Consider the following 114,270-nt stretch of genomic DNA (forward strand, 5'->3'; position numbering starts at 1 on the left):
TGTACGTGGTGGTTTAGCCTTATCGACGATGGTGGCTTGTGCTGGATTTAGCTCAGTGTGTGGCTCGAGTTATGCCACAGCCGCTACCATGTCTAAAGTCGCTTATCCAAGTATGCGTCAATACGGCTATTCAGACGGTTTAGCCACCGCTACGATTGCTGCTGGGGGAACTTTAGGTATTTTAATTCCGCCCTCGATCATCTTAGTCATTTATGGAATTTTGACTCAGACTAATATTGGTGATTTGTTTATTGCTGGAATCGTACCGGGCTTATTAGGCTTAGTGATGTATATGCTGGCGATTTACCTAATCAGTTTACGCCATCCAAATGCTGCCCCTCGTGGCCCGCGCACTGCTTGGAAAGACCGTTTTTATTCACTCAAGGGTACTTGGTCGTTTGTCGCTATCTTCGCGCTGATTATTGGTGGCTTATATCTGAAATGGTTTTCGCCCACCGAAGCAGCTGGCATTGGTGCTGGCATTGCCATCTTGATCGCAGCTGTATCTGGGAAGTTATCGCTAAAAACCCTGCGTATTGTCTTATTAGAAACGGCTTACACTTCAGTTATCTTATACACGGTTTTATTCGGTGCGCTCTTATTCTCTAAGTTGATTTCCTATTCCGGTTTAGCCGAAGGTATTCTCAGCTATGTGCAAACCTTAGGGGTGAGTGGCTATAGTTTAATTGGCTTTATTTTATTGGTATTTTTAATCTTAGGCTGTGTGATGGATTCCCTCGCCATCATCTTAATCTTTGTTCCCTTATTCGCTCCCTTAATTGTGGCGCAAGGTTTTGACTTAGTATGGTTTGGGATTATTGTGGTGGTAGCCACAGAAATTGCCTTAATTACCCCACCGATTGGCATGAATGTATTTGTATTGCGGGCGACCCTGCCCTCAGTTCCTGCGCATACCATGTTTAAGGGACTCACTCCCTTTATTATCACCGATTTGATTCGCTTAGCGATTTTAGTGAGCTTTCCGGCAATTGCTTTATGGTTGGTGAAGATGTCGGGTTGATTGAGAGTCGATTGAAAGTTGATTGAACTGAGGCTGAGTGCTTAGCCTCAGTACCTCCATCTCCGCCTCAATCCCCAAACGCTGATGTGTAATCACTAGTAAACTCTGCCCTTGCGCTTCCACCCAAGCCAAGATATTGCGCATCACGCTTAAAGCTGTTTCGGGGTCTAAACCTTCAGTGGGTTCGTCCAAAATTAATACACTGGCCGGTTTTAACAAGGCACGCGCAAGAACTAAGCGCTGTAATTGCCCACCCGATAAATGCAGACCCGTTTCGCCGACCCAAGTATGATAGCCTTCCGGTTGTTGTTGAATGAATTCATCTAATAATACGGCACTACAGGCTTGCTCAATTTGCGCTTGAGTTGCGACCGGATTTGCAAGACGTAAATTATCCAGAAGGGTGCTATTGAATACTTGAGCGTGTTGCTCAGCCACCGCAAGACGCGCCCGAATAGCTTCCCCCGTATAAGCTTGAATGGGTTGTTCATTGAGCAACAGTCTGCCACTAGTGGGTTCATGAAAACGCAGTAAGACACTCAATAAGCTGGTTTTACCGCTACCATTAGCCCCTAAGATTATTAGTTTTTGGCCGGGTTCAAGCCTAAAACTAAGCTCTTTAAGTACCCAAGGACGGGTCGCTTGATAACGAAAACTGAGTTGATCGAAACGCAAACTAAAGGATTCAGGTACAGGCAGCGGCTGTTCAGGCTCTTGTACTGGGGGTGCTTGTTCCGTCAGGGTGAAAATACGCCGTGCCGCTGCCAAGGTCTCACCTAAACTCTGCCAAGCCAATGGCAAAGGGGCAATCGCTTCAAAACTGGCTAAAGCCAATAAGCTGAGCATCGCTAAATTTGCAGGAGCGAGACTGCCTTGTCGAACCAAAGGCACTGCCAAAATCAGCAGCAGCCACATCGCTAAACTTGCAGTGACGTTCAAGGCTATTTGTGTCCAAGTATTGAGGCGGTTGAGCCGTTGTTGCTGAGCGGCTAACGCTTGCGAGTGCTGTTGTAGGGTTTGTGCTTGTTGCTCGGCTGCTCCATAGATCAATAACTCGCCCATGCCTTGTAGGTCGCTTACCAGTTGCGTGCGCAAATTAGCAGCCGTTTGCACCAGTTGTGCGCCCGTGGTTAGGCTCAGTTTATTCAGTAGCCAAGGCAGCACGACACCCGCTATCAGCAATAAAATCAACTCAACCATTGCAAATAGCGGCTGATAATAAGCTAAGGTGATTACCACAATTAACGTGGCCAGTAGTGCCACTATCATAGGTAGGAAGATGCGCAAATAGAAATTATTCAGAGTATCTATATCGGCACGAATCCGACTCAGCACGTCACCGCTGCGATATTGCTGCAAAACAGCGGGGGCGAGTGGCTCAAGCTTTTCATAAAACCAGACGCGCAACTCAGACACTAGGCGAAAAGTTGCTTCATGCGTGATCAACCGCTCCCCATAGCGTCCCGCAGTGCGGGTAATGGCTGCACCTCGAATCAGGGCGGCGGGAGTGAAATAATTCATACTCCCGCCTATTGCCCCCGCTAAAGCCATCGAGCTAATAAACCAACCCGATAAAGCCAATAAACTAATATTCGCTAAGACGGTGAGCAAAGACAATAAAATACCTAATAACATCCAGCCGCTATAAGGCCGATATAAACGCACCAGCCTCCAGATCAGCTTCATACTTGCGCCTCAGCATAAGCAGCCAGCATCGTTTGATAGGCCGTGCAGGTTTTGAGTAATTCAGCATGCCTACCACAAGCAAGAACTCGTCCTTGGTCTAACACTGCAATGCAATCAGCATTTTGAATGGTTTGCAAATGATGGGCAATCAGTACAATCGTATGTTGACCTTGAAGCTGTGCCAAAGCCTCTTGAATCAAGGTTTCGCTCGCTTGATCTAAATGTGCGGTGGCTTCATCCAAAATGATTAAGGGTGCAGCTTTTAAAAATACCCGTGCTAAAGCAATGCGCTGTCTTTGCCCACCTGATAAGCCCAAGCCTGCTTCACCCATTAAGCTGGCATAACCTTGCGGTAAGCGTTCAATAAACTCATGGGCTTGCGCGGCTTGGGCAGCAGTTTTAACGGCCTCCCAACTGGCTGACTGCCCCATCCGAATATTATCCTCCACACTCATGGCAAATAATTGTGCACGCTGTGGCAACCAAGCGATTTGCTTATGCCACTCCTTGCGTGGAATCTGGTTTAAAGGCCTTGATCCCACCAGAATGTCCCCCACTTGTGGCTCAATAAATCCTAAAAGCAATTGCAGAACCGTTGACTTACCCGCACCACTAGCGCCGACTAAGGCCAAGGTTTGCTTGGCAGGGATTGTGAGGTTGAAATCGGTTAAAGCTTGACGTCCATCGGGATAATAGAAAGTAATATCACGCAACTGAATGGTTTGCTCATTTAAACCCTCCCAAGTTGCTAGTGGTTGATTGGATGGTTGACCGACCTGCTGCAAAATCTCCTGCATACTGCCGACAACCCCGAGAGCCTGCATCCGTGCATGGTATTGCACGCCTAAATTACGCAAGGGCAGATAAAATTCAGGCGCCAGTAAAAGCACAAAAAACCCCTTGAAAAACTCCAGCTCTCCCCAAAACAAACGAAACCCTACCAATACAGCCACTACGGCAATACTCACACTGGTAAAAAATTCGAGGGTAAAAGAGGATAAAAAGGCTACACGCAATACCGACATAGTACTTTGCCGATACTGCTCAGATACCTCTGCGATAGCTTCTGCCTCACGGCGACTGGCATTGAAGAGTTTTAAGGTGCTTAAGCCTTGAATCACATCCAGAAAATAAGCACTCATCCGTGCCAATTGCTGCCACTGCTGTTGATTACGCTGCTCCGTACCTTTGCCAATCAACATCATAAACAAGGGGATTAGAGGAGCAGTAACGAAGAGTACCAGCGCCGACAGCCAGTCTTGAGTCAATACAACAACTAAGATCAGGAGCGGTACATACACACTCAACCGCATCGCTGGCAGATAACGCGCATAATAAGCTTCAAGCTGCTCTACTCCATCGCTCAACAGGGTAGTTACCGCCCCACTACGCTCCTCACTCAGCCATGCAGACCCTAAGCTTTGCAGTTTGTTATATAGCAATTGGCGAATCTGGAGTTTGACTTGCAGAGCACCTTGAAATGCAGCCTGTTCGGACACCCAACCAAACCCTGCACGCAGGCAAAAAACTAACAGCAAACCCGCTAACCACGGCATTAAATCAACTAAATCAGCTTGCTCAAATAATACTGCCTGTACACTGCTGGCTAAAAGCCAAGCTTGAACAATCAGTAAACTCGCTGCTAACACCCCCGTGACTATCGCAAGCGGCGGCCAACGCCCCGCATAGCTCGCCCATGCGGTTAAAATTTGCTTATGTTCGGGCGGAGAAGTCGCTGCTGACATTATTATGCAAAAACACAAAGGGATAGAGCATCAACCCTATCCCCGCTTGGCTTAAGTCTTAGATTTACTCATCCTCATCCAGACCGTTTAGCTCTAGCCACATGACATTAATAATCCCGAAGGAACTAGCGAGTAATACGCCCAAAATCCACGCGAAATACCACATGAAACTCTCCTAATAAGCAGTATGATCATTGGAACGAATAAATGCTAAGGTGATCTTGCCCCACAACATGCGATAGCACCATAAGGTATAGATCAGAATCAGCGGGACAAAAATCAAGGCCGCCCACAGCATAATATTCAAAGTCAGATGGCTAGATGCCGAATCCCACACGGTCAAACTATGATTGGGATTTAGACTAGAAGGCATCACAAAAGGAAATAAAGACACCCCTGCGGTCAGAATAATGCCGATAATACTCAAGGAACTAAACACAAAACTCCAACCGGCCCGCCCCGCTTTCGCCAAAGCAAATACCGTCAGTGCACCTAATAAACCTAAAGTAGGAGCAGTAATTGCTAAAGGATAATGGGTATAATTGGTGAGCCAAGCGCCTTCAGTAGGTACGACGACTTTATTCAAAGGATTCGGCAAAGCATCGGTCGGTGGCATTTGTGTAATCATATAACCATCCACCCCAAGCCATAGCCAAAGGCCAGCTAAAGTAAAGCTCACCATCACCCCCAAAGCCGTTAGACTGGCCATGCTTTGCGCACGTTGATAGACCTTTTCATCGGTCCGCAGCATCAGATAAGTTGCCCCCTGCATCATGAACATCAATAAGCTGACGATGCCGACCAAAATAGCAAACGGATGGAATAAGGCAAAGAATGAGCCACGACTGGTTAAACGCATATACTCATCGAAAGCAAAGGGTACGCCCAAGAGCAAATTGCCAAAGGCCACACCAATCACCAAAGGTGGCACAACACCCGCGACGACCAAACCCCAATCCCAAAGATTGCGCCAAGCGGGGCTAGCCAATTTAGAGCGATAATCAAACCCTATTGGCCTGAAAAACAGCGAGAATAAGGTCAACACCATCGCCCAATAAAAACTCGAGAAAGCTGCGCCAAAGGTGATTGGCCAAGCAGCAAAAATCGCACCAGCGGCCAGAATCAACCAAACTTGATTGCCATCCCAATGTGGGGCTATGGTATTGATCGCAACCCGCCGCTCTTCATCGGTTTTACCTACCACCCGCAGCAAAGCCCCCACCCCCATATCAAAGCCATCCGTGAGTGCAAAGCCAATAAATAAGATACCGATCAACACCCACCAAACCAATTTTAAGCTTTCATAATCCAATAACATGCTGGCTCTCCTTAGGTGCGATCATTAAGTTTTTGCGCATAAGCATGTGCTGTATAACCACCACCACTACCTGCTTGCTTTTCAAAATGGTAACGCCCAGTGTGTAAGCTACTAGGACCAAGACGGGCAAACTTAATCATCAAATACATTTCAATAATAAAGAAAATGGTATACAAGACGACAAAGCCGAAAATACTACCGATCAGATCCCCCGCACTTAACGTCGAAGTGCCTAAGAAAGTCGGTAAAATCTCACCAATCGCCCAAGGTTGACGACCATACTCTGCCACAAACCAGCCTGTTTCAATCGCAATCCACGGCAGCGGAATACTAAAAAAAGCCAGGCGCAACAACCAACGTTTATTCCAAACCGTGCGATTGGCAGTGAAATAGAAGGCCAAGGCAAATACGACTAACATCGTAAAGCCAGCTGCAACCATAATCCGAAATGCCCAGAATAAAGGGGCAACGGGCGGCACAGTGCCTTTAGCAGCCAGCTTAATCTGCTCTTCAGTGGCATCCACCACATTGGGCGTGTATTGCTTCAACAATAAGCCATAACCTAAATCTACTTTCAGTTGCTCAAAAGCTTGCTTATCCGCTTCAGTCGCACTGCCTTGGCGCAGCTTTTGGAATAAAGCATAAGCAGTGATACCACGACGAATACGCGCCTCACCTTTGGCGACTAAATCATGAATCCCGATAACAGGCTCGCTTAAAGAGCGGGTGGCAATAATGCCAAGCGCATAGGGAATTTTTAAGGCGTAGGTATTTTCACCTTTTTCCTGATCAGGAAAGGCGATAACATTAAAACCGGCCGGGGGTGGTTCGGTATGCCATTCGGCTTCAATGACTGCGAGCTTCATTTTTTGTACCTCACCCGCTTCATAGCCACTTTCATCCCCCAGTAAAATGACTGATAAAATCGAGGCCATACCAAAGCCTGCAGCAATTGCAAACGAGCGCTTAGCAAAGCCGAGATCACGTTTTTTCAGTAAATACCAAGCACTAATCCCAAGGACAAACATCGAGCCAGTCACATAACCTGCGGCTACCGTATGAACAAATTTAACTTGTGCGACCGGATTAAATAGCACTGCCCCAAAATCAACCATCTCCATACGCATGGTTTCATAACTGAATTCTGCACCAATCGGATTTTGCATCCAGCCATTGGCTATCAAAATCCATAGGGCTGAAAGATTCGTACCCAGTGCCATTAGCCAAGTCACCGTTAAATGCTGTACCTTGCTCAACCGATCCCAGCCAAACACAAATAAACCCACAAAAGTTGACTCAAGGAAAAAAGCCATTAAACCCTCAATGGCTAGGGGTGCACCAAATACATCACCAACATAATGCGAGTAATAGGCCCAGTTCGTCCCGAATTGGAATTCCATCGTCAGACCGGTAGTCACGCCTAGGGCAAAGTTAATCATGAATAACTTGCCCCAGAATTGAACCATGTCTTTATAAACCTGCTTGCCAGTCATGACATAGACTGATTCCATAATCGCCAGCAGGAAGGTCATCCCCAAGGTCAGTGGGACAAATAGAAAGTGATACAGTGCAGTTAAAGCAAACTGCAATCGTGAGAGATCCACAACTTCTTGTGAAATCATATGTGCTCCTAACGGCTATCCCCGAGCACGCTTAACTACGCACACTGGGAATTGATGAGTGACTTAATTGCTAAGGAGCAAAGCCGTTGTGACTACTTTTTGATCTAAATCAAATAACCCACACTTCGCCTGACTCCGGCTTCCAATCTTTCGTGCTAACTTGATTTGCAGCATTGATATTATGCAAACCAAGTCAAAAAGATCAGTTACCTAATAGGTTAGTTGAGTATCTATAGAGGTATAGCTAGAAATGGATATATCTCAGGCTATTAGGGATAAAATTGTGCCTAACCTACCCTTTTCTGCCCTGAGTAAACTGAAAACCCGCCCTTCCTCACCCAGCCTACCAGCGTTAACCCCGCCTCTTCTGCATGCCGTAAAGCCAAAGAAGTCGGCGCTGAGACGGCTGCAATCAATTCAATCCCCGCAAAGGCTGCTTTATAGACCAGTTCATGGCTCGCACGGCTGGTTAGCAATAAGAAGCCGTGGCGAGTATCGACTTTAGCTTTAAATAAAGCGCCCAAAAGTTTATCTAAAGCATTATGTCGCCCGACATCTTCACGCAGTAATTGAAGATGACCCTCCAGATCCGCCCATGCGGCAGCATGGACCCCACCCGTGGTTTGGTGCAAACTTTGCCAGTCGGGTAATTGGTTTAAAGCGCGTTCTAGTGCGTGAGGTTGAAGCTGTAAAGTATGGCCGACTTTAGAGACTGGACGAATCGCTTGTTGCAGAGTTTCTTGCCCACATAAACCACAACCCGTGCGCCCTGCCATTTGCCGCCGCGAGGCCTTAAAGCCATGAAAAGCGGCGGAAGCAATCTCCAAATGCAGCTCTAAACCAAGCTCTGATACCACGACCTCCACATCATGCAGGTCTTTAGCATGGCTGATCAGCCCCTCAGTCAGGCTAAAACCGAGGGCAAAATCTTCTAAATCTGCGGGTGTACCCAACATCACCGCATGGGCAATCCCGTTATAAATCAAGGCCAGTGGAACTTCCTCGGCAATACGATCCGGCTGCTCGCTCCAAGTGCCTTGTGCATAGCGCTTAGCTACCACAGCTTGTGACGTAGCGAGCAGCTCAGTGTCGAACTCCGCAACAAGGTTCATGGTAACAAAGCTTGTTGTTCCACCTCCATCTGCGCAAACTCCTGTTGCCAGACCGGAAGCTCCTCGCAACGAGCGACTTGTACAGCGGTGACTTTATATTCAGGGCAATTCGTCGCCCAATCTGAATTATCTGTCGTGACCACATTCGCGCCCGATTCGGGGAAGTGGAAAGTGGTATAAACCACACCCGGTTGTACTCGATTGGAGATTTCTACACGCATCCGGGTTTCGCCTGCTCGACTGGAAATCAGCACCCAATCACCGTCATTAATGCCGCGATCTTCCGCATCCTGCAGGTGGATTTCAAGCTTATCTTCCGCATGCCACACCACATTTTTTGTGCGGCGGGTTTGTGCGCCCACATTGTATTGGCTCAAAATCCGGCCTGTGGTCAAAATCAAGGGGAAACGCTGAGTAATCTTCTCGGTAGTGGGCACATATTCAGTGAGAATGAAATTCCCCAAACCGCGTGTGAAGGTTTCGGTATGCATAATTTTATAACCTTCAGGATGCTCATCATTGCAAGGCCATTGTAGGCTGCCGAATTGATCGAGCTTCTCATAACTGACCCCTTTGAAGCTTGGCGTCAGTGCGGCGATTTCTGCCATAATTTCCGATGGATGCTGATAATTCATCGGCACGCCTAAAGCATTCGAAAGTAAGATCGTACCTTCCCAATCGGCTTTACCGCCTAAGGGTTCCATCACTTTTCGAATCCGTGAAATACGCCGCTCCGCATTGGTAAACGTGCCGTCTTTTTCCAAAAAGGAAGCCCCCGGCAAAAATACATGCGCGTATTTAGCGGTTTCATTAAAGAAAATATCTTGAATCACCAAGCATTCCAGATTTTCGAGCGCTGCTTGAATATGTTGGGTATTCGGGTCAGATTGGGCAATATCCTCACCTTGGATATACATGCCTTTGAAACTGCCCGCCACGGCCGCATTCATCATATTCGGGATACGATAACCGGGTTCGGGGTCTAGTTCTGTTTGCCAATAGGCCGCAAACTCATTGCGGACTGCATCAATACTCACATGCCGATAGCCGGGTAACTCATGCGGGAAAGACCCCATATCACAAGAACCCTGCACATTGTTTTGCCCGCGCAAAGGATTGACTCCCACCCCTGCACGTCCAATATTCCCCGTCAACATCGCTAAATTAGCTATCCCCATCACGGTGGTCGAACCTTGGCTATGCTCAGTCACCCCGAGGCCATAATAAATCGCCCCATTCGGTGCATTGGCATACAAACGTGCAGCACCACGAATAGCCTCAGCAGGAACACCGGTAATCTCTGCCACTGCTTCGGGGCTATTTTCAGGGCGCAGAATAAATTCCTGCCATTGTGCAAAAGCAGGCTGTTCACAGCGAGTGCGCACAAAAGCTTGATCCCATAAACCTTCGGTGACGATTACTTGTGCCAAGGCATTAATCATCGCCACATTCGTACCGGGCTTAAGCGCTAAATGATAGCTAGCCTCAATATGTGGAGTGCGGACTAGCTCAATCTCACGCGGGTCAATTACAATCAGTTTAGCGCCCTCACGCAAACGTCGCTTGAGCAGCGAACCAAACACCGGATGCCCTTCCGTCGGATTCGCACCCATCACAATAATTACATCGGCATGCAAAACCGATTCAAAGTCTTGCGTCCCTGCTGATTCACCCAAGGTTTGCTTTAAACCATAGCCTGTCGGTGAATGGCAAACTCGTGCACAAGTATCGACGTTATTATTCCCAAACGCCGTCCGTACTAATTTTTGCACTAAATAAGTTTCCTCATTCGAGCAACGAGAGGAAGTAATTCCACCGACCGATTTACGCCCATACTGAGCTTGAATACGCTTAAACTCGCTGGCCGCATAAGTCACGGCTTCCTCCCAGCTCACTTCCTGCCATGCATCGTGAATAGATTTACGAATCATCGGCTGAGTCACTCGGTCGGGGTGGGTCGCGTAACCCCAAGCAAATCGCCCCTTCACACAAGCATGTCCCGCATTGGCTCCCCCGTTTTTATCCGGCAACATCCGCACCACTTGTTGCCCCTTCACTTCAGCCTTAAACGAACAACCGACCCCACAATAGGCACAAGTGGTCGTCACAGAGCGCTCGGCCTGCCCCAGTTGAATTAAGGTATTTTCGCTTAAAGTGGCAGTCGGGCAAGCCTGCACACAAGCCCCACAGGAGACACATTCTGAACCTAAGAAATTTTCATTCGCACCTGCCACTACTTTGGAAGCAAAACCGCGCCCACCAATAGTCAGTGCAAACGTACCCTGCACTTCTTCACAGGCACGCACACAGCGACTACAGACAATGCATTTACTGGGTTCAAAAGTGAAATAGGGATTGGATTCGTCCTTCGGCTCAGCGTGCTCGGCATCAAAATGATTCTCGCCCGCCATGCCATAGCGTACTTCACGCAAGCCGACCACACCGGCCATATCCTGCAATTCACAATTGCCATTCGCGGTACAAGTCAAGCAATCAAGCGGGTGATCCGAGATATATAACTCCATCACACCTTTGCGGATCTCAGCAAGCTTCGGTGATTGGGTGATAATCTTCATGCCTGCTTCCACAGGAGTAGTACAGGAAGCGGGATAACCGCGTCGACCTTCGACTTGCACTAAGCACAACCGACAAGAACCAAAGCTATTCAGTTGTTCAGTCGCACAGAGTTTGGGAATTTTAATTCCAGCTTCAGCCGCCGCACGAATAATCGTCGTTCCAGCGGCGGCGGTCAGGGTTTGTCCATCAAGCGTGAAACTGACCCGCTGGCTAGACTGACTCGCGGGTGTACCCAAATCAAGACTGGATTGGCAATGACAAGACATAATGATTCCTCACACCTTAGGCGCGGCAGTCACGCCGAAATCCGCCGGAAAATATTTCAAAGCACTTAAGACCGGAAAGGGGGTCATCCCACCCATAGCACACAGCGAACCATTAATCATGGTGTCACACAGGCTTTTCAGTAATTCGAGATTGGTGTCGCGCTCCTCACCCTTGCGAATACGCTCGATCACCTCCACCCCGCGCACTGAACCGATCCGACAGGGCGTACATTTGCCACAGGACTCTTCCACACAAAACTCCATCGCAAACTGTGCCATTTTCGCCATATCGACAGTGTCATCGAAGGCCACAACCCCTCCATGCCCGATCATAAATTCTTGTTGAGCTAAGGCTTCATAATCGAGTGGCAAATTGAAGTACTCAGCCGGTATATAAGCCCCCAGTGGACCACCGACTTGCACAGTCCGCAGTGGCTTACCCGATTGGCTGCCACCCCCAAATTCATAGAGCAACTCATGCAAGCTCAGGCCGAAAGCTTTCTCGACTAAGCCGCCGTGCTTAATATTGCCTGCCAATTGGAAAGCCAAAGTCCCACGTGAGCGCCCCCTGCCGTAATTGGCATAAAACGCTGCACCTTTAGCCAAGATCACTGGCACACTCGCCAGCGTCACTACATTATTGACTACCGTGGGCTTACCGAATAAACCTTGAATGGCTGGAAGTGGCGGCTTAGCACGGACTTGTCCACGCTTACCTTCTAGGCTTTCCAGCAAAGCGGTCTCTTCCCCACAAATATAAGCTCCTGCCCCGAGGCGCACTTCTAAATCAAAGGCTTGCCCCGAATTGAGGATATTACTCCCTAAGAAACCTGCCGCTTGAGCCTGCACAATTGCGGTCTTGAGTGTGTTAAAAGCACGCGGATATTCTGAACGTAGGTAGATATAGCCTTGGTTCGCACCTACGGCTAAGCCAGCAATCACCATGCCTTCAATTAAGCAAAACGGGTCGCCTTCCATCAGCATCCGATCTGAAAATGTACCCGAATCACCTTCGTCCGCATTACAAACAATATATTTCTGCTCACTATCAGCGGTTAAAACCGTTTGCCATTTAATCCCTGTGGGGAAAGCTGCCCCACCGCGCCCTCGCAAACCCGAGGCAGTCACTGCCGAGACAATATCGTCTTGCGTCAGGGTCAGGGCATTACGTAAGCCTAACCAGCCACCTTGTGCCTCATAATCATTCACTGAGACCGGATCAATCACCCCCACTCGTGCAAAAGTTAACCGCTCTTGTTGCTTTAAAAATGGAATGTCTTCCGTCAAGCCGAGTTTCAGCGGGTGCTCACCGCCTTTGAAAAACTCAGCCTCCCATAAACTTGCCAGATCACTCGGTCGCACAGGGCCATAAGCCACTCGCCCTTGAGCCGTTTCTACCTCAACTAAAGGCTCAAGCCAAAATAGCCCACGCGAGCCATTGCGCACCAACTTCAGTTCAATCCCTGCCTGCTGTGCTTGGGTGCTTAAAGCGTGAGCTAGCTTATCCGCTCCTACCGAGACAGCCGTGGTATCGCAAGGCACATAAATGGTATAACTCATGCTGCAGCTCCTTGGCGTAATTCGGCAATTAAAGCATCCAGTTGTGCCACATCCATCCGTCCTTGAATCTCATCACCCACGCGCACCGCTGGCGAGCAGGCACAATTACCCAAGCAATACACTGGTTCTAAACTAATACAGCCATCGGCAGTAGTTTGGTGATAATTCAGCCCTAAAGCCGCTTTAGCATGTGTCTCTAAATCACGTCCCCCCATCGCTTGACAGGATTCAGCTCGACAAATTTGCAAGACATACTTGCCGGGGGGCGTGGTACGGAAATGATGATAAAAGCTCAGTACCCCCTGCACTTCTGCCCGAGATAAATTTAGACTGTGAGCAATTAAAGGCGTGGCTTCCGCAGGTATATAACCGAATTGAGCTTGAAGCGCATGCAAAGTGGGCAATAAAGCACCCGCTTGGTTGCTGTGCGCATCAATCAAGGCTTGGATGGTGGCAGTCATAGTAAGCATCCTGATTATTTTATAACTGAGGGCAAGCTAGCTGGAGGCTTATAAATAGGCGCTCTCCCTCATCTTTGCAGCATAGGGCAAGTAGTTTGTTTGGGAAAGCAGAAAATTTAGAAGAAGTGTTCGGATTTATTGCACAAAAACATCAAACAACGCTTGTACCTAAACCTCAGGACAACCTAAGCTGCAGGAGACAGCAAGGGTGGCTGACTCAACTGTTTGGCGGTCTGAATCAAAGCTGTCAATAAAGGCGACCAAGGTTCTCTGCCTGCGACGACTAAACCCGTTTGTGAACTAAACCTCGGTTCAGTCAGTGGCAACACTTTTACACCCGCAGGCACACCAATCAGCTCCAAGACATTCTCCGGCAAAATGGCTGACCAACCGCCAGCTGATACATGGGCAAGCATGCTAATAATCGAATTAGTTTCCAAACTCGGTTCGGCGCTATAGCCCAATTGACTAAAAATCGCGTCAATCATTTTCCGATTTTGCATATCCGGCGTCAGTAAACATAGCGGCGTGTGAGTCGCTTCATACCAAGTAATCGCTTCACGGTTGGCGAGTTCGCTCTCCATCGGGCATAAAAATACATGATGTTCCTCCCACAAAGACACCGTGAATAATTGCTGCTGTATACCCGATTCGACATACATAATGCCTGCATCCAGATCGAATTGTTGCATGCGTTTCAGAATGTCATTCGTACCTAATGAGCGCACCTCGAAATTGACTTGGGGATGTTGACGCGCAAACGCAGCGGTTAGACTCGCGACGACGGTGAGTGCGGTTGGAATCACCCCCAAACTTAAATGACCCGTCAGTTCTTCACGCAAAGAACGCAGCTCTTGGCGCAAGCCCTCAGCAGTACTTGCTAAACGAATGGCATGCTCCACCACACATTGTCCTTCCCGAGTTAAACCACCAAACGAACGCCCTCGGTTCACCACCGCAACCCCCAGCTCTAATTCAATTTCACGAATCGCAGCGGATAAAGTGGAAGGGGAAATATGGCAAGCAAGTGCAGCACGACCAAAATGCTTCTCACGGGCAAGAGCGATTAGATAAAGATATTTGCGGGCAATCATCTTACCATTGTGCCAGCTTCCCCCCCACAAGACCATGCAGGCCTCTGCCATCGGCTGTTGCCCTGCCAAAAACTAAGGACATTAGGTTAAATTTCAGCAATTCGCAGTAAGCTTAGTGCATCCTATTCTGGAGTTTTTCTATGCAATACCCAAGCTTGCTAGTCTTCATTGGTAGTCTAACCCTTGCACTCACTGCTTGTAGTGAGTCTAAGCCCCCGGTGACTAGCTCCGTGGGTTATGGACAAAATCCTAAGCTACCCGCCCCTGAAAGCTCACTGATTCCGACGGTTAATATTGCACCCGCTGTCGGTTGGGCGAATGGAGCTAAACCACTACCCGCCCCAGGTTTAGCGGTTAATGCCTTTGCTAGTGGCTTAGATCATCCGCGCTGGCTCTATGTCTTACCTAATGGCGATGTTTTAGTCGCTGAAACCAATGCACCGCCTAAACCGGAAGCAGGCGGCCTGATGGCTCAAGCTCAACAATGGGTGATGAAACGAGCGGGAGCAGCCGTACCGAGCGCGAACCGGATAAGCTTGTTGCGGGATGCGAATGGCGATGGTATTGCTGAAATAAAAACCAATTTTTTAAGTAATCTTAACTCCCCGTTTGGCATGCAATTGCTTGGGAATACTTTGTATGTCGCGAATACCGATGCAATTGTCAGTTTCCCCTATCAAACCGGAGCTACTCAAATCAGTGCGGCGCCCACCAAACTCGCTGATTTGCCAGCTGGCCCCATTAATTATCATTGGACAAAAAATATTATCGCCAGCCCAGATGGCTCTAAGCTCTACGCCACTGTCGGTTCGAATAGTAATGTGGGAGAACAGGGGTTGCAGCATGAAGTCAATCGTGCTGCCATTTTAGAGTTTGATCTAAAAACAGGAGCGCGCCGTGTGTTTGCTTCTGGCTTACGCAATCCGAATGGTTTAGCTTGGGAACCGCAAACCGGAGCACTGTGGACGACGGTCAATGAGCGAGATGAATTGGGCAATGATCTCGTACCGGATTATATGACCTCGGTTAAAGACGGCGGTTTTTATGGCTGGCCGTATAGCTATTTTGGACAGCAAGTTGATACGCGCATGCAACCACAAAACCCTGAGTTAGTCGCTCAAGCCTTAGTCCCTGATTATGCTCTAGGCGCACATACTGCCTCCTTAGGTTTGGCATTTTACCAAGGGCAAGCTTTACCCGCTCACTATCAAGGTGGGGCTTTTATTGGTCAACATGGCTCATGGAATCGCCAACCGCGTAGTGGCTATAAACTGATCTTCGTGCCATTTAGCAAAGGTCAACCGACTGGCCTACCAGAAGATATCTTGACGGGCTTTGTGAATGATCAAGGCCAAGCCTTAGGTCGACCTGTCGGAGTTGCTGTGGATTCAACAGGGGCGATATTAGTCGCTGATGATGTCGGCAATGTGATTTGGCGGGTGAGCGCTGCACCATAAATTTAGAATGAACCATTTAAAATGAAGCTACACATCTATTGTGATGAATAGCTCGCGTATCAAACACTGCCTGAGTCAGACGAATACTCGCGGGGAGTAGATTGAGTTTATACAAATGACGCGGATGAATACCACCGACCCCCGGATTCGCTAAATTATAGCGACTCCCTAATAAATCAGGATTGGTTAAATTACGAACCACACTCGCAATCCCAAGCCCTGACGCTAACTTAGGATCATACCAAGTTAAATAATCATCACAGTGCAGCCGCCCTTGATACGCATGTAATACACAGCAATTAATCCCTACAGTTTTGCCATTCAGTTGATAGCGGTCGATTTTTAAATTAGCTCGCCCAGAATGCTGTACGGCGGCTAACCAAGCAATCGTCACCCGAGCATAGGCCTCTTGATCGAGTAATTCAGCAGGGCTAAAACGCTCTGACCAGACTTCAATCAACCAAGGTCGAGCCTCTACAATATCGAGTAAGTTCCCTGGCTTAATCGTGAAAGCCCTGAGTCTTTTTAGCTTGCGGCGAATATCCGTGCGGCGACTCGGTGATAATAATTGCAAGTACCGCTCCAGTGCCAAGCCATAAGCACTCGCCGTCGGCTCTTGCCTAAAGCTTGGGTCGTAACTGACAAGATCGGTATCAAAATAGGCTAAGCGTAAGCGCTTTAAAACCTGTGTAGCCCCCGGCGTATAGGTGGGGCTAATTGCGGGTGATTGGGGCATAGCCGCGATATAGGTATAGGTTTCATCGCTATAACACTGCCCTACGGGTAAATAACCATTCGCTTGGCCATGATAGTCAAAACTTAAAAATAAGCGCGGGTTACGCATGCCCGGGTAACGCAACAATTGCTGCACTATCATGGGGGAAGCATACAAAGAGCCATCATCGAGGCTCTTAATGATTTGTAACTCTTTTGCGCTTAATTCCACTGGACACTGTTCCCTGCCAAACTCGTCCCTAAAGCTCGCCAAATTAGCCTTAAGATACTAGCTAAAAGCACATAGCTGGCAGTGGAACCACGATTAACTGGCGGCTAGTGCTCAATCCGTAAAGCCGATCTTTTGATGTGAGCCATCACAATAGGGTTTATTGGCCGAAGCACCACAACGGCATAAGGCAGTCATCTTGGTATGCGTTGTGATTGTGCCGTTTTTATCCTGAATTTCAATCTTGCCTTGCACTAATAACGGGCCATTAGGCGCCAATTTAATCTTAACTATCTCAGCAGCCGAGGGCGTGACAGGCATTGGCTGCTCAGCCAGTTTGTAGGACAAAGCCCCCGAAGGACAGCTGCTCACCTGCGCAATCAGCTGTTCGGTGGTCGCGGCATCCATCTTCACCCACGGGCGTTGTTGAGGATTAAAAACCGCTGGTAGACCACGAAAACATAAGGTGGAATGAATACATTTGCTAGGCTGCCAGACAATAGTCAGCTCACCATTTGAATACTCTTTAACAACTGCTTGCTCAGACATAGATAGTTCCTCCAACTAGGTCATCTGATCATAGCATTTTTTTAGCAAAATTTAGGGAATGAACATGTATCCACCCCCCTCTCCTAGCCCTAAACTCGAAATCAGCCTGCAGCAACCGCATCTATCACCTTTAGCGCAAATTTAAATAGCTATCCTCTCCAATGGAGTAATAGGTTTGTTAGTTAAATCCGCTTACACTCAGTCGGCATAAGAGAATATTAATTTTCTTATCACTTTTACCTCACTACCCCAATCGTATTCAATATATGAATGATGGTGAGTTGTAATAAGTCAGGAGGGGAGTTAGCATGCTGGGAGAATACCTACCCATTCTCATTTTTTTAGCTGTTGGTTTTATAATAGCTGTAGTTCTATTAGGACTCGGACTTATTGCTGGACCACGCCGACCCGACCTAGAAAAAGACTCACCTTTTGAGTGTGGCTTTGCCCCTTTTGAAGATGCTCGAATGAATTTTGACATTCGTTATTATCTCGTCGCTATTCTATTTATTATCTTTGATTTAGAAATTGCCTTTTTATTTCCGTGGGCGGTTGTATTAGATACCATTGGAGTATTTGGTATAGCCGTGATGGGAATTTTCTTAAGTATTTTAATTGTCGGCTTTATTTATGAGTGGAAACAAGGGGCGCTCGAATGGGAATAGAGGGCGTACTAGAAAAAGGTTTTGTGACCACAACCGCCGATAAATTAATTAACTGGGCACGCACTGGCTCGATGTGGCCGATGACCTTTGGCTTAGCATGCTGTGCGGTAGAAATGATGCATGCAGGGGCGGCACGTTATGACCTTGACCGCTTTGGGATTATTTTTCGCCCTAGCCCCCGCCAATCAGATGTGATGATTGTTGCAGGCACTTTGACCAATAAAATGGCTCCTGCCTTACGGAAGGTTTACAACCAAATGGCTGAACCTCGTTGGGTAATTTCGATGGGTTCATGTGCTAATGGCGGCGGGTATTATCATTATTCGTATGCCGTAGTACGCGGCTGTGATCGGATTGTGCCCGTTGATATTTATGTACCCGGTTGCCCACCCACTGCAGAAGCCTTGATTTATGGGATTCTGCAATTACAGAACAAAATCCGCCGCACTAATACGATTGCACGGAGAGCCTGATGACCGAGAAACTGGCGCAAATCCATGCTTATCTACAAACCCAGCTCAGCGAGCAATTAAGCGCAATTAAGTATGAATTTAATGAGTTAACCCTAGAGCTGCCGGTGGCACACTGGTTAGCAGTCGCCGAGTTCTTACGTCAGGATGAACGCTTAGCTTGCCATCAAATAATCGACTTATGCGGGGTCGATTATTTGACCTTCGGGGATGCCGAATGGGATGTGACGACCGCAAGTCGACGCGGGTTTAGTCGTGCGGTGCAGTCAACTGAGGCTGATGCTTTATTTGAATTTGCTCAACCAACATCGTCTGCCACGCTGAGTTATCCACGTTATGCCGTGGTTGTACATGTCTTATCCGTCCAACACAATTTCCGGCTGCGGCTACGTACTTGGGCAGAGAATAATGACCTACCGCTAATTCCCTCGCTTGTACCGATTTGGAATGCCGCCAATTGGTTCGAGCGCGAAGCCTTTGACTTGTTTGGAATTTTATTTACAGGGCATCCAGATCTACGCCGTATTTTAACGGATTACGGGTTTGTGGGGCATCCCTTCCGTAAAGATTTCCCCTTAATTGGCCAAGTCGAAATGTTCTATGACCCTGAACTAAAACGGGTAGCGTATAAGCCTGTGTCGATTGAGGCTCGTGTGCTGGTTCCCCGGGTAATTCGGTGATGATGATCCTGTTTCAACCTAGGAAGCTCATGACTCATGCCTGAAATTCGCAATTTTACGCTGAACTTCGGTCCTGCGCATCCTGCGGCACATGGCGTACTGCGCCTAGTCTTAGAAATGGATGGTGAGGTGATTGTACGGGCAGACCCCCATATTGGTTTACTCCACCGTGGTACAGAGAAATTAGCTGAAACTAAGCCCTATAACCAGAGCATTGGTTATATGGATCGCCTGGACTATGTGTCCATGATGTGTAATGAACACGGTTATGTGTTAGCGATCGAAAAACTACTCGGGATTACCCCCCCCGAGCGCGCTTTATATATTCGCACCCTCTTCGATGAAATTACTCGTATTCTCAATCATTTATTATGGATAGGTATGCATGCTTTAGACATTGGTGCCATGTCTATGTTTATTTATGCCTTCCGTGAACGCGAAGACCTGATGGATGCCTATGAAGCCGTTTCTGGCACACGCATGCATGCGAGTTATTATCGTCCAGGGGGAGTGTATCGAGATTTACCTGATGCTATGCCGCAGTATGAAGCCTCTCGTTTTTGCTCCGAGTCAGAAGCTAAACGCTTAAATGAAAATCGGCAAGGTTCATTATTAGATTTCTTAGAAGATTTTACGCAGCGATTTCCAAGTTATTTAGCTGAGTATGAAAACTTATTAACGGATAACCGTATTTGGAAGCAACGTTTAGTCAATATTGGCATTGTTTCACCTGAACGCGCTTTACAACTAGGGCTAACGGGACCAATGCTACGTGGCTCTGGCATAGCTTGGGATATTCGTAAAAAACAAGCTTATGCTGTTTATGATCAAGTTGAATTTGATATTCCAATTGGTACGAATGGAGATAGTTATGATCGCTATTTAGTTCGTATGGAAGAAATGTTTCAATCCAATCGAATTATTAAACAATGTATTGCTTGGTTAAGAAAAAATCCAGGTCCTGTTATCGCCGACGATAAAATAGCCCCACCCAAACGAGTGGCGATGAAGCAGGATATGGAGGCTTTAATTCATCATTTTAAATTGATGACTGAAGGTTATTGTTTACCCGTCGGTGAGGCTTATGCCGCCGTAGAACATCCTAAAGGTGAGTTTGGCTGTTATATCCTTTCGGATGGTGCTAATAAACCGTATCGCTTAAAAATCCGCGCCCCCGGCTTTACCCACTTAGCTGCAATGGATGAAATGGCCAGAGGGCATATGTTAGCGGATGTAGTCACGATTATTGGCACACAAGATATTGTATTTGGGGAGATTGACCGCTAATGACTGAGCTTGATCTTAACCGCCCTCCTCTTAGCGCTTATGAACGTACAGAAATTGATCGGTGGTTACAGCGCTACCCCGCCGATCGCAAACAATCCGCGTTATTAGCGGCTTTACATGCTGTGATGCATACCGACCATTATGTCTCTGTCGAGAAAATGGAGGCGGTCGCTGACTACTTGGGCTTACCTGCGATTACCGTCTATGAAGTGGCAAGCTTCTATTCCATGTATGAATTAGCTGAGACAGCGGCGGCTCGCTACAGTATTTCGGTTTGTACCAATCTGTCTTGCATGCTGTGTGGTGCAGATCAAATAGTGGAGCAACTTGAGCGCAAATTAGGAGTGAAATTAGGTCAAGCCACTGCTGATGGTAAATTCTTTCTCAAAAAAGAAGAGGAGTGTCTAGCCGCTTGTAGCTCTGCGCCAATGATGCAAATTAACCATGTTTATCACACGCATTTGATGCCTGAAAAACTGGATCAAATCCTCGACAGACTGGAGTAAGTAGATGACCAATCAAGTCTGTTTTGCAAGTTTACAATTCGGGGATCAGGCCGCTAGCTTAGACAGTTATTTAAAATTAGGTGGCTATCAAGCTTGGCGGAAAATTTTGGCAGAAAAAACATCGGCCGAAACCATTATTGAAGAAATTAAACGCTCAGGTTTACGTGGACGCGGCGGAGCTGGCTTTCCAACTGGTTTAAAGTGGAGTTTTATGCCACGGACGATGCCGGGGCAAAAATATCTGGTGTGTAACTCGGATGAATCTGAACCTGGTACCTGTAAAGATCGCGATATTCTACGCTTTAATCCACATGCTTTAGTCGAAGGCATGGCCATTGCCGCTTATGTGATAGGTGCCACAGTGGGCTATAACTACCTGCGGGGTGAGTTTATGGATGAGCCTTGGCTACGTTTCGAACAAGCGGTTCAAGAAGCCTATGCCCTTGGCTTATTAGGCAAAAATATTCAAGGCTCAGGGGTTGATTTTGACTTATACAGCAGTCTAGGTGCAGGGGCTTATATCTGTGGAGAGGAAACTGCTCTCTTAGAATCCTTAGAGGGCAAAAAAGGCCAACCCCGCTTTAAACCCCCATATCCAGCCAGTTTTGGCTTATATGGATGTCCCACCACAATTAACAATACCGAAACCCTCGCTTCGATTCCCAGCATTATGCGCAATGGCGGGCAATGGTTCGCCGATTTAGGGGTAGCCAACTCTGGCGGCGAAAAATTATTTTCTATGTCGGGTCACTTGAATAATCCGGGTAACTTTGAAATTCCAATGGGAACGCCCTTCACCGAGTTATTAACGATGGCAGGTGGTGTTCGTCAGGGGCGGCAATTAAAAGCTGTCATCCCCGGTGGGTCATCTGTACCGGTACTCAAAGGCGAGGTCATGCTCGGCTTGACGATGGATTATGACTCAATTGCTAAAGCAGGGTCGTATCTTGGTTCAGGTGCGGTGATTGTGATGGACGATACCACGGATATGGTTAAGGTCTTACAACGGATTTCACGCTTTTATTATTCCGAATCCTGTGGTCAATGCACGCCTTGCCGTGAAGGTACCGGCTGGTTATATCGTTTAGTCACCCGCATTGTCGAGGGACAAGGACAAGCAGAAGATCTCAATCGCTTAGAGAGCATTGCACATAATATTGAAGGACGCTCGATTTGTGCCTTGGGGGATGCAGCTGCCATGCCTGTGTGGAGTTTTGTGAAAAACTTCCGTGAAGAGTTTGAATACTATCTTGAGCATGGACGTAGCAAGGTGACCCAAGGGTAAAACATGACACAAGAACTCGTCACTATTGAAATTAATGATCAGCCCTATACCGTGCCTAAAGGTCGCCTGCTCATTGAGATTGCGGATGAACATAACATCAAAATTCCGCGCTTTTGCTATCACAAAAAACTATCGGTCGCTGCCAATTGTCGGATGTGCTTAGTCGACATGGCAAAATCGTTTAAACCAGTGCCTGCTTGTGCCACTTTTGTTGAAGCTGGCATGAAGTTCTGGACAAACTCAGAAAAAACTCAGCAAGCACAACAAGCGATGATGAGCTTTTTACTGATTAATCACCCTTTAGATTGCCCCATTTGTGATCAAGGGGGCGAATGTGAGCTACAAGATGTTTCCGTTACTTACGGTCAGCGGCATTCGAACTATCAAGGTATTAAACGAGTCGTTATTGATAAAAATATCGGTCCTTTAATTGCGACCGAGATGACACGCTGTATTCAATGTACTCGCTGTGTCCGTTTTGGAACAGAAATTGCGGGCATGAGTGAACTCGTCAGTCTGTTTCGGGGGGATCGCCTCGAAATCGGCACTTATATTGAAAAATCGCTGCAATCCGAATTATCCGGCAATATGATCGACCTTTGTCCTGTCGGAGCTTTAACCGCTAAACCCTCCCGATATAAAGCGCGGGCTTGGGAAATGCAAGCACATCCCTCTATTGCACCGCATGATGCAGTAGGTTCTAACCTTGAGTTACATCTCTTTCGTAAAGCAGTCTTGCGCTGTGTACCGCGTGAAAATGATAGCATTAATGAAACTTGGCTCTCAGATCGTGATCGGTTCAGTTACCAAGGCATCGATAGCCCAGAGCGTTTGCGTCAACCCTTGCTCAGACGCCAAGGACAATTAGTCGCAGTCACTTGGCAAGAAGCTTTACAAGCAGCTGCCTCAATTTTGCAACAAGCCGATCGCTCCAAAGTAGCGGCCTTAGCCAATCCGAATTCTACTTTAGAAGAATTGTATTTATTCCAAGGCTTAATGCGTGGTTTAAATATTCACAATATTGACCATCGTTTACGGCAAATTGATTTTTCTGATCAAACACTCGCCCCACTCAGCCCAAATTTGGGTGTCAGCATTGCCGAGTTAGAGCAACAACAGGCCGTATTATTGATCGGCTCTAATCCACGCCATGAGCAAGTGCTCTTAAATCATCGCTTGCGTAAAGCAGCCTTGCAAGGAGCGAAAATTACCGCGATTAATCCACGGGGTTTTGAATTTAACTACCCCATTGCACAGCTCTTTGTTGCCCCTTCAGCTCTAGTTAAGCGCTTAGCCAGCTTAGCCAAAGCTAGCTTAGTCGCCAATCAATCCGCTATCCCCTTTGCATTAGTAGAACTCCTCCAGAGCATCGACAGCACCGAAGCTGATCAAACTCTAGTAGCCGAGTTGCAAGCCGCTACTCATAAATTAATTCTGCTCGGCAATTTAGCGGTACAACATCCGGCTTATGCCAGCTTACGCGCTTTAGCCACGGTGATCGCTACCGAAACAGGAGCACGTCTAGGTTATTTACCCGAAACTGCGAATACAGTTGGTGCTTGGCTAGCCGGTGTCCTACCCCATCGTTTATCAGCTGGGCGTGCAGTAACACCAGCAGGTCTAGCGGTAACTGCCATGTTGCAAAACCCTGAAACGGTCGTTTTACTCAATGCAGAAACCGCTGATTTTGCTAACCCCGCCCAAGTCTCACAAGCTTTAGCTCAGGCACACAATCTGATTGTAATTGGTGCCTTTGCTGATCAGCCCCTACTAGATCATGCCACTGTGATCTTACCCGGCTCTGTCTTCGCAGAAACCTCCGGCACTTATTGCAATGCTGAAGGCCAGTGGCAATCCTTCCAAGGCGCAATTGAACCCATCGCACAGGCGCGGCCTACTTGGAAAATCTTGCGAGTCTTAGGCAATGCCAGTGGTTTACCTGCATTTACTTGGCTCAGCAGCGAAGAGGTAGCACTGGCATTAACCGCTGAATTGGATGCAGCAATGGGGAACTACCCTAGTTATACCTTAAATGACTTACCGACTTTACAGGCTCTCCAACTAGCAAGCGCTACCGAAGCTGAGTTTGAGCGCGTGACTACCGTCAAATTATACCGTGAAGATGGCTTAGTCCGACGTGCAACCGCCTTACAAGCTAGGGTAGAAGACACCGTGGTAGAACTGAATCCAGTTGATGCGGCTAATTTAGCGCTGCAGGCGGGTGAGCATGTACAAATTAGCCAAGGTGAGCTGAGCCTTCAACTACCGGTACGCATCTCCAATGACCTTGCCCCCGGTACAGTCGGCTTAGCTGCCGGAGATGAAGCCACGGCGGTCTTTAGCAGTGTCGGCCTAGTCCGAATCAGCAAACGGGTCTAGGGGAAAAGATGGAAGCACTAACCCAGTTTTTAACTAGTTTTCTCCCAGACGATTGGGTTACTTTGATTATGATTTTATTAAAAATTGTACTCATTGTGATACCAGTCATTTTATTCGCCGCTTATACCACCTATGCTGAGCGAAAAATCATTGGCTTTATGCAGGTACGCTTAGGACCAAATCGGGTCGGGCCTTTAGGTTTATTACAACCGATTGCCGATACCTGCAAATTAATTTTTAAAGAAGTTGTTATCCCTACCCACTCTAATCGCTTCTTATTTTTAATCGCTCCTTTATTAGCAATGGCACCTGCCTTGACCGCTTGGGCAGTGATTCCGTTTAGTGAGAATATGATATTAGCCAATATCAATGCAGGGCTATTATTCTTATTGGCGCTTAGCTCCTTAGGTGTCTATGGTATTATTATCGCAGGCTGAGCTTCTAATTCTAAATATGCTCAATTAAGTGCCATGCGTGTTGGTGCACAAATGATCTCCTATGAAATAGCAATGGGCTTTGCATTAGTCGGTGTTTTAATGGCAGCCGGCAGTTTAAATATGAATGATATTGTAAAAGCACAATCTGGCAATATTTTTAATTGGTTTGTCTGGCCTTTATTTGGTTTATTTTGGGTGTATTTTATTGCAGGTATTGCTGAAACTAATCGAGCACCTTTTGATGTTGCTGAAGGTGAATCTGAGATTGTGGCAGGTTTCCATGTAGAGTACTCTGGCATGGCGATGGCGATTTTTTTCATCGCAGAATATGCCAATATGATTTTAATTTCGGCTTTGACTGCCACTATGTTTTTAGGAGGTTGGTTATCACCTTTCCAAGGTTTAAATTTTTTAATCGAGCTGCCAGTACTTGGTTTGTTTTTTGGTAATGGCTTACATTGGTTAATCCTCAAGTCTTTTTTATTTTTATTTATGTTCCTCTGGTTTCTAGCTACTTTTCCTCGTTATCGTTATGATCAAATTATGCGTTTGGGTTGGAAAATTTTAATTCCTGTCACTTTAGTATGGATCTTTGCAGAAGGTATTGCCATTACAATTGGCTGGCAACCTTGGTTATAGCCTAACGGCAAAATGAAAGAGGAGAGGCAATGCGTATTAACTTTAAATATTATCTAAAAGCCTTCAGCTTTTATGAATTAACTCAAGGTTTAAAAGTTACCAATAAATATTTGTATAGCCGTAAAATCACGGTGCAATACCCCGAACAAAAAACGCCCTTATCACCACGCTTTCGAGGCCATCATGCCCTACGCCGTTATCCTAACGGTGAGGAGCGTTGTATTGCTTGCAAGCTCTGTGAAGCAGTTTGCCCTGCCTTAGCGATTACCATTGACTCAGAAGAACAAGCTGACGGTACTCGCCGTACCACCCGTTATGAAATTGATTTATTTAAATGCATTTATTGTGGGTTTTGTGAAGAAGCCTGCCCAGTCGATGCCATTGTGGAAACTAAGCTTTTTGAATATCACTTTGAGCAAAGTGGTGAAAATATCTTAACCAAAGATAAGCTATTAGCTATTGGTGATCAATATGAGGCCGAGATCGCTCAAATGAAAGCCGCCGATGCCCCCTATCGCTAAGAGGTAAGTAATATGTTTCAGCAGCTAGTTTTTTACTTATTTACTGGAGTATTAATTATATCTGCGATAGGAGTAGTAACCGTGCGCAATCCTATTTATGCAGCCCTATGCTTAATTTTAGCTTTTTTCAGTAGTTCGGCTATTTGGTTACTCAGCGGAGCTGAATTCTTAGGCATTGTATTAGTATTGGTTTATGTTGGCGCGGTGATGGTGCTATTCCTATTTGTGATTATGCTGCTAGATTTAAACTTAGATCTACTGAAAGAGGGATTTATTCGCTATCTGCCGATTGGCTTAGGAGCGGCTTTCATTGTCACCCTAGAAATGATTCTTGTATTGAATATGCCTGCTTTTAAAATTTCCCAACCTCTAGCTAGCTTACCGGCAAATAATACCGAAGCTTTAGGTAAAATTTTATATACTGACTATGCCTATCCATTTGAAATCGCAGCCGTTATTTTGTTGCTCGCTATCGTTGCCGCTATTGTTTTAACGTTACGACGCCGCACTGATACAAAACTACAAAATATCTCTGAGCAAATACAAGTAAGCCGCCATGATCGGTTACGACTGATTAAAATGCAGGCTGAGAAATAAGCATGATTTCACTATCTAACTATCTCGTGATTGGGGCTTTATTATTTTCAATCAGCATAGCAGGTATGTTTTTAAATCGTAAAAACATCTTAATTTTATTAATGTGTATTGAATTAATGTTGCTAGCAGTCAATATGAATTTTATTGCTTTTTCCTATTACTTAGGGGATTTAGCAGGTCAGGTGTTTGTCTTTTTTATTTTGACTGTCGCAGCCGCTGAAACAGCGATTGGCTTAGCCATTTTAGTTTTGGTCTTTCGTAACCGTCGCACGATTAATGTCCAAGACTTGGATAGTTTAAAGGGGTAATTAATGGAGCTGATTTACCTATGCATTCCTCTTGCTCCTTTGTTGGGCGCTATTGCTGCTGGCTTATTTGGTAAACAATTAGGACGCACCAACTCACATCGGATCACAATTTTGGGTGTGAGTATTGCCTTGATTCTATCCATCTTAGTTGCCTTTGACACGATAGGTGAAGGTCATACTTATAATGGTGCGGTTTATACTTGGGCAGTGATCAAAGATTTCCGTTTTGAAATTGGCTTCTTAATTGACAATCTCAGTGCCATGATGATGCTAGTAGTGAGCTTCGTCTCATTAATGGTACATATTTACACTATTGGTTACCTACATGATGATTCGGGTTATCAACGCTTTTTTAGCTATATTTCACTCTTCACCTTCTCTATGTTAATGCTGGTCATGAGTAATAATTTCATGCAGCTCTTTTTTGGTTGGGAAGCAGTTGGTTTAGTATCTTATTTATTAATTGGCTTTTGGTTTAAGAAAGAAACTGCCATTTTTGCCAATATGAAAGCCTTTATTGTGAATCGTATTGGTGACTTTGGCTTTCTCTTGGGTATTGGTGGTATTTTAGCTTTTTGTGGCAGTTTAGATTATGCTGAAGTCTTTGCAAAAATTAATGAGCTTACAGGTCAAACCATTTCCATCTTACCCGGAATTAGTTGGCAAGCTTCAAGTTTTATTGCGCTGCTCTTATTCATAGGTGCAATGGGCAAATCAGCACAAATACCTTTGCATGTTTGGCTACCTGATTCAATGGAAGGCCCTACCCCTATTTCTGCCTTAATTCATGCAGCGACTATGGTAACGGCCGGGATTTTCATGGTGGCACGTATGTCACCTATTTTTGAACTCTCGGACACCGCCTTGAACTTTATTATGGTCATTGGTGCGACCACTGCCTTTTTGATGGGTTTACTTGGTATCGTACAAAACGATATTAAGCGCGTAGTCGCCTATTCTACTTTGTCACAATTAGGGTATATGACAGCTGCCTTAGGTGCATCTGCTTACTCGGCCAGTGTCTTTCATTTAATGACTCATGCTTTTTTTAAGGCTTTATTATTTTTAGCAGCAGGCTCGGTGATTATAGCCATGCATCATGAGCAAGATATTCGTAAAATGGGCGGCTTGAAAAAATACCTCCCTATCACTTACTGGGCCTGTTTAGTAGGATCATTAGCTTTAATTGGTTTCCCCGGCTTTGCAGGCTTCTTCTCTAAGGATCTGATTATTGAAGCAATCCAGCAATCACAATTAGGGGCAGCTCGCTATGCTTATCCTTTGGTTTTATTAGGTGTATTTGTTACGGCTTTCTATAGCTTCCGCATGTTCTTTTTAGTATTCCACGGTAAAGAGCGTTTTATCGCCTCAAGCGATAAACATGGTGGACAGCATACACTACCACACGAATCACCTTGGACAATAACTTTACCTCTGATTTTATTGGTCATTCCTTCTATATTTGCGGGCTATCTGCTTGATCCTATGGTAGTTGGTGATTTTTTCCATGAGGCGATTTATGTGAATGATGCCGCACATAGTTTTGACCCTAATTTAAACAGCTCCTTATCACAGCATCTTGCCGTTCAAACGATTAGCGAGGAGTTTCATGGAGCATTTAATTTCATTCTACATGGAATAAGTCAATGGCCTTTCATTCTTGCCATGATGGGTTTAAGTTTAGCAGCTTATATTTATTTATATAATGATTCGCTAGCGAAATGGGGATATAAAAAACTTCATTGGCTATATAATTTACTAGATCATAAATATTATGCTGATGACTTTAATCAAACAGTATTTGCTAAAGGCTCAATTTATTTAGGTAAGGGATTATCAGTTTTCGGTGAGCGTATCCTGATTGATGGTTTCATGGTGAATGGCACGGCAAAAGCTGTTGCTTGGTCAGCAAGTGTTATGCGCCATTTACAAACCGGTTATCTCTACGACTATGCTTTTGTCATGTTTGGCGGGTTAGTTCTTGCACTGAGTTGGTTCTTATTTTTTTAGCCCCTACTCTTTATAATTGGAAATATGCATGTTTGATTTACCCATTTTAAGCTTATTAATCTGGCTACCGATTTTAGGAGGCTTAGGCGTTATTCTATTCGGTCGACACCTAGACTCCCGATTATTTGCATTAGGCATTACTATTATTAGCTTTTTTATCAGCTTAATACTTTTAGTTCAGTTTAACTCTGCATCTGCAGAGATGCAATTCCAAGAAAAACTAACTTGGGTTAGCAGTTTTAATATTAACTATCATTTAGGTGTAGATGGCTTTTCTGTACCGTTAATTGTTTTAAATAGCTTGATAACTATTCTTGTAGTAATAGCAGCTTGGGAAGTAATTCACTATCGTATCACCCAATACTTGGCCGCTTTCTTGGTAATGGAAGGTATTGTGAATGGTGTATTTATGGCTTTAGATGCTGTCTTATTTTATATCTTATTTGAAGCCATGTTAATCCCTTTATTCCTGATTATTGGAATCTGGGGTGGTAAACGGCGAGTTTATGCAACGCTAAAATTCTTCTTATATACTTTTTTTGGCTCAGTTTTTTTATTAATCAGCTTAATTTACCTGTATCAAGTCGGTGGTAGTTTTTCCATTACTGATATGCAAAAACTGCCTTTAGCTATTCTGCCACAAACCTTAATTTTTCTGAGCTTCTTATTAGCTTTTGGGGTAAAAATCCCGATGTGGCCAGTCCATACTTGGTTGCCAGATGCACATGTAGAAGCCCCTACGGGTGGCTCAGTCATCTTGGCTGCAATTACCTTAAAAGTAGGCGCTTATGCCTTAATCCGTTTAGCTTTACCTATTGTACCGGATGCAGCAGCGAATCTCAGTAGTCTAGTTATTTTCCTATCATTAACTGCAGTGGTGTATATCGGTTTTGTTGCTTTAGTACAGCAAGATATGAAAAAACTGATCGCCTATTCCTCTATCGCTCATATGGGTTTTGTCACTCTTGGATTTTTTATTATCTATCAACTTAATAAAGATACAAGCACCGCTATACTAGCGATACAAGGTGGCATGGTACAAATGGTCTCACATGGGTTTATTTCTGCTGCCCTATTTTTATGTATTGGTATTTTATATGATCGCATGCATACTCGTGACATTAATGCCTATGGCGGTGTAGCAAATAAGATGCCGCAATTCTCTGCATTCTTTGTATTATTTGCGATGGCTAACACAGGTTTGCCGGGTACTTCCGGTTTTGTCGGTGAGTTCTTTGTAATTTTAGCCAGCTTCAAAGCAAATGTTTGGCTAGCATTTTTAGCAGCAACTACTTTAATTATTGGTGCAGCTTATACTTTATGGTTAGTCAAACGAGTGATTTTTGGTGAGATAAAGAATGCTGAAGTCGCTCAATTAACTGATATTAGCCAACGTGAGTTTGGCTTATTAACCATCCTAGCCGCTGCTGTTTTATTTTTTGGTCTATGGCCTGAGCCTGTAACTGATTTGATGGGTGCTTCGATTGAGCATTTATTAACACAAGCCTTACAAACTAAATGTGGCGGCAAGATGCTAGGAGATTGCCTATAATGAATATCGCTATTGCTCTGCCAGAAATTTTTCTAACTATAGCTATTTGCTTAAGTTTATTAATTGAGCCTTTTTTACCTACTGATAAGCGCCGACTGATCAGTTATTTATTAATACAAACTTGCTTAATTATAACCACACTTTTGGTGATTAATACTTTTCCCGCTGATAAAGCTTGGGGATTAAATAATTTATATGTACGTGATGATTTAGGTAGCTTATTAAAAATCAGTATTTTATTAGTGACTATGCTTGCTTTTGTGTATGCACGGCAATATTTACAAGAAAAAGGCTTATGGAAAAATGAATTTTTTATCTTAATTTTATTTTCTGTTCTGGGCATGTTAGTGATCGCCTCTGCTAATCATTTACTATTGATCTACCTAGGTTTGGAATTGCTAGCTTTAGCCCTGTATGCCTTAGTTGCCTTTAGTCGTGATGATAGTCGCGCTACGGAAGCTGCCATGAAGTATTTTGTTTTAGGTGCGATTGCTTCTGGTATGCTGTTATATGGCATTTCTATTTTATATGGTATTACTCGTGGTCAATTAGAATTAAGTGCAATTGCTAGTTATCTAAGTACTCAAGAGGTTTTAAATAATATCCCTTTATTATTTGCCTTAGTTTTTATTGTTGGCGGGATTGCTTTTAAATTTGGCACCGTGCCTTTTCACATGTGGGCACCCGATGTCTATCAAGGTGCACCGACAGCAGTGACATTATTCTTAGCAAGCGTACCCAAACTGGCCGCTTTCGCTATGTTAATGCGCGTCTTAGGTGAGTCCTTAGGTGCAGCCCAGTCTGGTTGGTCACAATTATTATTGGTGATGGGCTTACTATCGGTTACGGTCGGTAATTTATTAGCAATTGCCCAGTTTAATTTAAAACGGATGTTTGCTTATTCTACGATTGCTCATATGGGGTTTGTCTTATTAGCTGCCATGACAGGTACTTTAGAAGGCTATAGTGCAGGTTTGTTCTATACGATTATTTATGCATTAACCTCTGTCGGTAGTTTCGCGATTTTAATTTTACTCAGTCATCAAGGCCTAGATGCGGAAACCCTAAATGATTTAAAAGGTTTAAATGAACGCCATCCTTGGTATGCTTTCCTCATGCTGTTATTATTATTCTCAATGGCAGGTATCCCACCGATGGTAGGCTTCTATGCTAAATTTTCTGTGATTCAAGCGATGTTAAACACTGGCTATTTATGGCCTGCCGTGTTTGTGGTTCTTATGTCAGTGGTGGGGGAATTTTATTATTTACGGGCGATCAAAATGATGTATTTTGATCAACCTGAAAAACATCCCCCCCAGATTACTTATCCAATGGATTTTCAAATAGCTTTAACGGCAAATGGCTTATTAGTACTATTCTTAGGCTTATTGCCAACTGGCTTAATAGAGCTTTGTACTCAAGCTTTAGTTGCCTCCTTACCCTAAACAGAATCGAATTAACTTAATTTAACTTAATGTCGCCGCTTCGGAGGCAATACCATATTGGCAAACATGAGACCTGCCACAATCGCCATAAAAGCAAGCAAGACTTCTGCTCCACTCATAGTATTTGCAAGGATCGACTGCCCTGTGACAAAGTTATTCAAGCCAATATAAATTTTACTACCCGGCACTAGTAAAACAATCCCCGGCAATAAGACAATAGAAGTAGGTCGGTTTTTAAGAACTGAATAAGCATTGGCGTAAATACCAACAACAAAAGCCCCGATTAAACCTGCCAAGCTTGGCTCAAAAACTTGTGCACCTAAACTGGTACTTACATAAGCAATTAAACCCGCGAATAAACCCCAAGGTGCATCTCGCCAACTGATTTTAAAAATAATCAATAAAGCCAGACTCAAACCCAAAACTGCTAAATAACTGACCCAAGTAATCTCTGCTGGCTGAATTACTACGGTTGGCACAGTCCACCAAATAGCCGCTAACGCTAAACCAAAAACTGCCCCGAAATAGAGCTTAAAAACCATCATACCTGCATCCATAATCCGTGCGGTACCGGATAAAACATGCCGTGCGGCTAGTTCCCGCAGGCCGATGGTCATAAATAACCCCGGAATATAAGCAATCACCCCAGCAAGAATCACCAGCGGGACATTAAACTGCCAACCTAAAGCCGCTAGGCCACTGCTCAAGAAGGCAATTAATAAGGCAGTCAGTGGTTCTAGCATTTCTTCCAATCGCGGCCAAACTCGAGTCAAAGCTACCAAACCATAAGCAAAGCAGCCTGCACAACCTGCCATGATTACTTCGGTCATATTCGCCCCACACACGACTGCAAAACTGGCTGACAGCACGCCCCAAGCCAGTAAAACCAATCCACGTGGATAAGGATCCGGTAGATGTTTAATCGCTTCCAGTTGAGTACGGGCTTGTGGCAAGTCAAGCTGCTTGGCTAAGACCGCATCGACGAGTTTATGCGTATGGGCTAAACGATTCAGATCTAAGAGATTGGGTTGCAGACGCTCAAGATGCATGTATTCTTCATCGGAGTTTTTTTCCCGAAATAAAAAATGCATGGTGGTAGGTGTTACCAAAAACACCCCATCTAGGCCTAAGACTTCCGTCACTTCTTGCAAAAGCTTCTCTAGGCGATGCGAGGGTGCTCCATAGGCGTGTAAGCTAATGCCAAGTTCAATAATAAAGCGCCGTAGTTGGATTAATTCTGATGGCTGCATGGTGCTGGCTAGACTCTCAAACTAGAATTGAAATAGTTTTAACTTTAAATACTAGGCTTACTAGGCGCTCATTCGCTATCCTAGCGCCCTAACTCGATGCGACGCATACTATACCTGTTGTTACTAAAAAATGATCAGTCCGTCGTTTTTTTATAACCTTTTTCAGAGAACAGCCCTATGAACCATCCCATCCAAGTCTTAGCTATTAGCGGTAGTCTACGTGCCAAATCCACCAATACCGGCCTGCTCAATTATGCACAAGCACAGGCACCTGCGGGTATTGAGATCACGATTGCAGATCTTAAAGAGCTGCCTTTTTACAATGCCGATCTCACGACCAAACCAAGCGCCGTGCAAAACCTCCTGACCCAACTCGCGGCAGCAGATGCTTTATTGCTAGCTTGCCCTGAGTACAATTACTCAATGGCGCCCGCTTTAAAAAATGCTTTAGACTGGGCCTCGCGTGAACCGAATAATCAATTATTATCCGGCAAACCCGTTGCGATCATGGGTTCAGGCGGTGGCATGGGAAGTTCACGGGCGCAATATCATTTACGCCAAGTTTGTGTCTTTCTTAACCTGCATCCTTTGAATAAACCCGAAGTGTTTTGTAATGCCTTCGCCAATACCTTTGATCAAAATGGCGTATTGATTGACGAGCGTATTCAAGGCCTGATTAGGGAACAACTGCTTAGTTTACAAGCATGGGTGGAGCAATTACGCAAATAACCCAATCACTAGACTTGACGACAGCACTAAATCACTAAACCTGCACTAAATAATCAGCTTGCTCACGCAAGCTGGCAACCAAGGCTGCGTTTTTGGCATCACTCGACAAAACCCGTCCTAAGGCTTCTGAATAACTAATCCCCCAAGCTTGCTGATGACGCTTGATTAGACGTGCTTGGGCTAAGTCAAGGGGGGTATCTAAATACCAAGTTTCATCCCATACCCCTTCCAGACCCGCCCAATCACCTTCCCGATAAAGCAGGTATAAACCTTCCACCAAAATGATTTGGCAACTCGGTTCAACCACTAGTGCATCGGCAACCGGATCACCCACACTATGTTCAAAGATCGGCCAAGTGACTCTCCCCTGCCTTGCTTTCAGCTCATGCAATTTCTGCACAAAGCCCGCCGCATCAAACGTCCAAGGTGCACCCCGCCGCGCCAAAGCACGCTCAGGATTAGGTAGTTCATTTAACTGCGCCTTGCTCAAATGAAAACCATCCATACTCAGCACTTGCATCGTATTGTTGAGATGCTGTTGTAAAAATTCGCGGTGGAGTTGATTAGCGAGGGTCGTTTTGCCAGAACCGGGAACACCTGCTAAGCCAATTAAAAGGCGCGACTGGGTGACTTGAGCCAGCGTGTGTAACTGTTGAACTGGATGGATTAGGTGCATGACGATCCCTTGATTGCTGCCCGTAAGTCCTCATAGTTTATTGAACATGAACATCAATCGTCAGTGTAATTTTCTGTCTGGCCAGCAGCGTACCCACTGTCCAATTACCTGATATTCTATCGTAGTCAGCCGCAGCAGGTGCATGGCTGAGGTAACTGACGCCTGTGGGCAGTTTGTCATTAACCACGACGCCAGTTGCATCGACATCACTCTCGTTTTCCAGCAGCAAGGTATAAGTCAAGGTATCGCCTATCTTGGTGGTAGATTTACTGACAGTTTTAGCCAGCTTGAGGTCGATGGCTGACACAATCGGACAAGTATTTGGTATCGCGCTAACCATCAACAAATCCTGACCGGTAGCATTGTGCAGATTATGTACAACGACCTTGGGTGTGGCGATGGTTTGAGCTGCGGTAAGCCAAGTGTTAGCCAGTGTTCTAACACCTGCATTATTTTCGGTCAATGACTGGAAGTTTCCGGCTGTGACTGAGTAATCCGTATCATACAGGGCATTCCATACTGCTAGCTGCAAGGCAACAAAGTTGGTAACGGTATTATTCCCCGCGCCAAAACCGGTGCTTGAGTTGTAGCCGGAGGCTTGCACGACTTGAGCAATACGTAGTGCTGCGGTTGCGTTGAAACCGTTGGTGCTGGCATTGGCTTCGTGAGTATAAGGGTTTTGTAACGGCAAAATTGGTTGACTAATTTCAGTACAAAGAGAGTAGAACGCCCCTTCAGTGGAGGTGCTGCTGTAAAAACCCGCTACATTGCTTTCTTCCAGTGGGTGTGAACCATTGAGTGTTACCGTTTCTTTGCTCGGCGCGACGCCAGGGCCGAAACCAATTTTGCTAATCGTTAAGGCGGGTATCACTGGGTTAGCGCAACTTTGTGTCAGTTGATTGATGACGCTGACCGCTACCGTTTGCCCACCCACGAGGGTAACAGGTTGCGAGGGTGTCACAACGGAAGAGGCGTAACTGTAGTTGGTAGGAGCTGTTGGGATCGTTTCAGTTACAGTGCAGATTGTCCCTGCGGGGATGTCACTGATGGTATGCGTTGCCGCGTGGGTCAGTGCAATGGCGTTATTGTCAAAGGTATCGTCACTACAATCCAATTGAATGGTGAAAGTCTGTGGATCAGTACCACCCATGACCGATTTACTGATAACTAGCTTTCCCAGTGACACACCGCCCTGTGTGCTGTTGGTATTGAGGTCGCGAAATTCTGTACCGGAAACATCTGCCAGTACCACTTGCGGTACAAACAGCAGTGCTCCAAGCGTAACCAGCCATAGCGGCTTGTAGCTTTTCATGGAATGCCCTTTTATTGTTAGCATGATTTTTCTTAAGTGTCGTGTTCCGTGGGAAGGTATTCTAGAAGGGAACTAGGTATTGTTCAAGGCACAGCATATCCTTAAGAAGCGATCGTCCAAATACTGATAACCATGTTAGCAACGGTGAATTGATCCACACGCCTGCCGTGCCGCTTTACGCTGATGAATTGCCCGCGTCACCGGCGCAAGGATGTCAACCACAGGGCGGTTCAACAGCGGCGTTGGTGCGCTGTGAATTACTACAGTTGGGGCAACCGATTGGGCATTATGATACCTTGATTGCTGCTCATGCCCGTTCGTTGCAAGCGACATTGGTGACGCATAATGTCCGCGAGTTTGAGCGGGTGCAGGGGTTGTTGTTGGAGGATTGGGAGTTGTGATTTGATGCAAAGAAGAATCAGGGGCTACTGGCGATTGCCGCCGGACGTTACACACCGCAACCGGGCGAACCTAAAATTTGGTTCAGTTCCATGAAATCCCTGAGTGAGGTGTTGAGCGACAACAATATGCGCCTGCTGAAAATGATTGGGGAAAACCAGCCGGAAACCTTGAAAGACTTGGCAGCTCTGAGCGGGCGGCAAACTAGCAACCTCATCCGTACTTTGAAGACGATGGAACGCTATGGCATTGTGGAATTGTGCAAGCAGAACCGTTCCGTGCGTCCGGTGGTGAAAGCATCGGCGTTTAATATCCAGTATTCGATTTGAGTGGAGAATGGGGTCAAATCAATCGAGTCTGACCCCTTTGATTCCTGGTTCAGGGTAATTTGGCGGTATTCTGCCAGCACTGTTTCGGCGGCTTTGCGGGCGGCATTCAACAGGAAATCGGTCATGGAAATGTTGGAAACAGCGGCAGCAGCAATCAGCATCCGCTTCAGTTCGGGTGGGGTGCGGATGCTGATGCGGTCATCTTTGGCGGCGGTGCTGGGCATGGTGCGTTCCTCGTTAGGCTATGTGGATAGTCTAGGAGGAATGACGTGGTTTGTACACCCACTGGCAATCCAAGTAAGTGTGTATTGGCAGCGTGAGAGGTACTTCTAGTTGCTGATAAATGAGAAAATAACAGTCAGTAGGCAATTTTCTTGAACTGTATACACTGTGTCCAACTGACTTTTAATGGATAATTGGGATTGCTATGTCGTTCCCCCTGTGGCGCGGTTTGCTCGATTTCTGTTTTTTGTTTTGTTCCCCCCGTGTGTCTGACAGAGATAAAACGTTTCTGATATTGTACAAGGAAATCACGCTCCTGAAAAAATTCACGTCCGATAATTTGGCAATATTCAAATGCGCATAATGCACCTTTCAATTGATTTACAATGTCTACAGCCGGAGCGTTGCTACGTTTCATTTCAATGAAGAGTACTTTTTTCTCTTGTTCAGAGATGATTACGTAATCAGCGCGTTTGCATTCGCCTGATTTACCTTGAAATAATCCCTGATTATTGAATGCTCTGTCTAAATCAATAACCAGCGCATCAGCGGGAATTTTATGGATTTCAATAAATGAATCTGGGGACTGGTTTTCAATCAATATGACTTTTTTGCTTTCATAGTGGTTCTCTAAAGAAATCAAAATGCTAGGTTGTAGCATACGTTGTAACACAGATGTATCAGACATGACTTATCCCCAAACAATTTCATCTTGCAGGCGGTTCATGTCTTCAATGGTGTCATTGAAAGAGGTTAGCTCAATACCACTGTCATGGGTGATTTTGGCAGGGATAAGTGTGTAACTTATTTTGTCTGTCACTCGCTCATCAACAGTCGTCATGTAAACATTTAGTTGTTCCGGCTTTAGTAACTCAACCGAGTGATAACCTTCCCGCTGGGCTAATGCTTGTAAACGCTCATCAGATTTATTAAGTAATAACAGGGTATTAAACTCTTTAATAATATAATCACTGTGCGTCGTAATAAATACACGAATACCGTGATTGACTAACATAGCAAATAAACGGGCTATTTTACGTTGGTTTTCTGGATGGAGATTTAATTCTGGTTCATCCACCATCAATAAATCACCTTTCTGAGCAAGGTGACGTAAATAAAAACCGATTTCGACTAAAGATCGAACAGTACTAGAGCTTTCTGCTAATGAAAGATTTAAGTCGGGTTGATTGCTAGGGCTATAGCTTATCCCACCTGCTGTATTGATTGCATATTCTCCACCTGCAATATCCGCGAAGGCTTGTAATACTTCTGGATGTTCTTGTGCAAACATACTCTGCTTATTAATAATATTTGGTAAATCACGAATGAAATCAATATCATGTTTAACAGGTAGAGGATATTCAGCCGTAAATCGCCCCAACAATTGTTGTGAATTAATATTTGTTTCTTTGAGAATATCAATCAAGCGACTTCTCGTGAAATCCACTTCACGTTGAAATAATGCTGCACCTGTACGTTCTGCACTAGCAATAAAAGCTTTTGGTAATGTTTTAGAGTTTTCCGATTTAACAGTCGGTGTTTCATTAATATCATCATCTAAGTAAAAAATACTATTTTTAAATCTATCTTGGGTATTAACAAATATTTTTGAAATCCAGTTATTACTATACTCAGCACAAGAGACACCTAATAAACGCCTTGCATAAGTTTCTAATGGATACACATCAAAGCCATTAGGAACTACTACCTCAGGCCAACCAGCATTCCAGTAATCCAAAAAGCCATAGAGTGCATAAGTAATGTAAGTCTTACCTGTATTATTACGCCCGCAGATAACTGTTAAATCACCTACGGTAAAATTGGCCTCTTGGATTGAACCCAAGTTTTTCAGCGTAATGTCCATGTGCTACCTGTCTTAACCTCTACTCAATAACGGTAACTGTAGCACATCTGACTATTGTTATTCAGCGCACTCTATCGACCGCGCTGCTTGGGCTTGATCGTCGATTTCGGTTTGCCGCCAACATCCGCCCGTGGCTTCGGCGGCAATCCCGTATGCTGCGTCAACACCTTCCCAGCCTGCGGCTTACCCACATTCGGTTTGGTAGATGCTGGTTTTGCAGCAGCAGGCTTGGCATTCACCACTGCTTTCCCAGTCCGCTTCTGATGCTCCCCACCCTTATTCTTGCGCCGATGCGCCTCATACACCAACTGTTCCTCGCCCGCCTTGTAATGCGGGATCAACTGGTTGTCACCATCGCCGATCAACTCCTGCCGCCCCATCTCCGCTATCGCTTTGCGCAGCAGCGGCCAGTTTTTCGGGTCATGCCAGCGCAAGAAGGCTTTATGTAGCTTGCGCTGTTCCGGTGTTTTGGCGGTTTGCACTTTTTCGCTTTTGTAGGTGACTTGGTGCAGCGGGTTTTTGTCGGTGTGGTACATGGTGGTGGCGGAGGCCATTGGCGAAGGATAAAATGCCTGCACTTGATCAGCACGAAAGCCATTTTTCTTCAGCCATAAGGCCAGATTGAGCATATCTTCGTCGGAGGTTCCCGGATGAGCCGCAATGAAATACGGGATTAAATACTGCTCTTTGCCTGCTTCTTTGCTGTATTTTTCGAACAGGCGTTTGAATTCATCATAGGCACCAATCCCCGGTTTCATCATCTTCGACAGCGGCGAATCTTCGGTGTGTTCGGGGGCAATTTTTAAGTAGCCACCCACATGGTGAGTAACTAATTCTTTAATATATTCAGGATCTTTGACCGCCAAGTCATAGCGCAAGCCGGAGCCAATCAAGACTTTTTTAATGCCTTTAAGGCTGCGGGTTTCACGGTATAAAGCCTTGAGTTCAGCATGATCTGTGCTCAAGTTCTGACAAATCCCCGGATAGACGCAGCTCGGTTTGCGACAGGAGGCTTCGATTTTCGGATCTTTACACGCCAAGCGATACATATTCGCGGTCGGGCCACCTAAATCGGAAATCACTCCAGTAAACCCCGGTACTTTGTCACGGATTTCTTCCACTTCACGCACGATGGACTCGCGGGAGCGGTTTTGAATAATCCGTCCTTCGTGTTCGGTGATCGAGCAGAAAGTGCAGCCACCAAAGCAACCGCGCATAATATTCACGGAGAAACGAATCATCTCATAGGCTGGAATGCGCGCCCCTTGATAGGCCGGATGCGGCAAGCGTGCATAGGCTAAACCGAACACATAATCCATTTCGGGCGTGCTTAATGGAAACGGTGGTGGGTTAATCCACACATCTTGATTGCCATGTTTTTGTACTAAAGCCCGCGCATTGCCCGGATTGGTTTCTAAATGCAAAACACGATTAGCATGTGCATATAACACCTTGTCTTTGCTGACTTTTTCAAACCCCGGCAAGCGAATCACTGTCTTAGCACGTTCTAAACGGGCGCGGGGATGGAAGGTGAGTTTATGTTCATCGGAGCGTTTACTGCGTGGGTCTTGGTATTCAAACCATTGCAGATTGCGCTTTTCCAGCTCGCATGCCTCCATCTCCGTGGTATTGAGATAGGGGTTGATAATCCGGTCGATTTTGCCCGGTTGATCTACACGGGTGGAATCAATTTCCATCCAACCTGCTGGCGAACCACGCCGAATAAAGGCCGTCCCGCGCACATCGGTAATCTCAGCAATTTTTTCACCTGCCGCCAAGCGATGTGCGACTTCAATCACGGCCCGCTCTGCATTGCCATACAGCAATAAATCTGCTGCAGCATCCACCAAAATCGAGCGGCGTACTTGCTCTTGCCAATAATCGAAATGTGCAATCCGGCGTAGTGAAGCTTCAATTCCACCCAAAATAATCGGCACATCCGCATAAGCTTGTTTGCAACGCTGCGAATACACTAAAGAGGCGCGGTCTGGACGCTTGCCACCGATATTATTCGGCGTGTAGGCATCATCGGAGCGAATCTTGCGATCAGCCGTGTAACGGTTAATCATCGAATCCATATTGCCCGCTGCAATCCCAAAAAATAGATTAGGCTTACCCAAGGCCATAAATGCCTCTGTTGACTGCCAAGCGGGTTGGGCAATGATCCCTACTCGAAAACCTTGCGCTTCCAATACACGTCCAATCACTGCCATACCAAATGAAGGGTGATCTACATAAGCATCGCCAGTCACGATAATAATATCGCAGCTATCCCAGCCGAGTAGATCCATCTCTGCCCGTGACATCGGCAAAAAAGGCGCGGTGCCAAAACATTCTGCCCAGTATTTTGGATAATCAAACAAAGGCTGAGTGGCATTAGGGGTATGGGAGTGTTGAGCTAAGGCAGACATGATGCTGATACTGAGTAAAAAGGTGGGATATTGTAGCCTATGTTGAGCAGAGGTGTTATTGCTTATTGGTTTTAGAAGGATTTACCGCAAGCTAGCAGCTTAGAGGAAGCCTGTCTATCCAGACTTCCCCACTCATCAAGCCGCCTCACCACAAATAGTCAGATACTGCGCCACCACGCTAGTCATACCCTGCTCAATGCATTCGACCATCAGCGCATGGCCAATCGAGACTTCTTTAATCGCCGGAATTTGCAGAAACTGAGATAAATTTTGTAAATCCAAGTCATGTCCTGCATTCACCTCAATCCCTAAGGCTTGAGCACGCGCAGCGGTAGCTGCATAACTTGGCAGTACAGACTCAAGCTGGTTTGAGCCATAAGCAGCCGCATAAGCCTCCGTATAGAGTTCAATCCGTTCTGCTCCAGTGGCGGGTACTGCTTCGACTTGCTCAAGACTGGGATCTAAGAAGATCGAAACACGAATCCCCTGAGCCTGCAACCGACTACACATCTTGGCAAGCGCTTGACGATGCTTGATCACATCCCAGCCGTGATCCGAAGTCAGCTGATCGGGTGCATCAGGGACTAAAGTACATTGCGCAGGCCTAGCCTTTTCAACCAATTGCAAAAAATCTTCAGACGGATAGCCTTCAATATTGAATTCCACCGCGCTACCCCAAGGCAATAATTGAGCAAGATCTAAGGTGTCTTGGCGAGTAATATGGCGCTCATCTTGGCGAGGATGCACGGTGATCCCCTGCACCCCTAAAGCTATGAACTTTTGGGCGAACGCCACCACATTTGGAAAATCACGCCCCCGTGAATTTCTTAGTAGCGCGATTTTGTTTAAATTTACACTTAGCTTAGTCATTCAGTGATTAATCTCTTTTACGAAAGGCTGGGGTATAGCAAGTTTGCATGCTCTAGGTTAACCCCCTAAAACTAGGCTGTCAAAATTCAAGCGCATCGCCAATTTACAATGCATTCATAGTTTGAGTTCAAAGCTTGAACGCAAAGTTTAGGTTCAATACAACAATACTCTTAATTCCCAAGGCCTTCTTGCAGCTTATGCCGATTTGTGACTTGATAAGCAGATCCCCCAAGGCAGCAAGGAGTACTCACGATGATCAATATATTGCATGGACATCTACAGGATTTAGGGGGCTTCACAGTACGACGCTTATTACCTCATCAAGCTCGCCGCGCTGTTGGGCCTTGGGTCTTCTTTGATCACATGGGGCCCGCCCAATTCGCCCCCGGCCTTGGTATTAATGTGCGCCCCCATCCGCATATTAATTTAGCTACAGTCAGCTATTTATTCGCAGGTGAAATCTTGCATCGTGACTCCCTCGGTAATCAGCAGGCAATTCACCCGGGTGATTTAAATTTAATGATTGCAGGACGTGGTATTGTCCATTCCGAGCGTGAAACCGAAGCAGCCCAGCAACAAACTCGACAGCTGCATGGCCTGCAATTATGGCTGGCTTTACCGGAGGCAGCTGAAGAAGTCGAGCCTGAATTTATTCATTACCCCTCTGCTAGCCTACCTGCTTTGAATGTACAAGGCGTCCCCGTGCGTGTCTTAATGGGTGAAGCCTATGGCGTGCACTCACCGGTCAAAACCCTGTCTCCGACCCTGTATGTTGAGGCAGAGTTAACCGCAGGTCAAAGCTTAGCCCTACCGACCAACACCCCCGAATTAGCGGTTTATGTCGCGGCGGGGCAATTAGAATTTGACGGTCATCCGCTCGATACTTATACACTTACCGTGCTGGATCAACCCACTAAAGGCGAGTTAAGCGCGCTCAGTGCTAGCCGTATTGCTTTGATTGGTGGAGCTACCCTCGGTAAGCGTTATATGTGGTGGAATTTTGTATCCAGCCGTAAAGAGCGGATTGATCAAGCTAAAACCGAGTGGCAAGAGCAACGCTTCCCGGTGGTCGTCGGTGATGAGCAAGAATTTATCCCCTTACCTACACCTTAGCTTGTCGAAGCGCAGCATTAAGCAGGCACGCTGATCGCTGCTTCACGTTTATTACAAGCGTGCGTACTCCAATACCAAGCGCCAAAACCGACCAAAGCATTGGCCGCAGCGGTGGCAATATAAATACCATTCAAGCCCCATTGCTGGGCTAATAACCAAGCTAGCGGCAAATAAATAACTAATAAACGTGAAACTGTCATCACCAGTGCTGGGAGCGCTTGGCCTATGCCGTTTGCCATACTACTAACAATCATAATCGTGCTTAATAAGCCATAAGTGATCGGAACAATATGCAAATAGGTCACTGAAGCTTGAACCGCCGCCTCATGCTGGGTAAATAACTGCGTAAGCGGCACAGCTGCCAGCCAAAATAATACCGCCATCGCCAGCCCCCAGCCCCAAACGAAAACAAAACTTAACCGAAGCGCACGGCGTAAACGTTCAATTTTTTGTGCTCCCCAATTTTGCCCCGCAAATGGCGCTAAGGTCGAAGCTAAGGCCATGACGAGCATTAACCCAAACATTTCAATCCGCGAAGCCACACTATAACCAGCGACCGCTTCACTGCCATAAGTGGCGATCAAGCGGGTGGTAATTGCTATCGAAATCGGCGAAATTAAATTAGTCCCAGAGGCAGGTACGGCGAGATGTAGAATATCCTTCCAACTCTGCCCAATCTGGCTCGTCAGTGCCTTCAGAGTAATGAAATGCAATTTCACATAGAGCACATACAGAGTGACTACCATCGCACTGAAATACGCAATGATGCTGGCAATAGCAGCACCTTGTAACTCCAAGCGTGGCAAACCAAATAAACCAAAAATGAGCACAGGCGCAATAATTAAATTAATTACGGCAATCGCGGTCATGGTATAGCTTGGAATTTTGGTATTCCCCGCCGCCCGCAAGCAAGCATTGCCCACCATTGGCACTACAATCAAAAAGCAGCCCCAATACCAAGTATCCATATATTGATGAATATAAGGCAGTAAATCATCCGGCGCGCCCAATAATCTGAACAAGGGGTCGACGGTCAATAAGCCAACCATCGCAAAAAGCAGGGATACGATTAAAGCCAAGACCAAGGCTTGTGTGCTGTAATTACGTACCCAATCCTCTTGTTTGCTGCCAATCGCTCGCGCAATGACTGAAGACGCGCCAACACCAATCCCAAAGGAGAGGCTATTCATAAACATTACGACGGGAAATACAAATCCCATTGCCGCAAGAGCATGCGTACCCAATAAACCCAAATAATAAGTATCGACAATCGTGACACTCATCACGGCGATTAAGCCCCATAACATCGGAAGCGTTTGGCTAATCAGGATTTGCTTTTCATCGCCAACAGTGAGATCGCGTTTAAGCATGACAGACTCGAGGTGGTATTAGGTTAAGACCATTAGGCTTAGAAAAACAGTGTAGTGCAAGCTTAAGTTCACCGTGAATAAACTGATTGTTTATAGGCATACTCAGCAAAAAAGTATCTAAACTCATTTAAAACTTATCACAATCCGGTAATTTATGACCTTTTAAGCTAGATTTAATCTGTACCACTAATAACAATTAGAGGCTAGCATGATGCGCTTTCACTTTTTATGGATAACGAGTTTGGCTTTGAACTTAGCCAGCTATTCTCTCGGTCATGCCGCTGAGCCGAGTACCCATGCCTTGCAATTATTTGCAGGCAACAGCCAAAGTATCGGTACACAAATGTGGCAAACCGCTCAAACTCCAGCAACGACCAAAATCTTTAGCTATCTGACCACGACGCCCAATGCTGATGCCAATTACTATCCGCTTGGCAAAGTTGGTAAATACGGGATATTTGCCGCCTTCACCCCAGAAACAGGTCAAGAATTATGGCGCACCGATGCCAGTAGCGCCGACACCGAGTTACTCAAAGACCTTGAACCCGGTGTCGTGAGTGGCCTACCTAAAAAGCATGAACTTTATCGAACAACCAGCCTTAACTTAAACAATCGACTCATTTTCTGGGGGCAAACCCAAGATCAATTAAAATTGTATAGTACCGATGGCAGCCGTGAATCCACCCTAGTCATTGCCAGTTTTCCACACTCCAGTGTGCAATCCATCAATACTGAACTACCCAGCTTTTATCCCTTAAATAAGCAGGCTTTTTTTTGGGTCAATGATGGCATACATGGCTTAGAATTATGGCAAACCGATGGCAGCGCAGCGGGTACACACTTAGTCGTGGATGCTAGTATCGAGCCAGCGGAGTTCAATCCTCTGCTTGTCTATGGCTTAGAGCCGATCAATAACCAAAACAGCCTATTTTTTATTAGTGCAGATCAACGCTCTAACTCAGCAGAGGAAAAATTAGACTATTCATTATGGCGCGTCGATGCTAACAGCAGTGAGCGCTTAAAACGTTTCACTGACCAACCTGCATTTGCTTTCAGCTTACTAGCCGCTAATCAGGATAAGCTCATTTGGATAAAAACCAATGCCACTGATCAGCAACCCGAACTGTGGCAATTGGATCTAAAAACCAAACAGGCGCACTTAATTCTGCATTTGCCTGCGACTGAAAACCTCCCCCGTAGTTTAAACACCGCGAAACCGATATTTTTTAAGCGTAAGCTATATTGGTGGTTTTCAATCGTGAGTGCTGACGGTCAAGATATTGATGAGCTGTGGACCAGTGACTTCACGGCGAAGGGTACTGAGCGCTTAGCGAGTTTGCCCAATCCGAATAATGAATATAAAACCGCGCCGATGTTATTTAGTTTTGCAAATCGTTTGTATTTCTTTTTGAGTGATGGGATTCGCCCCTCAGCACTGTGGCTCACCGATGGAACAGTAGCTGGCACTAAAAACCTGCTGACCGTCAAAGATAATCAATATGCCGGGGGGGCCGGAGACTCTTGGCCTGCCCGCCCTATGCCTTATGTACTGCGTGCTAATAAGCTGATTTTCCCGACTTTTTCGCCCAAAGATCGTAATCTGTCTCAATTATGGAGTTTAACCCCAGAGCAACCCGAGCAGCCCTTGCTGTTAGGTGAGTTTGACGATCCACAGCTATTACCCCCCGCTGACAACGATCAAGGCCAGTGGGTGTACTTTCTAAGTGGCAAGCAGCGTTGGCAAACCGATGGCACGATCAGCGGTACTAAAGCCTTAGGAGAGGATGCCATTCGCAAAACTTGGCAAGCCAGCCCTTGGCCTACGGGAGGCTTAACTGAGATCTTAGCACTACCTAGCACGCCGCCGAGCTGGTTGATGGCAGGTATCGACTCACAAGCAGGCCAAGAGCCTTGGCTAGTCACGGCTGAACCGATGCAAAGCAAATTGCTTAAAGATATTAATACTGCACCCGCCAGTGTTGACCTTAAACAAGTACAGCAACTCGGCTCTACTTGGTATTTTGTCTTGAACTCACGTTTATGGGCAACTGAACAAGATCCAACCACTGCGCATGAAATCACTGAGTTGCCAAAAGAAGAACAGTGCTCCTTCAATGCCCAAGCGATGGTTAAATCCCAAGATACCTTGTATTTCATCACTGAAAATACTGAAACGCCTGAAAAAATTAATTCACTGTGGCAAATCACGGCGGGTCAGGTCAAACGGATTAAACGCTTTCCGGCGGGCGGATATAGTTGGCTCTTCCCTAGTCGTCACGGTGTCTATGTCGCCTATTATCCACCTGAGACTGCAGGAGCTTGGACACTTGAATTATGGAACAGCCAAAAACAACAATTTGCCACGGTATTAACCAAAGCTAACGACCAACGGCGCTTAGCTACGCTCTTGGAAACTGAGCAAGGTCTGCTGTATATCTTAGAACCCAACTATGCCCTTGGTGGAGAATTAGTTGCATATAAGCTGGTTTTACAAACTCCAACAGGCACTGACATCGTGCTCAAAGATGGCTTTGAACCGCTGCCTATGCTGTTGACTGATACGCTATTAGCGAGTGCAGAACATACTTATTTCTTAACTCAAAAAGAGAATGATCCTTTAAATTATCAACTCTCCCGCCTTGACTGGACTGATAAAACCCTAGTGGCCGTCAAAACACCGCCTTTACCGCAGCAATCGCGGGTTTTAGCGGCTAAACACGGTTTATTTATCTTAAGCCAAGCACCCGAAGCCAGCTTATGGTGGCTAGCCGATGCGGACGAATCAGCACAATTAATTAAAAAATTCGAATCCAAACAGTATATAGATGCGGTCAAGCTGTTGGATGATCAATTGTATTTTCACCTCATGTACCTGAACCAAGATGACCCACCGCGTGAATTATGGCTGACAGATAATACCAGTGAGGGCATGCGGAAATTGGCGGATGATTTGGAAATGCTGCGGGATTAACCTTCAAGGCTAGCTAGAGACTAGCTAGCTTTAGCTTAGAACCTAGAATTTAGCACTAAGCTAAATCAGGAGCTTGCGCTGGAAGATCAGGCAAAGCGGTTTTAACATCTAAATTCTGCGCCCGATGCCGTAATGCATGATCCATTAAAACCAAGGCGAGCATGGCTTCACAAATCGGTGTAGCACGAATACCAACACAAGGATCATGCCGACCTTTGGTAATTACCTCGACAGCTTCGCCCTGCAAATTCACAGTACGCCCGGGAATACGCATACTCGAAGTCGGTTTAAATGCAGTGTGGACAACAATATCTTGCCCCGAACTAATCCCACCTAAAATACCACCGGCTTGATTTTGCAGAAAACCTTGCAAGGTGATTTCGTCGCGATGCTCAGTGCCTTTTTGGGTCACACAGGCGAAACCTGCCCCTATCTCCACCCCTTTAGCTGCATTAATACTCATCATCGCATACGCAATCTCAGCATCGAGTCGGTCAAAAATTGGCTCACCCCAGCCGGGTGGTAAACCGGTGGCAACCGTGGTGATTTTCGCGCCAATGGAGTTGCCTTCTTTACGTAAAGCATCCATATAGGCTTCCATTTCAGCGACCTTATCCGCGTCAGGGCAAAAGAACGGATTAGTTTCAATCACTGCCCAATCCAGCTGCTCAGCGATAATGGGACCAAGCTGCGACAGATAACCACGAATCTGTACACCATAGCGCTCAAACAAGTACTTTTTCGCAATCGCACCCGCTGCCACCCGCATCGCGGTTTCTCGTGCAGACGAGCGCCCGCCTCCACGATAATCACGCAAACCATACTTTTTATAATAAGTATAATCGGCATGACCGGGACGGAAACGATCGAGAATCTCTGAGTAATCTTTCGAGCGCTGGTCGGTATTATGAATGATCAGTGCAATGGGTGTACCGGTGGTTTTGCCTTCAAACACACCGGATAAAATCTGCACTTCATCTGGCTCCCGCCGTTGAGTGGTATGACGGCTTTGACCGGGTTTGCGCCGATCTAAATCCAGCTGAATATCAGCCTCTGTAAGCGCCATTCCGGGCGGGCAGCCGTCCACAATGCAACCAATTGCGGGGCCATGACTTTCACCGAAACTGGTTACGGTGAATAAGTTTCCAATAGTATTTCCTGACATAGGGCCTGATTGTATCAGCCTCTCTGGCCTCTCGAAATAGGCTTATGCTAGCCGTTGCTGTAAAAATTCAATCAAACGCCGAATTTTCATCGGCAGAAAATGGCGAGTGGGATACATCGCATAGGCACTAATCAGCGGCGAGGAATAATCTTTGAGAATCTGTACTAATTGCCCACTCGCTAAGGCTTGACGCACAATAAAAGCAGGCTGGTGGATAATACCTTGCCCGAGGATCGCTGCCTGACAGAGTATATCGCCATTATTCGCCGCTAAATCACCCTGCACAGTAACGGGTTGATTCACTTGATCCTTCTGAAACTGCCAGATATGCATCGGCGCACTATGTTGATAAAGCAAACAATTATGCTGGCTTAATTCAGCAGGACTTTGAGGTATACCTTGTTTAGCTAAATAGCTTGGGGCAGCACAACACACTAAATAACTATTGGCAATCCGCTGCGCCACCATCGAAGAATCCTGTAGCTGCCCGACTCGAATCACTAAATCATAATCACTGTTTAGAATATCAATAAACCGATCATCTAAATGTAAACTGATCTGCAATTGCGGATAGATCTGCATGAACTCATGAATCGGCGGCATCAGAACTTGCATCCCAAACGACAATGGCACATTAATGCGGAGATTGCCGCACAACCGCTCACTGGTCGAGGCAATGTTTTCCTCTAGTTCATTAAACTCCTCTAAGAGGGTTTTGCCTCGCTGATAATACAGCGCTCCCGCTTCTGTAGTACGCAAATGGCGGGTAGTACGCACCAACAGCTTAACACCTAAGCGCTCTTCCAATAGACGCAGCCGTTTACTCACCGCCGCACTAGTCACATGATGCTTTTCAGCTGCAGCACTGAGGGTTCCAGCCTCGACCACTTCCACTAACCAAAACAGATCATCAAAATGGCTCATCGGATTTTCAACCTTAAGTTATCTAATACCTAACGTAAGACGAGTTACACTAACTTATAGTCAAAGCTAAACTACTCGTATACAAAATACCGTCATAACCTAGCGTCGGAGGACGAAAATGTTACAGCTTAGACCGGCCAATGAACGAGGTCACTTTCAAAACCACTGGTTAGATAGTAAACACAGCTTTTCTTTTGGTGAATATTATGACCCTAAGCAGATGGGGATTTCTGTCCTGCGAGTGATTAATGATGATCGTATCACTGCAGGAGCTGGCTTCCCGCTGCACCCCCATAATAATATGGAAATTGTCAGTTATGTGCTGGAAGGTGAATTAGCGCATCAAGATAGCATGGGCAATGGCAGCGTGATTCGCAAAGGTGAGGTGCAACGTATGTCCGCAGGGACTGGCATTACTCATTCTGAGTACAATCCATCAACCCATCAAGGGACACATTTTTTACAAATTTGGCTGCTGCCGACCCAACGCAATACTCAACCTAGCTATGCACAAATCGCCGTGAGTGATGCTGAAAAAGCGGCTGGTTGGCGCTTATTAATTTCCCCTGACGGAGCTTCTGGCTCATTAGCAACCAATACCGAAGCACGGCTCTATGCAAGCTTACTAGGCAGTGGTCAAGCACGTGACTACTTATTAGCTCCTGAGCGGTTGGCTTATCTATTTGTTGCTAGCGGTTCACTCGAGTTAGCGGGCTTAACGCTCACTGCAGGTGATGGTGTGGCGTTTACAGCGGGAACAGCGCTTAACCTGCTCGGCAAAGATTTAGCTGAAGTATTGTTATTCGATTTACCTGCTTAGCATACCTAGCATGATCGGTTTAGCCTTAAAGCAAAAGGGGCAAAACAGCCCCTTTTGCTTTTGGAAACCCTGAAAACTTAAGCCTAATTCACTTTAGTTTTCATATCATCCAGAATTTTCACTAACTGATCCGCAGGGCGATACCCCGGAATCATCGTGCCATCTTCGGTAAATAAAGCTGGGGTACCATTAACCCCTAGCTTTTGACCTAACTCAAACTCTTTGGCAACCGGATTTTCACATTCTTTGGTCGCTATAGTTTCACCCGCTTTGGATTTGGTCATCGCATCTAATTTATCATCCGCACACCAAACATTAACAATTTTCTTATAACTCTCTGAGCCAACGCCCGCACGCGGATACGCTAAATAGCGCACGCTCACACCCGCTTCGTTTAATTGCGGAACTTCTTTATGCAGCTTGACACAATAGCCACAATCAACATCAGTAAAAACCGTCAATAGATGCTTTTGCTCACCTTTAGCCTTAAAAATGACTGCATCTTTTTCTTCAATCTTCGAAAGCATCGCTTTGCGTTCAACCGTGCGGGATTGTTCTGATAAATTAGTGCGTGTTGCGCCATCAATTAAATCGCCACTAAAGAAATAGCGACCATCCGCCGAGACATAAACTAGCTCTGTGCCAAATTTAGCTTCATAAATCCCATTCACTGGAGTGGGATTAATCGAATCAGCGGCACTTCCAAATAAAGGCTTTAATTTTTCATTCAAACTCGCCGTATCAATGGATGCGGCCGCAGAACTGGCGGCGGGTGCCGCAGCGGTCGCGGTTGTGGCGGTGGTTTCAGTACTGGCTGCAGGTGCAACTGCTGCTTTATCTTCTGCATTCGCTAAGCCTATGATTAATAAGCTGGCCACTAAGGCGCTCAGCATGGTTTTTTTATTCATCACTTTTGTTTCTTTCCATCAGTAAAATTAAAAGAGCAGTCGTCCCAAGATAGCATAAGGCAAACTTAAATCCCATTGACCTTAGGAAGCATCCTAGTTTGAAATTTTATTCAGCCAAAAGTTCTCAAAGTTAACTTAATATTAGCCCCGAGGATGATGCTGGCGGTGCAAATCTTGTAAGCGTGCTTTGGCGACATGCGTATAAATCTGCGTGGTCGACATATCACTATGGCCTAGCAACAACTGCACAACCCGCAAATCCGCCCCATGATTCAATAAATGAGTAGCAAAGGCATGCCGTAAGGTATGCGGTGAGAGCGGTTTACTAATTCCAGCCTCAGCCGCATAACGCTTAATCAAATACCAAAACGCTTGACGGGTCATACCTGCACCACGCCCAGTCACAAACACCTGAGCACAAACAGTATGGCCTTGCATTAACTCTGGACGGGCAATTTGCAAATAGCGGCTGACCCAATCCTGAGCTTCTTCACCTAAAGGGACTAAGCGTTCTTTACCGCCTTTGCCTAAAACCCGCACCACCCCATGATGCAAAGACAGCTGCCCTTGAGTCAAACCTGTCAACTCTGAAACACGCAAACCGGTTGCATACAATAGCTCTAACATAGCACGATCGCGCAAACCCAAAGCTGAATCGACCTCGGGAGCTTGCAATAATTGCTCCACATCAGCCTCGGATAAGGCATCGGGTAATAAACGTTGTGGACGGGGGGCCTCCAAATTTCCGGTCGGGTCGGCTTGAATAACCCCTTCACGCAGCAGATAGCGATAAAAACGCCGCATCCCGGATAATAAGCGTGCTGAACTTGAGGGTTTAGCACCTGCTTTAAATAATTCGACGAAATAATCTTGTAGATCATTGCGATCCGCCGTCTCTAATTGCTTACCTTCAGAAGCTAGCCAACTGCATAAGCCGAGCAAATCACTGCGATAGGCATCTAAAGTATTTTTCGCCGCACCCCGCTCTGCCCAAAAGGCATCCAAAAAACGATCTAATAAATCCGTTTCATTGCAAGGGAACTCAGTTTCGATAGTTCGGGATTTTTTTAAGATATTCATTGTCTTGATAGATTAGCAGGACATTCCATGCTATGTTCAAACAAAATAATAAAGGGCTTTTATTCATGCATAATTCTATTGATTATCACAGTAGTTTGCTAGCACGCAAGCTCTATCGTGAAAGCCAGTCACAAGCGGCCCAACCAGAGCCTAGCACGCCGATTACCCTTGAAGATATTATCCCCGCGACCGATACGCAAGCAGACTTACTAGCTTATGAAGTTTTTAGCAATCTAGGCTGTGGCTGTGTCAATGGCCAAGAAGTCCTGCATAGTAAGCAAGCTGCCCATGATTATTGGTTCAGCTTTTATCCGCCGCAAGCACAGTTATTGCCGCAGCATGCGAATCTTAGCCAACTGCTGGCACGCCGTAGCGAACTCAACCGTAGTCGTACCACCTATTATGCTCCACGCTTATTTATCCTGAGCATTTTAGTCGGTATGTTTGTTTTAGGAGCACTGACAAATAATTGGCTATTACCCCTACTCAGTCTGATACTGGTTTTATTGGTTTGGATCAAAACCCAGCCGAGTATCCAAGAAAATAACGAACATTTGGCACGTAACCAAGCTTGGATTCAGCAACAACAAAACCTACTAGCACAATTAGTCCAGCAATGCCAGCAATTGACCTGCTCTTTAGATGCCAAACTACTTCAACACAACTATACCCGCCAATTAGAAACTTGGTTGCAGGATAATGTTAACGAATTTTTCCCCTCTTTAACCCAAGCAGAATTAAAAACTCAGTTAGAAAAGGGTGAGTGCCATTTCTTCTTATTAGAAAGCCGCGCTATTTTGCAACTCTTGCCGCATGAAACCAATCCGAGTCAAGAGGCCTTGCATGCTCTGCTGAGTGCCAAGGGTAAAGGCTTACTCGCTCTCCAGCCCTTCACTCAGCTTGAAGGTCTCAGTCGTCTACATTATTTATATGCTTTACTCTGCTTTGAGCACGGTATTGTGGTTTGCACGGCGTTTTATGATTGGGTGACCGATGATTTATACAGTGTGCAGCAAGATTTTCACCCTTACCGCGAAATTATGGACATCCAACATGCTAATTTTCGCCCCACTGATCACAATCCGGTGTCAAACTATTTAAGTACTGAACTCTTTAAACGGCAAATCAAAGAACCGCTACAAAAAGTCGCTTTAGGCTTATGTCATGGACACGAATACCCCTGTGTGTTATCCAAAATCCCCTTGCATCGACGTACTTACTTACAACTACCCCAATTATTTTTTACGCATTATTTAAACCGCGATATTCGCCAACTGATAGCAACCCTGACCAAACACACGGCTGCTTAATAGAGTTAATTAAACTCAAACCAAACTTGTATTTGATCTTGCTGAATGCGAACAGGGAAAGACCGCAATTGCCGATGCAAACAAGGACCGCGTACACACAATCCGGTATCCGGCTGAAACCAAGCACCGTGCATACTGCATTGGATAAACTCGTGATTTGGGTCTAAAAAAGTGTGCGGACTCCAATTGAGGGCGACTTGTTGATGAGGGCAACTATTTTCATACGCATAGACTTGCTCTGCATAAAGCACTACTAAGCCCTGCTTGGTATCCCAACCCCGTGTTAAGGTAAAACCATACTCAGGCCGAGCTTGCAAACTAGCGTAGCTAACAATCGAATGCCACATGCTTAACCCTAGAGCCTAAGACTGCATTAAAGTACTAAGTTTTTCAGTATCGGGGCGAAGCACAATACCCTTTTCTGTGACCAGGATATCGACTAATTTCCCCGGTGTTACATCAAAGGCTGGATTCCATGCCCCCACTTGAGGGGCTGCAATCCGCTGTTGATTAACATTGAGGATTTCATCGGCTGAGCGCTCTTCTAGCGGAATCTGCTCCCCTGATACAGTTTCTAGATCAATCGTGCTCGTCGGTGCGACCACCATAAAACGCACCCCATGAAAACGGGCTAATACTGCAAGGCTATAAGTACCGATTTTATTCGCAACATCACCATTAGCAGCCACCCGATCTGCACCCACAATGACCCATGAAATTTTGCCCAACTTCATTAAATGGGCGGCGGCCCCTTCACAAATCAGCTGAGTTGGAATTTTGTCACGCATTAACTCCCAAGCCGTTAAGCGCGAACCTTGCCACCACGGGCGAGTCTCATCAGCATAGACTTGCTCAATTTTGCCTTCACCGTAAGCTGCACGGATCACCCCTAAAGCCGTGCCATAACCGCCGGTCGCTAATGAACCCGTATTACAATGCGTCAGGACACCATGAGTCGGTTTAATCAACTCACTGCCTAATAAGGCCATCCGATGATTAGCTTCGATATCTGCTTGATGAATCTGCTGGGCAACGGCCATCAAGGTATGGATAGGATCGGCATCGTGCTCATCCAGTGCTTTCAGCATACGTTGCAAAGCCCAATGTAAATTGACTGCTGTTGGCCGTGCAGCGGCTAATACTTCAATATCAGGCTGCAGACGCGCACGCCAATCATGAGGATATTGTTTAAACGCTTTGCGCGCAGCCATCAATAAACCATAAGCAGCGGCAATCCCAATCGCAGGTGCACCTCGCACGACCATATTGCGAATCGCTTCAGCGGTATCTTCTGCACTATAAAGTTGCAAATAATGCTCTGCATGGGGCAATTTGCGTTGATCGAGCAAAATCAGATGATTATCTTTCCATTCGACAGCTCGAATTGTATCGTGTGGTGGCATAAGGGCACTCAAAACTAAGGGGTATTAGGTGCGATTTTACAACATTATTCGAGCAACAACAGCATTATGCAGATTGATTTATTAATCAAACCCGGTTGGGTTATTACTGTTAATCAGACAGACCAAGTCCTTAAGCAGCATGCCGTCGCGGTTCATGCGGGAAAAATACTGGCTATTTTGCCTGAGGCAGACGCTGAAGCGACCTATCAAGCCACCAAAACTGTCGTACTTCCACAACAAGCCATCCTCCCCGGCTTAATTAATGCTCACACGCATGCTGCGATGAGTTTACTAAAAGGGTTAGCGGATGATTTGCCGTTAATGGCATGGCTGCAAGAACATATCTGGCCTGCTGAACGCCAATGGGCTAATCAGCAATTTGTCTATGAAGGGTCGAAGCTTGCGATTGCAGAAATGCTGCGCTCGGGTACGACTTGTTTTAATGATATGTATTTCTTTGCTGAGGAAACGGTTAAAGCGGTTCAAGAAAGCGGAATACGTGCCTCCCTCGGCATGATCTTGGTTGATTTTCCAACTACTTATGCTGCTGATGTGGATACTTACTTACAGCGCGGCCTAGCCCTGCGCGAACAGGTAAAAGATGATCCTTTAATTAGTCTCTGCTTCGCTCCACACGCACCCTATACGGTGTCTGATCAGTCTTTGCAACGCCTGCAATCCTTAGCGGAAGCCTTTAAACTTCCGATCCATATCCATATGCATGAAACGGCGCAGGAAGTGGCTCAAGCGGTGGCCTTAAACCAAGAACGCCCGTTGGCACGGTTTGAGCGCTTAGGTTTGCTCAATCAACGCTTTTTAGCCGTGCATTTAACTCAATTGAACACATCCGAAATCGCTTTATTAGCGTATAAACAAGTACAAGTCATTCACTGCCCTGAATCAAATTTAAAACTAGCGAGTGGCTTTTGCCCTGTCGCCCAGCTCATCGCTGCGGGTGTGAATGTGGCCTTAGGCACCGATAGCAATGCCAGTAATAATGATTTAGATCTGTTCGGTGAAATGCGGACTGCAGCCTTATTAGCCAAAGCAGTCGATCAAGATGCCAGTGTGGTATCCGCTCATCAAGTGCTACGCATGGCAACCATTAATGGCGCTAAAGCCTTAGGCTTAGACCAAGCGATTGGCTCGATTGAAATTGGCAAGAGTGCTGATTTGATTACAATTAATTTAGGTGGTTTAGAGGCGCAGCCCATGTATGATCCTATTTCGCATTTAGTCTATTGCACGACCCGCGAACAAGTCAGTTGGGTTTGGGTCGCTGGTAAAGCCTTGTTAGAAGAGCGTAAACTTAGCACCCTCAATGAAGCGGAGCTCATTAAGTCCGCTCAACACTGGCAAAGTCTAATTGGAGAAACTGCGGGATGAACGCTGAGCTGAATGTAGACCCAAGTGAAATTCGTAAATTTGAAAGCATTGCGCATCGCTGGTGGGATCCTGAAAGCGAATTTAAACCCTTACATGCCATCAATCCTTTGCGCCTCAATTATATTGATGATCACGCACCCTTAAGCCATAAACGGGTACTCGATGTCGGATGTGGTGGTGGTATTTTGGCCGAAAGTATGGCCCGACGAGGCGCTAAGGTAACAGGGATTGATTTAGGGGCAGGTCCTTTGTCTGTAGCGAGCCTACATGCGCTAGACTCACAAGTAACAGTCGATTATCAACAAATCAGTGTAGAGGACTTAGCTGCACAAGAACCCGAACACTACGATATTGTCACTTGCATGGAAATGCTTGAACATGTCCCTGCTCCAGAATCGGTGATTCGTGCTTGTGCTCAATTAGTCAAGCCGGGGGGGGCAGTATTTTTTTCCACGATAAATCGCAACTTTAAAGCCTTTATGCTGGCGGTGGTCGGTGCGGAATATCTGCTCAATATGCTGCCCAAAGGTACCCATGAATACGCTAAATTTATCCGTCCCTCTGAATTGGAATTCGCAGCACGCCAAGCTCAGCTAAACTTACAAGATATGACGGGAATGACGTATAACCCCCTTTTTCAAAGCTATCGACTTGGCAAAGATATTAATGTTAATTATCTCATGTATTTTAAAAAGGAAGAGTAATTCATGATTGCTCCTAAAAGAATAATAACACTTGGCTTAGCGTCACTCGTTTTATCGGCTTGTGCAATACGCTATGACAATGTAGTCGTTACACCAAGTGGCCGAGCGCAACTGGCGGAAATGGACTCCAGAACTGAGCGTAATATTCGTGAGCTAGCAGGTGCTATAATGTCGCTTGGCCCCTATATTAGCCGCGATGAAGCGATGGACTTGGCTTATGACTCTTATGTTTACCCCATGAAACTTGCCAATGAATGGGGCTTAACTTGGCCACCCATGTATCACAATACCTTGCGTAATGCCAAGCTCAGACCGAAGGGTTTATGCACCGACTGGGCGGATGCAATGATCACAATGGCACGCCGCAAAAATATGCAAACAATGGATGTGTATTGGGGGGTTTCCAATCGCGGTGACCCTTGGCGCGAACATAGTACCTTGCTAGTTACTGCCAAAGGCCAGCCCTTTGACACAGGTATTATTCTCGATCCTTGGCGTAATTCGGGCAAATTGTATTGGTTACGCCATGTCGATGATCCTGCTTATAAATGGAAATACCACGCAGGTCCATTTGCCCCCTTACCTCCCCTAGGTAGGTCGACGGTCAGGCGTATTGTGCAGTAAGCTAGCTTATCAGCGCCCCCATCGTTGGGGGCTTTGCTTATAAACTTAGCAGGATATCGCCATGCGCATTCGCTTAAAAACCAAGTGGAATAATCAAACCCGAGAAGTTTCCTTAGAAGACACCGTGAGTGTGCTGGCTTTTAATGCTTGGAAGTTGGGCATGCAAGCCTTATTAGAAATCGAAAATCAAAACTTCCAAACCGATACCCAAATGCAACGGATGGCTGTGATGGAAGAAATCATGGCATTTTTAGTGCATGTGCTTGATCGAATTGCCTATACCCAACTCGATGAAGCTGATCGCCAACAGCTGATTAGCCGCTTTGCTTTAAAACTTGCCGATCATATTCAAGATAATGCACGCGATTTTGCTGGGGCTGGCGATTACCGCAATCCTTTTATTAATAAACTCAATGAGCGCCTAGCCGATTATGCGGAAAGCAGCTGGGATGAAGTCACTCAACAGCCCGGATTTTCGATGGGTTTAAGCTTTGGACAACATATCACCGCAAGTTTAGGACCACGCGATCAACAATGGGTCTTAGATTATATCCAACGGACGCTCATGCCCGAACTACTTGAGCCTTATCGGCGGGTACTTGAACGTTTAGGTTTGCTGGCCACTCAATAACACACTGTTTACTCTAGCCGTTTCTAGCCTTTTGAAGGGATAGGGATATTGACCTCACTGTAGATGGGTATTACTTTTAGGGGATAGAAATATCCTTATATATCCCTAAGTGGATATAAAAACAAAGCTACTGGAGAAGAATGATGTATAGCCAAAGCCAAGTCACAATTGACGACATGTTTCCACGTGCAGAACCTATGCTGCGTGTACCTTTACCCCTGCTTAAAGTGAGTCAAACTTATGCATTGATTGAGCAACGTGCAAAAGACTTAGAATTAAAATTGACGGCTCAACATCGAGATGTGATTGAGTTTGTCTTAGATTTTTATGAATACTGTGATGACTGTGAAAATGCACGTGCCTTAGCTGACTTAGTGCATGAAGAGTTTATCTTTCAGGGTGGTCGTCGCTATTTGTATAAATTATTTCCCGCAGGGCCATTGAATACGATCCACTATCTCGCGGATTTACCCGCTCTTAAATACGAAACAGATCCCAGTTCCGGTATTCGTTTCTAACCTGCTAATCTTCCCCTCAGGCTAGCCATGCTAGCTAGTCTCTAGCCTACCGTTTATAAGCAATCTGTAGCGAAATGCCTGCCATCAAGCTAGGGTTCACCTTAAGTCTTGAAGAATAAGGCTCATAAATTTTATAAATCCACATTAATAAAAATTAAAAGGTATAACGATGGGCAAACTGACAGCGGCCACTTGGATACCAGGGGCGATGTTGGCACTCGGACACTTGAGTCTAGTACCAAGCACTGCACAAGCAGATTATCAAACCTATTATCCCCAAGCGAACCCTTATCCAGTACAACCTGTATCCTATCAACCCCAGAATAATCGAGTCTTTCACGTTTGGAATCAGCCACTGGCTATTCCACCAGAAATTGAACCCTATAACGATAATAATAACTCCGGCTTTTATAATCCACAGGTTGAATTCAATCGGGAAGGCCGTGCTCAGCCCACCTCTCAAGCGATTTACCAAGCACCTCGCTATCAAGCTCCTCCGCCCCGCCCCCAGAGTTCGAGTCGGAAACTGAATCCGGCACGTGAGGAGATTTTAAAAGCTGCCTATCGCTCACTCGGTATTGGCTACCGTTGGGGAGGTAATACCCCTAGAGAAGGCTTTGATTGCAGTGGCCTCACCAAATTTACGCATAAAAATGTCAATTTAAGTATTCCACGGACAGCACTCGAGCAAAGCAAAGCTAGCCGTACCATCAAGCGTCAAGAGCTGAAGCCCGGTGATATGATTTTCTTTCGCACCAGTGGCAAGAGTGTAAATCACGTAGGAATTTATGTGGGTGATGGTAAATTTATTCATGCCGCCTCAGGCGGTGGGAAAGTGACTCTAGATGACTTGCGACGTGCCTACTGGCAACAACGTCTTGTCAAGTACGGAACATTTTTAGCTTAGTCTTGAACCCTGAGTTTAATCAGTTAGACTTAGCTGATGATTAATTGCCACAGTGAGTCTGTTTAGGCTTATACTCACCTCAGGCTTATCATGCCGTATTTGAATCATTCATTTGGAAGGAGATAACTATGGGTTTATTTGATTTCGCAGCTAACATTGGCAAGAAATTGTTTGGTAGGGATGATCCTCCAGAGCAACAAGCTGCCAAAGTTCAAGAGCATATCCAAGCAGCTAACCCCGGCGTCGACAACCTGCAAGTAGAAGTCTCTAATGGCGTAGCCACCATTAAAGGTGATGCCAAGTCTCCCGAAGCCCTAGAAAAAGCCATTCTGATGGCTGGCAATGCGATGGGTATCCAAGAAGTAAAAGCTGCTGAAGCCACTGTTGCTGGCCAAGCTGCTCAATTAGCTACAGATGATGAGTTCTATATCATCGAAAAAGGCGATACTCTGTGGAAAATCGCTGAAAAAGCGTATGGCAATGGTTCTAAATACAATGCGATTTTCGATGCAAATCGTGAAGTAATTGAAGATCCAGACAAGATTTTCCCCGGCCAAAAAATTCGTATTCCAAGCTCACTGAAATAATGCCGAAATAATTTAGCCCTCTCGCTAAAAATCTCTAGAAAAGCCATCTTAGGGTGGCTTTTCGTTTTCTGATCTAGCTCATCCAACCCGAGCACCATCAACTTGTAAGGAGATAAAAGTGCAGGCTATAGAAAAGAAAGATAGTTATGTAAATTTTTTATTTGGCAAACAAGGATTAGCGGTCTGGACTCTGTGTTTAGGTGTTGGTTTGCACGCGGTGAACTGGCATATGGTCTCTACCATTGCACCAACGCTGGTGAATGAGCTAGGTAATGTAAAGCTGATCAATTGGATAACGCTAATTTACCTTGCAACCTCGGTCGTTTTTGGCGCTTATGCCGGATACATAAAAAGGCAGATGGGTGCAAGAACTGCCATGTTTCTCTTTGCCATTATCTTTGCTACGGGATCTTTTCTTGTATCGGTTGCCCCGAATATGCAAACAGTTCTTCTGGGGCGTGCCTTGCAGGGGATGGGCGAAGGCTTGATATTGTCGCTCTCCTATGGCGTGGCTCAAGATCTATTTTCCAGCAAGGCAACTCCTAAACTATTTGGCTTATTCGCTTTTGTTTATGCTTTTTCTGCGGCAGTAGGTCCTGTATTTTCTGGAACTCTTACAGAGCTTTTTTCTTGGCGCATTGCGTTTTCCGCTAATGTCGTGTTTGCCCTTCTTTACATCATCATGGTGCTACACTCTATTCCGAATAAGCAATTTAGCCATGATACGACTGAAACAAAAGCTCCCTTCCTCAGATTAACGCTGATTGGTGTCGCCATTATCCTGATTGGGCTGACAAGCAGTATGCGTTCGGTACTGATCGCTTGTTTGTTGATTATCTGCGCTTTTATCTTATTTTTTCTTTGCTTTAGAATTGATCAAAAACAAGAAAATAAGCTATTTCCATCGCAAATATTTGGGTTAACATCGACGGTTGGGATTGGCTTTTGGCTTATATTTCTGCTCCCTCTGCCGATGGCAAGCGTTCATATTTTCATACCCTTATACACTCAGGTTTTTTATGGAATCTCCATTACAATGGCAGGGTATATCTCTACCCTTATAACCTTCTCATGGTCGTTTTCAGCCATTCTGACAGGACCTGTTACAGCGGAAAGAATAAAGTCTTTCTTTATCTTTCTGGGGTCATTGGGTCAATTTTTAGGTTTTACCCTGTTTTTCACAGGCTATTATTTCGACTGGCTTTGGGCCATTATCATGGGTCTATTTATCATTGGGTCTGCTTTAGGCGCTTGCTGGGCTTTTATTACCCAAAAAATCGTTAATTCCGCTAATCAAGAAGAACAGGATCTTGCCGCCGCCCAAGTGCCGGTTATACAAACCATTGCTAACGCTGTCGGTGCTGGTTTTGTGGGTACCCTAGCAAGCTTTAACGGTCTTTCAGAAGAGCTTAGCTCGCCTATCGTGCTTAAATCGGCCTTATTACCTGTCTTTTCAGCCAGTGTAGGGGTCAGTTTAATAGCTGCTTTTTTTGGGCTTTGGTTTTTATGGCGTAAAAACACCCCATCTACGGCAAGGTAATGGAGTGTTATAGCGTTTGGAGCTTGGGTTTAGCGATATACTTATTCCGCGCAAACCCTAGATTTAACACGGGATAAGACAGCAGGGTTATCTATTCAGGGCGCATATGCGGGAACATAATTACATACATAAAACTATGTTTTTAATGTTATTTATTTTTTATAACAAGGAAGAGTACCCCTAAAAGTACCATAAATCTTTATTACATTAAAAAGTAGACCAGCCAGAGCACCACCATGTCAAAAGATCAACAGCTTACACTTTTCGCTTAGTAGTCAAAACAACCCTTTGACACCAACTTTAAAAGCGATATTTCTGAATACATCGAAGAAGGATTAGAGCACGCGAACATCCCGCTTGGAAAATGGGATGAAATCCTCAGCTCTAAGTTGATGAGACTAAAGTCAGCACTAGTTGTATTAGCTCACAAGGCGCCCAGTTGCGATATTTTGACGCAATTATTTCAGACTGAATCTGAAGATGACAGAGTACTAAGATCGATTGCTCGTAACTCAAATTGCTCTAAAGAATTGCGTGATAAATGCATAGCCCAGCTAAAGCAAAATCATAGGGATTGCTTTTTAGGCAGGGAATTAATTAAGGGTATGTGGAGCCGGATTCTATGCTAGCGAGCCTGCAACTGGCAGATCTCACCATTGATCAGCCACGCAGCCGGGAACGAGCATTGCAGAGACACCCATGCACTCACATTGCCACTATATAACGTTATACTCCCGCTGATTTCAACGTCGACTCGTGCCACTGTACCTGCCCCCGTCAAACATTGAAAAATTTGCCGCTCTTTTGGGCGCATACTCTCCGGCAAAACGGCAATCACGCCCGATGTTGCCGCCGACTTTATTAACCCCGTGAGCGTCACAATGCCGCTCGCTAGATTCGCCGTGAGCGGAGTGTATCCATTTCCATACACGCTCCATCCTGAATTCAGAGCTGGGAATACCGTTTGCATCAGCGGATTTTGCAGATACATCAGCTCAGCAATACTTGGCTCATTGCCGTTGCACTCGTCGATACGCGGATTAAAAATGTGCTGTGACGTACCTTCTATAAAAACACATTAATAAAAACAAATACTTAATAAGTATTTGTAACAACAAAACACATTACAGCAATCACTTCTTTATCCTCAAAGACTCCATATTAATCTCCAGTATTTTCTTACGATGAGTCACCTTATCGTGATAATCCATATAACGAAGAAAAGACGAAACTAGAAAACCAGCCAGAGCCACAACTAAGCCGCCTACACCGATCAAGACAGTCCATTCATCAACACTATAACCCCATATTTGTTGCGCCTGTGCTACTGCAGCACTGCCAATAGACATTGTGCTACCCAGCTTTGTAGAAACATCCGATATGATTTGCATTTTATTATCCATTTTATGAGCAGACCCTATAGCGTCACTCATCAAGCACCACCAAGTTTAGCCACGTCAGGCGGTATGCGCTCTTTAAGTTCTGGCTTCCCCTCAAACTCCGCATCCAAGGAATCCAACAACGAATCAAACACACTGATCACTGCATCTTTGGCACGTTGCAATTGTGTCCTGCGCTGTTTATAAGCAGTAAACTGGAACTGGCAGTTTGACTGCTGATCTTTATCAGCTAAGGTTCTCTTTAACGCATCAGCCAAACCTGTTAATGCTTGCTCAACTTCGATACTCATCGATAAATACCTTAATTCAATACTGTCTTAGTAAAATATTTGCGAATAATAACAACTGCTACACCACCTAGCGCCTGCATACTAGCTGATATTGCAGCGACTGTTTCAGTGTCAGCGTCATAGCCAAATAAAGCAATCAAGCTAACGATGCCTGTTACAGCCCAGCTAACACCCAAGTGAATTAACTTAGATTTTATCCAAGGCTTACTGAATGGCTCTGTTTGCACAGGCACTGCTGGCTTGATTGAGTGTTCCACAGAAATGGGCGGCTGACTTACTCTTGACCAATCCTCAGGCACTTGGTAGTGGACTCGATTAGCAACCCAGCCATAAGTAAATGCTTCCTGTGAAGGATTGTGCTCACTGATATTAACAAAGGCCGCGCCTCGCATGGATACTAATGCTTTTAATAAAACATCAATCCCCTCACCACCCCGCTTAGCAAGAAATCCACGTAAAGCGCCCAACGTTTCACCGCCAATCACCCCATCCAGCTTCACGTCAGAGTAGTGTGTTCCATTGCTGTTCATAACATTTAAGGCACGTTGCAATAAATCACCGGCCCGTCCTGGCCCCATGTGCACAGCAATATCAAACAACTCATGAGCTAGCTGTGCTGAAAAGCTCAGTAATTGATCACCCTGAATAACCGACCAAAAATCAGACTCATAGATTTCAATAGCTTCTTCCAAGCTAATGTTTTCTGGACGCTTACCATGCCGAGAGGCGGTGGCGGCGGTGATTCCAAAATTAGTGGCTTTGCCACGATCAGCAGGATGATTGACATAGCGCCCCTCATCATTAATAACCTTCAGAATGATCTGACGACGGAGTGCCGCAAAATCCATAATACTCCCCTGATGATTTGAGTTTAAAACCTTGCCAAACTGCAAGATCAAATGAGCCAATGCACGACAGTATTCTTGTGCTGAGCTGTAAACGGGTAATAAGCGCACTGCGGACTGAAAACCCACAAGATCGAAGTCGACTAGGTTAATACCGGACTGAGGCTGTTGGCGCTGATCATCGACATGATCAAAACCATCCTGAGGATCAATAATTTCGCCTACAGGCGCATACGTAGCCCCATTCGCAAAGTTCAATACCCAAATATTTCCCCCCCCGCAAAACCGGGCAGGACGTAGTAGCACAGGCACAAGCTGCCCACTAGATTCGCGGTTATTACTAATCCAACCCGACAAAAGGCCTGAAAGTGATATTTGGTGCATAGAATGAGTGTCGATTACATTATTTGTGATTAACACCTGCTCTAATAACCCATCTCCCGCAAAGACCCCTTGCAACATCCCTAGTCCACCATCAATTCTGCAATGGTGCACACCCGCATTGATCAAGCGAGCGCCAGCAAACTGGCTACGCCAACCGAGGCTGTTATCTTCAGGAATAAGCTGAATCGCGTCACGATGAGGCTGTTGCTGAATGACAGCAAGCGCCGCATCATCAATCACACAGTATTGAACCGTACAATCTCTGCTTGCCTGTAAACGAATACCATCCTCAGTGCCTTCCAACGCGATATGCAAATCACGCGCAGCCTGACCCGCGCCTATTAAATAATGGGCGGTTTTTTGAATTTCACTGGAAAGGTGCGCATTGTTAAACATGCACATAGCATGCTCATGCTAATAAGCATGAGCTAGGCAAGCATGGCTTTTAATTGATTACAACTGCAAGTAGTTATTGGAGTTCTTTACTTTGAAAAAGCACAAGAAAATATGACTTAATTCGCACGCTCCGCTGTCACCGATGTGATATAAGCGCCAGCTACCGAATGCTGAGCTGACTTAATACTCAGCTCCAAACCAACAAATTCAGGATGGAACCCATCGCCTAGTTTTATCTTAGTACCTGACAGTAGACGATTATCACCAATAGCCGTACTAAAACTAGCTTCTATCGTGCCACGAGCCAACTCTTTCAATTTCGCCTCACAACGACTTTTTGCCAAAGCAGCCGTGGCAACCTTCTCCCTAATTTGAAAATTTGATTTACTCACAATCGCACTGCCCGGCATTAGGGTCGCGACAGCCTTCCCAGATGCGCCAGTGGTCACGTCATACCATTCGCAGCTAACCGACTGATAACGAGGCCGTGCACGCGGATGGATCTGATAACCGGGTTGCAAATCGGACTCACGAATCAATATCATAGGCATTGACTGTCCCGATGCATTCAAACCATTGCCGCGCTCAACCACGACTAAAGAGCCATATGATGGTTTGATCATGCCGTCATGTGGGGTTACCAAGCGCGTTAGCAAATTCAGATCACTCTCATCCGTTTGCAACACCGTCGGATAAGATATAGCAGCCAGCCGTGGACTAATAGCAGGTATCAACTGATGCTCACGTGCAATCTGTTGCGCAATAGCACCCAAGCTTTTCTCATTCCAAGCACGGGTTTTAGGCTCTTTTAACGACTCCTTCATATCAGCTGCTCGACACTCCACCGTCATTAGGTGAGGACGCCCCATCAAGCGTGCATCATTCACTAAGAACAAACCCATAAAAGCTAATTGCCCTTGATAACCCAACCACAGCTTGAGCGGGGCATCAGCATCAGGAATTGGAATACGAAGATCTCGATTATCTAACGTCAACGATAAAGTGTCAGATTCAAGCCCTTCGTTGTCAGACAGGTTTAGGCTGACCAATCGATCATTGACAATGCTGCTGACATCACGCCCACCAATTTCAATTTTATAAGCACGTTCCATTAATTCCAGATCCGCAAATAGTCAACTGCTGGCTGGGTTGTCATGATATCTGGCAGCACAATCCGCACGCCGGCGGGGTACACTGGGTCAAGCAAACACAAACCATCATTAGCTTGTAAGACCACCTCAGTTGTACCCCGCGCTGTGCCGTAATAACGATGGCAGATTTTATCCAGTACATCACCCTCACGAGTCATATAAATCAACGCCGCCATGACCATGCTCCATCTTGGCCATCCAAGCCATAAAAACTAATTTTCAGTGAAAACTGAATCTTGCGTGGATCAGAATTCGGCCATAATGCCTGCCTATCTTCGTTTACATCATCCATCGTCCAAAGCCCCAGTACGTTCGCCCAATTTCCAGACTCTCTGCTCCCGAAGCTAATCAATGTGAGTGGACGCATCTCATTCGCTTGTGCACGCAAATCATCAAAGACCCATGCATTTGGCAAATCACAAGGATAAGTAACCCCTTGCAAACTTACTGTTTCCAAACCAATACTAACGGGCTGCCGAGCAGGCCGTCTCCCATTACGATCGACACTTTGCCAGTTATAACTCATTCCATGCACGACACTCGTGGGCACAATCGTTTTACTGGAAAATAGAAACTTACCTAAGCTATACATCACTGCCATTCAGTCAATACCCCGGCGCATCATATAAAGCATTATGATTAAATCGCTGGCTATCCCGGATCATTCGCTCCAACCGTTGAACCAAGACCTCTTGGCTTTCACCAGCCTGCTGAACTACTTGTATGGTGTAATTAAAATGCTGCGTCATCGGCGATGCCCCTGTTGTGGCAGGCGCTGCTTGGAAAGTTGTCAATCCTTGAACCAATCTGTGTGATAAGTCACTTTCAAAGCCAGCATTCATTGTTTCTAAGGGTGTAACCAAACCGCTTTCACGCCCCATCATTAAAAACTCTCGCCCTGCTACATTTAGCAATTCAGGCATACCTAGCTCATTCACCTCATACAACTGCCCTGACTGTACCGGCCCACCGTAAGCACGTTTACCCGCTAAGTTCATTGCAAATTCACGATTGAAGCGTGCGGTATTAGTCCCTGCCTCAATCCCAGATGGCAAAGAAGTCCATGTCGGTGATAAAGCAACTCCTACGCCTGCCATTCGCGCGGCATCTCCTGACCTTAAATCCGCTAATAAATCACGCCCTGTTCTCAGCCCATAATCACGCTTGGCAAGCTCCCATGCACCCTTATCCTGATTTTCCGGGCTAAAATCCTTCAGCTTATGTTGCAGCGACATTTCGTCCCAAGTTGACCCTAAGAACTGATAACGCCCAGACGCTGATGAAGTCTTACCCTTATTAGGCCCACTACGAATCGGCACATCTATACGTGGATGATCGCCATATTCACTGAAGCGCTTCCCTCCATAGATCACGTTATAACCGGGTGATTCTGTACCAGCGATAGTATCCAACAAGGCACGAGCTTCAGGGGGCAAGTTCATGTTCACTGCTTGTCCTTGATTCCCCCCTTTATCAGTTTTTGTCTTTCCGGTGAGATAATCTAAAGACTGTGACACTGTGTGTGATACCGCACCAACTCCTGCACCTAAGCCAGGTGCAGCACCCAATATCGCGCCTGGCACCTGTTGCGCGGATGCTAATAAACTCGACCACTGTGTATGCCACTGGCGGAAAAATGCGCCAATTTCTGGGAATAAATCGCCACGAATTGACCAATCACGCTGCTTCCAATCCTTCCACGCTTGCTCGATCCACTCATCAATACGCGGGGAAGGCAAAGCCCAATCTCGTTGTCTCCAATCTAAAATAGCCCGATCAATCCACAACCCAACATAATCGGCGCTCATCCCCGGCCAGCGCTGACTTGAATCCCCTTGCGAAGCTACTAAATCTGATTGACCTAGCCCACCCAGTGGGGTGACAAACCCTGCTGCACCGCCCATCATCAGATACTGCCTACCGAATACATTCAACAGCTCCGGCATGCCCTGCTCATTGACCTCATACATTTTGCCCGGCAATACAGGGCCACCTAAAGCACGCTGACCTGCAACCACAGAGCTACTTGGCTTTTTTTCATCCTTATCACCAAATAGCTTTCGCCCCAAACGTGCACCTGCTTCATAAAAACCAACGTCTAAAACATCAGCGGTAGATTCTAATGCCTGATCCGTTTCACCTTTAAAGAATTGACCTGTTTTGTCCAACAAGGCATCCCATCGTCGTCCAACGGCTTCTATCTTTTTCGCCGAAGTATCAACTGCTGACTGAAAGTCCTCCATGAGCACATCTTTTTTAACGCCTTCAGTTAATGCCCTATCTTTCACTTCCTTGTATTTAGCTTCATTTTGTAAGGCAGCACGTACAAAGCTCATAGCTTGCATATCTTGGAATAATTGCCCCAAAGCGCCTGCTTCAGATAACGTTCCAAGAGCTTTCTGCAACTCATCATCATTTTTAGCTAAACGTATATTTTCCAATTCAGCCTTTGAACCTGCGGACTGCATGTACTGCTTAACAACATTAACCATGCCCTCGATAGGAGAAAAACCTTTGGCGACTTCAGCTTTTAGTAATGCCTGTAAATCCTCACCTTTGACTCCTGCTTTTTTATCACTTTCGGTTAATTTGCGGCCAAGCGCAAAATTTACACCCGCAAAATCTTTGGCAGTATCCGGTGCAGTCAACTTCATTAAAAAGTTGCGCATATTATTTGCAGCCTCATCGTTAGTACCTGCCCCCAAACGCGCAACTTGCAAATACGCAGCCGCTGAAGCCAAGTCTTCCAAGCCCTTCCCGCCTAGGTTCTCAAACATAGAACCCAGATCATTCATCCATTTAGCTTGATCTTTCAGTTCAAATTGTCCCTCCTTCCCCCCAATCGCCATGACATTAATAGCTTTTTTCATGTCTTCAGCAGATACACCGAACTTACGACTGACTGTAAACTGCAGATTGGCCATATCCGTAATATCGGCATTCCAAGCAGAGGCCGCTTGAGCAGCATTGGCGGTGTAGCGCTGAAACTCATTCAGATCAGTGACCCCATTAGCAGCCAGAGTACCCAATGCCTCATTAATCTTTTCTTGCTTTTGGTAGTAATCAATGGACGCATCCCTAGCAAAATCACGTAAAGCCTCCTCTTTATCAGTCTGAGCAAATCCAGCAGTAATCGCCACATCCCGAATCGCTTTTTCATTTTCCGCTGCCGTATTAACCGGAGCTGCGACAAATCGTCCAACCTCATTGACGGTGCTGCCAATAATCCCCATACCTGCTTCAACATTCCGTACAGCCTCCCCTCTTGCACGGCGGCGTTCGGCATCTTGCTGTGCTTGCCGCTCATCTATCGTGCGAGCATTCTCTAACCGATTATAGTCTCTCGTAGTTTGCTCCAGAGCCTCAGAGGCTCTTCTTGCTTCCTCAGCTAAGTTATGCATATTGACGCCAGAACGCTCAAGTGCTTCTTGCTGCTGTTTTAACTTTTTTTTCTGATTTTCCAATGATTGGTTTAGATGCTCAACCTGATCGTCCATCGCTTTAATATCGGCTTTGGTTTGCTCAATATTGGTCTTTGTTTTACGTAATTCTTCTTGATACTGAGAATAAATCGACGTTTGTTCAACTAATGTTTGACCCAAGCCTACAATATTTGATTCAGTCGCCGCCAAACTTTGCTGTAACTTACCCAAACCCTCCGTTGCACCACTAGCTATCTTTTCTGATATTTCCTTGCGTAATTTTTCCGCCTTATCTTTAGCGGAGTTTAAAGCTCGCTCGGTTTTTTTAATGGCCGCCTCAGCATCCCTTGAATTGCGCAACAATTCTTGCTGGCGCTGCAATGATTGACGCAAAGCCTCACTGCGTTCTTGTGCTTTTTTCAGAGCGGCGGTGGTCTTATTAATACCTGCAGTTGACATCTCAAAGCGACTTAACAAAGATTGCTTTTGCTTGAGATCATGCATCTGCTTCCCTGTCTCGGCAAGACGACGATCTGCCAAAGAGAAAACACTGTTAAAGCGTGGATCAACATCACCACTAATTAGGATTTTAAGGGCTTGCTGTGCAGCTTGGCTCATGTTTTAGCCCCATGCAGTTTGTTATAGGCAGTAACAGCACGATTGCGCCAGTCAATCAAATCGTCAAAGCTGGGGCAATGCCGCTCAAAATCAAAGCCACCACCCCAAACCATCATAATATCTACCATCAGGTTACGGCTGTCAGTGACCCCGATGAGCGTCTCTCGGTAAAAAAACGCTTGAAGACCCCAGCGGCTTCAGTCAGTACTGGCAAATCCAAATCATAGACACGATCCCCCAGTGGAGGTGAAGAGCTACGCTTGAGCATCTCCAATACCATTCCAATATCAGCCATCCCTACATCCACTAGATTAATACCCGAACATTCAACTGGTCTTAATTTGCGTAGATACAATTGCTCAATGACCTTGCCGTCTAACTTTAGAGGCGTACCATCATGTAACAAAGGATCAACCAGCCGATAACTATTACTGCCCTCGTAACCTGATACTGTTTTTTCTTTTTGCGTATCAACAACTGGCACTGACATCGGCTCTGATTCTGACATACCTTACCCCTTACAAACCCGCATTAGCACGATGTGGAGCCATCAAATCTACGCCATTGACAATCACAATATGATTATTGCGATCAATCTCATAGATCAAACTACCGCCAATCTCCAGCTTGTAATAGCGGATAGATCCGATCTTAAACGTGCGTTTTTCAAAACGACCCGGTTTAATCTCCGCACCCGGCACTTCGGTAAAAACCCCTTCAATGATCACTTTATAGCTGGTTGCCTCGCAGGTTGGCGTATCAAATGAAGCCATCCCGATCAAGCGCTTGGTTTTACCACTACACAAGCCCACCAGTTTGAGTGCTTCGGGTGAAAAACCAGACAAGCTAATTTCAGCAGTCAATGCATTGAGACCTGTAATCTGCTCTATACCAATGTATGAGTTTTCATCGGCCTCTGTTTTAAAAGCAATCGACGGCTCTTTAAACGTACCACGCCCAACGTAAGTATTATCTGCCAGTGAAAACTGGAGCAGTTTGATAACATCATGCAGCATTTGCAAAAACCTCCTCAACATAGGTTTGATTAATTTTGCGAATTAATTGCACATGCTCAGCAATGCCAAAGCGACCATAGTCGAAGGTAAAGTACGCATGCCCTGCTTCCATTTCATCTGCTGTATTTAAACTTTTATCAAACCAGCATTTACCCCCTGCAATCGCCTGCACCACAGGGCTAGCTAGATGACGCAGATAAGCATTAATATCTTCTGTCACGCCTGCGGCATACATTGGCGTAATCCGCTTATCCACAATGCGTAGGTTAGCCTGTAACAAAGCCTCGCAGACCATATCATCTAAGCGCACATGCGCCCGATAACGCCATATACTGGTAGGATCGGCAGTTCTATTCCCCCACAAGCGGAAACCCTCATCAAAAATGGCCGTCCCCACACCTTTTTCATTGAGCAAATTCGATAGAGTGTTGCGTTTGTCACGGCCATAACCGACTGACTTGGAAATACCATCAATCAATAGCACGGGGGTATTAGAAGAAGAGTCATAATAATTAGTCTTTGACTCAACCACAGACCACGGAATGGACATCGGCACACTTTGTAAGCGAGCAGTCACAGAATCATACATACTCACAAACGGCCAAAGCGGATTAGCACGCTTGTGGGTCAGGCGCTCAGCATAATCCAAGGCCTGAACATAAGTATCTGCTTCACCTGCAGGTGCATCTGCAAACACGATCCCCCGCAAATTTTCACTGACACTAATCAAAGTATCCGTCACTTGCTCAATGTGGGAAAACCACGGCGCAACCAAAATACGCGGCACGATTTTGGCACGTGCAGGCGCATCCAAAAACGCATAAGCCCCTGTGCTAAAACCCATCGTGACATTAGATCCCACCAAATTCGCCAACTGCGTGTCTGCATCTGTTGATGCTTCCACCCGTACCACGACCACCATAGGGGTTGCGATTCGGAACATCAAACGCAATGCCATCGGCAAACTGCCAGTTTCGCCCAGCGCCGTGATATCACTTGCCAGCCCTGGAATCAAAACGGGTGTATTCAGAGGGAACTTATCACTATTAGCCCCCGGCGCTGTACCTAAAATTCCGATGACACCAGCGCGTGGTGTTTCAATAATTGAGTAGCCATTATCGACTCCAATGACCTCAATACCATGCAAAAACTGATCAGACATTTACCTTCTCCTCATTCCGCAAAATCCGTGCCTTATCCTCAGCCGTGAGGCCGATGGACGGTATGGCAATACAAGCATCCAGCACCTGAGAAACCAGCGGGTCGTGCAAATTAATAGATGTTGCTGTATTGATCCAAGCCTTCGCAGCCCGAAACATCCCTAAGAGTAGGATATCTTGCGCAGTTGCAGTACCGGCTGAGAATTTCGCGGATAGTCCGGTTTCAGCGACTTCCATTGCGCCGTAGGTTTGGAAGGTGAGGAGTTCGCGTAAAAATCGTGAGACAGAAACTATACTTGTGTCTACGGGCTGTGACAGGTCATTTGCAGCGGACGCTACCGGAACGTGAGGTACTTGCCATATACCGTTGAGCACACGTTGATCCACGCTAACGCGAGTGAGCACATCTAAACAGCCATCAGGCTGCTCAGTCGCGACAATAAATTCACCTGATTCATTTTCATAAATGGCTTCGCCTGCATTTTGATCTGCTATGGCTGCATGTTGCTGAACTTCAGGCTGACTAGCCCAGTATGTCAATGCACGTGTTTGTTTGTTGATTGCGATAATCATTTATGCCGCCTTGTTCAGTATTAGTGTATAGGCCTGCGCCCCCCAATCCGTGCCATAGTAAGCCGTGCCCGAATAACGAGTTGCCACCGCCGCTGCTGCGTTACTATTTGCCGCTGCTGCATTACTATTCGCCGCCGCCGCGTTATCACGCGCTGCGATTGCTATATTGCGAATATCATCCAGCAAAGCTCGGATTTGCGGGAGTGACCAGACATAGTTGTTACCATGTGTTATTTGATGAACCCATGCTCTAGCTTCGATGGCATGCCAAGCATTGTCACGGGCGGCAACTGCAATATTTATGGTATCTTCCACACGATTGCGAATCGCGACACGCCCATACGTTGCTTCGTCACGAGCACCAACTAGACCGTAATTACCATTCCCCCAGGTATAACTATTAAAGAGTAAATCCATGCGATCTCTTAGCGCGACTCGCCCATAAGCTGGTTCATTGCGAGCACCCACTAATCCATAATTAGCATCATTCCAAACTGAACTCAGTGTGCCCTCCACACTATCCGTATTGGCATGAATCGCGGCTAAGGTGGTTTCTACGGTATCGGTGTAGGCCTTGACGGTCGCTAAATTGCTAATAACCTCGTCCAACTTAGCTTTAAGGACAGCATTGCCCGAGGTACCATTTTCCAACAGGGCTTTAGCACTTTCGGCAGCCGTTTTTGCAGCAGCAGCGGCCGTATTCGCTGCCGTCGCTTGCGCCGCAGCAGTACTCGCATTCGTGCCGACGGCGGTTAGCTTATTATCAGCACTCGCCGCGCTGGTGCGGGCATGGGCCGCATCATCTTCGAGTTGGGTCGGGTCATAGCCCGCCGGGAATAAATCAGCCATTACAACCACTCCCCATTTTTGTAAGTAAAGCGGCGGTTTGCATTCGCGTTATAGCTATGTGTGCCTGCCGGTATATCTTGCACCGGATGACCGAATACAATCGTGGCCGGTTGTGCAGTCATATCGCCATCGCGCACGAACTCCACCCAGTCCCCCTCGTGTAAACCTGCTGAGGGCATCGTCACCTCAGCCCCCGCTGGCAGGAAATAACGGCAATTTTTCGCCAATAGGCCGCCCACCGGCAAAGGTAAAGTATCATCCGCTGCTGCTGCCAGTTGCTGTACGGCGTGCATATCGGCATCAATCTCCGTGATCGCGTCCGCAATGCGAGTCGCATCCTCGGCCATAATATTTTCGGGATGTGGCAAAGGGTAGCCACGGTTTGTAGTATCGTTATTCGGCATCGGTTGTCATTAGCCTCAGTTTTCGGATTTTCGGACGATCAGCCGCCGAGCCAGTGAGCGTTAATCTCACCCGCACTTCGTCACTACTGACCGGAGTTTTTAAATAAGTACGCTCTACCCAGTTATCGCCCACTGGTTCGCCTTCGGTGAGGGGAATCAATGTCCAAATGCCATTGATTTCTAATTCAACGTTGACCACCGACTGGCCGGGCAAGAGCGCTTCAAAACGCAGCACCACACGGGCACTCACCCCACAGGGAATGGCACGGGAAATATAAGTACCGGAATTACGCAGTTTGCCTGCCAACAGTTGCACACCCGGATAGAGCACCGGACTGTTACGTTCAGAGCCTGTTAGCTCCACGCTCAGCGCTTGCTGACCCACCAAAGCAACGGGCAATGACAGCGGTGTACCCTCTTTAAGCGTCAGTGCCCCTACTTTAAAGCTCACTTCCGTACCCCCAGAGGTACGTTCCACCGTGGCTTTTAGGAGCAGATCGGTATAGCCGTTTAAATTCCGACTCCCCAAATTCACTACTTTGGTGGAGGACGCAAATTTGGCCGCCAACAAACGAAACGTCATGTCTGCTAATTGATGAGATGTCCAAGTACTGGCATTCGCAGACGATAACAACACCCCCACCTGATAGGGCTGGGCGGTAATCCACCCGCGCACGGGATCAAGCTTGCCCACTTCGGCCACCGCAATCGCATGCAAGGGATCGTCGGTTAATACCACCAGTGCATATTCCCGATTTGCTTCTAACCACACTGGCTCCCAGCTAATCCGAGTCGCCTCAGTCAGCGATAAAGAGGACGCCGGGATCCGCGCTTGAGCCAAGACCGTGCTGTTGGGTAAGCCCGCTGTGGTTTCACGGATTTGCACCATCAGTGTGAGCGTGCCTTTTTGCTTACACCACAGATCGACTCCTGCTACATGCCGCGCGACGTTCAAGCGAAAGGTTTGAGCTAGGGGGTCAATGGTTTGATTGACATTACTGACATTCGTCACATTCGTGACGTTAGTCACATTGGTAATGTTGGTGATGTCGATGTTAGTAATATCAATATTAGTGATGTCGATGTTGGTAATATCGACATTGGTAATTTCCACCAAATCATTCCAGTTGATAGTGGTATTGGTGGTCACCCGGCGGCGCTCTACTAAACTGACGACGCCCGCGCCGGTATAACTAGCCACTCCATTGACCCGCTCACCCTTTACGGTCACAGCCCGTGTGCCAGCGGGAACATTCGCGGGAATAGTGAATTTACCGCGAATCATGCCATTGCTATCAGCGATTAAAGTCATAGCGACACTACCTCCACCGGAATATTATCAAAGCGGGTTTCAGTCAATCGCTCACCCGGTGCAAAGCCGCTGATACGAATTTCCACCTCACGCACACGCAAGGTTTGTGCTTCCAGCGTTTGTACCCGCGTGATTTCGGTGCGAGTATCCGTCAGCGTGGCGGAGTTGCCCCCCGTGCCGGAACTGATTGTCACGGTTTCAGGTGAAGTCCAATTAGAGGCTTCTTCTGTCCAGAAATCGACCGGAGGAATTAACGTGACCTCCGCTGGAATCGGCTCAAAGGCTTGGTAAGGATTAACCAGCATCATGCCAGTTTGGGCAAGCTGCTCTAACACCGCGTCAAGTGTGTAATCCAAGAGCTTGGGTGTGCCGGTGAGATCAAACACATCAACATCAATCGCCAGTTGCAGCTCACCATTGATCACCGCAGCCGTCTGCTCTAAACCTTGGTCACGCAGATCGTCATCAAGGAAGGGATCCACAAAAATCCCGCGCTTACTGGTCGGCTCTTTCGCAATCGCATCCGTTTTTAAGCGCTCAATCGCCACCAAGTCGTACAGGTCATAGATCCATTCACGCATATTGCGCAAATCATCCATCGCGACCACTTGCACCGAGTCATTCTTAACCGTCGGGCCAGCCATCCAATTCTGATAAATCGTGGCTAGCTTGATTTGTATCGTCGGCGGTGTGGGGACAGGTGCGCGATAGGCGTGAGGTATACCGTTTAATTTACGTACTAGCCCGTGCTTGTCCAAAGTCAGAATATCAATGCGCGGTAACGCCCACTCATAATCGACCAACACCAGCGTGCCCGGTACTGCACCGGCTACACTGAAACCGGTGGTATCCACCCCGCTGGGTTGGACTTTGCGCTGATGCCGATAGGTGACGGTATACGTACTGCCTGGTGCGGGTTCTGCCCCGCTCAGCGTCCAATCGACTAAAGCACCAGTGAGTGTGTAATCAATGCCCGCTTGGTAGGTGGTCGCACCTTGCTTCACGCTACGAATCTCTAATACGGCTGTATCAGGTAATGGATCTCGCACACCGGAATAAGCTCCGTGTGTGAGACTCACGGTTTTTTCTTCGGTGATCTCCAAATCCACTACCCGCACTAAAGGCGCTTGATGGGTATTAATCCGCATCTGCCCATTGGCAGCAGGCGTAAATAAACTGGGTTCACTTTCGACTAATTGCAAGTCGCGATTGAGTGGATATTTCAAGCGTAAGGCATAAGGCAATTCAACTTCATAGCCATTCACATGCGCCTTACCGGCGGCCAGAGAAAACACCTGATGAAGCACAGGCACAGAGTCAATCAGCACCGACTCCTCACCCAAATACGTAAGTGCTAAGCCGTAAACCACATACGAGCCATTCGACTCACGGTCATAACGCGCCACCACTTCATAAATACCGTCAAACTCAGGGGCGGGTCGATTGTCCCTAACCACCCCATCCACCACGGTATAAACACCATAGAAGCCATCACCGCCACCAAAGCCCCACTCTAAGTGGGCTAACAAGCGGGCTGCACCCGGCTCTCCATAGTTGCGCGTATCAGGTGCAGGGTCGCGTAATGCCGGATTTTGTAGTTCGGTTTCTAGGCGTTCGCGCAGAAATACTCCCACCATAACCGTCCCGACAACAGGGATGGTAAAGCTCGCTGCACCCACTTCACGCACGCGGCCACGAATATAGATTTTTCCGGCGGTTAAAGTGGTGTAGCCAGTGTCTTTATTGACATTGATATCCGCACCGGCTACACGATTGCCGTCGCTCAGGATCGAATCACCAATCCCTTTGAGCGCATCCGCTGCCATTTTTTGCTGTTCGTTTAGCTCAGCCGACTGCAAGGCATGACTGGCCCGGTATTGGATTTCTTCCCAATCTTTGGTGTCACGAATATAGGATTTAGGGACGCGCATCAGAAGATCACCACGAATTCAAAGACAGCACGCACGGTCGGATCAAACGGCATCGGTTTGCGACGCTCAGCCAGCAATAAGCGCCCACGTACCTGCATTTGCTCAGGGGTGAACCAAGTTTGTGCCACAGGCAAGTCTAGCTCTGTGGCAGCGTCCACGTACACATGCCACTCGCGTAAATCGGATGTGCCGCCATCGGCATAATCCAAATCAAATTTGTAATATAGATAATTCGTCGGGGTTTCACTGTAGTTATATTTGCCGGTAGGCAGCACGATCTCACCCGTTTCGTCAGGCGTGACATAGCTAACCTGCTTCGCTGCTTTGTAGCCTACGGGTGTGACTAACTCTAGTAAGCTGGCCGGTGGCGGAGGGGGTTGATCACCCCAAGTAAGCAACCCTGTGCCTAAACCTAAGAAGCTTGGCCTGTTTTTGATGGCTTCGGCGAGTAACACCCGTCCGTCATTGACTAACACTGCACTCATGCGGCATCACTCGCTATTAAAATATCGGTTGTCCACGCCTGCTGCGTCCATGTGTTTTGACGCCACGGTGGGGAATAAGGAGCTGACACGCTACCACTAACGCGGCTCGTGCCGGTCGCTACTGATCGCTCAAACTGCATGGTGTTGGCATGACTTAAAAAGCTTTTAAGACCCTCCGTCTGTGCGGCGGGCGAAGCGATACTGGTGCTATGGTGGATCATCACCCCTGCCCCGCTGGTCATGCGCGGCGCATTCCACGGTTGTTGTTGCCAGCGATCTTGTAGCCATGTTGTTAACGGCAAATACCGTAGCTCTTGAGCAAAAAACAAAGTGACATAGGCTGGGTGATTCGGCAGTGCCAGCTCGCCAAACACGAAATCCTCATCCAACAAGTGCGCATTGATAAATTTAGTCACTGCACCAAAAATAAGCCCATGAGACTCTTCAGCGACGTCCATCGGCTCTTGCACACTCGTCTTGATCCGATGGCAAAAGCTCAATACCAGCCCGTTATACTCTGGCGGGCGTATGCCACTGTAATCGTCGAGCAAATCCCCCCAGCGTGAGGCATCCAACACAAAGCGCCGGCGATCACATCCGTGATACAACCGCTTGAGTTTAGTGCGGGCCGGTGTGCTCATCATGGTGAGCGCAATAATGCGCCGGAGCTGCTCAGCACTGGGCACGAAACCCGTATCTAATTGCAGCTCATTCCAATGCACGCCGGGGATTTCATCTTCAACACAGTCAGGATCAACCCCGATCCAAGCCAAGGCGCGGCGAATACCAGCTTCTGTCCCCCGCTCTTTTTGCCATAGCAGGCCATCACGAATAACCACCCTGAGGTTCGGCAAGTACGGCACGATAGCCGTGAGGCCGTATTCCCAGACTAAGTAAGGCAGCAAAATATCTGGCGGGTCGAGTTTGAGACCTCGTAATTGCCGAATCGCTGCATCCAAATCAGCAGGTGGCACAATATTACATTCAAGCGCTTCTAAAAAACGGGTACGGCTAGAATTGAGCGGCAAAAGACTGCCGCAAGGCATCACCATGCAACCCCCTTATCTAGCAAGCTAAAACTGCGTAGATACGCACATTGATCACGTGCAACCACTACATCTTGAGTTAAGGACAACTCAGATTTTTTCACGCCATCTTGTTGAAGTGCGGATGCAAACCACGAGGGTGACACATCCCAACCTAATCCACGTGCCTGATCAAAAGCTAACGGCACACTTGCATTCAAACGCTCTAATACGCCAGGAATTGCACTCGGGGTTTGCCAAATAGAGGCCACTACATCAATCGGCACTAGACTAACTGGCTGTACCACAATGGTGTCATTAATCAAACGAACTTTAGGGTCAGCTAAATGGCTGCGTACTTGCGTCAAAAACTCGGTAGAAGGCTCGCCACTACCCTCATTGACCATGACTGATATATAGATCCAGCCTTTTTGATCAATAGCCTGTGTATCAGGCACATCAACCAGCACATCACGCACCTCAGTCGATAACCCTCGTACTTGCGACTCATAATACTCATAGGTACCTGGCGACCAGCCACGAATACTTAACTGCACTCGCCCTCTAAATGCATCATCTGCTTCACCCTCCAAGCGCAACACATCATAAAAGGCGGCTAAATGATCTAGATCTGAACCACGTGCATATAAAAGTAAATTCGACTCTACGGCTTCATTGATCGCTTGCATTTGTAGCTGATAGCGATAAGCACTCGTTGAGAGAACCTGATAGGCTGGATCCGAAGGCAAAGGCATGCTATAGCTAGGCTCATCCCCTCCCAACGGATCACGCATACGTAATTGCAACCCTGCAAGCAAACGTAATAATTCCGCCTGCAAAGCTAAAGGCTTAAAAACTTGGGGAGCCGCTAAAATTGGCAGACTCATAAGGTCAACTCCACGTCACGCCCCAACCAACGTCCACCAATATCAATACCGAGCACACTGTCGGATCGACTCACCACACGCAGGCGTTCTAAGATGAAATCCGGCACACCCGAATAACGACTAGATAACGCATCCGCGATCTCTGCAAACCATAGAGCCACGACATCAGGCCGTAGCGTTTTATCAATTAAATCAGGAACATCTGAACCACGTTCACGCAACAGTACTTGCGCTGCTTTGCGTGTAGTCAACGCATCCGCCAAGCGCTGGCGTAAATAATCCAAACCACGCAGCATTTTTCCCGTATTGCAATCCATGCCACATAAGTTGCGTAACTCTATTTCAGTCAATGCATTCGCATCGCTGATGTTTAGATTAGCTTGAACACTGACTGTACCTACCCCATCTAGCTCAGCCTCGGTACGGTACTTAAATAAATTCTCTAATAAACGTAATTGCTCATGACGAAGTAACTGCTGGCCTTCCTTCAAATCCCCTACTTCATCTGCGAGCTGCAGCAGGTGTGCATTTAACTGTTCGACTGCTGTATCCATTTCATTACTCGGAGGATTTCAAAGAAGGGAGCATCCAAATGGATGCTCCATGATAGAGTTGATGCCTATAGTTACGGTGCTGCAGTGACCGCACCATCACCAGCGGCAGCGGCAATCCGCGCTTTGAGTGCAGTAGGCGTTAAGAGCTGACTCAGCTCACCAATCTCCTCAATTTTGGACTTCAGCTTCGTCCAAATATCATCCAGTGCTCCTTTGATAGTGGTGGCGGTCAAGCCTGATGCATTACCGGTGTCATAGCTAATATCGCCTGCAGTGAGTACCACAGCGCCGACTTTGCCATTGACTGATGCCACTAAGTCAGACCGCCCCATCACGATCCAAACATCACCATCCGACATAATGGTGTCACCGGGTAATACAGACACTGCACCATTGCCGATGGTTACAGTTCCTTCTGCAGAAACCTTATAGATGTTGCCCGCTTTGGTGACGTCAGGCAGAGTCGGTAATGTATCGGTGATAGGGTCGAAGAAGCCGACAAACTCTAACCCACCTTCGCGTAGGTATTCAGGGATAAACTCAGACTTCAAATAGCCCGTGTTAGGGTCAAACTTTGATTTTAAAGCGGCAACATCGGCTTCCAGCGCCTGAACTTGCGCAGCCTGGCCGGTTAATGCACTGGCGAGCTTGGCCAACGTGTCATAGGCACTATCCACACCACCACGAATATCGGCTTTAGCCTGCTCAAATAAACTGGCAATAAAAGAGGCCGAGCGAGTGACATTAGTCGCACTGTTTGGCGCGTTATCATCAATCACAGACGTTAAATCAATAGCAGCGAATTGCTGTTGCAAAGCGTCAATATCGGCCTCAGTAGCCGCTTTTGCTTCATACAAGTCACCAACATTGTCTGCCAAAATATTTAAATTTTCGGTTACTTGCTCATAGGCCGTTGTCATGCCGTTATCCTCAATGGTAATTAGTAAAGGTTGAATGGCACTGGTTGTGCCGTCTGTTAACTCGATATCCAGCTCAAATACCCGATCTTGATTATGATCAAGTGGGAATTCCCAATCGGTGGCTAGGCTGGACACCAACACCCCGGATGTTAGATTAAAATGAGCTACATCAGCTCCACCGATCAAGCTGGCGGTTACACCTGCGGACAGTTGCAAATTGATTTGCAATAGAGCCTCTTCCATAGCCGCTATATGCTTTGCGGGGAGGCGATAACCGTTCCACGGTTGGGTTGGCCAACCATCGAAACCCCACACGGGCAACGTTAAATCAATGCTTTTCACTAACATTCCTTGATATAAATTGGCTCTTCACAGCGCTGGACTCTTCCCAGAATCACGCCATTGGCGTCACCCCCCGAATCCAGCAAGAAGGCCACTTCATCGCCGGATTTATAAGCTGATGATTGCAGCATGTATTTCACCCTATTGATCTCGACATAAGCATTCGGTATCAAGCGAGGCATCCAATGCGTGCGGGTTTTACTTGCACCAAATGCGACCCTATACAAATTGCGCTTGTGATCAACAATACGCCCAAACTTCAACACGTTATGTAAACGGCGTTCATTTTCGGTTTGCTGAAATTGACTCATGGCAATACCTGCTCCGGCTCCTGGGCAAACACCTGATAAAATACCTTTTGCACAGGCGCGGCAGCGGTAAACAGAGGGCTATCACCCAAATAAACGACCTGACAAAACGTCACCACAAACGAGTCATAACCCGCCTGCCCTTGCTTCCATCGTCCTGGCAAAGCATCCAACTCTTCAATTGGCTCTACCTGACCACAGGCATGCAACTTGCTGCTATTACTAAGCCAGCGCATCACTTCTGCTGAAAAATTACGTAGCTCTATTTGCAGATGAGGCGTTTGACTACCCAAGATACAGTGCACCAGAACCCCACACCGTAGGGCATCTCGACCATCACCTCGTTCATCACTCACACTTCCTAAGCGTTCAATCTCAAGTATGAGAGCCGGAGTATTGATTATTAATCCAGCATCCAAGTCAGCAGTCTGTTCATTTAAATAAGCCTGTACAGTTTCCAGCGAGTCGCCAAAGTGCGCACGCAAACCATCCAACAAGATCTGCTGATAAAGCTCTAAGCTACTCACATCTAGACGTGTCGAACTCATCGCACTCCATTTTTGCTTTGCAAATACTTGATTGATTGCTTCAGTTCTTTAGCAAGTTTTTCCTCGGCATCGTTCATGATGATTTCAACAGCCTGCCATGCATGCTGCTTAATCGGAACACCTTGTTCGAGTACAGGTAAGCGTCTACTCGTCACTCGCCGAAAAACACCTTCGTGTCCACTCCGCATTTGCGCCAAGAATCCGCCCTCTTCATAACGACGAGAAACGGTATAGCCACTGCCAGTGGGACGCCCGACTCCAAACCGGCGCAAATTCATTTGATAAACACCGGCCCACATCCGAGCTGCTACACCTTCCTTACTGGCATTACTGACCCGAATTCGAGTACGTAAGGCGCGTAAAGTGATCTGAACTCGTTCGCTTTCACTCAATTCACCTTGTAAATTACGAGTAAATCTAGATACTACCCAACGCAGCGTTCGGTTTTCTGCCATGCGCAGTGCTTGCTGTAACTGCTTTGGCTCTAAACCCGTTAACTCCATTAATCGACCAGGGTCATAATATCCCGATTGATCATCTAATAAAGCCAAGGCTTTGCGGCTAGAAATGCCAATCGCAGCTATCGCCATTGTCGACCTAACGTATCCATTGGATCTGACTGCTGTTCACGCAACTCCACTCGATACAAGGCACCTTCTGAAGGAAGAAATTCAGCCATTTCAAAACTAGGATGTGATTTGCACAACACATGCACCTCTGCCCCCATTTCATAATTGCCATCGTTTCGGTGTAGCCACAAGTAAGGCTGACGCATCAGTTGACGCATGCTTTTGCCCTGCACGGCATGTCCCTCTATAGATAGAATTTGCTCAACCGTCGGATAACTAAAAATGCCCTTCAGTACCTCGCCATCAATCAATAGCCAATCACCTAGACGCTCAATCAAAGTGCGAGCGCGAATGCTGTCTAGTTGGCGATAATCAAGCACCACTAACCAGCCAGCTTCACCGCGACAACCGCATCATTTGCTGCCGCACTGACCCAAACACGACCTGCAACAACACCACTAGCAGTCGAAGTCACACCCGTATCACCCCAATAGCACAGCGAACCTTGCAACAATACATCGCTAGTCTTGGGTAATAGAAAGACTCCAGTCAGTTGCACACTACCCATCTCAGCAGCCGGGATATCAGACAATGCGACTCCCACACAATCAGCAAATACCACCACAGCACCCGATAAAACCGCCGAAGTGCTGGTGTTGAGGTAATCCATCACATTGCCCGGCTGCATATAATTATTAGCCATGATCAAGCCCCTGCATTAAATTGAGCGCCACGGTAGTCGATTGCACCGCAACCAACATCCAAACGGATCTTCATCTCAGCGCCCTCGGTGCGCCAACCGTCGATCACCTCGACATAAGGCTCTTCAACACCGTTCAAAAACAGCATTTCAATCACTGGAGCCACATTCGGATTTGCTAACAAGTAATAACCAGACTTCATCCGGCTAGAGGCGACGACCTCAGCCAGGCCCATAACACCATTAGGTTCAGCACGACCAGCTGCACCCGCGATAGGTTGATTCTGTGAAGTCATCCATTTAGTAGCTAGCATCTTGTCAACACGCGGTACAAGTAAGAATGCTGGTTCGATCATCAGCTCCTGTTCACCGCCAATGTCTTTGTGCGTGCCCATTCGAACGGCCATTTTGTCCAGAGTAGCCTCACCCAGCGTGCCAAGATCTGCACCGGCTGCGATATTGTTATGCTTAGCATGGAATAAAGGAAAACCGTCATTGAGCTTGGGATTAGCAACTAAGATAGAGTACGCCAAGGCTTCGAGCGTATTGGCTGCACTAGTACCTGCCCACCTAGCCGTATCCAGCAAATAGCCTAGATCATCATTAATGATGGCCTCACGTGTGATCCCGATAATGTTGCCTTTGGTGCGTGCCCGTAGCTTTTCCTTTTCGCCGTCTGGGATGGTTTTGTTTTTCAACTCGCCATTTTCCATTACATCATCCAAGACACCGATTGAGCCAAGGCGCAACCGCTCAGAGTCACGGAAATCAGATACTTGACCTACTTTGCACCAGCTACGCCATGTTGAAGGCACACGAGCGTACTCCAGCAATACAGCTTCAGAAATAGCGCGCTCTAGGATGACTGGAAAATCAGAGCGGGTTTGCATGTTCAATGCACGCCCTGCAATGACCAACGGCATTTCACCCATATAGGCCAATCCTGCTTGGTTCAGACAAGCTTTAGCCATATCCATCAAAGTCATGTGAGCATAAGGATTGCCCCGCTCTAACTTAGCCAAGCCACTGCGTGCATGTAATGCCTGCACAGCTGCTGAAATGCGTTTATCCTGTTCATCTTCAGTAACAACAGCAATACCACCACCAACTGCACCCGGTGACTCAGCACCCAGTTTATTTAAAATAATTTCCCGCGCTTTATCAGCTGAGCAATTCATGTCAACTAGCGCTGCTTGAGCTTCTGTAGCATAACGACCCGACAAGCCACCGAACGGCTGAAACACCGCCAATACAGCAGTACGGCGATTTGCTTCGACTTGCTTGAACTCACGTTGCAGCTCTGCCGCATTAACTGGCTGATTAGCAGGATGATTGGCCGCCGATACCTCTGGCGGTGTTGGAGAATGGCTTGCTGGTGGCGGCGCTACACCGGCTCCCGCACCATTGGCGGTAGGCTGGGCATTACGCAGGTCAGCAGGAGATAATCTGCGCTTCATTTGCGCAGCAACGGCGGTAGGCATATGTTTTAACCCTGATTCCATGTTTTTCCAAATGTTCGTACTGATAGCGTCTGCTGCCTGATCCAAATCGACCTCAGGCGTAATTTCATCAATTAAACCAAACGCCAGCGCCTCTTCTGCCGTAAACCAAGTCTCGGCATCTAATAGTGGTTGGATCTCTTCAGCAGTTTTTCCAGTTTTTACGCTATATTCCAAAATCAAGGATGACTCTAAGCGCCGAGCCACATCCGCTGCAGCTTCTAAGTCCTTTGCTGATCCCCATGCGCCATTACTAACGTTGTGAATCATGATGTGAGCATTTCGCGCCATACGCAGTTTCCCAGGCGCAGCAGCTAGCATCACCATCGTCGCAATAGACATAGCAAATGCATCAATATCTACTGTTACTTCGGCAGGGTGTTTGCGTAAGGTATTGAGAATGGCTAACCCGTCATCCACTAGCCCACCCACTGAATTAATATGCACAGTAATGGTCTGAGCCGACGGGTATTTTTGTAATAAAGCAATGACCTGTTCAGCATCAGCTGGAACATCCTCTTGCCAATCCCAGCCACCGATCATGCCGTACAAGTGTAAATCCAGGTGCGTACCGCTGGATGCAGCCGCAAAGTTCCACCAACGCTCTTGCAGAGCCGAAGGAATAGACGAGGGAGTTTTTCTGGTTAAACCACCAGAAACAGCACCCACTGCACTAGCAGTGGGTGAAATCAGTGGTTTTGCAATGCAGTTTGATGTATCCATACGCAACAAGGTATGCGCTGGATGATGATACAGCTAGGCAAACGCTGCTTTTAATTGCTAGGGAGTGAGTGATTAGAAGACTGAGGAGCTTATTCAATAAGCACTAAAAGATACTGATGTGATTTATGGTGTGCTAGTTGCACAAAGACTCACAAGGAACACCATCTCGGTGACGGCGAAACGAGCAAATCAAGGCACATCCTTGTGCCTCCCCAATCTAGCTCAGTTGATGCTGTGCCATGCGAGTCCGCACCGTGCAGCGGTTTTTCTGCAAGAGTCGGGCGGCTTCGGTTTGGTTGCCATCAGTGCATTCCAAGGCGGCTTTGAGCATGCCGCTTTCGGCTTGGCGGATGATGCTATCCCAGATCGACCACGATAGGTTGTCTTCCGCCAAGAGTTCGCGGGTAGTGAAGTAGGCTTCGTATTCTAGTGCAGTCATTGATGAGTCTCCAGTTGCTTAGTCACTTCTTTCCAGTTTAAGGGCTGGGGCAAGCCGGTTTGATATTCGCTATACCATTGCTTTTTCAGTTCGCTGGTTGAGGGAATGCCTCGACCTAGGTGGTTGCGTAGATAGTCGCTAACGATGGATTGTAAGAAGGGTTTAAGGTCATGGAACACCTGCTCGTGCATGTCGGTGAGTAAGGCTTTGGCACGATGGTATTCACTGACGGGTAGTTTTCCCACATTTTCGACATTGGTTTCAAAGCGGATGATATTCCAGAGGTGTTTTTTGGCTTGAGGCAGGGCGTTCATGACGTTAGCCATGATGTCAACGATATGTTCCAGTTCTTGGTATTGCTTGGTGCTGATGGTTTGCGGTGCAGTCATCGGCGCACTGATGTAACTCCCCGTTTTGCGGATGCTAGGCAGCACTTCATCACACACCCAGCTTTCAAATTTCTCTGCTTCAGGTTTGCGGCTTTTGATGATGAGGCGGTAGAGGTTGCCTTCGTTGATGAAGGTAATTGCTCGCATTTGTCCACCTGAGCTGATGTCACGTTTCGTTACACCAGATGTACGGCAATGATCTGCAAGGGCTTTTCGGCTGTTGGCATAGCCGAGCACGTCGCAAACATCAGCAACAGCAAACCAAGGTTCATTATCAATGGTAATGATACGAATGGCGTTTCCATTAAAATTAAAGGTGTTAGCAGGATTAATTTCAGCAGGTTGAGTGCTGATGGTGATAGTTACGTTTTGCATGATAGTAGTTCCAGTTCAATGTTGGACTACCCGCAGTCTGGTTCCTAAGCAGAGGTGCGGGAGCTGTACAGGGTTAGGAACTACCGGGAACTGAATACCGGCCAGCCTGACGGCTGCCCCGCACAGTCCCACATAGAGGACTTTTGCACCCGCAAGTATACCGCAGGCACAAAAAAACCGCTTGACGCGGTTTGTGCGTTCAGTTCACGACGGGGTTCCTAATCCCGATGCAGTTTTTTGCTGCATGGGGTAAAAGTATAACTTTTATACTTGGCTGTCAAGTGGTAGGATTTATACGCAAAATTTCAGCAGGGCATTTAATCTATGGCTAGAGTCACTTATTCCATCATTGTTGAACATCAAGGTCTGGGTAAGTGGCGTGAAATAAAAGGCTACGATAGATATTTAGTTGAACAAAAAGCTCGCCTTCAAGAATTGCAATGGAGCGAGCAGTGGTATCAAAAATGCCTTAAAGAAGAACAGCTACAGCAAAAAAAGGCTTACGCACAGGCAGAACAAAATCGCAAACAAGCTACTTTAGTTGAAAAAGAACGTGAAAAAGAAAGACAAAAACAAGAATTAGAGCAATTACGCCAATCAGCTGAAGATCAAACTCAAGAAGCACAAGATACTATTACTGCCATACAGGGAATACTTAAACACACGCTAGCAATTAATGACGCTATTAATTGGGATGGCTTAAAGTCATATAAGCCATTTAATCAAAGAGAGCCTTTGCTGCGTTATATTCCAGAACCTTCACTACAGGTTTATCCAAAAAAACCCGAGTTTCCACTAGAACCAAGCCGTGATGACTTCAAGCCTAAGCGCACAATTATGGGTAAGCTCATTAAATCTGTCAGAACCAAACAAGATAGTTCTGCTGACTCAGCGTACCAAGACGCACTATTGGAATATAGTACACAAGTTAAAGAGGCCCTGAGTAACTGGGAAAAACAGTGTCAAGTGATAGGTGCAAAAAACAATGCACTACAGATCGCTTATGAGCAACAAAAAAGCACTACTAAACAGAAATATGATATTGACTTTAGTCGCTGGGAAAGCGAAAAACTACAATATGAAGTTCGTCAAGTTGAAGAAAATGCAAGAATAGATCAGCTTAAAGCAGCTTACTTTAATAAAGATTCAGGTGCCATTAGCGACTATTGTGAAATGGTTCTTAGTGCTTCTCAATATCCTGATAATTTCCCCCAAAATTTTGATTTGGAATATCGAGATGAGACTGGAATACTGATTGTAAACTATGCCTTGCCAGCATTAACTGACATGCCAACTTTATCAGAGGTAAAGTTTGTTCAGAGTAGTCGCTCATTTAAAGAATCATTTTTGAGTGAAAAGGCCATTAGCTCTTTATACGACGAAGCAATCTATCAAATTGCTCTTCGTACTTTACATGAACTATTTGAAGCTGATGTTTTAAATGCGTTAGTAGCTATTGTACTGAATGGATCAGTAACAGCGACCGATAAAACCACTGGCAACTTGACCACTACTTGTATTTTGTCAATTCAGGTTAAAAAAGAAGAATTTGTAAAAATAAACTTAGCTAATGTTGACCCCAAAGCCTGCTTTAAAGCGCTCAAAGGTGTAGGTAGTAGTAAGTTGCACGGCATGACCGCTATTGCCCCCATTTTGAATATCAGCCGCGAAGACAAACGCATTGTTGATTCCTATGATGTTGCCGACAGTCTTGATTCATCAGTTAATTTAGCTGCAATGGATTGGGAAGACTTTGAACATCTCATTCGCGAGGTTTTCGGTAAAGAGTTCTCTGCCAATGGAGGTGAAGTAAAGGTCACGCAAGCCAGTCGTGATGGTGGTGTTGATGCAATAGCCTTCGACCCTGACCCAATCCGTGGTGGAAAGATAGTGATCCAAGCTAAACGCTATACCAATACTGTTGGTGTATCTGCCGTCCGTGATCTATTTGGGACAGTACAACATGAAGGTGCAACTAAAGGCATATTGGTAACTACCGCAGATTATGGTCCTGATGCCTACGAATTTATTGCTGGAAAGCCACTGAGCCTACTCAACGGCGCAAACTTGCTTTATCTATTAGAGAAGCATGGACATCAAGCACGTATTGATATTAGGGAAGCAAAAAAGCTTATGGGTAGTTCTTAGTTGATCCTTCAGCGTATCCTATGTAAATTGAATAAACACCGCATTGGCAGTTCCCGTAGTCGGTGCTGAACAGATCAAACTAAACAACGTACCCCGTGAGAGTCTTTTAATGAGTATCTTGTCATTTTCTGGGCTATTAGCTGCAGCTCTTGCCATATTTGCTTTAATAGCGGTAATTAAACCATTTGGTTTTTTAAAATCACGATGGCAAGCACTCGGACTACTTTTAGTAGCTTTACTAGCCTTCGCTGGAATATCGATGGAAGTAGCTGATCAAAACAAACAGGCCATCCATGTTGTTGTTAAATCAATGGAACGCCTAGAACGTGAAAAGTCGCTCAATGAATACAGAGAAAAGGCTATCAATGGGCATTACATTGATTGGAGAAACATGGCTTTTGCTCTAAGTTCAGGGGATGCATCAGACGAAGATCGAATACAAGCCTGCGCATGGCGAATTGCCATTATCTCGCCTAAGAACCCCAAAATTGATGCAGGTGATGAAGGCAATTTAGAAATGGATTGTAATCAACGTGGGCTAACAGAAGATCAGATAAACAAAGCGAGTGATGAAGCCAAACGCATCATACTCACCTTAAAAAACTAGATCTTTCGAAAAAACAACCAGTGCCAACACTGGTTGAACCTAAACCAATCAATCATCCACTAACCCATCTTCTTCCCCCGGTTGTGGATTCGCAGCCATCACCGGCAGAATACCCAAACGTTTCATTGCTTCTAAATCACGTTTCCTCTGTCGGAATACCGACATGGGGTTCCCACCCCGACGACGGATAATTTCCGAGTGGGATGTCAAGCCATTCGCCAGCATGGATTCATTTGCTTTGGCTTCACGCTGAGGGTCAATCCATGGCATCGCTGTGCCGTAGCAACTCAAATCATACAAAGTGCGCTGCTCAACCCCACTGGGTAAACGCAAAGAACCCGACAAAAGCGCCATATCTAAAAATCGGGTGTAATCAGGCCGACAAGTATGGGCGACAAAATGCTCTTGCAGCACTTCATAATTTTCTTGCTGTTCGACCAACTCTTGCCGTTGCGCTGAAAACGTACCGTTATAGTCCTTCGCAGCGCTGGAATAACTAACCCCTGCACCCGCAGCGGCCGCACGCAGTTGCCCTGAGCGGAACTCATTTAAGCCCGTATTGGGACGCTTGGTATCAAAAATCCCAACCTCTTCGCCAGGCAACATGTCGAACAACGTCATCCCGTTTTCAAACCGTTGGCGCTGGCGGGAAAGCCCATTTACATTGGCAGGATCAAACATATCAGGCGATCCTTTACGTACATAGCCCACCATCTTAGCAGCAATGCGAGCTGCAATCCGCTCAGCTTCTTCATAGTCCTTTAAATCATCCAAGCGATTGAGCACACTAGCAAACACTGATACTCCACGGCCTTGGCCAATACGCTGCGCAATTTTTAAATGACTCGCAAAATAAGAACTAACGCGAAAGGGCTGTTGACCAAATCCCAATAGATCACCAGGATGATTGCGATAAAACCAATAGGCTCTGACCCGGCCCCATTTGTCGCGCTCAATGCCTTGACGCACCCCATTATTCGTATCATTTAAACCAAAGGGGCAATAGTCAGGCTCGAAAAATTGTAGTGACAACGGTATCTCTGAACCATGTTGCAGCTGAGGTACATTACCTAATTGATAAACTTTGAACACCTCACCATCCCGAAACCAAGTACGGGCTAATAAACGCTCCATATCAGTACGGGTATATTCATCACCATACACGCTCGGACGCAAGCTCCAGCGATTGTGCAGCTCCAACAGCTCTTCGTTAAATTCATCAGCAAGGTCACCATTTTTTAAACGCACCTGTGGCTCATAGCGAATGCCACGACCGACTGTACGATTGACTAAAGTATCAAGAATGCCTTTAGCTAGATCATGATTTTCATCGAGATGGCGGGCTTGGATGCGTAATTGATCGCCTGCACGCGACATCACCGCATCACCGCTACCTCGATCAGTGCGTCGCTTACGTTCGTAGCTAGGAACAGCCGCCTCGTAAAAGTTGGTACTGGCTCTATAAAATACCCCACCCAGCCAATAAGCAATACGACGGACAGAGTTTAATTTTACGGGCTTACTCATGTCAAATCCGGGGCACGATAACTAAAGCTGCCAAAAGTAGAAGATCGACCTACATTCGACTGTTGAGCTGCTATCGTTGCCCGTCGTTCCCATTCTTGGCGGGCTTTAATAATTTGTCCCAAATCCTCCATCACAACACGCCGACCATTTTCCATCGTGACATCCTTACCAGATAAAACATCGGATTCAATTTGCAAATAATACTCAAACCACTGCTTTGCAGTACGTTGCGCGGCTGGAACTACCTGAACAGGCTCATAATTACCCATATAAATCCCTAAACTCAGTGCTAATTAATGCGCTACTATCCTGACAAAAATAAACACAGGTAGGCTAGGCAAGCGACGCTTTAGATTGGCGAACCCCACTGGCAGGCTTCATGATTCGATTTACGGTTGTCACGTGTACTCCCAAGCGCTCTGCAATCATCGGCGTCGATAGCCCTTGGCGAGACAAAGCTTGCACCTGCAGGCGCAAACGTTGCCGACTGGCTGCCACCAACTCCTGGTGGCGACTATGAATATAAACACGACCACCTCCCCACTCTTCCTGCACATGCGTGGTCACGAATTGAATGGCTTCTGAAGCCAATTGCTCCGATAAGCCTACTTGCTTCATCAGGCCATCAGTCAACTGATACATCCAATCCACAAAACGATCTGCATCCCCTTGTTGCAACTGGCTTGCTGCAAGTAGTTGCTCATTGTCCATTACCATGCTGCCTGAACCTCCGTAAATGTATTGTCGGTTTTTTTCGCGGAAGGCATCCGTGCTGAAACGGATTGCACAGGATGAGCAGTTGCGAACAAATCAACTACACTCAATCCTTGTTCCAACGCATCCCAGCGCTGGTTTGAATAACGATGTAACCCTATTTTTTGTGCAATGCACTGTATATAAACCAAACAGTCCAAAGCCTCATTGCGAGTACTACTGGATTTAATCCAGTCATACACAGCAAAGCCATGGCGATAGCGCCGCACTTTTTTCTCACTGGTCAGTTGCTCAAAAACTTCGAGCGGCAACCAATCCGGAAAGTGAATCACACCCGCACCTGACCGATCGGTACGTTGAAATCTGTTGTAAAGCATGTCTTTAGCCGTATCGGTCCCCACCAAATAAAGCTGCACACCTTGTTTTGTAGTTTTGCCACGCCAATCAATGTCTTGCCATGAAGGTCGGCCCAAAATAGGACGGTTTTTGCGACTCTCACCCTTGACCGCAACAGCCCCATGATGAACATGATTACGTACATAGTGATAAGCGTCATGAGTGTGATGACCACCCGTATCAACAGCGTAAGCCTCTACCGTCAGTACAGCGCCACTGGCATGTACCCATGGCTTCAATAACCAATCATCCACTTCACGCCAAGGGCTATCCCGTTTTTCACTATCATCAGCAGAAACACCGGGATCACCCAAAAACACCTCATAATCTATCAACCACTGCTCTTCGCCCCGTCCAAATGCATATACATATGCCTCCAAACGGTTATCCTGCACATCCACAGCCCCCACCAACACCAGACCACCCGCAGGAATAATGCTGCGCCCATAAGCATCTGCTTTGGTTTGTAGCAGTGTGGCGTTCACGTCATTAACTTGCTCTTTCCAAGTCTCCGCTAACACTGTATTGGTAAAGGTTTTTAGTAGTTCTACATCACTCTGGGCATCTAACCAGTCCTGTACGGCCTGCACCCATGAGTACCAGCCTAAAGGGGAGTAAAGTGAGTTGAGGTGATAGCTCCGCCGATGTTTGGGAGATTTTGGGTGATGCGCTACCCATCGACCCGCAGATAACATGGCAGGCTTGTGATGTTCTGCTATCGCCTGTTGGCAATCGCCACATTGGTAATAAACACTGCTAGGCTGTTCTTCACGCGGAAGATTTTTCCCCCAACGAATATTGGCCCACACCAACGGCTGCTCAGTACCACAATGAGGGCAAGGTACATGGTAATAACGCTGATCCCCTTTGAGAAAAGCACGCTTTACGCGGCTTAGGCCATCCACCGTCGGTGTTGATACCCGAAAAATCTTTTTGCGGGCAAAGTTTTGAGTACGCTTAATGGCCAGCTGTTCAGGATCGCCCTCACCATCCAAATCAAAGGGATAGGCATCCACCTCGTCCAGCAATAAATTAGCCACTGGCATCGAACGCAAACCAGTCGCAGAGTTAGCACCTGTGATTACAAGATAACCACCTATAAAATCCTTTTCGAGCATCGTATTACCACTATCACGACTTCGCTCAGGTGCTATTTTTTCACTTAGCACAGCCATGTCTCTTACCATCGGTGCAATACGCTGGCGACTGTAACGCTTTGCCATTTCTAAGGTGGGCTGCACAACCATCGTTGGGCCGGGGTTATGATCAATGGTATAACCTACAAAATTATTCCCCACCTCAGTACCACCAATTTGAGTAGCCTTCATCAACGTGACTTCTTGCACGTCCGATGTGCAGGATAAATCCAACATGATTTCACGCATGAAGGGCACGCGACTGGTTTTCCACATACCTGGTTCCGGACTAGATTTTTCGGACAACACTCGATGCTCATCGGACCAATCCGCTATATTGATAGGCTTGTTTGGACGAATACCGGCAGAGAAGCCAGTCGCATACGCACTAATCAATCATGGCCTCCTTGATCAATACTCACCACAGGCTCAATAGTTTCTGGTGGTTTAGTCTCGATTGGATCTGATTCCATTTGACTAATCTCATCGGCTAATTCAGTCAGCGCCTCTATCAGCGCACTTTCCAGCTTACGATGCACACTGAGTGGATCGTGGTCATTGGCCAGATCTTGAGATATGCGCAGTGGTATATTTAAGACAGCCGTTCTCACTGCACGAGCAATTCTGAATGCATCACGACGCTGAACTTCAGCGTCAACCAGCATGCTTTTCTTTTCCTCGGTATCCAAACGAGCCAGCTCTGCTCTGTGCATTAGCCACTTGGCACGTTCTACTTCTGCATCTACACGTGCACCTTGCACACCCACATCATTGCTTGCTTTGTTGGGGATTTGATCATTGAGATACCGTATATAACCTTGCACCGATTTGATTAGGTCATAGCGACCACGATCAGTTTTTTCAACTACACCTTCATTGGCTAGTTGCTGTACCCGACGTGGCGTTAGTAACAACAAGCGTGACATTATTTCGACAGGGTATGACAGGCGTTCACTGGACATTGAGTTGCTCCAATAAAACCCCTTCTTCGGGTAGTTCAATCATCACTTCGTTAGCGGTAATTTTTTTTAATTGTTGGATAACAAGCTCTTCCGTTAATCCTTCTAACTCCACTAATTTGATAATGAAATTAGCCGGTACTTGTTGATTCAACATTTGTACATAACGCTGTACTGTTTCTATAAAACAGTAACGACCTTGCAGGGTTGGCAATACACCCATTCTCGATAATTGGTGCAATTCATCTAACGATAAAAGCAAGACATCCGCCATAACCTCTGATGCACACAAAACCCTCATGCAACCCCCACATGGTAATTCGGAGCCAGATATAAACTTGCTTTTTTCCCTGTATAGTCTTCCCAGCGCTTAATGATGACATCACAATACGCAGGCTCTAACTCCACCAATGCAGCCTTGCGCCCGTTTTTTTCAGCCGCAATAAGGGTCGACCCAGAGCCACCGAATAGATCCAATACTACCTGCCCACGCTTAGAACTATTGAGAATGGCACGCTCACATAGGGCTACTGGCTTCATCGTGGGATGCAAATCATTGATATGGGTACGGGTAATTTCCCAGATAGATTGCAATCCAGAATCTAGCTGCCAATTATCTACAGCTCCTTTCTCCCCATAAAATCGATGCTCTTCATTCCATCCGTAAACAATGGGCAGATAGTCATCTACCCAACCGTAAATAATTGGCTCATAAGTAGATTTATAATCACTATTTGAAAGAGTTAAATGCCCCTTTTGCCAAATAATTAAATTGCGCCATTTCAATCCTGCAGCTTTGATGGCATCAAATAACCAGTCGACACCTAACCTATAAAAGCAGATATACCAACTCCCAGCACAGAAGCGCTTTACATTGGTAGCTACAGCTAGCAGGAAGGCTTCACCCTCTGCTTTCCCCAATTTGTCATTAGTAATCGGTGCATGTCTCCCATTCGCAGAGGTGCTACCATCACCCTTCAAACTTCCACGAAAATTCATTAGGTAGGGAGGGTCAGTAAATATCATGTCTGCTTTACTAACGCCCGTCGCAACCAATAGCGCTAATACTGTGGCTGGTTCCGTAGAGCTTCCACAAATCAGGTAATGTTCACCTAGCTGCCAAATATCGCCAACTTTGGTAATAGCTTGGTCATTATGCAAATCAGGGCATTCATCTTCGTGGGTGAGGAAGCTTGGAGAATCTTCTAGCAACAGGCGTGATAAATCATCGTCACTAAAGCCTAGTAACGATAAATCAAAACCATGCTGCTCAAGCGCAGATAGCTCTTCAGCTAAAAGATCCTCATTCCATGCGGCCATTTGCGGCAACTGATTATCAGCGAGGATGTAGGCTCTTTTTTGATCCTCAGTCCAACCCTTAGCAAAAACCACAGGGATAGATCCAAAGGGAATACTTTGCCCATCTGACATTTTGAGGTGCTTACCTTGGGCATACAAACGAGTGGCAACCTCCTTTCTTCCATGCCCTGCTATCATCTGATAACGACCACCCACCAACTCAACTAAGGCTGGCATTGTCCAACCTAATCCTTCTGTTTTTTCATCCCCAGCCATAATGCGAGTGATCGCCGAAATCTGTTCCTCTGGATGATTACGAGCATTTTTTTGATAGTCATCAAGCAAATCAATTGGTACGAAATCCATACACAACCCCTTGTTTTTATAAGAAAAACGAAACGAAACGCCAATAAAAAAATCACTAACTAGCGAAATTCCGTGAGTCGCTGACCCGCACCACCCATGCTCCGGGAGTACCTTTTTTAGCCTTGCCGTCAGCCACGGCAACTAATCAAGTAGCGCCCGCAAAGCCGCAAACCCACTAGCACTCGCAGCCGGACTAGCCACAGGCACAGGCTTAGCCACTTCTCTCACCACAGGCACAGACACCTGCACCCCTGCTAATCGGTAGGCTGTTGCCTTAATCGGTCTACCATCGCGCAGGCGTAACACCTTACGCACATCAGACGGCACGATCTTTCCCAACATCTCAGCATCTTTCACCCGCTTCTGTAGAGACAATGCCGTGCTGAACTCAGCCAAACTCAATGGCCTACACTGCCCCACCAACTGACCACCTTCAATCCGACCCCCCGCATAAATCCACGCTAACGTAAACGCATCATGCCCCGGATATTTACTCACCAACTCCACCACCAGCCCTACCCCATCACGGCGTTTACCGGTGGCGGTCAGGCCACAGGCGCTACTACCGCTATTGGATTGATTAGGCATACTTACCCCCTTCTAGCAACGTCAACTCAGGACGACCCAGACGCTGCACCTTAACGCTGCCCTGCTCAGTACCCCCATTGAGCACCGCACGACAGCGCACAGGATCACCAAACAACAGCGGCGAACGTGACTCATACCCATTCCGTTGGTTCTGCGCCTCATTTAGGCCAAGCATCACCCGCAAGTAATCACCGCACTCTTGGCGCATTGCATAACCGCGATAACGGGTTTCAAACTCCTTAGCTACAAATGGCCAATCAGTCTCAGACTTCATGCCCAACATGATCCAGCCGCCCATATCTTCCAAGGCCCGATGGATTAAGGGGTCATCGAACACAATGGATTCATACACCCCCACAGACCTCAGCGCCTTATCCACCTTGCTCCATGCCTGCATGGCATTATCCGCCGCGCCGCCCGAAATCATCCGCACGATGTCCGCAGGCTTGGGCATGAACTGCCCTGTATCAGGATTCACCGTATGCAAGCTAAAGGCACGAGTCACCGCTTTCAGATCAAAGGGGCGAAGCGCCTGCCACCACACATCCACCGCGAACGCCGACGGCTGGCGCTCATAAAAATCATGCACGCCATGCAGCACATCACGGAAGGTTTCAAAATCGTGGGTATTCATGCGTTCGCTCCTTCCCGCAGCTCTGGCGGAATCCAATTATCGAAAACCTGCTTATTCCGTGCACGTAACGCATCCTGCTTGGTAGCAATGCGGAACGGTCGACTAGGGGTCACAGGGGTGGTTTGACGGGCTTTAGGGTTCGCTTTGGCTGAGTGCAACTGTGCCAGCAGGCCACGCTCCCACTCTGACTGCGTGCGCTGCAAACGCAGTGGATAACGCTCCATCGCTTCAGCCCCTGTCCAGAACAGCAGGAACTCTGCCAATGTTTCGCCGTAGATCGACTGATGCTCCCCCTGAATATCCAACATCGACAAGCGTGCTAGATCAGCAAACGACGGGGACGGCCTCCATTCCACCGACAGCGGAAAACGCGGATTCCCCCTGTCTGTATGTATGTAAGATCTGGATACTTCTGGAGATGTGGAGCAAACCCCAGAATCAGCACCGGAACAAACCCCGCTAAAGTCAGCGTTTTTTTCTTCTAAATTGTTGATTTCATTAATATCTTTAGGTGGAGCAAAACCGGAGAAAGTAACCGGAGCAAAACCGGAGGAAACATTTTGGACGGAAAAATACTGGTCACGCACTTGTATGAAAATTGAAAACTCAACAACCAGTTTTTTACCTCTGGCTAACCGTTTGATTAAACCTGTTTTTTCTAGTTGTCGAAGCTGCTGGCGAATGTACGCAACACGCTGATCCCGTGTCTTACCCCATGCATCACCGGTTCCGGCTACGCCCTGTGCATTAGCCTGATACAGGCGTTCATATAGGCCACCATAACTGATACTACTATAGTCACCGGCTATACCTGTCTGTCGATCCATAGAGCGGCGCAACAGCCCGAATAGCTGGTACTGGATACCCGGCAATACTCGCCCGGTATCATCCCCCCAGATGATGCTTTCTTCTTCGGGCAGCGTAGGTGCAGTATAACCCCTCATACCTCACCCCCCACCGGAACCGACCCATTCCCACAGGGCACATACAACTCACACACACTAGGACGGCTTTGCGGATGCAACACATCCACCGCCTCAGCGTTATCACAGGTATTCTCACGCAGGCAGCGGAACAGACAATCCTTGCATATCCAGCTTACCGCCGGAACCGTCTGCAAATCGTGCAGCCTTGCCTTTAGCTCCTCGAGCAAGGCCACTGACTCTGGATATTCACTAATGCCCAATGAGTCCAGATCAGACTCTAAATCGTCAAACGCTTTTAAAGCGGCCATCACTTTGACTGGCTGATTCATAATACCCCCCCACCCCTCTTCACGGCTTTACTTAACAGCTCAGAGACATCCATCTGCTGCTCGAGCAGATCCTGCAAAATCCACATAAGGTTCGTGACCGTGGAATAACGCTGATAGTCTTGGAGATCGTCGTGGGTATCGGCGAGGGAATTAATCGTTTCGGCAAGCGTATAGGTTTGTATCGTGCGAATACGGGCCTGCTCAGCCAACTCCAACAGAGTGGCAGACGAGCGAACAGTGAAGACGTTCATGATAGGTGTTTCCAATGGCTTAGTGATAACCAGCCGCTGCCCTATCCTGTCAAAAATAATGGCGACGGCATACAACGGGTTGACAGACCGGCGCCAAAGGAAACCGGCAAGCCCGAAGGCTTCCCATTGCATACCGCCAAAAAGGAAACCTTTAGGCGAAAAAAAAGCACCTAAAGAGAGTTTTGGTGCCGATGCACCTTTGGTCATTTTCAGGCTGTCAAACCCGACAGCAGATGTTGCTGCTGTAGGATAAGCATAGGCTAAATTTATGGCGGGTGTCAAGATCATGCGGCGCATAGCTGACCGCCCTGACGCAATTGAGCTGCGAACAACAATAAACTGGCTTTGCGATTCTCATAACCTAAACCACTCGCCAGCAATACCGCGTTTTTTTCCTCTAGCTTGGCTAACAAGTCCAATTCATCAGCGTTCAAGTTATTGCGATCCAAACCACAAAACTCCCCTACCAGTACGAAATTAATCATTCGTGCCTCATTGGAGTAATGATGGTCTTGCGTCTCCTTCCCGACCTGTTCACGCTGTAATTTCAAAACCGCTTTCATCACCTTATCGGAACTACTGGCCGCATGGCGTTTTAGCTTCCAGTCGTGGTGCGGATGCTTGCCTGCAATGATTGAACGGATTTGACGATCACACCAAATAGCAAAGCGAATATCCAGCCAACGGGCAAAAGCAACAGCGAGATCAGGGTGCAACCAAGTGCCGCCATTATTGCCCCGCCTCGTTTTCAAATACCCCGTTTTTGGGGTATTTGAAACTTCACACAAAACCGCAAGATAATCTTGGGTTTCTCGATTGCCTAGCCACTTATCGACACGTTTACCGAACCGCTCAGCCGCCACCGTCGCATTGAACCAGCCTTCCTCAGAGAACGAAACATCTAAGCCTTGATAATTCGAGACGACTAATTTCATACCCCCACCCCCGACCGATACAACCAAGCCACACTCGCCGGACGCTCAGGCATCCACTCACGCGAAAAATGCTCAATTTCCCGCATGGCAGAAGGCTCAGAGGCTTCCTCAGTTTTAACGGGTGACTCAGGATTTTTGCCTTCAAGCGCCTTGCTTAATACAAAATTGTGCGTAGATGCCGTTTTCCCTAAAGCGGTCACTTTCCAAAGACCCGAATCCCGAACGACCCATTCGACTTTACTGAGGTGCTGTAAATAAGAGTTAATGCATTTCTTCCCTACATACCCACTACTGTGCACCCAAAACACCAAAGCAGGCTGAGCCAGCCCCATCTCGTTCTCCATCAAAGCCGCCAAAATGCGCCGATAGATCAAATCCCTATTCTTAGCCACGACCACCACCCCGCTTCGCCGCATACCCGCTACACCGCACCACCTCATTCTTAGCGCCCCGCACCGGAACCGTCACCGATTGAGCAGCGCAGCAATGCCGCGCACTCGTGCTATGCAACACCGGCTCAAGCTGAGCAAAATCACGCTGCATACAGTGATTGCAAATATGCCGACCATCCAAAGGGATGATCTGAGTTGTAGTGGTTGGCTTCGACATAAACACCTCTTGGGTGACTGGATTAACTTTAAAAAGGGCTTTCGCGGCACTGCTGATTGGAGGAGAGGAGGAGTCAGAAGTGTGTCTCATTGCAAAAGCCCTGCTCAAAATTAACGCGCTTTTTAGTTATCTGAACCTCATGGGAAGAGCGGCCTATTCCGCCCTCCCCTTACAGTCAAGTTTCAACGGTTTTTATTCAGGTCGCGGTTTGTTTTGCTTCGCATCCAATCCCCCGTGAAGCAGGCAGACCCGCGTAAACTGCTAAGAACGCCTCACTGCGAGAGTGAGGATTTCGGCTATACTTAATCGCCCTGCTCAAAAGGGATTAAGAAAACCGTATCAAACTAATCCTGTTCATGAGGTTGACCTAACACATCCGGCGACAATGGAAGGGATTGCGTATTCTCAGGCAAAGAATCAAGCTGAAAGCTGGATAGATACTCATGGACAGCTACCTCAACCTGTTTAGGCACAGCCAAGATCACCGCTAACTGGCGTTCCACAATCCGACGTTCCTTAGCCTTGTCCCACTTGACTCCTTTAGGACAAGGCGGCTCGTACCCTGATTCTGGGTCGGTGATAGCGACTGTGATGTTGATTTTGTCAAAACCCAGAGACATGCTAATTCCCCACCCTATATTCTCAGGCAGAATAGCGTCGATATTTGCCAGCCCCTCGACAGCACACCGGGGACAAATCATTTGATTTTTCTTACTCATCACTATTAATTCCGCTTTCGCCCGATTATCGGGGGTAACTCACTTTCCCCCACCAATCGGCCAGACTGTACATACTCATCCACCAGCAATCTCAGGATCACTGCCATGTGTCTATGCTCCTTCGCTGCTTGCGCTCTGAACTGTGCCTCCAACTTCGGCGGGAGGCGTAACATCGTCACTGGCATCATCCGTGCTGCCATTTTTTGGGGTCTCCTGTTGGATAGCCCCCTGTTCTTTAAACACCTGATAAATGTCAGGACGCAACGATTCAAGGCTTACTTTAAAGCCCGTTGCCTTCGCAATCCGACCAGCCATCACAGCACTAGGCTTCCTGCGACCCGTTGTGATTTGGCTAAGGTAAAGGGCGCTCATGCCTACCTCTTTAGCTAACCGAGTGGCTGATCCGCATCCGTTTTGAGTTATGTACTGTTTCAGGTTCATATCAATAGTATGAAGCTTTATGCTACATAAAATCAATAGCAAAAAGCCAATATCATAAATATATAGCGAATTGCTATACTGGAATAAAAATTGGACTAAATTATGAGCAATGAAATAAGGCGTGCACGACTCAAGTTGCTGACCGAGAAAGCCAAGCGCGAGGAAGGCTTGAGTCAGGCTCAATTTGCAAAAAGGCACAAATTAGATGCTGCCCACCTAAGCCAAATGCTTACAGGTAGGCGAGGTATTGGTGATTCAGTAGCTATAAGACTTGAAGATTCTTTATTATTAGAACGTGGCTATTTAGACAGGCCACTCAGCGATGATGCTAAAAGCGAGGCTATGCTTGAAGCAAACTCGCTCTTGAATCAAATGGATACGAAAGGCATTGAGCGCTCATTAGAATTCATGAAGAACACCTTGAAAATTCAGAAACTGGAATCTGAGACTCCTGACTAACTATTGCTTTCATAAACTCGATAGCTAACCTTTGATTTTCTTCGGTAAGCTCATCAAATAGCTGTAAAACCTCATCAATTTTTTCTGAGTCTTGCTCCAGCATACGTACCCCTGTTAACTACTTATTTAGCCCTTTTGTAGTGTACTTGTTTTATGAGTCTGACTGGATAAGCGGCGCTGAGTTCATGATGAACGGGGGTGGAAATTTCCATATTGCAATCACCCGCCGACGGGTGAACCAAAATAACCAACGATTATGACTACAAGGAGTTAAGGATGGACAATATTTTACTTCCACTCAATCACGACCCCAGTATTGAGCAACAAATAGAAAAGAAACAGAAAGTTCTTGATTTTGAGATTCGTGAATACCCCGTGGGTGTACTGGTAGGTAAATATACTAACCCGCCAGAGGGAGGATTAGAAACCGACGAACCGGAGCTATACGTCCCTGACTACCAACGTGATTACATCTGGAGCGATAAGCAAAAATCTGAATTTATTGAATCGCTCATCATCAACCTGCCTGTACCCTATTTATATGTGGCGGATAACAAAGAAACAGGACGCATCGAAATTATTGATGGCAGTCAACGGATCAGAACATTAGAAGAGTTTGTCCGACAGAACCTAATGCTTTCTAATCTTACCCAAATACCTAGCTTAAATGGCTATACATTTAACAATTTGCCTAGGCCAACCCGTATGCGCTTTCTGCGTAAAACCATGCGGATGATTGAGCTGTCTTATCAGATGGATGAAGAAGGTCGCCGAGAATTATTCAGGCGCTTAAATAGTGGGGGAACGCTTCTTAAAGACATGGAAAAACGCGAAGGGATTCGTGATGGAGCTTTCCTACAATTTATTAACCGCCTCAGCGAAAACGAATTATTTAAACAGCTCTGCCCGATCAGTGCTACCAAACTAAAACATGGCGAGTCCCGTGAGTTAGTCTTACGTTTCTTTGCTTATTTAGATGAATACGAGAACTTTATTAAAGAAGTTTACGAATTCTTAGATAACTATCTAGATAAAAAAAATAAAGAACCAGTCGCTAATTACGCAACACAAGAACAAGAGTTCTTGAGAATGCTCAATTTTATTCAAGCCTGTATTCCGATGGGTTTTCGTAAGCGCCCTAATGACAGCTCTGTCCCACGTATCCGTTTTGAGGCATTAGCGATTGGTGCTGCGCTAGCCTTGCGTGAAAATCCTCAGCTACAACCGCCTACACCTGCTGTGATGCAACAACTACTCAATAGTAAAGAACTGCTCTATCATACTCGCTCTGATGCCAGCAACTCAAAACCTAGAGTAAAAGCCCGCCTAGAATTGGTCAGGGATTTTTTACTAGGACGACCTATTGCCCCCTATTCACCCCATGAAATAAAAAATGCCCCGTCCAAGCTTCAATTAGGGCTTTATACAGAAGACGAGGCAGAATGAACCATACCCAAGAACCTGACCGGCTTGAAGCCATTGATATAGTCATTGATTCAAACTTTATTGATCTTAAGCAAGAAGTTAATCTGTATTTTGAATTTCTTCTCAATATAATCAACAACAACCTAGAGCTTTACGATAGTAGGATTGAAGTTCATACGCCTCTTGAATCAGGGATTACCCACATTCTTAAAGCAAATGGCTATCTTATTCTGTACAATTTACTGGAAGCCACCATTGAAAACGCACTAAAGGCTGCTCACCTTATCATTTGTGAAACCTCGTTTAACTCATTAACGACTCATCTGAAAAAAACTATTTTGACAGAGTTTAAAAAGATGGAGATAGACCTAGATAAGTTTCCACATCAAGAAATTATTGAAACCACATTACATAAGATAACTTTAGACAAATACAAACCTTTTTCAGGTAATTTGGATGCGAAAAAAATAAAAAATATCATAGAAAAATATGGCATAGCCTTAGATACTACCAGCGAAGATAAAAAAGGGGCAAAGCTTCTTATCGTAAAAAACAGACGTAATGCCTTGGCTCATGGGGGGCAGAGCTTTATACAAATTGGGCGTGATACGTCGATTGATGAACTCATCGCCATCAAAAATCAAACGATCCTATTCTTGGAGAATTTTCTACAGTGCACACGCGCTTACTTGGAGCAGCAACACTATCAACTTGAGCCAGATGCTCAAGGATAGATAAACCGACCACCTCACCCAAGCGCACGGGAACAGCATTGCCAATTAAACGACCCAAATTTCTAAAGGTAGCCGCTTCTTGAGAAGATAGGAATTGATAGTTTTCGGGAAAGGTCTGAAAAATAGCTGCTTCACGTAAGGTAATCGCTCTATCTTGCTCAGGATGACCAAATCGTCCATTACCATACCCATAACATAAAGTCGTCATGGTAGGAGCAGGGTCATCCCATGTCATACGCCCGTAGACACTGCCATAACGCTCGCCTGTTGTTTTTTTATGACAGGCTGCAACTAAAGGCTTAGGCCAATCCCGCCAGCTCCCACCTGGCTTGGACGCACGAATCCGCTGATAATTAATAGGGCTTAATGCACTTGCAATATGCAGACTATCCTCTGGATTTGGGCTACCTGCTGTTACAGGGGGTAAATGACCAATAGCCTCGCGCACAGTAACGGCATTAGCATGTGTAGCGGGCTTGAGTTCAATAGCCCCTAATTTTGAAGCTAGCAACACCAAGCGTGATCGTTTTTGTGGGATGCCATACTCAAGACAAGATACGATTTTCCACCAAACCGAATAACCTTGGGTTTCAAGTAAGCGCAAAAAATCCGTAAAAATATCCATCTTACGCAGATTGGGTACATTTTCCATACTGACCAAATCAGGTTGAGTCTCTACGACCAAACGCCCAAACTCAGCTAATAAATTCCATTTACTATTATCACGCTCTTGCTTGCCTAGCATGTAGGTTGAAAACGGTTGGCACGGTGCACAGCCTGCCAACAACCGTAAACCATCACCCCACTGACTACTCAGTTCATCACCTGAAAGAGTCGCAATATCCCTTTCAAAAAAACGAGCCTTGTTATTAGCCTCATACGGGTAAGCACAAGCGGGGTCGAGATCATAACCGGCTATAACCTTGATGCCTGCTTGCTCTAAACCATGCGTTAGTCCACCCGCACCACAAAATAAATCAATTGTTTGAATCGTTTTCATAGCCATACTATAGCAAGCCATTCACTAAAGATCGAGCTGAAATAGCAATGCCTAGCAGATTTCATGTCGTCAAGCACCTATCGCGGCAGGCTGTTTAAGTCCAACACACAAGCGCAACCCCAACGCATCAATCACCTTTAAAATAGTCGAAAATTCAGGATTACCCTGCCCTGACAACGACCGATACAGCGATTCCCGCGCTAATCCGGTGTCCCGTGCCAGCTCAGACATGCCCCGTGCACGGGCAATATCGCCCAAGGCCGCCGCAATCAGAGCGGGATCACCCTCTTCCATGCAAGCATCCAGATAAGCCTGCATATCCTCAGGCGTGCTCAAATGCTCCACCACATCCCATGTTTTTAGCTTGACCTGATTCATGGCGCTTCCTTTTTAATGAGTTCTAACAATGCCTTCGCCTGCTCAATATCGGCGCTTTGGCTCGACTTATCACCACCACCCAACAAAATAATCACTTCTCCATTGCGCAGCGTGTAATAAATGCGATAGCCCGCCCCGTAAGTAAGGCGCAGCTCAGCCACACCCTCACCGACCGACTTATGGTCGCCGAGGTTGCCCAGCTCTACGCGCCGCAACCGCACCAAAATTCTAGCCTTGGCCTGTCGATCACGCAGTCCCGCAAACCATGCCGCATAAGCTTCAGTTTCGATGAGAGTATACATAGGCTTATTGTAGCTCATAGGTTACATAAAACGCCAGCTTAGAGTATTTCCTAACACCCCCACCATATAAAGCATTATGCTATTTACTTTATTTAGCATTTAGCTATATTATAATTAGCAACACAGCAAACAACGCTCTTCCATAAGCCGCCTGACTGGATTAATCAGGTAATGGTCTTAATGCAACCTCTGGTTAGGCGGCTTATGCAAGGACGATGAAACGGGCAAGAGGCTCAAAACTAACAATAAAGGGCAAAAACAATGAAGAAAGTAATAACAGGGGCATTACTCATCCTGCTTGCCAGTGCGCAAGCAGCCGAACAACCAGACATTTGCAAACAAGATGAACAGACTCAGCAGAACGCCGAAACACAGATCAAAAAGGAATGTGCCTTGGCAGCAGACCCCAGCAATTGCGAGAAACAAGCAAAAGCATACTACCAAGCACTGGTGGGTATCCACTGCTCACGCACACCCAAGGAGCGCCAGTGATGGCCTCCCTCCTGCTAATCGGAACCCTAGCAGGCCAACCGGCAATGAATGCCGACGTGCACTTGACTGTTGACAGCAGCAGCTACCGCACACACACCAAACGCCTTGAGCTACCCGCAGGCACGTACAAAGCTTGCGCCAAACTCAAAGACCGGAAAGAACGCTGCCGCACGGTGCTAGTGCAGGCGGGGACAGATAACGCGGTAGAGATACCGCTGGATATTAAGGAGCAGTGAAATGCCAAAGTTCGATTGGGAGTTAATGCAAATGTTCCATGATCGTCCTCTGTGCGAGGAAAACTTAAGCGCAAATCATAAAAATCGCCTAGAGGGCCTGCTACAGCAGCTTAATTACTTCTTAAATACACCCGGTGATTGGGGCTATGGGACCAAGTTAGGAATGCTGTGTACAGCTGTCAAAGTGACGTTGTACGAAGTAATAACAACCAATGAAACCGAAGACTAATTTCGAGTAAATAAAAAAAGCCTTCCAAGCGGAAGGCTTCCGAACAACCGACCGCCGAGCCGTGGAAAGTAAGGCGGTCAATCAATAGGGCAAGAGTAATGAGACTGGAACAGAAAATCAAACTAATTGCAGCCTGTATCACCTTGGTAAGTGCAACCCAAGCCAATGCCGAGAGCAGCAGCCCACGCATCAGCACGGGAACAGTAAGCGGCAAAGTGAGCGACGAATCGGTATGGCTAGCAGCGGCTAAAGCCTATGCCGAAGCGGTTAAACAATTGCAAGCTAAGGAGGGTAAGCAATGACTGCTCAACTACCCCTATTCACCCTGCCCGAGATCAAACCCGACCCCGTGCAGCAAGCCCAAATTGACTTAGAACCCTACCGTGCACGAGCAAATCACGCCGGATACAAATTTGTCCATGTCTGGGCAGGAAAGCAAGATAAAAAGACAGCACTCGCCGTTTACAGGCTACTGGCTGTCATTAATAAAGACAGTAAAAAGATATTCCCGCAGCTTCTTCAGCGTTGGATAAAGGAGTTGCAGGCGTGAATACTATTAACTGGCGACAAGTCTATAACATCACCTCCTTTGCCCTAGTCATACTCATCACAATCTGGGCAGCCATCGAGACAGGGGCGCTCATCAGGCAATATGGAATGCACGCCATTAATAGCCTCTGGCTACATCCCCTACTCGCTCTTTTTTCGGCACTCCTAACGGTCTGGTTTGTGCAAACTAACCCGTGGACTAGCTTTATCTCTACCAGCAGCGCCGTCTTAAACGCCTTGCTAATCGAAGGAGGTAGCCATGTCTGACCCCATCAAACAAAAACAAGCCGAACTCCTACAGCAGCAACTAGCCGAGCACCGGCAGCATAATCACCGAGCACTAAAGCTATTGAAGCTAGGCTTCATACTTACCTTTTTGTTGTATCTAGCCTTTGCGCTGCATCTGTATTTAGGCGAACCCTTAAGTTGGGCAGCCTATTTCACAACATGGCAAAGCACCGTCGGCTTTTTCTTCATGCTCAGCATCATCGTGCTGACAGCCCTCTTCCTAGCTTGGGTAAAGCATCACGCCTACTTGCACTTCGGTTTTTATGGCTCAGTCACAATGATTGTAGTGACGGTGATCGGTTTCGCCCTCTTCGCAGAGTTCTTTAGCAGCTCAGCCAGCCAAGATGCAAAAAGCAATATTCAATTAGAGCGTAGCTCAGCTTTTCAAGATACCCGCAAAGATAGCTTGAGCATTACTACCGATAGCTTACTAACTAGTCGTATTGCCAAAGCCCGTCAGAAGCTTGCCCGCTGCGAAGAAAAGGTAAAAGCAGGCAAAGAAAAGCACTGTGAGGGTGATAGAGCATCCCTGCAAGCACTGCTCGACTCTGAGCGAAACAGCTTACAAGCGCAAATCCAAGCCAGCACCGCAAGCCAAGCCCTGAAATACGACCGTCAAGACAAACTAAAAGCGGATTCTTACAATCCGGTCATTGTCATGATGGCTCAATTTATGAGCTGGTTTTCCGGCGCGGATTACAAAGAACATATCAAGACAGCCGTCGTGTTTATCATGTTAATCGTGGCCGTGAGCTTTGAAATCCTCCATCACTTTTTGAGCCAAGCTAAAGGGCAAAGCACCGCAGCCATTCAAGCCTTGGAGCTGCAAATTGCGGGCTTACAAGCTAACAGCGCTACCCCCCCCACCAAACCAACCAGCGTACCCAGCTATAGCCAACCACCCGCTGCGAGTATGAACACACCAACACCTGCAATGGCTAGCGCTGCTACCCTACCAGCCGTCACCTTAAATATCCCAACTTCAACAGAACCAACGCCCCGCCCCATTGGCTTTGTCTGGGATACACCTACTCCTCAAAACCGTGTGCACACACCCACCACATCCCGCTTAGGCACAGCCGAACACCAACTGAGCATTCCCGCTATCAGCACCTACGCTGAGGAACTACGTAAAGCAGGTATCGACTTCCCCCCTGACCCGGTGCTAGATCGCACTGCCCCACAAGTTGCCATTCAAGCGATCATCAAACCCTGTGCGCAGGGTACACAGGGTCAAGACCCGCACCCTGTGCGCAGGGTCAGTGCCAATCTGTATCAAGCATGGCTAGAAGCCATTTACGCAGGTGAACTTAAAGCCACCGTGACAGAAAGCCGCAAGTGGCTGCAAAAGCAGGTGGCTGGCAAGGGTAGCCAAGCAGTGAAAAAGACCGCCACCCCCGCTGACATTGATGCAGTGGTGCAGGGTTATTTTAAGCGAGCAATCGCAACCCAAACCCGCATAAAAGCCAACCCAAACTACAGCAATGGCAAACCTAAATACATTTTAGAGGCTTAATATGAACCCACAAAACGAACAATCAACGAACCAAGGCCGCATTCAAATAGCCTACTGGCCAGATGGCTACTGGTCTCGTGACCTTGCCGAAGCCGCAAAAATGGATGAATTCCAAGCTTTTGGTGAAGTACCGCACAAAGTCGTTGACCTGCCTGCTGATAGCAGTGAGGACGCGATTGCAGAACAGGTGCTAACCCTGTGCGCAGGGTTATCTGGCTCTGTGTTGAATCAACCCTGTGTACCCTGTGCGCAGGGTAGTAATAGCACCGACAAACCGTGTGCACACACCCACGCACAGTAAAAAACCACCCACTAATACACAGCAGGCAGGGCAAGTGCTCTGCCTCTTAACAAACCAGCAGTAAAACCATGAACGACAACCACACCTTTATCGAACTCAGAGCCGGACTCACTATTCAACGCGATAGCATCGCTGTGAATATTAACTTCTTAGATGGCACTCAGGTTTTTGTCAGCCATCACGGCTACGGGGCAGACCTACCCCATAACTGCTTAGGCTTAAAACGTTACCCGCAAGATCAGTTTAAAAAAATGCTGCTAGAGGCAATACAAAAAGGAGCAACTGTATTTCACGCAGTCGGCTCTGAAGATTTACCATTACCTCAAGAACTAATCGCTGAAGAAGTACTGATAAACCACTGCCCACAGTGCAAAGCCCCTCAAGAAGATCACGATGGGCTAGGCGTACTGTATTGCGAAGCCTGCGATTATTGTACTCATGCCTCGTGTAGCTATCCCAGTGATCTGTACGACCTACCCGTCTGTGACTTCTGCGGGACGACAATGCTGAGGTAATTTTATGAGCAAGCAATACCATACAGTCTACCTAGACACAGAAACCACTGAACTCAGCCACCAACATGATGAAGTGCTAGAGATCAGCAGCCTGAACGACGATGGCGAAACCCTAATGGATACATTAGTCAAACCAACTCGCAAAAAGGCATGGCCGGAAGCCGCTAAAATCCACGGCATCCGCCCGGAGATAGTACTGGAATCCCCATACCCAACTCTGCAGGAACTACTCCCTCGCATTGACGCAATATTAGCCGATGCTGAGCACTTGGTGATCTATAACGCTGGCTATGACCTACCATTCTTAGCTGCTGCCTATCATGCAGCAGAACTCAATCCGGCATATCCGAACATACATTGCGCCATGTTGGAGTTTGCGAAAGCTTATGGTGTTTGGGATAACTATCGTAATGGATGGAAATGGCAGAAGCTCACCGTAGCCGCTAAACACGTCGGCCATAAATGGGAAGGGCAGGCACATCGAGCACTGGCAGATTGCCGCGCAACTAAAAGCGTTTGGGAATGGCTAGTAAAAAAATCTGATGAGCAGGATGGTGAGAGCGATGTCTAATCAAAACACCAACGACGAGCTACAAACCCTCTTAGAGTTTGTAAAACGCGCCGCAGCCCCAGAAGAAAAGCTGCTAAATGACAAAGATGTTGCGGAAAAACTAGCTATTTCGCGGGCCAGTGTTTGGCGCTTTGTAAGTGAAGGGAAGCTGCCAAGACCTGTTAGATTAAGTGAAAGCACCCAACGCTGGAAAGCTAGCGAGCTGAATAATTACCTAGCTAGCCTCCAAGCCGAAGAAAGTAATCTAAGCAGCACTAGCCCGCAATGAATCTAAGTAGTCTGCCCACGCCTGCATCATCTCGACACGCTTCGAGAGATGTGCGGTGCGATCATACGCGCCGCCGTGGGTCTTGATCTTATGCCCCAGCTGCAATTCTGCTATTTTTTCATCCCAGCCCAAAACCTCTTCTAACACCGTCCGCGCCAGAGCACGGAAACCGTGGCCAGTCATAATATCCTTATAACCCATATACTTCAGCGCTACGCAAATCGTGCTCGTGCTCATGTGCCCACTTTTACGATTACGCTGATTCGGGAAAACATAAATACTTTTCCCAGCCATTGCCTGCAGCTCGTGAATAATCTCGATAGCTTGGCGACTTAAAGGGACAATATGAATATCTTCTTCACGATCCGCCTTTTTAATATGCTGCCTGTTTTTAATTTTACGCGCTGCAATCGTCCAAACCTGATTATCTAAATCCAGTTCAGACCACTCCATCGCTACTAAATTGTGCGGCCTGACCATCAACAACGCCGCCAGCTTCAATAAGCACTTAGTAATGAAATAACCCCGATAAAACTCCATATCTACCAAGAGTTTTTTAATTTCATCAGGATCAGTGAGGGCAGGGTGCGGCGTAGGGATGTGCGGTGCAATAATAATAGAAAGATCAATATCCGCCGGATTATTATCCGTTAATCCAACCGTTTTAGCATAAAGAAAAATGCTGTGCAGCCATCGGCCAACACGGCGCGCTTGATCTAACGCGCCACGATCACCCACCCGATTAACAGTTTTGACAATATCAGTCGGTTTGATTTCATCTATATTTAATTTACCCAAGACTGGAAAAATATCGTTTTCAAAATAGCGCTGAACCATCTCTTTATGCCGCTGCCCACCTTCCTTCCTCTCCAACCACATAGCCGCCACCGTTTTAAAGTTATTAGCTTGAGATTGTGTGATTTTCATCGAGCGCTTTTTTAAAGCAGGATCAATATTTTTAGACAGCTCCAACCGAGCCTCATTATGCTTAAGTCGAGCTTGAGTGATAGTGATAAGCGGATATTTACCGAAAGTTAAAGTTTTGTATTTGCCAGCATATTTAAAGTTAAAGCGCCAGTACATGCCAAAACCGCTGCCCGCCAGAGGCCGCAGCTCAAGATACAATCCCTCACCATCACTCAACTTAGTAACATCAGGCACTATCTCTCCAGATAATACCTTTTTAAGATAGGCATCTTTTAGCAGTCCCATTAACACCTTTTAGGGTACTTGCCCTTAAAGCTTATAAAGTACCCCTAAAAGTACCCTCTCTTATACTGTCTTATCAAGTCTTAATAATAAAAAAAGCCTGACTAAATCAGGCTTTTAGACAGCATAGAACTAGATGAAACCTGATTCAGGACGCATATGCGGCTAGTCTTTTTTAAGCTAACTATTTGAAATTAAAATATTTATATGTGATAAATTTTTGCAGATGCTTTAAAAGTACCGTGTCTTTGCGCGTCTCATTTTGTAATTTATATATGAAAAAGCCGCATTATTTGTGGCTATTAGTTAATGTTTAGAATCGCTTCAACTAAGCAGCATCTTTAGCACCTGCTAACCTATAAACGCTATTCCTTGCAATGCCATACTTATCGGCTATTTCCTGCTTAGTTAAGTAACCAGAATCTACGTCACCACGCAAAGCTGCAAGCTGATCATCTGTAAGCTTGGCTTTACGTCCAAACTTAATACCTTTGGCTTTAGCAGCCTGCCTGCCTTCTTCAGTCCTAGCGTTGATTAAATCGCGTTCAAATTCGGCAATCGAACCCAGAATATTAAACAGTAGTTTTCCTGTTGCGCTGCTGGTGTCCATTCCTGCCTGATCGAGCACTTTGAACGCTACACCTTTAGCTTCTAACTCACGCACAATCGCCCATAAATCGCCCATGCTACGCGCTAACCTATCCAGTTTAGTGATAACCAATACATCACCTTCACGGGCAAATTCGATAGCACGTTGTAGCTCTGCGCGATTATCTGCGCTCTTTCCACTTTGCTTTTCGCTGAAAATTTTCTCGCAGCCTTCGCCTTGAAGCTTACTTAGTTGGGTATTGTAGTCCTGCCCTGTAGTAGAAACCCGTGCATATCCAATTTTCATATTATGCCGCCCTATGCTGCCTTAAAAGTGTTCTAAATCTTGTAATGATTGTACTAAATATCTTATGAGTTTCAAGAATAATTTTAGTACGATTTTTAGTACACTAATAAAGCGTGTTGCAGCTAGATTTTACAGGCTAGGACATTAGGTGGATGATGTGTACTAAATATTCTAAGTTTTAGTACAAACAAAAATCGAGCCATTCGGCAAAGGCTAGGCGAAAAAAAACCGGAATCTATCCGGTTAGTAGTGGTTTGCTTTTCTCTGCCTGTATTCCGCTAGGCAAATAACCAGCGCTTGCCGTTCTGCATCGTTTCGAGTCAAGCCGCCTTCATATTCCATAATGGCCGCCCTTTCCTCAAAACCCTCAAGTTCATCATCCGATAAAAAATGGATTTCGGACATTGTTGTTTTTAGGTGTTCCACGTGTTCCACGTGTTCCAGATTTTTTAAGTTATTGTTTTTTAATGGTTTATTAGGCGTTTTAGCTGGAACACCTCCCTTGTTTTTAGGTGTTCCAAGGTGTTCCACGTGTTCCAGACTAATTAAGTTATTGTTTTTAATATCATTTTCAGTTTTAGCAGTTGAAA

The 114,270-nt window shown here is 46.5% G+C and carries 126 protein-coding genes and 1 pseudogene (2 of these 127 only partly in view); 47 read left to right on the forward strand and 80 right to left on the reverse strand.

What is annotated here, in order from left to right; translation table 11 throughout:
- Positions 1-1,021 carry the 3' portion of a TRAP transporter large permease gene (locus tag B5D50_RS04665; RefSeq protein WP_078921420.1) on the forward strand. 272 nt of this gene lie to the left of the window's left edge, so the window shows 1,021 of its 1,293 coding nt (coding positions 273-1,293); the start codon falls outside the window, past its left edge; the stop codon is at positions 1,019-1,021.
- Here B5D50_RS04665 and cydC read toward each other — a convergent pair.
- The 10 genes from cydC to B5D50_RS04715 form a co-directional block, all read right to left on the reverse strand.
- Positions 995-2,707 (reverse strand): thiol reductant ABC exporter subunit CydC, encoded by a 1,713-nt coding sequence (gene cydC / locus B5D50_RS04670; RefSeq protein WP_078921421.1) that lies wholly within the window; start codon positions 2,705-2,707, stop codon positions 995-997. The two genes, B5D50_RS04665 and cydC, sit on opposite strands and share 27 nt — an antisense overlap.
- Positions 2,704-4,452, reverse strand: a complete 1,749-nt coding sequence (gene cydD / locus B5D50_RS04675; protein WP_078921422.1) for a thiol reductant ABC exporter subunit CydD — start codon at positions 4,450-4,452, stop codon at positions 2,704-2,706. The genes cydC and cydD overlap by 4 nt, the downstream gene beginning before the upstream one ends.
- Before the next feature lie 64 nt (positions 4,453-4,516).
- Positions 4,517-4,618, reverse strand: a complete 102-nt coding sequence (gene cydX / locus B5D50_RS04680; RefSeq protein ID WP_078921423.1) for a cytochrome bd-I oxidase subunit CydX — start codon at positions 4,616-4,618, stop codon at positions 4,517-4,519.
- A 9-nt stretch (positions 4,619-4,627) separates the two neighbouring features.
- Positions 4,628-5,770 carry a cytochrome d ubiquinol oxidase subunit II gene (cydB, locus tag B5D50_RS04685; RefSeq protein WP_078921424.1) on the reverse strand — a complete coding sequence of 381 codons (1,143 nt, stop codon included), beginning with the start codon at positions 5,768-5,770 and terminating at the stop codon, positions 4,628-4,630.
- Positions 5,771-5,781: 11 nt separating this feature from the next.
- Entirely contained in the window at positions 5,782-7,392 is a 1,611-nt protein-coding gene (locus B5D50_RS04690; RefSeq protein WP_078921425.1) for a cytochrome ubiquinol oxidase subunit I, read from the reverse strand.
- Between the two features lie 287 nt (positions 7,393-7,679).
- Positions 7,680-8,504: a formate dehydrogenase accessory sulfurtransferase FdhD gene (gene fdhD, locus B5D50_RS04695; RefSeq protein ID WP_078921426.1), complete on the reverse strand. Its 825-nt coding sequence runs from the start codon at positions 8,502-8,504 to the stop codon at positions 7,680-7,682.
- Positions 8,501-11,347: a formate dehydrogenase subunit alpha gene (gene fdhF / locus B5D50_RS04700; protein ID WP_078921427.1), complete on the reverse strand. Its 2,847-nt coding sequence runs from the start codon at positions 11,345-11,347 to the stop codon at positions 8,501-8,503. Before fdhF ends, fdhD begins: the two co-directional genes overlap by 4 nt.
- Positions 11,348-11,356: 9 nt before the next feature.
- Positions 11,357-12,907: a formate dehydrogenase beta subunit gene (locus B5D50_RS04705; RefSeq protein ID WP_078921428.1), complete on the reverse strand. Its 1,551-nt coding sequence runs from the start codon at positions 12,905-12,907 to the stop codon at positions 11,357-11,359.
- Positions 12,904-13,368 (reverse strand): formate dehydrogenase subunit gamma, encoded by a 465-nt coding sequence (locus B5D50_RS04710; RefSeq protein WP_200807031.1) that lies wholly within the window; start codon positions 13,366-13,368, stop codon positions 12,904-12,906. The genes B5D50_RS04705 and B5D50_RS04710 overlap by 4 nt, the downstream gene beginning before the upstream one ends.
- A gap of 185 nt (positions 13,369-13,553) precedes the next feature.
- Positions 13,554-14,513: a LysR family transcriptional regulator gene (locus B5D50_RS04715; RefSeq protein ID WP_234975801.1), complete on the reverse strand. Its 960-nt coding sequence runs from the start codon at positions 14,511-14,513 to the stop codon at positions 13,554-13,556.
- Positions 14,514-14,602: 89 nt separating this feature from the next.
- On the opposite strand from B5D50_RS04715, the gene B5D50_RS04720 reads away from it, so the two are divergent.
- The gene (locus B5D50_RS04720; RefSeq protein WP_078921430.1) at positions 14,603-15,919 is read left to right on the forward strand and encodes a PQQ-dependent sugar dehydrogenase; all 1,317 of its coding nucleotides are present in this window, start codon (positions 14,603-14,605) and stop codon (positions 15,917-15,919) included.
- A gap of 16 nt (positions 15,920-15,935) precedes the next feature.
- On the opposite strand, the gene B5D50_RS04725 is transcribed toward B5D50_RS04720, so the two are convergent.
- Together B5D50_RS04725 and B5D50_RS04730 are read right to left on the reverse strand one after the other, a co-directional pair.
- On the reverse strand, positions 15,936-16,865 hold the full coding sequence (locus B5D50_RS04725) for a GNAT family N-acetyltransferase (protein WP_078921431.1): 930 nt from the start codon (positions 16,863-16,865) through the stop codon (positions 15,936-15,938).
- Between the two features lie 111 nt (positions 16,866-16,976).
- Entirely contained in the window at positions 16,977-17,411 is a 435-nt protein-coding gene (locus B5D50_RS04730) for a (4Fe-4S)-binding protein (protein WP_078921432.1), read from the reverse strand.
- Between the two features lie 308 nt (positions 17,412-17,719).
- Between B5D50_RS04730 and ndhC the strand changes: the two genes are divergently transcribed.
- The 14 genes and pseudogenes from ndhC (at position 17,720) to nuoN (ending at position 32,192) form a co-directional block, all read left to right on the forward strand.
- Positions 17,720-18,076 carry an NADH-quinone oxidoreductase subunit A gene (gene ndhC, locus B5D50_RS04735; protein ID WP_078921433.1) on the forward strand — a complete coding sequence of 119 codons (357 nt, stop codon included), beginning with the start codon at positions 17,720-17,722 and terminating at the stop codon, positions 18,074-18,076.
- Positions 18,067-18,549 (forward strand): NuoB/complex I 20 kDa subunit family protein, encoded by a 483-nt coding sequence (locus B5D50_RS04740; protein ID WP_078921434.1) that lies wholly within the window; start codon positions 18,067-18,069, stop codon positions 18,547-18,549. The genes ndhC and B5D50_RS04740 overlap by 10 nt, the downstream gene beginning before the upstream one ends.
- Complete coding sequence (locus B5D50_RS04745; RefSeq protein ID WP_078921435.1) at positions 18,549-19,226, forward strand: NADH-quinone oxidoreductase subunit C; 678 nt, start codon at positions 18,549-18,551, stop codon at positions 19,224-19,226. The genes B5D50_RS04740 and B5D50_RS04745 overlap by 1 nt, the downstream gene beginning before the upstream one ends.
- A gap of 36 nt (positions 19,227-19,262) precedes the next feature.
- Positions 19,263-20,513 (forward strand): NADH-quinone oxidoreductase subunit D, encoded by a 1,251-nt coding sequence (locus tag B5D50_RS04750; protein WP_078921436.1) that lies wholly within the window; start codon positions 19,263-19,265, stop codon positions 20,511-20,513.
- Entirely contained in the window at positions 20,513-21,019 is a 507-nt protein-coding gene (locus tag B5D50_RS04755; RefSeq protein WP_078921437.1) for an NADH-quinone oxidoreductase subunit NuoE family protein, read from the forward strand. Before B5D50_RS04750 ends, B5D50_RS04755 begins: the two co-directional genes overlap by 1 nt.
- A gap of 4 nt (positions 21,020-21,023) precedes the next feature.
- On the forward strand, positions 21,024-22,304 hold the full coding sequence (gene nuoF, locus B5D50_RS04760) for an NADH-quinone oxidoreductase subunit NuoF (RefSeq protein WP_078921438.1): 1,281 nt from the start codon (positions 21,024-21,026) through the stop codon (positions 22,302-22,304).
- A 3-nt stretch (positions 22,305-22,307) separates the two neighbouring features.
- Positions 22,308-24,683 carry an NADH-quinone oxidoreductase subunit NuoG gene (gene nuoG / locus B5D50_RS04765; RefSeq protein ID WP_078921439.1) on the forward strand — a complete coding sequence of 792 codons (2,376 nt, stop codon included), beginning with the start codon at positions 22,308-22,310 and terminating at the stop codon, positions 24,681-24,683.
- 8 nt (positions 24,684-24,691) lie between these two features.
- Positions 24,692-25,759 (forward strand): annotated as a pseudogene (gene nuoH, locus B5D50_RS04770) (NADH-quinone oxidoreductase subunit NuoH).
- A gap of 29 nt (positions 25,760-25,788) precedes the next feature.
- Positions 25,789-26,280, forward strand: a complete 492-nt coding sequence (nuoI, locus tag B5D50_RS04775; protein ID WP_078921440.1) for an NADH-quinone oxidoreductase subunit NuoI — start codon at positions 25,789-25,791, stop codon at positions 26,278-26,280.
- 12 nt (positions 26,281-26,292) lie between these two features.
- Positions 26,293-26,877, forward strand: a complete 585-nt coding sequence (locus B5D50_RS04780; protein WP_078921441.1) for an NADH-quinone oxidoreductase subunit J — start codon at positions 26,293-26,295, stop codon at positions 26,875-26,877.
- A gap of 2 nt (positions 26,878-26,879) precedes the next feature.
- Positions 26,880-27,185: an NADH-quinone oxidoreductase subunit NuoK gene (nuoK, locus tag B5D50_RS04785; RefSeq protein WP_078921442.1), complete on the forward strand. Its 306-nt coding sequence runs from the start codon at positions 26,880-26,882 to the stop codon at positions 27,183-27,185.
- 3 nt (positions 27,186-27,188) lie between these two features.
- The gene (gene nuoL, locus B5D50_RS04790) at positions 27,189-29,195 is read left to right on the forward strand and encodes an NADH-quinone oxidoreductase subunit L (protein ID WP_078921443.1); all 2,007 of its coding nucleotides are present in this window, start codon (positions 27,189-27,191) and stop codon (positions 29,193-29,195) included.
- Positions 29,196-29,223: 28 nt separating this feature from the next.
- Complete coding sequence (locus B5D50_RS04795; protein ID WP_078921444.1) at positions 29,224-30,747, forward strand: NADH-quinone oxidoreductase subunit M; 1,524 nt, start codon at positions 29,224-29,226, stop codon at positions 30,745-30,747.
- Entirely contained in the window at positions 30,747-32,192 is a 1,446-nt protein-coding gene (gene nuoN / locus B5D50_RS04800) for an NADH-quinone oxidoreductase subunit NuoN (RefSeq protein ID WP_078921445.1), read from the forward strand. Before B5D50_RS04795 ends, nuoN begins: the two co-directional genes overlap by 1 nt.
- A 26-nt stretch (positions 32,193-32,218) precedes the next feature.
- On the opposite strand, the gene B5D50_RS04805 is transcribed toward nuoN, so the two are convergent.
- Positions 32,219-33,442 carry a threonine/serine exporter family protein gene (locus tag B5D50_RS04805; RefSeq protein ID WP_078921446.1) on the reverse strand — a complete coding sequence of 408 codons (1,224 nt, stop codon included), beginning with the start codon at positions 33,440-33,442 and terminating at the stop codon, positions 32,219-32,221.
- A 177-nt stretch (positions 33,443-33,619) separates the two neighbouring features.
- On the opposite strand from B5D50_RS04805, the gene B5D50_RS04810 reads away from it, so the two are divergent.
- A complete protein-coding gene (locus B5D50_RS04810; RefSeq protein ID WP_078921447.1) occupies positions 33,620-34,171 on the forward strand; it encodes an NADPH-dependent FMN reductase in 552 nt (183 codons plus the stop codon).
- A gap of 34 nt (positions 34,172-34,205) precedes the next feature.
- Here the strand turns inward: B5D50_RS04810 and B5D50_RS04815 are convergent, their stop codons facing one another.
- Together B5D50_RS04815 and B5D50_RS04820 are read right to left on the reverse strand one after the other, a co-directional pair.
- Positions 34,206-34,847, reverse strand: coding sequence for a nucleoside/nucleotide kinase family protein (locus tag B5D50_RS04815; RefSeq protein ID WP_078921448.1), 642 nt, complete (start codon positions 34,845-34,847; stop codon positions 34,206-34,208).
- Between the two features lie 37 nt (positions 34,848-34,884).
- Positions 34,885-36,159: a DUF5979 domain-containing protein gene (locus B5D50_RS04820; RefSeq protein ID WP_159448571.1), complete on the reverse strand. Its 1,275-nt coding sequence runs from the start codon at positions 36,157-36,159 to the stop codon at positions 34,885-34,887.
- Between the two features lie 149 nt (positions 36,160-36,308).
- Between B5D50_RS04820 and B5D50_RS20305 the strand changes: the two genes are divergently transcribed.
- Together B5D50_RS20305 and B5D50_RS20730 are read left to right on the forward strand one after the other, a co-directional pair.
- A complete protein-coding gene (locus B5D50_RS20305; RefSeq protein ID WP_078921450.1) occupies positions 36,309-36,560 on the forward strand; it encodes a PIN domain-containing protein in 252 nt (83 codons plus the stop codon).
- Between the two features lie 126 nt (positions 36,561-36,686).
- Positions 36,687-36,887, forward strand: a complete 201-nt coding sequence (locus B5D50_RS20730; RefSeq protein ID WP_456119730.1) for an HVO_A0114 family putative DNA-binding protein — start codon at positions 36,687-36,689, stop codon at positions 36,885-36,887.
- Here the strand turns inward: B5D50_RS20730 and B5D50_RS04835 are convergent.
- The 5 genes from B5D50_RS04835 to B5D50_RS04855 all read right to left on the reverse strand — a co-directional run bounded on the left by B5D50_RS04835 (position 36,800) and on the right by B5D50_RS04855 (position 42,254).
- Positions 36,800-37,111 carry a type II toxin-antitoxin system TacA family antitoxin gene (locus B5D50_RS04835; RefSeq protein WP_078921452.1) on the reverse strand — a complete coding sequence of 104 codons (312 nt, stop codon included), beginning with the start codon at positions 37,109-37,111 and terminating at the stop codon, positions 36,800-36,802. The two genes, B5D50_RS20730 and B5D50_RS04835, sit on opposite strands and share 88 nt — an antisense overlap.
- Positions 37,112-37,245: 134 nt before the next feature.
- Positions 37,246-37,797 (reverse strand): hypothetical protein, encoded by a 552-nt coding sequence (locus B5D50_RS04840; protein ID WP_078921453.1) that lies wholly within the window; start codon positions 37,795-37,797, stop codon positions 37,246-37,248.
- 3 nt (positions 37,798-37,800) lie between these two features.
- On the reverse strand, positions 37,801-38,973 hold the full coding sequence (locus tag B5D50_RS04845) for an AAA family ATPase (protein WP_078921454.1): 1,173 nt from the start codon (positions 38,971-38,973) through the stop codon (positions 37,801-37,803).
- A gap of 71 nt (positions 38,974-39,044) precedes the next feature.
- Positions 39,045-41,384 carry a YgiQ family radical SAM protein gene (locus tag B5D50_RS04850; RefSeq protein WP_078921455.1) on the reverse strand — a complete coding sequence of 780 codons (2,340 nt, stop codon included), beginning with the start codon at positions 41,382-41,384 and terminating at the stop codon, positions 39,045-39,047.
- 135 nt (positions 41,385-41,519) lie between these two features.
- The gene (locus B5D50_RS04855; RefSeq protein WP_078921456.1) at positions 41,520-42,254 is read right to left on the reverse strand and encodes a pyridoxine 5'-phosphate synthase; all 735 of its coding nucleotides are present in this window, start codon (positions 42,252-42,254) and stop codon (positions 41,520-41,522) included.
- 252 nt (positions 42,255-42,506) lie between these two features.
- Here B5D50_RS04855 and B5D50_RS04860 point away from each other — a divergent pair, with 252 nt between their 5' ends.
- Positions 42,507-43,367, forward strand: a complete 861-nt coding sequence (locus tag B5D50_RS04860; RefSeq protein ID WP_078921457.1) for a pirin family protein — start codon at positions 42,507-42,509, stop codon at positions 43,365-43,367.
- A gap of 17 nt (positions 43,368-43,384) precedes the next feature.
- Here the strand turns inward: B5D50_RS04860 and B5D50_RS04865 are convergent, their stop codons facing one another.
- Positions 43,385-44,737 carry an MATE family efflux transporter gene (locus tag B5D50_RS04865; protein ID WP_078921458.1) on the reverse strand — a complete coding sequence of 451 codons (1,353 nt, stop codon included), beginning with the start codon at positions 44,735-44,737 and terminating at the stop codon, positions 43,385-43,387.
- Positions 44,738-44,945: 208 nt separating this feature from the next.
- Here B5D50_RS04865 and B5D50_RS04870 point away from each other — a divergent pair, with 208 nt between their 5' ends.
- On the forward strand, positions 44,946-47,708 hold the full coding sequence (locus B5D50_RS04870; protein ID WP_078921459.1) for a hypothetical protein: 2,763 nt from the start codon (positions 44,946-44,948) through the stop codon (positions 47,706-47,708).
- Between the two features lie 55 nt (positions 47,709-47,763).
- Here B5D50_RS04870 and aroC read toward each other — a convergent pair whose 3' ends face one another.
- Together aroC and B5D50_RS04880 are read right to left on the reverse strand one after the other, a co-directional pair.
- Positions 47,764-48,873, reverse strand: coding sequence for a chorismate synthase (gene aroC, locus B5D50_RS04875; RefSeq protein ID WP_078921460.1), 1,110 nt, complete (start codon positions 48,871-48,873; stop codon positions 47,764-47,766).
- Between the two features lie 42 nt (positions 48,874-48,915).
- Complete coding sequence (locus B5D50_RS04880) at positions 48,916-49,797, reverse strand: LysR family transcriptional regulator (protein ID WP_078921461.1); 882 nt, start codon at positions 49,795-49,797, stop codon at positions 48,916-48,918.
- Positions 49,798-49,915: 118 nt separating this feature from the next.
- Here B5D50_RS04880 and B5D50_RS04885 point away from each other — a divergent pair, with 118 nt between their 5' ends.
- Positions 49,916-50,617, forward strand: a complete 702-nt coding sequence (locus B5D50_RS04885) for a pirin family protein (protein ID WP_078921462.1) — start codon at positions 49,916-49,918, stop codon at positions 50,615-50,617.
- A gap of 83 nt (positions 50,618-50,700) precedes the next feature.
- Here the strand turns inward: B5D50_RS04885 and B5D50_RS04890 are convergent, their stop codons facing one another.
- Both B5D50_RS04890 and xerD read right to left on the reverse strand, forming a co-directional pair.
- The gene (locus tag B5D50_RS04890) at positions 50,701-51,525 is read right to left on the reverse strand and encodes a DsbC family protein (protein WP_078921463.1); all 825 of its coding nucleotides are present in this window, start codon (positions 51,523-51,525) and stop codon (positions 50,701-50,703) included.
- 141 nt (positions 51,526-51,666) lie between these two features.
- Positions 51,667-52,605, reverse strand: coding sequence for a site-specific tyrosine recombinase XerD (gene xerD, locus B5D50_RS04895; RefSeq protein ID WP_078921464.1), 939 nt, complete (start codon positions 52,603-52,605; stop codon positions 51,667-51,669).
- Between the two features lie 65 nt (positions 52,606-52,670).
- Between xerD and B5D50_RS04900 the strand changes: the two genes are divergently transcribed.
- Positions 52,671-53,915 (forward strand): hypothetical protein, encoded by a 1,245-nt coding sequence (locus B5D50_RS04900; RefSeq protein ID WP_143594249.1) that lies wholly within the window; start codon positions 52,671-52,673, stop codon positions 53,913-53,915.
- Between the two features lie 5 nt (positions 53,916-53,920).
- On the opposite strand, the gene B5D50_RS04905 is transcribed toward B5D50_RS04900, so the two are convergent.
- Together B5D50_RS04905 and mtnA are read right to left on the reverse strand one after the other, a co-directional pair.
- A complete protein-coding gene (locus B5D50_RS04905) occupies positions 53,921-54,262 on the reverse strand; it encodes a Rieske (2Fe-2S) protein (protein WP_078921466.1) in 342 nt (113 codons plus the stop codon).
- A 15-nt stretch (positions 54,263-54,277) separates the two neighbouring features.
- On the reverse strand, positions 54,278-55,318 hold the full coding sequence (gene mtnA, locus B5D50_RS04910; RefSeq protein WP_078921467.1) for an S-methyl-5-thioribose-1-phosphate isomerase: 1,041 nt from the start codon (positions 55,316-55,318) through the stop codon (positions 54,278-54,280).
- Between the two features lie 66 nt (positions 55,319-55,384).
- Here mtnA and B5D50_RS04915 point away from each other — a divergent pair, with 66 nt between their 5' ends.
- From B5D50_RS04915 to B5D50_RS04950, 8 genes are all read left to right on the forward strand, one after another.
- Positions 55,385-56,704: a TRZ/ATZ family hydrolase gene (locus B5D50_RS04915; RefSeq protein WP_078921468.1), complete on the forward strand. Its 1,320-nt coding sequence runs from the start codon at positions 55,385-55,387 to the stop codon at positions 56,702-56,704.
- On the forward strand, positions 56,701-57,408 hold the full coding sequence (ubiG, locus tag B5D50_RS04920) for a bifunctional 2-polyprenyl-6-hydroxyphenol methylase/3-demethylubiquinol 3-O-methyltransferase UbiG (protein ID WP_078921469.1): 708 nt from the start codon (positions 56,701-56,703) through the stop codon (positions 57,406-57,408). The genes B5D50_RS04915 and ubiG overlap by 4 nt, the downstream gene beginning before the upstream one ends.
- Before the next feature lie 3 nt (positions 57,409-57,411).
- Complete coding sequence (locus tag B5D50_RS04925) at positions 57,412-58,032, forward strand: hypothetical protein (RefSeq protein ID WP_200807032.1); 621 nt, start codon at positions 57,412-57,414, stop codon at positions 58,030-58,032.
- Positions 58,033-58,093: 61 nt separating this feature from the next.
- Positions 58,094-58,663 carry a hypothetical protein gene (locus B5D50_RS04930; RefSeq protein WP_078921470.1) on the forward strand — a complete coding sequence of 190 codons (570 nt, stop codon included), beginning with the start codon at positions 58,094-58,096 and terminating at the stop codon, positions 58,661-58,663.
- Between the two features lie 140 nt (positions 58,664-58,803).
- The gene (locus B5D50_RS04935; RefSeq protein WP_078921471.1) at positions 58,804-59,181 is read left to right on the forward strand and encodes a TusE/DsrC/DsvC family sulfur relay protein; all 378 of its coding nucleotides are present in this window, start codon (positions 58,804-58,806) and stop codon (positions 59,179-59,181) included.
- Between the two features lie 169 nt (positions 59,182-59,350).
- Entirely contained in the window at positions 59,351-60,088 is a 738-nt protein-coding gene (locus tag B5D50_RS04940) for a C40 family peptidase (protein WP_078921472.1), read from the forward strand.
- Between the two features lie 128 nt (positions 60,089-60,216).
- Positions 60,217-60,675 (forward strand): peptidoglycan-binding protein LysM, encoded by a 459-nt coding sequence (gene lysM, locus B5D50_RS04945; RefSeq protein WP_078921473.1) that lies wholly within the window; start codon positions 60,217-60,219, stop codon positions 60,673-60,675.
- A 118-nt stretch (positions 60,676-60,793) separates the two neighbouring features.
- Positions 60,794-62,215 (forward strand): MFS transporter, encoded by a 1,422-nt coding sequence (locus tag B5D50_RS04950; protein ID WP_078921474.1) that lies wholly within the window; start codon positions 60,794-60,796, stop codon positions 62,213-62,215.
- A 625-nt stretch (positions 62,216-62,840) separates the two neighbouring features.
- On the opposite strand, the gene B5D50_RS04955 is transcribed toward B5D50_RS04950, so the two are convergent.
- From B5D50_RS04955 to B5D50_RS05095, 30 genes are all read right to left on the reverse strand, one after another.
- Complete coding sequence (locus B5D50_RS04955; protein WP_143594251.1) at positions 62,841-63,146, reverse strand: hypothetical protein; 306 nt, start codon at positions 63,144-63,146, stop codon at positions 62,841-62,843.
- Between the two features lie 202 nt (positions 63,147-63,348).
- A complete protein-coding gene (locus tag B5D50_RS04960) occupies positions 63,349-63,648 on the reverse strand; it encodes a hypothetical protein (protein ID WP_078921476.1) in 300 nt (99 codons plus the stop codon).
- Positions 63,648-63,905, reverse strand: coding sequence for a hypothetical protein (locus B5D50_RS04965; protein WP_078921477.1), 258 nt, complete (start codon positions 63,903-63,905; stop codon positions 63,648-63,650). The genes B5D50_RS04960 and B5D50_RS04965 overlap by 1 nt, the downstream gene beginning before the upstream one ends.
- An 11-nt stretch (positions 63,906-63,916) precedes the next feature.
- Positions 63,917-65,530: a glycoside hydrolase family 108 protein gene (locus B5D50_RS04970; RefSeq protein ID WP_159448572.1), complete on the reverse strand. Its 1,614-nt coding sequence runs from the start codon at positions 65,528-65,530 to the stop codon at positions 63,917-63,919.
- A gap of 116 nt (positions 65,531-65,646) precedes the next feature.
- A complete protein-coding gene (locus tag B5D50_RS04975; protein WP_078921479.1) occupies positions 65,647-66,642 on the reverse strand; it encodes a phage late control D family protein in 996 nt (331 codons plus the stop codon).
- Positions 66,642-66,857 carry a tail protein X gene (locus tag B5D50_RS04980; RefSeq protein ID WP_078921480.1) on the reverse strand — a complete coding sequence of 72 codons (216 nt, stop codon included), beginning with the start codon at positions 66,855-66,857 and terminating at the stop codon, positions 66,642-66,644. Before B5D50_RS04980 ends, B5D50_RS04975 begins: the two co-directional genes overlap by 1 nt.
- Positions 66,845-67,282 carry a phage tail protein gene (locus B5D50_RS04985; protein WP_078921481.1) on the reverse strand — a complete coding sequence of 146 codons (438 nt, stop codon included), beginning with the start codon at positions 67,280-67,282 and terminating at the stop codon, positions 66,845-66,847. Before B5D50_RS04985 ends, B5D50_RS04980 begins: the two co-directional genes overlap by 13 nt.
- 4 nt (positions 67,283-67,286) lie before the next feature.
- On the reverse strand, positions 67,287-70,721 hold the full coding sequence (locus tag B5D50_RS04990) for a phage tail tape measure protein (protein ID WP_078921482.1): 3,435 nt from the start codon (positions 70,719-70,721) through the stop codon (positions 67,287-67,289).
- A complete protein-coding gene (locus B5D50_RS20735; RefSeq protein ID WP_268807800.1) occupies positions 70,718-70,849 on the reverse strand; it encodes a hypothetical protein in 132 nt (43 codons plus the stop codon). Before B5D50_RS20735 ends, B5D50_RS04990 begins: the two co-directional genes overlap by 4 nt.
- Positions 70,849-71,229 (reverse strand): phage tail assembly protein, encoded by a 381-nt coding sequence (locus B5D50_RS04995; RefSeq protein ID WP_078921483.1) that lies wholly within the window; start codon positions 71,227-71,229, stop codon positions 70,849-70,851. Before B5D50_RS04995 ends, B5D50_RS20735 begins: the two co-directional genes overlap by 1 nt.
- A gap of 10 nt (positions 71,230-71,239) precedes the next feature.
- Positions 71,240-71,737 carry a phage major tail tube protein gene (locus B5D50_RS05000; RefSeq protein WP_159448573.1) on the reverse strand — a complete coding sequence of 166 codons (498 nt, stop codon included), beginning with the start codon at positions 71,735-71,737 and terminating at the stop codon, positions 71,240-71,242.
- Positions 71,727-72,899, reverse strand: coding sequence for a phage tail sheath protein (locus B5D50_RS05005; protein WP_078921485.1), 1,173 nt, complete (start codon positions 72,897-72,899; stop codon positions 71,727-71,729). Before B5D50_RS05005 ends, B5D50_RS05000 begins: the two co-directional genes overlap by 11 nt.
- Positions 72,892-73,470 (reverse strand): hypothetical protein, encoded by a 579-nt coding sequence (locus B5D50_RS05010; RefSeq protein WP_078921486.1) that lies wholly within the window; start codon positions 73,468-73,470, stop codon positions 72,892-72,894. The genes B5D50_RS05005 and B5D50_RS05010 overlap by 8 nt, the downstream gene beginning before the upstream one ends.
- On the reverse strand, positions 73,471-74,319 hold the full coding sequence (locus B5D50_RS05015) for a hypothetical protein (RefSeq protein ID WP_078921487.1): 849 nt from the start codon (positions 74,317-74,319) through the stop codon (positions 73,471-73,473).
- Positions 74,319-74,723 carry a hypothetical protein gene (locus B5D50_RS05020; protein WP_078921488.1) on the reverse strand — a complete coding sequence of 135 codons (405 nt, stop codon included), beginning with the start codon at positions 74,721-74,723 and terminating at the stop codon, positions 74,319-74,321. Before B5D50_RS05020 ends, B5D50_RS05015 begins: the two co-directional genes overlap by 1 nt.
- Positions 74,713-76,035, reverse strand: a complete 1,323-nt coding sequence (locus tag B5D50_RS05025; protein WP_078921489.1) for a hypothetical protein — start codon at positions 76,033-76,035, stop codon at positions 74,713-74,715. The genes B5D50_RS05020 and B5D50_RS05025 overlap by 11 nt, the downstream gene beginning before the upstream one ends.
- Positions 76,032-77,966 carry a DUF4815 domain-containing protein gene (locus B5D50_RS05030; protein ID WP_078921490.1) on the reverse strand — a complete coding sequence of 645 codons (1,935 nt, stop codon included), beginning with the start codon at positions 77,964-77,966 and terminating at the stop codon, positions 76,032-76,034. The genes B5D50_RS05025 and B5D50_RS05030 overlap by 4 nt, the downstream gene beginning before the upstream one ends.
- The gene (locus tag B5D50_RS05035; protein WP_078921491.1) at positions 77,966-78,451 is read right to left on the reverse strand and encodes a hypothetical protein; all 486 of its coding nucleotides are present in this window, start codon (positions 78,449-78,451) and stop codon (positions 77,966-77,968) included. The genes B5D50_RS05030 and B5D50_RS05035 overlap by 1 nt, the downstream gene beginning before the upstream one ends.
- Positions 78,448-79,503, reverse strand: coding sequence for a phage tail protein (locus B5D50_RS05040; protein ID WP_078921492.1), 1,056 nt, complete (start codon positions 79,501-79,503; stop codon positions 78,448-78,450). Before B5D50_RS05040 ends, B5D50_RS05035 begins: the two co-directional genes overlap by 4 nt.
- Complete coding sequence (locus B5D50_RS05045; protein WP_078921493.1) at positions 79,497-80,363, reverse strand: baseplate J/gp47 family protein; 867 nt, start codon at positions 80,361-80,363, stop codon at positions 79,497-79,499. The genes B5D50_RS05040 and B5D50_RS05045 overlap by 7 nt, the downstream gene beginning before the upstream one ends.
- Positions 80,360-80,917: a GPW/gp25 family protein gene (locus B5D50_RS05050; RefSeq protein WP_078921494.1), complete on the reverse strand. Its 558-nt coding sequence runs from the start codon at positions 80,915-80,917 to the stop codon at positions 80,360-80,362. The genes B5D50_RS05045 and B5D50_RS05050 overlap by 4 nt, the downstream gene beginning before the upstream one ends.
- 71 nt (positions 80,918-80,988) lie before the next feature.
- Positions 80,989-82,179, reverse strand: a complete 1,191-nt coding sequence (locus tag B5D50_RS05055) for a hypothetical protein (protein WP_143594252.1) — start codon at positions 82,177-82,179, stop codon at positions 80,989-80,991.
- A complete protein-coding gene (locus B5D50_RS05060; protein ID WP_078921498.1) occupies positions 82,179-82,490 on the reverse strand; it encodes a hypothetical protein in 312 nt (103 codons plus the stop codon). The genes B5D50_RS05055 and B5D50_RS05060 overlap by 1 nt, the downstream gene beginning before the upstream one ends.
- Positions 82,487-83,035 carry a hypothetical protein gene (locus B5D50_RS05065; protein WP_078921499.1) on the reverse strand — a complete coding sequence of 183 codons (549 nt, stop codon included), beginning with the start codon at positions 83,033-83,035 and terminating at the stop codon, positions 82,487-82,489. The genes B5D50_RS05060 and B5D50_RS05065 overlap by 4 nt, the downstream gene beginning before the upstream one ends.
- Positions 83,032-83,625, reverse strand: a complete 594-nt coding sequence (locus B5D50_RS05070; protein ID WP_078921500.1) for a phage tail protein — start codon at positions 83,623-83,625, stop codon at positions 83,032-83,034. The genes B5D50_RS05065 and B5D50_RS05070 overlap by 4 nt, the downstream gene beginning before the upstream one ends.
- Positions 83,616-83,984 carry a hypothetical protein gene (locus B5D50_RS05075; RefSeq protein ID WP_143594253.1) on the reverse strand — a complete coding sequence of 123 codons (369 nt, stop codon included), beginning with the start codon at positions 83,982-83,984 and terminating at the stop codon, positions 83,616-83,618. Before B5D50_RS05075 ends, B5D50_RS05070 begins: the two co-directional genes overlap by 10 nt.
- Positions 83,985-83,986: 2 nt before the next feature.
- Positions 83,987-84,307 carry a capsid cement protein gene (locus B5D50_RS05080; RefSeq protein WP_078921502.1) on the reverse strand — a complete coding sequence of 107 codons (321 nt, stop codon included), beginning with the start codon at positions 84,305-84,307 and terminating at the stop codon, positions 83,987-83,989.
- Between the two features lie 2 nt (positions 84,308-84,309).
- Entirely contained in the window at positions 84,310-86,526 is a 2,217-nt protein-coding gene (locus tag B5D50_RS05085; RefSeq protein WP_078921503.1) for a ClpP-like prohead protease/major capsid protein fusion protein, read from the reverse strand.
- A gap of 217 nt (positions 86,527-86,743) precedes the next feature.
- Positions 86,744-86,965, reverse strand: a complete 222-nt coding sequence (locus B5D50_RS05090) for a helix-turn-helix domain-containing protein (protein ID WP_078921504.1) — start codon at positions 86,963-86,965, stop codon at positions 86,744-86,746.
- A complete protein-coding gene (locus tag B5D50_RS05095; RefSeq protein WP_078921505.1) occupies positions 86,962-87,729 on the reverse strand; it encodes a BRO-N domain-containing protein in 768 nt (255 codons plus the stop codon). The genes B5D50_RS05090 and B5D50_RS05095 overlap by 4 nt, the downstream gene beginning before the upstream one ends.
- 324 nt (positions 87,730-88,053) lie before the next feature.
- On the opposite strand from B5D50_RS05095, the gene B5D50_RS05100 reads away from it, so the two are divergent.
- Entirely contained in the window at positions 88,054-89,877 is a 1,824-nt protein-coding gene (locus tag B5D50_RS05100; protein ID WP_078921506.1) for a restriction endonuclease, read from the forward strand.
- Positions 89,878-89,986: 109 nt separating this feature from the next.
- Complete coding sequence (locus tag B5D50_RS05105; protein WP_143594254.1) at positions 89,987-90,484, forward strand: hypothetical protein; 498 nt, start codon at positions 89,987-89,989, stop codon at positions 90,482-90,484.
- A gap of 48 nt (positions 90,485-90,532) precedes the next feature.
- Here B5D50_RS05105 and B5D50_RS05110 read toward each other — a convergent pair whose 3' ends face one another.
- The 17 genes from B5D50_RS05110 to B5D50_RS05185 form a co-directional block, all read right to left on the reverse strand.
- Complete coding sequence (locus B5D50_RS05110; RefSeq protein ID WP_078921508.1) at positions 90,533-92,011, reverse strand: phage portal protein; 1,479 nt, start codon at positions 92,009-92,011, stop codon at positions 90,533-90,535.
- Positions 92,008-92,280, reverse strand: a complete 273-nt coding sequence (locus B5D50_RS05115) for a hypothetical protein (protein ID WP_200807033.1) — start codon at positions 92,278-92,280, stop codon at positions 92,008-92,010. Before B5D50_RS05115 ends, B5D50_RS05110 begins: the two co-directional genes overlap by 4 nt.
- 64 nt (positions 92,281-92,344) lie before the next feature.
- The gene (locus tag B5D50_RS05120; protein WP_078921509.1) at positions 92,345-92,728 is read right to left on the reverse strand and encodes a helix-turn-helix domain-containing protein; all 384 of its coding nucleotides are present in this window, start codon (positions 92,726-92,728) and stop codon (positions 92,345-92,347) included.
- Positions 92,722-94,566, reverse strand: a complete 1,845-nt coding sequence (locus B5D50_RS05125; protein WP_268807803.1) for a phage terminase large subunit family protein — start codon at positions 94,564-94,566, stop codon at positions 92,722-92,724. The genes B5D50_RS05120 and B5D50_RS05125 overlap by 7 nt, the downstream gene beginning before the upstream one ends.
- A gap of 83 nt (positions 94,567-94,649) precedes the next feature.
- The gene (locus tag B5D50_RS05130) at positions 94,650-95,219 is read right to left on the reverse strand and encodes a hypothetical protein (protein WP_078921511.1); all 570 of its coding nucleotides are present in this window, start codon (positions 95,217-95,219) and stop codon (positions 94,650-94,652) included.
- Positions 95,209-95,490 (reverse strand): hypothetical protein, encoded by a 282-nt coding sequence (locus B5D50_RS05135; RefSeq protein WP_078921512.1) that lies wholly within the window; start codon positions 95,488-95,490, stop codon positions 95,209-95,211. The genes B5D50_RS05130 and B5D50_RS05135 overlap by 11 nt, the downstream gene beginning before the upstream one ends.
- Before the next feature lie 23 nt (positions 95,491-95,513).
- Positions 95,514-96,881, reverse strand: a complete 1,368-nt coding sequence (locus B5D50_RS05140; RefSeq protein WP_078921513.1) for a DNA modification methylase — start codon at positions 96,879-96,881, stop codon at positions 95,514-95,516.
- Positions 96,882-97,022: 141 nt separating this feature from the next.
- Positions 97,023-97,469: a hypothetical protein gene (locus B5D50_RS05145; protein WP_078921514.1), complete on the reverse strand. Its 447-nt coding sequence runs from the start codon at positions 97,467-97,469 to the stop codon at positions 97,023-97,025.
- Positions 97,462-98,103, reverse strand: coding sequence for a DUF6475 domain-containing protein (locus tag B5D50_RS05150; protein ID WP_078921515.1), 642 nt, complete (start codon positions 98,101-98,103; stop codon positions 97,462-97,464). The genes B5D50_RS05145 and B5D50_RS05150 overlap by 8 nt, the downstream gene beginning before the upstream one ends.
- Complete coding sequence (locus tag B5D50_RS05155; protein ID WP_078921516.1) at positions 98,100-99,047, reverse strand: hypothetical protein; 948 nt, start codon at positions 99,045-99,047, stop codon at positions 98,100-98,102. Before B5D50_RS05155 ends, B5D50_RS05150 begins: the two co-directional genes overlap by 4 nt.
- Positions 99,044-99,358, reverse strand: coding sequence for a hypothetical protein (locus B5D50_RS05160; RefSeq protein ID WP_078921517.1), 315 nt, complete (start codon positions 99,356-99,358; stop codon positions 99,044-99,046). Before B5D50_RS05160 ends, B5D50_RS05155 begins: the two co-directional genes overlap by 4 nt.
- Positions 99,355-99,906, reverse strand: a complete 552-nt coding sequence (locus B5D50_RS05165; protein ID WP_143594256.1) for a hypothetical protein — start codon at positions 99,904-99,906, stop codon at positions 99,355-99,357. Before B5D50_RS05165 ends, B5D50_RS05160 begins: the two co-directional genes overlap by 4 nt.
- Positions 99,894-100,544, reverse strand: coding sequence for a KilA-N domain-containing protein (locus B5D50_RS05170; RefSeq protein WP_078921519.1), 651 nt, complete (start codon positions 100,542-100,544; stop codon positions 99,894-99,896). The genes B5D50_RS05165 and B5D50_RS05170 overlap by 13 nt, the downstream gene beginning before the upstream one ends.
- Positions 100,541-100,936 (reverse strand): hypothetical protein, encoded by a 396-nt coding sequence (locus tag B5D50_RS05175; protein ID WP_143594257.1) that lies wholly within the window; start codon positions 100,934-100,936, stop codon positions 100,541-100,543. Before B5D50_RS05175 ends, B5D50_RS05170 begins: the two co-directional genes overlap by 4 nt.
- Positions 100,929-101,153, reverse strand: a complete 225-nt coding sequence (locus B5D50_RS20035) for a hypothetical protein (protein WP_143594258.1) — start codon at positions 101,151-101,153, stop codon at positions 100,929-100,931. The genes B5D50_RS05175 and B5D50_RS20035 overlap by 8 nt, the downstream gene beginning before the upstream one ends.
- 344 nt (positions 101,154-101,497) lie before the next feature.
- Entirely contained in the window at positions 101,498-101,773 is a 276-nt protein-coding gene (locus tag B5D50_RS05180) for a hypothetical protein (RefSeq protein WP_143594259.1), read from the reverse strand.
- Positions 101,774-101,983: 210 nt separating this feature from the next.
- Positions 101,984-102,313 (reverse strand): transcriptional regulator, encoded by a 330-nt coding sequence (locus B5D50_RS05185; protein ID WP_078921522.1) that lies wholly within the window; start codon positions 102,311-102,313, stop codon positions 101,984-101,986.
- A gap of 102 nt (positions 102,314-102,415) precedes the next feature.
- On the opposite strand from B5D50_RS05185, the gene B5D50_RS05190 reads away from it, so the two are divergent.
- The 3 genes from B5D50_RS05190 (at position 102,416) to B5D50_RS05200 (ending at position 104,931) form a co-directional block, all read left to right on the forward strand.
- Positions 102,416-102,772 (forward strand): hypothetical protein, encoded by a 357-nt coding sequence (locus B5D50_RS05190; RefSeq protein WP_078921523.1) that lies wholly within the window; start codon positions 102,416-102,418, stop codon positions 102,770-102,772.
- A gap of 276 nt (positions 102,773-103,048) precedes the next feature.
- Entirely contained in the window at positions 103,049-104,218 is a 1,170-nt protein-coding gene (locus B5D50_RS05195; RefSeq protein ID WP_078921524.1) for a DUF262 domain-containing protein, read from the forward strand.
- Positions 104,215-104,931 carry an MAE_28990/MAE_18760 family HEPN-like nuclease gene (locus tag B5D50_RS05200; RefSeq protein ID WP_078921525.1) on the forward strand — a complete coding sequence of 239 codons (717 nt, stop codon included), beginning with the start codon at positions 104,215-104,217 and terminating at the stop codon, positions 104,929-104,931. The genes B5D50_RS05195 and B5D50_RS05200 overlap by 4 nt, the downstream gene beginning before the upstream one ends.
- On the opposite strand, the gene B5D50_RS05205 is transcribed toward B5D50_RS05200, so the two are convergent.
- From B5D50_RS05205 to B5D50_RS05215, 3 genes are all read right to left on the reverse strand, one after another.
- Entirely contained in the window at positions 104,831-105,937 is a 1,107-nt protein-coding gene (locus B5D50_RS05205) for a DNA cytosine methyltransferase (protein WP_234975802.1), read from the reverse strand. The two genes, B5D50_RS05200 and B5D50_RS05205, sit on opposite strands and share 101 nt — an antisense overlap.
- A gap of 63 nt (positions 105,938-106,000) precedes the next feature.
- A complete protein-coding gene (locus B5D50_RS05210; RefSeq protein WP_078921526.1) occupies positions 106,001-106,309 on the reverse strand; it encodes an addiction module antidote protein in 309 nt (102 codons plus the stop codon).
- Positions 106,306-106,611 (reverse strand): type II toxin-antitoxin system RelE/ParE family toxin, encoded by a 306-nt coding sequence (locus tag B5D50_RS05215; protein WP_078921648.1) that lies wholly within the window; start codon positions 106,609-106,611, stop codon positions 106,306-106,308. The genes B5D50_RS05210 and B5D50_RS05215 overlap by 4 nt, the downstream gene beginning before the upstream one ends.
- A 261-nt stretch (positions 106,612-106,872) precedes the next feature.
- On the opposite strand from B5D50_RS05215, the gene B5D50_RS05220 reads away from it, so the two are divergent.
- The 11 genes from B5D50_RS05220 (at position 106,873) to B5D50_RS05270 (ending at position 111,576) form a co-directional block, all read left to right on the forward strand.
- A complete protein-coding gene (locus tag B5D50_RS05220; protein WP_078921527.1) occupies positions 106,873-107,103 on the forward strand; it encodes a hypothetical protein in 231 nt (76 codons plus the stop codon).
- Positions 107,103-107,339, forward strand: a complete 237-nt coding sequence (locus B5D50_RS05225; RefSeq protein WP_078921528.1) for a hypothetical protein — start codon at positions 107,103-107,105, stop codon at positions 107,337-107,339. Before B5D50_RS05220 ends, B5D50_RS05225 begins: the two co-directional genes overlap by 1 nt.
- Before the next feature lies 1 nt (position 107,340).
- Positions 107,341-107,568, forward strand: a complete 228-nt coding sequence (locus tag B5D50_RS05230) for a hypothetical protein (protein WP_078921529.1) — start codon at positions 107,341-107,343, stop codon at positions 107,566-107,568.
- 98 nt (positions 107,569-107,666) lie between these two features.
- Complete coding sequence (locus B5D50_RS05235) at positions 107,667-107,870, forward strand: hypothetical protein (RefSeq protein ID WP_078921530.1); 204 nt, start codon at positions 107,667-107,669, stop codon at positions 107,868-107,870.
- Entirely contained in the window at positions 107,867-108,118 is a 252-nt protein-coding gene (locus B5D50_RS05240; RefSeq protein ID WP_078921531.1) for a hypothetical protein, read from the forward strand. Before B5D50_RS05235 ends, B5D50_RS05240 begins: the two co-directional genes overlap by 4 nt.
- Entirely contained in the window at positions 108,115-108,384 is a 270-nt protein-coding gene (locus tag B5D50_RS05245; protein ID WP_078921532.1) for a hypothetical protein, read from the forward strand. The genes B5D50_RS05240 and B5D50_RS05245 overlap by 4 nt, the downstream gene beginning before the upstream one ends.
- Complete coding sequence (locus B5D50_RS05250; protein ID WP_078921533.1) at positions 108,377-109,921, forward strand: hypothetical protein; 1,545 nt, start codon at positions 108,377-108,379, stop codon at positions 109,919-109,921. The genes B5D50_RS05245 and B5D50_RS05250 overlap by 8 nt, the downstream gene beginning before the upstream one ends.
- Before the next feature lies 1 nt (position 109,922).
- Positions 109,923-110,222 (forward strand): hypothetical protein, encoded by a 300-nt coding sequence (locus B5D50_RS05255; protein ID WP_078921534.1) that lies wholly within the window; start codon positions 109,923-109,925, stop codon positions 110,220-110,222.
- Between the two features lie 68 nt (positions 110,223-110,290).
- Complete coding sequence (locus B5D50_RS05260) at positions 110,291-110,737, forward strand: hypothetical protein (protein WP_078921535.1); 447 nt, start codon at positions 110,291-110,293, stop codon at positions 110,735-110,737.
- Between the two features lie 4 nt (positions 110,738-110,741).
- Positions 110,742-111,308 (forward strand): 3'-5' exonuclease, encoded by a 567-nt coding sequence (locus B5D50_RS05265; protein ID WP_078921536.1) that lies wholly within the window; start codon positions 110,742-110,744, stop codon positions 111,306-111,308.
- The gene (locus B5D50_RS05270; protein WP_159448575.1) at positions 111,301-111,576 is read left to right on the forward strand and encodes a helix-turn-helix transcriptional regulator; all 276 of its coding nucleotides are present in this window, start codon (positions 111,301-111,303) and stop codon (positions 111,574-111,576) included. Before B5D50_RS05265 ends, B5D50_RS05270 begins: the two co-directional genes overlap by 8 nt.
- On the opposite strand, the gene B5D50_RS05275 is transcribed toward B5D50_RS05270, so the two are convergent.
- The 3 genes from B5D50_RS05275 to B5D50_RS05285 form a co-directional block, all read right to left on the reverse strand.
- Positions 111,553-112,788 (reverse strand): tyrosine-type recombinase/integrase, encoded by a 1,236-nt coding sequence (locus tag B5D50_RS05275; protein WP_078921538.1) that lies wholly within the window; start codon positions 112,786-112,788, stop codon positions 111,553-111,555. The two genes, B5D50_RS05270 and B5D50_RS05275, sit on opposite strands and share 24 nt — an antisense overlap.
- A gap of 325 nt (positions 112,789-113,113) precedes the next feature.
- On the reverse strand, positions 113,114-113,680 hold the full coding sequence (locus tag B5D50_RS05280; RefSeq protein WP_078921539.1) for a recombinase family protein: 567 nt from the start codon (positions 113,678-113,680) through the stop codon (positions 113,114-113,116).
- Positions 113,681-113,923: 243 nt separating this feature from the next.
- Positions 113,924-114,270: the 3' portion of a hypothetical protein gene (locus tag B5D50_RS05285; RefSeq protein WP_078921540.1), read on the reverse strand. It continues 112 nt past the right edge of the window; 347 of the gene's 459 nt are visible here — the last part of the coding sequence; the start codon falls outside the window, past its right edge; it ends in the stop codon at positions 113,924-113,926.

It is taken from the genome of Thiothrix eikelboomii (assembly GCF_900167255.1).
In the GTDB taxonomy this organism is placed as follows: domain Bacteria; phylum Pseudomonadota; class Gammaproteobacteria; order Thiotrichales; family Thiotrichaceae; genus Thiolinea; species Thiolinea eikelboomii.

Coding starts and splice junctions, on each gene's coding strand:
- ndhC (WP_078921433.1), top strand. CDS start 17,720: ATGCTGGGAGAATACCTACCCATTCTCATTTTTTTAGCTGTTGGTTTT.
- B5D50_RS05080 (WP_078921502.1), bottom strand. CDS start 84,307: ATGGCTAATAATTATATGCAGCCGGGCAATGTGATGGATTACCTCAAC.
- B5D50_RS05130 (WP_078921511.1), bottom strand. CDS start 95,219: ATGTCCAGTGAACGCCTGTCATACCCTGTCGAAATAATGTCACGCTTG.
- cydX (WP_078921423.1), bottom strand. CDS start 4,618: ATGTGGTATTTCGCGTGGATTTTGGGCGTATTACTCGCTAGTTCCTTC.
- B5D50_RS04860 (WP_078921457.1), top strand. CDS start 42,507: ATGATCAATATATTGCATGGACATCTACAGGATTTAGGGGGCTTCACA.
- B5D50_RS04995 (WP_078921483.1), bottom strand. CDS start 71,229: ATGTCAGAATCAGAGCCGATGTCAGTGCCAGTTGTTGATACGCAAAAA.
- B5D50_RS05265 (WP_078921536.1), top strand. CDS start 110,742: ATGAGCAAGCAATACCATACAGTCTACCTAGACACAGAAACCACTGAA.
- B5D50_RS05115 (WP_200807033.1), bottom strand. CDS start 92,280: ATGGGTAATTATGAGCCTGTTCAGGTAGTTCCAGCCGCGCAACGTACT.
- B5D50_RS04835 (WP_078921452.1), bottom strand. CDS start 37,111: ATGCCCAGCACCGCCGCCAAAGATGACCGCATCAGCATCCGCACCCCA.
- B5D50_RS05170 (WP_078921519.1), bottom strand. CDS start 100,544: ATGAAATTAGTCGTCTCGAATTATCAAGGCTTAGATGTTTCGTTCTCT.
- B5D50_RS05035 (WP_078921491.1), bottom strand. CDS start 78,451: ATGAGTGCAGTGTTAGTCAATGACGGACGGGTGTTACTCGCCGAAGCC.
- nuoF (WP_078921438.1), top strand. CDS start 21,024: ATGACCAATCAAGTCTGTTTTGCAAGTTTACAATTCGGGGATCAGGCC.
- B5D50_RS05165 (WP_143594256.1), bottom strand. CDS start 99,906: ATGCGCCGCATGATCTTGACACCCGCCATAAATTTAGCCTATGCTTAT.
- B5D50_RS05205 (WP_234975802.1), bottom strand. CDS start 105,937: ATGGCTATGAAAACGATTCAAACAATTGATTTATTTTGTGGTGCGGGT.
- B5D50_RS04980 (WP_078921480.1), bottom strand. CDS start 66,857: ATGGCGGCGTTGATTTATATGACTCGTGAGGGTGATGTACTGGATAAA.
- B5D50_RS05185 (WP_078921522.1), bottom strand. CDS start 102,313: ATGAACCTGAAACAGTACATAACTCAAAACGGATGCGGATCAGCCACT.
- B5D50_RS04885 (WP_078921462.1), top strand. CDS start 49,916: ATGTTACAGCTTAGACCGGCCAATGAACGAGGTCACTTTCAAAACCAC.
- B5D50_RS04865 (WP_078921458.1), bottom strand. CDS start 44,737: ATGCTTAAACGCGATCTCACTGTTGGCGATGAAAAGCAAATCCTGATT.
- B5D50_RS04960 (WP_078921476.1), bottom strand. CDS start 63,648: ATGAGTGACGCTATAGGGTCTGCTCATAAAATGGATAATAAAATGCAA.
- B5D50_RS05090 (WP_078921504.1), bottom strand. CDS start 86,965: ATGACTGCACTAGAATACGAAGCCTACTTCACTACCCGCGAACTCTTG.
- B5D50_RS05040 (WP_078921492.1), bottom strand. CDS start 79,503: ATGGTGATGCCTTGCGGCAGTCTTTTGCCGCTCAATTCTAGCCGTACC.
- ubiG (WP_078921469.1), top strand. CDS start 56,701: ATGAACGCTGAGCTGAATGTAGACCCAAGTGAAATTCGTAAATTTGAA.
- nuoL (WP_078921443.1), top strand. CDS start 27,189: ATGGAGCTGATTTACCTATGCATTCCTCTTGCTCCTTTGTTGGGCGCT.
- B5D50_RS05045 (WP_078921493.1), bottom strand. CDS start 80,363: ATGAGTCTGCCAATTTTAGCGGCTCCCCAAGTTTTTAAGCCTTTAGCT.
- nuoI (WP_078921440.1), top strand. CDS start 25,789: ATGCGTATTAACTTTAAATATTATCTAAAAGCCTTCAGCTTTTATGAA.
- B5D50_RS04720 (WP_078921430.1), top strand. CDS start 14,603: ATGCAATACCCAAGCTTGCTAGTCTTCATTGGTAGTCTAACCCTTGCA.
- B5D50_RS04855 (WP_078921456.1), bottom strand. CDS start 42,254: ATGACTAAGCTAAGTGTAAATTTAAACAAAATCGCGCTACTAAGAAAT.
- B5D50_RS05110 (WP_078921508.1), bottom strand. CDS start 92,011: ATGAGTAAGCCCGTAAAATTAAACTCTGTCCGTCGTATTGCTTATTGG.
- B5D50_RS04970 (WP_159448572.1), bottom strand. CDS start 65,530: ATGTTTAACAATGCGCACCTTTCCAGTGAAATTCAAAAAACCGCCCAT.
- B5D50_RS04990 (WP_078921482.1), bottom strand. CDS start 70,721: ATGAGCCAAGCTGCACAGCAAGCCCTTAAAATCCTAATTAGTGGTGAT.
- nuoN (WP_078921445.1), top strand. CDS start 30,747: ATGAATATCGCTATTGCTCTGCCAGAAATTTTTCTAACTATAGCTATT.
- B5D50_RS04890 (WP_078921463.1), bottom strand. CDS start 51,525: ATGAATAAAAAAACCATGCTGAGCGCCTTAGTGGCCAGCTTATTAATC.
- B5D50_RS05060 (WP_078921498.1), bottom strand. CDS start 82,490: ATGAGTCAATTTCAGCAAACCGAAAATGAACGCCGTTTACATAACGTG.
- B5D50_RS05030 (WP_078921490.1), bottom strand. CDS start 77,966: ATGCGCGTCCCTAAATCCTATATTCGTGACACCAAAGATTGGGAAGAA.
- B5D50_RS05255 (WP_078921534.1), top strand. CDS start 109,923: ATGAACCCACAAAACGAACAATCAACGAACCAAGGCCGCATTCAAATA.
- B5D50_RS04740 (WP_078921434.1), top strand. CDS start 18,067: ATGGGAATAGAGGGCGTACTAGAAAAAGGTTTTGTGACCACAACCGCC.
- lysM (WP_078921473.1), top strand. CDS start 60,217: ATGGGTTTATTTGATTTCGCAGCTAACATTGGCAAGAAATTGTTTGGT.
- B5D50_RS04690 (WP_078921425.1), bottom strand. CDS start 7,392: ATGATTTCACAAGAAGTTGTGGATCTCTCACGATTGCAGTTTGCTTTA.
- B5D50_RS05190 (WP_078921523.1), top strand. CDS start 102,416: ATGAGCAATGAAATAAGGCGTGCACGACTCAAGTTGCTGACCGAGAAA.
- cydB (WP_078921424.1), bottom strand. CDS start 5,770: ATGTTATTGGATTATGAAAGCTTAAAATTGGTTTGGTGGGTGTTGATC.
- B5D50_RS05210 (WP_078921526.1), bottom strand. CDS start 106,309: ATGAATCAGGTCAAGCTAAAAACATGGGATGTGGTGGAGCATTTGAGC.
- B5D50_RS05275 (WP_078921538.1), bottom strand. CDS start 112,788: ATGGGACTGCTAAAAGATGCCTATCTTAAAAAGGTATTATCTGGAGAG.
- aroC (WP_078921460.1), bottom strand. CDS start 48,873: ATGTCAGGAAATACTATTGGAAACTTATTCACCGTAACCAGTTTCGGT.
- B5D50_RS04975 (WP_078921479.1), bottom strand. CDS start 66,642: ATGGAACGTGCTTATAAAATTGAAATTGGTGGGCGTGATGTCAGCAGC.
- B5D50_RS05120 (WP_078921509.1), bottom strand. CDS start 92,728: ATGGTAATGGACAATGAGCAACTACTTGCAGCAAGCCAGTTGCAACAA.
- B5D50_RS05215 (WP_078921648.1), bottom strand. CDS start 106,611: ATGTATACTCTCATCGAAACTGAAGCTTATGCGGCATGGTTTGCGGGA.
- B5D50_RS05145 (WP_078921514.1), bottom strand. CDS start 97,469: ATGCCTAATCAATCCAATAGCGGTAGTAGCGCCTGTGGCCTGACCGCC.
- B5D50_RS04845 (WP_078921454.1), bottom strand. CDS start 38,973: ATGGACATTACGCTGAAAAACTTGGGTTCAATCCAAGAGGCCAATTTT.
- B5D50_RS05105 (WP_143594254.1), top strand. CDS start 89,987: ATGAGTATCTTGTCATTTTCTGGGCTATTAGCTGCAGCTCTTGCCATA.
- B5D50_RS05220 (WP_078921527.1), top strand. CDS start 106,873: ATGAAGAAAGTAATAACAGGGGCATTACTCATCCTGCTTGCCAGTGCG.
- mtnA (WP_078921467.1), bottom strand. CDS start 55,318: ATGCCACCACACGATACAATTCGAGCTGTCGAATGGAAAGATAATCAT.
- B5D50_RS05085 (WP_078921503.1), bottom strand. CDS start 86,526: ATGGATACATCAAACTGCATTGCAAAACCACTGATTTCACCCACTGCT.
- B5D50_RS04905 (WP_078921466.1), bottom strand. CDS start 54,262: ATGTGGCATTCGATTGTTAGCTACGCTAGTTTGCAAGCTCGGCCTGAG.
- B5D50_RS05225 (WP_078921528.1), top strand. CDS start 107,103: ATGGCCTCCCTCCTGCTAATCGGAACCCTAGCAGGCCAACCGGCAATG.
- B5D50_RS04705 (WP_078921428.1), bottom strand. CDS start 12,907: ATGAGTTATACCATTTATGTGCCTTGCGATACCACGGCTGTCTCGGTA.
- B5D50_RS04730 (WP_078921432.1), bottom strand. CDS start 17,411: ATGTCTGAGCAAGCAGTTGTTAAAGAGTATTCAAATGGTGAGCTGACT.
- B5D50_RS05155 (WP_078921516.1), bottom strand. CDS start 99,047: ATGAGGGGTTATACTGCACCTACGCTGCCCGAAGAAGAAAGCATCATC.
- B5D50_RS05180 (WP_143594259.1), bottom strand. CDS start 101,773: ATGTCTCTGGGTTTTGACAAAATCAACATCACAGTCGCTATCACCGAC.
- fdhF (WP_078921427.1), bottom strand. CDS start 11,347: ATGTCTTGTCATTGCCAATCCAGTCTTGATTTGGGTACACCCGCGAGT.
- B5D50_RS04820 (WP_159448571.1), bottom strand. CDS start 36,159: ATGAAAAGCTACAAGCCGCTATGGCTGGTTACGCTTGGAGCACTGCTG.
- B5D50_RS04815 (WP_078921448.1), bottom strand. CDS start 34,847: ATGCACCTAATCCATCCAGTTCAACAGTTACACACGCTGGCTCAAGTC.
- B5D50_RS05230 (WP_078921529.1), top strand. CDS start 107,341: ATGCCAAAGTTCGATTGGGAGTTAATGCAAATGTTCCATGATCGTCCT.
- fdhD (WP_078921426.1), bottom strand. CDS start 8,504: ATGAACCTTGTTGCGGAGTTCGACACTGAGCTGCTCGCTACGTCACAA.
- B5D50_RS20730 (WP_456119730.1), top strand. CDS start 36,687: ATGCGCCTGCTGAAAATGATTGGGGAAAACCAGCCGGAAACCTTGAAA.
- B5D50_RS04795 (WP_078921444.1), top strand. CDS start 29,224: ATGTTTGATTTACCCATTTTAAGCTTATTAATCTGGCTACCGATTTTA.
- B5D50_RS04805 (WP_078921446.1), bottom strand. CDS start 33,442: ATGCAGCCATCAGAATTAATCCAACTACGGCGCTTTATTATTGAACTT.
- B5D50_RS05195 (WP_078921524.1), top strand. CDS start 103,049: ATGGACAATATTTTACTTCCACTCAATCACGACCCCAGTATTGAGCAA.
- B5D50_RS04900 (WP_143594249.1), top strand. CDS start 52,671: ATGCATAATTCTATTGATTATCACAGTAGTTTGCTAGCACGCAAGCTC.
- B5D50_RS05240 (WP_078921531.1), top strand. CDS start 107,867: ATGACTGCTCAACTACCCCTATTCACCCTGCCCGAGATCAAACCCGAC.
- B5D50_RS04935 (WP_078921471.1), top strand. CDS start 58,804: ATGATGTATAGCCAAAGCCAAGTCACAATTGACGACATGTTTCCACGT.
- B5D50_RS04710 (WP_200807031.1), bottom strand. CDS start 13,368: ATGACTGCCACCATCCAAGCCTTGATTGATGCGCACAGCAACCAAGCG.
- B5D50_RS05000 (WP_159448573.1), bottom strand. CDS start 71,737: ATGCTGCATGATGTTATCAAACTGCTCCAGTTTTCACTGGCAGATAAT.
- B5D50_RS04780 (WP_078921441.1), top strand. CDS start 26,293: ATGTTTCAGCAGCTAGTTTTTTACTTATTTACTGGAGTATTAATTATA.
- B5D50_RS04840 (WP_078921453.1), bottom strand. CDS start 37,797: ATGTCTGATACATCTGTGTTACAACGTATGCTACAACCTAGCATTTTG.
- B5D50_RS05015 (WP_078921487.1), bottom strand. CDS start 74,319: ATGGCTGATTTATTCCCGGCGGGCTATGACCCGACCCAACTCGAAGAT.
- B5D50_RS05160 (WP_078921517.1), bottom strand. CDS start 99,358: ATGAATCAGCCAGTCAAAGTGATGGCCGCTTTAAAAGCGTTTGACGAT.
- B5D50_RS05235 (WP_078921530.1), top strand. CDS start 107,667: ATGAGACTGGAACAGAAAATCAAACTAATTGCAGCCTGTATCACCTTG.
- B5D50_RS04985 (WP_078921481.1), bottom strand. CDS start 67,282: ATGGCAGTGATGTATAGCTTAGGTAAGTTTCTATTTTCCAGTAAAACG.
- B5D50_RS05095 (WP_078921505.1), bottom strand. CDS start 87,729: ATGCAAAACGTAACTATCACCATCAGCACTCAACCTGCTGAAATTAAT.
- B5D50_RS05050 (WP_078921494.1), bottom strand. CDS start 80,917: ATGGATACAGCAGTCGAACAGTTAAATGCACACCTGCTGCAGCTCGCA.
- B5D50_RS04940 (WP_078921472.1), top strand. CDS start 59,351: ATGGGCAAACTGACAGCGGCCACTTGGATACCAGGGGCGATGTTGGCA.
- B5D50_RS05150 (WP_078921515.1), bottom strand. CDS start 98,103: ATGAATACCCACGATTTTGAAACCTTCCGTGATGTGCTGCATGGCGTG.
- B5D50_RS04755 (WP_078921437.1), top strand. CDS start 20,513: ATGACTGAGCTTGATCTTAACCGCCCTCCTCTTAGCGCTTATGAACGT.
- B5D50_RS04745 (WP_078921435.1), top strand. CDS start 18,549: ATGACCGAGAAACTGGCGCAAATCCATGCTTATCTACAAACCCAGCTC.
- B5D50_RS05260 (WP_078921535.1), top strand. CDS start 110,291: ATGAACGACAACCACACCTTTATCGAACTCAGAGCCGGACTCACTATT.
- B5D50_RS04870 (WP_078921459.1), top strand. CDS start 44,946: ATGATGCGCTTTCACTTTTTATGGATAACGAGTTTGGCTTTGAACTTA.
- B5D50_RS05135 (WP_078921512.1), bottom strand. CDS start 95,490: ATGGCGGATGTCTTGCTTTTATCGTTAGATGAATTGCACCAATTATCG.
- B5D50_RS04750 (WP_078921436.1), top strand. CDS start 19,263: ATGCCTGAAATTCGCAATTTTACGCTGAACTTCGGTCCTGCGCATCCT.
- B5D50_RS04925 (WP_200807032.1), top strand. CDS start 57,412: ATGATTGCTCCTAAAAGAATAATAACACTTGGCTTAGCGTCACTCGTT.
- B5D50_RS05200 (WP_078921525.1), top strand. CDS start 104,215: ATGAACCATACCCAAGAACCTGACCGGCTTGAAGCCATTGATATAGTC.
- B5D50_RS04715 (WP_234975801.1), bottom strand. CDS start 14,513: ATGGCAGAGGCCTGCATGGTCTTGTGGGGGGGAAGCTGGCACAATGGT.
- B5D50_RS05250 (WP_078921533.1), top strand. CDS start 108,377: ATGTCTGACCCCATCAAACAAAAACAAGCCGAACTCCTACAGCAGCAA.
- B5D50_RS05280 (WP_078921539.1), bottom strand. CDS start 113,680: ATGAAAATTGGATATGCACGGGTTTCTACTACAGGGCAGGACTACAAT.
- B5D50_RS05020 (WP_078921488.1), bottom strand. CDS start 74,723: ATGCCGAATAACGATACTACAAACCGTGGCTACCCTTTGCCACATCCC.
- B5D50_RS05070 (WP_078921500.1), bottom strand. CDS start 83,625: ATGGCGATAGCTGCGATTGGCATTTCTAGCCGCAAAGCCTTGGCTTTA.
- B5D50_RS04930 (WP_078921470.1), top strand. CDS start 58,094: ATGCGCATTCGCTTAAAAACCAAGTGGAATAATCAAACCCGAGAAGTT.
- B5D50_RS04880 (WP_078921461.1), bottom strand. CDS start 49,797: ATGAGCCATTTTGATGATCTGTTTTGGTTAGTGGAAGTGGTCGAGGCT.
- nuoG (WP_078921439.1), top strand. CDS start 22,308: ATGACACAAGAACTCGTCACTATTGAAATTAATGATCAGCCCTATACC.
- B5D50_RS04810 (WP_078921447.1), top strand. CDS start 33,620: ATGAACCATCCCATCCAAGTCTTAGCTATTAGCGGTAGTCTACGTGCC.
- cydD (WP_078921422.1), bottom strand. CDS start 4,452: ATGTCAGCAGCGACTTCTCCGCCCGAACATAAGCAAATTTTAACCGCA.
- cydC (WP_078921421.1), bottom strand. CDS start 2,707: ATGAAGCTGATCTGGAGGCTGGTGCGTTTATATCGGCCTTATAGCGGC.
- B5D50_RS05270 (WP_159448575.1), top strand. CDS start 111,301: ATGTCTAATCAAAACACCAACGACGAGCTACAAACCCTCTTAGAGTTT.
- B5D50_RS20735 (WP_268807800.1), bottom strand. CDS start 70,849: ATGGTAGATATTATGATGGTTTGGGGTGGTGGCTTTGATTTTGAGCGG.
- B5D50_RS05025 (WP_078921489.1), bottom strand. CDS start 76,035: ATGACTTTAATCGCTGATAGCAATGGCATGATTCGCGGTAAATTCACT.
- nuoK (WP_078921442.1), top strand. CDS start 26,880: ATGATTTCACTATCTAACTATCTCGTGATTGGGGCTTTATTATTTTCA.
- B5D50_RS05100 (WP_078921506.1), top strand. CDS start 88,054: ATGGCTAGAGTCACTTATTCCATCATTGTTGAACATCAAGGTCTGGGT.
- B5D50_RS05065 (WP_078921499.1), bottom strand. CDS start 83,035: ATGAGTTCGACACGTCTAGATGTGAGTAGCTTAGAGCTTTATCAGCAG.
- B5D50_RS05005 (WP_078921485.1), bottom strand. CDS start 72,899: ATGTCTGATCAGTTTTTGCATGGTATTGAGGTCATTGGAGTCGATAAT.
- B5D50_RS05140 (WP_078921513.1), bottom strand. CDS start 96,881: ATGGATTTCGTACCAATTGATTTGCTTGATGACTATCAAAAAAATGCT.
- B5D50_RS20035 (WP_143594258.1), bottom strand. CDS start 101,153: ATGTCGAAGCCAACCACTACAACTCAGATCATCCCTTTGGATGGTCGG.
- B5D50_RS04965 (WP_078921477.1), bottom strand. CDS start 63,905: ATGAGTATCGAAGTTGAGCAAGCATTAACAGGTTTGGCTGATGCGTTA.
- B5D50_RS04915 (WP_078921468.1), top strand. CDS start 55,385: ATGCAGATTGATTTATTAATCAAACCCGGTTGGGTTATTACTGTTAAT.
- B5D50_RS04850 (WP_078921455.1), bottom strand. CDS start 41,384: ATGTCTGCCTTAGCTCAACACTCCCATACCCCTAATGCCACTCAGCCT.
- xerD (WP_078921464.1), bottom strand. CDS start 52,605: ATGAATATCTTAAAAAAATCCCGAACTATCGAAACTGAGTTCCCTTGC.
- B5D50_RS05010 (WP_078921486.1), bottom strand. CDS start 73,470: ATGATTATCGCAATCAACAAACAAACACGTGCATTGACATACTGGGCT.